The 115,343-nt window shown below is 36.6% G+C and carries 127 protein-coding genes, 1 other RNA gene and 3 pseudogenes (1 of these 131 running past the window's edge); 53 read left to right on the top strand and 78 right to left on the bottom strand.

From position 1 onward, the window contains the following. Positions 1-1,435, bottom strand: the 5' portion of a protein-coding gene (locus DRF61_RS09905) for a valine--tRNA ligase (protein ID WP_111956506.1). 1,181 nt of this gene lie to the left of the window's left edge; 1,435 of the gene's 2,616 nt are visible here — the first part of the coding sequence; it begins with the start codon at positions 1,433-1,435; its stop codon lies off the left edge, out of view. A 129-nt stretch (positions 1,436-1,564) separates the two neighbouring features. On the opposite strand from DRF61_RS09905, the gene DRF61_RS09900 reads away from it, so the two are divergent. The 17 genes from DRF61_RS09900 to DRF61_RS09820 all read left to right on the top strand — a co-directional run bounded on the left by DRF61_RS09900 (position 1,565) and on the right by DRF61_RS09820 (position 10,725). Next, positions 1,565-2,029 (top strand): DUF1573 domain-containing protein, encoded by a 465-nt coding sequence (locus DRF61_RS09900; RefSeq protein ID WP_111956504.1) that lies wholly within the window; start codon positions 1,565-1,567, stop codon positions 2,027-2,029. Between the two features lie 158 nt (positions 2,030-2,187). Then, positions 2,188-3,057 carry a polyphosphate kinase 2 family protein gene (locus DRF61_RS09895; protein WP_111956502.1) on the top strand — a complete coding sequence of 290 codons (870 nt, stop codon included), beginning with the start codon at positions 2,188-2,190 and terminating at the stop codon, positions 3,055-3,057. Positions 3,058-3,210: 153 nt separating this feature from the next. Next, positions 3,211-3,588, top strand: a complete 378-nt coding sequence (locus DRF61_RS09890; RefSeq protein WP_111956500.1) for a hypothetical protein — start codon at positions 3,211-3,213, stop codon at positions 3,586-3,588. 3 nt (positions 3,589-3,591) lie between these two features. Beyond that, the gene (locus DRF61_RS09885; RefSeq protein WP_111956498.1) at positions 3,592-4,137 is read left to right on the top strand and encodes a hypothetical protein; all 546 of its coding nucleotides are present in this window, start codon (positions 3,592-3,594) and stop codon (positions 4,135-4,137) included. Positions 4,138-4,148: 11 nt separating this feature from the next. Beyond that, entirely contained in the window at positions 4,149-4,673 is a 525-nt protein-coding gene (locus DRF61_RS09880; RefSeq protein WP_111956496.1) for a hypothetical protein, read from the top strand. A 132-nt stretch (positions 4,674-4,805) separates the two neighbouring features. Continuing rightward, a complete protein-coding gene (locus tag DRF61_RS09875; protein ID WP_111956494.1) occupies positions 4,806-5,183 on the top strand; it encodes a lipoprotein in 378 nt (125 codons plus the stop codon). Positions 5,184-5,185: 2 nt separating this feature from the next. Next, positions 5,186-5,689, top strand: coding sequence for a hypothetical protein (locus DRF61_RS09870; protein WP_111956492.1), 504 nt, complete (start codon positions 5,186-5,188; stop codon positions 5,687-5,689). Positions 5,690-5,719: 30 nt separating this feature from the next. Continuing rightward, positions 5,720-6,097: a hypothetical protein gene (locus tag DRF61_RS09865; RefSeq protein WP_111956490.1), complete on the top strand. Its 378-nt coding sequence runs from the start codon at positions 5,720-5,722 to the stop codon at positions 6,095-6,097. Between the two features lie 26 nt (positions 6,098-6,123). Next, the gene (locus DRF61_RS09860) at positions 6,124-6,669 is read left to right on the top strand and encodes a hypothetical protein (RefSeq protein ID WP_111956488.1); all 546 of its coding nucleotides are present in this window, start codon (positions 6,124-6,126) and stop codon (positions 6,667-6,669) included. Between the two features lie 57 nt (positions 6,670-6,726). Continuing rightward, positions 6,727-7,098, top strand: coding sequence for a hypothetical protein (locus DRF61_RS09855; RefSeq protein WP_111956486.1), 372 nt, complete (start codon positions 6,727-6,729; stop codon positions 7,096-7,098). Between the two features lie 11 nt (positions 7,099-7,109). Beyond that, the gene (locus tag DRF61_RS09850; RefSeq protein ID WP_111956484.1) at positions 7,110-7,676 is read left to right on the top strand and encodes a hypothetical protein; all 567 of its coding nucleotides are present in this window, start codon (positions 7,110-7,112) and stop codon (positions 7,674-7,676) included. Positions 7,677-7,688: 12 nt separating this feature from the next. Then, on the top strand, positions 7,689-8,246 hold the full coding sequence (locus tag DRF61_RS09845) for a hypothetical protein (protein WP_111956482.1): 558 nt from the start codon (positions 7,689-7,691) through the stop codon (positions 8,244-8,246). 33 nt (positions 8,247-8,279) lie between these two features. Then, positions 8,280-8,657 carry a hypothetical protein gene (locus tag DRF61_RS09840; protein WP_111956480.1) on the top strand — a complete coding sequence of 126 codons (378 nt, stop codon included), beginning with the start codon at positions 8,280-8,282 and terminating at the stop codon, positions 8,655-8,657. After that, the gene (locus tag DRF61_RS09835) at positions 8,657-9,208 is read left to right on the top strand and encodes a hypothetical protein (protein WP_111956478.1); all 552 of its coding nucleotides are present in this window, start codon (positions 8,657-8,659) and stop codon (positions 9,206-9,208) included. Before DRF61_RS09840 ends, DRF61_RS09835 begins: the two co-directional genes overlap by 1 nt. A 31-nt stretch (positions 9,209-9,239) precedes the next feature. Next, on the top strand, positions 9,240-9,617 hold the full coding sequence (locus tag DRF61_RS09830) for a hypothetical protein (protein WP_111956476.1): 378 nt from the start codon (positions 9,240-9,242) through the stop codon (positions 9,615-9,617). Then, a complete protein-coding gene (locus DRF61_RS09825; protein ID WP_111956474.1) occupies positions 9,617-10,171 on the top strand; it encodes a hypothetical protein in 555 nt (184 codons plus the stop codon). Before DRF61_RS09830 ends, DRF61_RS09825 begins: the two co-directional genes overlap by 1 nt. Next, positions 10,168-10,725 carry a hypothetical protein gene (locus tag DRF61_RS09820; protein ID WP_111956472.1) on the top strand — a complete coding sequence of 186 codons (558 nt, stop codon included), beginning with the start codon at positions 10,168-10,170 and terminating at the stop codon, positions 10,723-10,725. The genes DRF61_RS09825 and DRF61_RS09820 overlap by 4 nt, the downstream gene beginning before the upstream one ends. Before the next feature lie 56 nt (positions 10,726-10,781). Here the strand turns inward: DRF61_RS09820 and rnpB are convergent. Beyond that, positions 10,782-11,105, bottom strand: an RNA gene (gene rnpB, locus DRF61_RS09815) — RNase P RNA component class A. 155 nt (positions 11,106-11,260) lie between these two features. Here rnpB and DRF61_RS09810 point away from each other — a divergent pair. Genes DRF61_RS09810 through DRF61_RS09800 form a run of 3 tightly spaced genes read left to right on the top strand, consistent with a single transcriptional unit; the run spans position 11,261 to position 14,105 of the window. After that, a complete protein-coding gene (locus tag DRF61_RS09810; RefSeq protein ID WP_111956470.1) occupies positions 11,261-11,752 on the top strand; it encodes an RNA polymerase sigma factor in 492 nt (163 codons plus the stop codon). Then, positions 11,745-12,419: a beta-carotene 15,15'-monooxygenase gene (locus DRF61_RS09805; RefSeq protein ID WP_111956468.1), complete on the top strand. Its 675-nt coding sequence runs from the start codon at positions 11,745-11,747 to the stop codon at positions 12,417-12,419. Before DRF61_RS09810 ends, DRF61_RS09805 begins: the two co-directional genes overlap by 8 nt. A 57-nt stretch (positions 12,420-12,476) precedes the next feature. Then, the gene (locus tag DRF61_RS09800; protein ID WP_111956466.1) at positions 12,477-14,105 is read left to right on the top strand and encodes an AMP-binding protein; all 1,629 of its coding nucleotides are present in this window, start codon (positions 12,477-12,479) and stop codon (positions 14,103-14,105) included. 115 nt (positions 14,106-14,220) lie between these two features. On the opposite strand, the gene rpoN is transcribed toward DRF61_RS09800, so the two are convergent. The 4 genes from rpoN to DRF61_RS09780 form a co-directional block, all read right to left on the bottom strand. After that, positions 14,221-15,684, bottom strand: a complete 1,464-nt coding sequence (gene rpoN, locus DRF61_RS09795) for an RNA polymerase factor sigma-54 (RefSeq protein WP_111956464.1) — start codon at positions 15,682-15,684, stop codon at positions 14,221-14,223. 157 nt (positions 15,685-15,841) lie between these two features. Next, positions 15,842-17,290, bottom strand: coding sequence for an asparagine--tRNA ligase (asnS, locus tag DRF61_RS09790; RefSeq protein ID WP_111956462.1), 1,449 nt, complete (start codon positions 17,288-17,290; stop codon positions 15,842-15,844). A 341-nt stretch (positions 17,291-17,631) separates the two neighbouring features. After that, positions 17,632-18,231, bottom strand: a complete 600-nt coding sequence (locus DRF61_RS09785; protein ID WP_111956460.1) for a CDP-alcohol phosphatidyltransferase family protein — start codon at positions 18,229-18,231, stop codon at positions 17,632-17,634. After that, positions 18,228-18,869, bottom strand: a complete 642-nt coding sequence (locus tag DRF61_RS09780) for a hypothetical protein (protein ID WP_111956458.1) — start codon at positions 18,867-18,869, stop codon at positions 18,228-18,230. The genes DRF61_RS09785 and DRF61_RS09780 overlap by 4 nt, the downstream gene beginning before the upstream one ends. A gap of 106 nt (positions 18,870-18,975) precedes the next feature. Here DRF61_RS09780 and DRF61_RS09775 point away from each other — a divergent pair, with 106 nt between their 5' ends. The 3 genes from DRF61_RS09775 (at position 18,976) to DRF61_RS09765 (ending at position 22,423) form a co-directional block, all read left to right on the top strand. Continuing rightward, positions 18,976-19,902: an XRE family transcriptional regulator gene (locus DRF61_RS09775; protein WP_111956456.1), complete on the top strand. Its 927-nt coding sequence runs from the start codon at positions 18,976-18,978 to the stop codon at positions 19,900-19,902. Position 19,903: 1 nt separating this feature from the next. Then, positions 19,904-20,707 (top strand): helix-turn-helix domain-containing protein, encoded by an 804-nt coding sequence (locus DRF61_RS09770; protein ID WP_111956454.1) that lies wholly within the window; start codon positions 19,904-19,906, stop codon positions 20,705-20,707. 66 nt (positions 20,708-20,773) lie between these two features. Next, entirely contained in the window at positions 20,774-22,423 is a 1,650-nt protein-coding gene (locus DRF61_RS09765) for a serine hydrolase domain-containing protein (RefSeq protein WP_111956452.1), read from the top strand. A 176-nt stretch (positions 22,424-22,599) separates the two neighbouring features. On the opposite strand, the gene rimM is transcribed toward DRF61_RS09765, so the two are convergent. The 5 genes from rimM to DRF61_RS09740 form a co-directional block, all read right to left on the bottom strand. Further along, positions 22,600-23,142 carry a ribosome maturation factor RimM gene (gene rimM, locus DRF61_RS09760; RefSeq protein WP_111956450.1) on the bottom strand — a complete coding sequence of 181 codons (543 nt, stop codon included), beginning with the start codon at positions 23,140-23,142 and terminating at the stop codon, positions 22,600-22,602. Positions 23,143-23,154: 12 nt separating this feature from the next. Continuing rightward, positions 23,155-23,718, bottom strand: coding sequence for a 30S ribosomal protein S16 (locus DRF61_RS09755; RefSeq protein ID WP_111956448.1), 564 nt, complete (start codon positions 23,716-23,718; stop codon positions 23,155-23,157). 182 nt (positions 23,719-23,900) lie between these two features. Next, positions 23,901-24,413 carry a nitroreductase family protein gene (locus tag DRF61_RS09750; protein WP_111956446.1) on the bottom strand — a complete coding sequence of 171 codons (513 nt, stop codon included), beginning with the start codon at positions 24,411-24,413 and terminating at the stop codon, positions 23,901-23,903. A gap of 182 nt (positions 24,414-24,595) precedes the next feature. Further along, entirely contained in the window at positions 24,596-25,045 is a 450-nt protein-coding gene (locus tag DRF61_RS09745; protein ID WP_111956896.1) for a hypothetical protein, read from the bottom strand. 109 nt (positions 25,046-25,154) lie between these two features. Next, positions 25,155-25,685, bottom strand: coding sequence for an SRPBCC family protein (locus tag DRF61_RS09740; protein WP_111956444.1), 531 nt, complete (start codon positions 25,683-25,685; stop codon positions 25,155-25,157). Positions 25,686-25,930: 245 nt separating this feature from the next. On the opposite strand from DRF61_RS09740, the gene DRF61_RS09735 reads away from it, so the two are divergent. From DRF61_RS09735 to DRF61_RS09725, 3 genes are all read left to right on the top strand, one after another. Beyond that, positions 25,931-27,988 carry a M3 family metallopeptidase gene (locus DRF61_RS09735; protein ID WP_111956442.1) on the top strand — a complete coding sequence of 686 codons (2,058 nt, stop codon included), beginning with the start codon at positions 25,931-25,933 and terminating at the stop codon, positions 27,986-27,988. A 205-nt stretch (positions 27,989-28,193) separates the two neighbouring features. Beyond that, entirely contained in the window at positions 28,194-28,496 is a 303-nt protein-coding gene (locus DRF61_RS09730; RefSeq protein ID WP_111956440.1) for a YciI family protein, read from the top strand. Positions 28,497-28,568: 72 nt separating this feature from the next. Further along, a complete protein-coding gene (locus tag DRF61_RS09725; protein WP_228452640.1) occupies positions 28,569-28,928 on the top strand; it encodes a DUF1801 domain-containing protein in 360 nt (119 codons plus the stop codon). A 14-nt stretch (positions 28,929-28,942) separates the two neighbouring features. Here the strand turns inward: DRF61_RS09725 and DRF61_RS09720 are convergent, their stop codons facing one another. Further along, positions 28,943-29,320 (bottom strand): winged helix-turn-helix transcriptional regulator, encoded by a 378-nt coding sequence (locus DRF61_RS09720; RefSeq protein ID WP_111956436.1) that lies wholly within the window; start codon positions 29,318-29,320, stop codon positions 28,943-28,945. An 85-nt stretch (positions 29,321-29,405) separates the two neighbouring features. Between DRF61_RS09720 and DRF61_RS09715 the strand changes: the two genes are divergently transcribed. Then, the gene (locus tag DRF61_RS09715; RefSeq protein WP_111956434.1) at positions 29,406-30,230 is read left to right on the top strand and encodes an alpha/beta hydrolase; all 825 of its coding nucleotides are present in this window, start codon (positions 29,406-29,408) and stop codon (positions 30,228-30,230) included. A 53-nt stretch (positions 30,231-30,283) separates the two neighbouring features. Here DRF61_RS09715 and DRF61_RS09710 read toward each other — a convergent pair whose 3' ends face one another. After that, positions 30,284-30,673, bottom strand: a complete 390-nt coding sequence (locus tag DRF61_RS09710) for a winged helix-turn-helix transcriptional regulator (protein WP_111956432.1) — start codon at positions 30,671-30,673, stop codon at positions 30,284-30,286. Between the two features lie 100 nt (positions 30,674-30,773). Here DRF61_RS09710 and DRF61_RS09705 point away from each other — a divergent pair, with 100 nt between their 5' ends. The 6 genes from DRF61_RS09705 to DRF61_RS09680 all read left to right on the top strand — a co-directional run bounded on the left by DRF61_RS09705 (position 30,774) and on the right by DRF61_RS09680 (position 35,715). After that, the gene (locus DRF61_RS09705) at positions 30,774-31,427 is read left to right on the top strand and encodes an NAD(P)H-dependent oxidoreductase (RefSeq protein WP_111956430.1); all 654 of its coding nucleotides are present in this window, start codon (positions 30,774-30,776) and stop codon (positions 31,425-31,427) included. Between the two features lie 70 nt (positions 31,428-31,497). Continuing rightward, positions 31,498-32,619, top strand: coding sequence for a lactonase family protein (locus DRF61_RS09700; protein ID WP_111956428.1), 1,122 nt, complete (start codon positions 31,498-31,500; stop codon positions 32,617-32,619). Positions 32,620-32,759: 140 nt separating this feature from the next. Then, a complete protein-coding gene (locus tag DRF61_RS09695; RefSeq protein WP_202974502.1) occupies positions 32,760-32,960 on the top strand; it encodes a YqaE/Pmp3 family membrane protein in 201 nt (66 codons plus the stop codon). Positions 32,961-32,983: 23 nt separating this feature from the next. Then, positions 32,984-33,322 (top strand): hypothetical protein, encoded by a 339-nt coding sequence (locus DRF61_RS09690; RefSeq protein ID WP_111956424.1) that lies wholly within the window; start codon positions 32,984-32,986, stop codon positions 33,320-33,322. 93 nt (positions 33,323-33,415) lie between these two features. Beyond that, complete coding sequence (locus DRF61_RS09685) at positions 33,416-34,489, top strand: serine hydrolase domain-containing protein (RefSeq protein ID WP_111956422.1); 1,074 nt, start codon at positions 33,416-33,418, stop codon at positions 34,487-34,489. A gap of 116 nt (positions 34,490-34,605) precedes the next feature. Continuing rightward, positions 34,606-35,715 (top strand): TlpA family protein disulfide reductase, encoded by a 1,110-nt coding sequence (locus DRF61_RS09680; RefSeq protein ID WP_157963376.1) that lies wholly within the window; start codon positions 34,606-34,608, stop codon positions 35,713-35,715. Here DRF61_RS09680 and DRF61_RS09675 read toward each other — a convergent pair whose 3' ends face one another. Next, complete coding sequence (locus DRF61_RS09675; protein WP_228452642.1) at positions 35,716-37,113, bottom strand: MFS transporter; 1,398 nt, start codon at positions 37,111-37,113, stop codon at positions 35,716-35,718. A gap of 60 nt (positions 37,114-37,173) precedes the next feature. Then, a complete protein-coding gene (locus tag DRF61_RS09670) occupies positions 37,174-37,737 on the bottom strand; it encodes a TetR/AcrR family transcriptional regulator (protein WP_111956416.1) in 564 nt (187 codons plus the stop codon). 654 nt (positions 37,738-38,391) lie between these two features. On the opposite strand from DRF61_RS09670, the gene DRF61_RS09660 reads away from it, so the two are divergent. From DRF61_RS09660 to DRF61_RS09625, 8 genes are all read left to right on the top strand, one after another. Further along, complete coding sequence (locus tag DRF61_RS09660; RefSeq protein WP_111956894.1) at positions 38,392-39,015, top strand: hypothetical protein; 624 nt, start codon at positions 38,392-38,394, stop codon at positions 39,013-39,015. Between the two features lie 152 nt (positions 39,016-39,167). Continuing rightward, positions 39,168-39,788, top strand: a complete 621-nt coding sequence (locus DRF61_RS09655) for a TetR/AcrR family transcriptional regulator (protein ID WP_111956414.1) — start codon at positions 39,168-39,170, stop codon at positions 39,786-39,788. A 3-nt stretch (positions 39,789-39,791) separates the two neighbouring features. Then, on the top strand, positions 39,792-40,256 hold the full coding sequence (locus tag DRF61_RS09650; protein WP_111956412.1) for a GNAT family N-acetyltransferase: 465 nt from the start codon (positions 39,792-39,794) through the stop codon (positions 40,254-40,256). Between the two features lie 10 nt (positions 40,257-40,266). After that, a complete protein-coding gene (locus DRF61_RS09645; RefSeq protein ID WP_111956410.1) occupies positions 40,267-41,088 on the top strand; it encodes a helix-turn-helix domain-containing protein in 822 nt (273 codons plus the stop codon). Between the two features lie 75 nt (positions 41,089-41,163). Beyond that, positions 41,164-41,754 (top strand): NAD(P)H-dependent oxidoreductase, encoded by a 591-nt coding sequence (locus DRF61_RS09640; RefSeq protein ID WP_111956408.1) that lies wholly within the window; start codon positions 41,164-41,166, stop codon positions 41,752-41,754. A gap of 652 nt (positions 41,755-42,406) precedes the next feature. Continuing rightward, positions 42,407-43,606 (top strand): tyrosine--tRNA ligase, encoded by a 1,200-nt coding sequence (gene tyrS / locus DRF61_RS09635; RefSeq protein ID WP_111956406.1) that lies wholly within the window; start codon positions 42,407-42,409, stop codon positions 43,604-43,606. Positions 43,607-43,660: 54 nt separating this feature from the next. Then, a complete protein-coding gene (locus DRF61_RS09630) occupies positions 43,661-44,182 on the top strand; it encodes a 3'-5' exonuclease (RefSeq protein ID WP_111956404.1) in 522 nt (173 codons plus the stop codon). A gap of 40 nt (positions 44,183-44,222) precedes the next feature. Beyond that, entirely contained in the window at positions 44,223-44,675 is a 453-nt protein-coding gene (locus DRF61_RS09625; protein WP_228452644.1) for a GNAT family N-acetyltransferase, read from the top strand. Between the two features lie 346 nt (positions 44,676-45,021). Here the strand turns inward: DRF61_RS09625 and DRF61_RS09620 are convergent, their stop codons facing one another. From DRF61_RS09620 to panD, 8 genes are all read right to left on the bottom strand, one after another. Further along, a complete protein-coding gene (locus DRF61_RS09620) occupies positions 45,022-46,536 on the bottom strand; it encodes a helix-hairpin-helix domain-containing protein (protein WP_111956402.1) in 1,515 nt (504 codons plus the stop codon). 2 nt (positions 46,537-46,538) lie between these two features. Then, positions 46,539-47,768 (bottom strand): PP2C family serine/threonine-protein phosphatase, encoded by a 1,230-nt coding sequence (locus tag DRF61_RS09615; protein WP_111956400.1) that lies wholly within the window; start codon positions 47,766-47,768, stop codon positions 46,539-46,541. Between the two features lie 38 nt (positions 47,769-47,806). Then, positions 47,807-48,850 (bottom strand): TerY-C metal binding domain-containing protein, encoded by a 1,044-nt coding sequence (locus tag DRF61_RS09610; protein WP_111956398.1) that lies wholly within the window; start codon positions 48,848-48,850, stop codon positions 47,807-47,809. Between the two features lie 19 nt (positions 48,851-48,869). Beyond that, complete coding sequence (locus tag DRF61_RS09605) at positions 48,870-49,508, bottom strand: vWA domain-containing protein (RefSeq protein ID WP_111956396.1); 639 nt, start codon at positions 49,506-49,508, stop codon at positions 48,870-48,872. Positions 49,509-49,586: 78 nt separating this feature from the next. After that, the gene (locus DRF61_RS09600; RefSeq protein WP_111956394.1) at positions 49,587-50,258 is read right to left on the bottom strand and encodes a TerD family protein; all 672 of its coding nucleotides are present in this window, start codon (positions 50,256-50,258) and stop codon (positions 49,587-49,589) included. A 31-nt stretch (positions 50,259-50,289) separates the two neighbouring features. Then, positions 50,290-50,865 (bottom strand): TerD family protein, encoded by a 576-nt coding sequence (locus DRF61_RS09595; RefSeq protein ID WP_111956392.1) that lies wholly within the window; start codon positions 50,863-50,865, stop codon positions 50,290-50,292. 174 nt (positions 50,866-51,039) lie between these two features. After that, on the bottom strand, positions 51,040-52,122 hold the full coding sequence (locus tag DRF61_RS09590; protein ID WP_111956390.1) for a lysylphosphatidylglycerol synthase transmembrane domain-containing protein: 1,083 nt from the start codon (positions 52,120-52,122) through the stop codon (positions 51,040-51,042). A gap of 3 nt (positions 52,123-52,125) precedes the next feature. Then, a complete protein-coding gene (gene panD / locus DRF61_RS09585) occupies positions 52,126-52,476 on the bottom strand; it encodes an aspartate 1-decarboxylase (protein WP_111956388.1) in 351 nt (116 codons plus the stop codon). Positions 52,477-52,874: 398 nt separating this feature from the next. Here panD and DRF61_RS09580 point away from each other — a divergent pair, with 398 nt between their 5' ends. Next, complete coding sequence (locus DRF61_RS09580; protein WP_002976900.1) at positions 52,875-53,165, top strand: HU family DNA-binding protein; 291 nt, start codon at positions 52,875-52,877, stop codon at positions 53,163-53,165. A 331-nt stretch (positions 53,166-53,496) separates the two neighbouring features. Here the strand turns inward: DRF61_RS09580 and pdxH are convergent, their stop codons facing one another. After that, the gene (pdxH, locus tag DRF61_RS09575) at positions 53,497-54,138 is read right to left on the bottom strand and encodes a pyridoxamine 5'-phosphate oxidase (protein WP_111956386.1); all 642 of its coding nucleotides are present in this window, start codon (positions 54,136-54,138) and stop codon (positions 53,497-53,499) included. 24 nt (positions 54,139-54,162) lie between these two features. Between pdxH and DRF61_RS09570 the strand changes: the two genes are divergently transcribed. Together DRF61_RS09570 and DRF61_RS09565 are read left to right on the top strand one after the other, a co-directional pair. Continuing rightward, on the top strand, positions 54,163-54,711 hold the full coding sequence (locus tag DRF61_RS09570) for a YqgE/AlgH family protein (RefSeq protein ID WP_111956384.1): 549 nt from the start codon (positions 54,163-54,165) through the stop codon (positions 54,709-54,711). Between the two features lie 106 nt (positions 54,712-54,817). Beyond that, positions 54,818-55,399, top strand: a complete 582-nt coding sequence (locus DRF61_RS09565; RefSeq protein WP_111956382.1) for an N-acetylmuramoyl-L-alanine amidase family protein — start codon at positions 54,818-54,820, stop codon at positions 55,397-55,399. Between the two features lie 80 nt (positions 55,400-55,479). On the opposite strand, the gene DRF61_RS09560 is transcribed toward DRF61_RS09565, so the two are convergent. The 14 genes from DRF61_RS09560 to DRF61_RS09495 all read right to left on the bottom strand — a co-directional run bounded on the left by DRF61_RS09560 (position 55,480) and on the right by DRF61_RS09495 (position 70,379). Then, positions 55,480-56,289, bottom strand: coding sequence for an aminotransferase class IV (locus DRF61_RS09560; RefSeq protein WP_111956380.1), 810 nt, complete (start codon positions 56,287-56,289; stop codon positions 55,480-55,482). A gap of 77 nt (positions 56,290-56,366) precedes the next feature. After that, entirely contained in the window at positions 56,367-56,753 is a 387-nt protein-coding gene (locus tag DRF61_RS09555; RefSeq protein WP_111956890.1) for an START-like domain-containing protein, read from the bottom strand. A gap of 188 nt (positions 56,754-56,941) precedes the next feature. Further along, a complete protein-coding gene (locus tag DRF61_RS09550) occupies positions 56,942-58,117 on the bottom strand; it encodes an aspartate aminotransferase family protein (protein WP_111956888.1) in 1,176 nt (391 codons plus the stop codon). Positions 58,118-58,252: 135 nt separating this feature from the next. Then, positions 58,253-59,029 carry a hypothetical protein gene (locus tag DRF61_RS09545; RefSeq protein ID WP_111956378.1) on the bottom strand — a complete coding sequence of 259 codons (777 nt, stop codon included), beginning with the start codon at positions 59,027-59,029 and terminating at the stop codon, positions 58,253-58,255. Between the two features lie 2 nt (positions 59,030-59,031). After that, complete coding sequence (locus DRF61_RS09540) at positions 59,032-59,859, bottom strand: hypothetical protein (protein ID WP_111956376.1); 828 nt, start codon at positions 59,857-59,859, stop codon at positions 59,032-59,034. Position 59,860: 1 nt separating this feature from the next. Next, entirely contained in the window at positions 59,861-60,784 is a 924-nt protein-coding gene (locus DRF61_RS09535; RefSeq protein WP_146897092.1) for a hypothetical protein, read from the bottom strand. 261 nt (positions 60,785-61,045) lie between these two features. Next, complete coding sequence (locus tag DRF61_RS09530; RefSeq protein ID WP_111956372.1) at positions 61,046-62,779, bottom strand: OstA-like protein; 1,734 nt, start codon at positions 62,777-62,779, stop codon at positions 61,046-61,048. A 3-nt stretch (positions 62,780-62,782) separates the two neighbouring features. Continuing rightward, entirely contained in the window at positions 62,783-63,256 is a 474-nt protein-coding gene (locus DRF61_RS09525; RefSeq protein ID WP_034706517.1) for a Fur family transcriptional regulator, read from the bottom strand. Between the two features lie 68 nt (positions 63,257-63,324). After that, complete coding sequence (locus tag DRF61_RS09520; protein WP_111956370.1) at positions 63,325-65,319, bottom strand: KUP/HAK/KT family potassium transporter; 1,995 nt, start codon at positions 65,317-65,319, stop codon at positions 63,325-63,327. 115 nt (positions 65,320-65,434) lie between these two features. Then, positions 65,435-66,415 (bottom strand): pyruvate dehydrogenase complex E1 component subunit beta, encoded by a 981-nt coding sequence (locus DRF61_RS09515; RefSeq protein ID WP_034709939.1) that lies wholly within the window; start codon positions 66,413-66,415, stop codon positions 65,435-65,437. Positions 66,416-66,511: 96 nt separating this feature from the next. Then, positions 66,512-67,126, bottom strand: a complete 615-nt coding sequence (locus tag DRF61_RS09510; RefSeq protein WP_111956368.1) for a hypothetical protein — start codon at positions 67,124-67,126, stop codon at positions 66,512-66,514. Position 67,127: 1 nt separating this feature from the next. Beyond that, positions 67,128-67,625, bottom strand: coding sequence for an RNA polymerase sigma factor (locus DRF61_RS09505; protein WP_111956366.1), 498 nt, complete (start codon positions 67,623-67,625; stop codon positions 67,128-67,130). A 105-nt stretch (positions 67,626-67,730) separates the two neighbouring features. Then, positions 67,731-68,150 (bottom strand): DUF2147 domain-containing protein, encoded by a 420-nt coding sequence (locus tag DRF61_RS09500; protein WP_111956364.1) that lies wholly within the window; start codon positions 68,148-68,150, stop codon positions 67,731-67,733. Positions 68,151-68,450: 300 nt separating this feature from the next. Further along, on the bottom strand, positions 68,451-70,379 hold the full coding sequence (locus DRF61_RS09495) for an LTA synthase family protein (RefSeq protein ID WP_111956362.1): 1,929 nt from the start codon (positions 70,377-70,379) through the stop codon (positions 68,451-68,453). Between the two features lie 89 nt (positions 70,380-70,468). Here DRF61_RS09495 and DRF61_RS09490 point away from each other — a divergent pair, with 89 nt between their 5' ends. The 5 genes from DRF61_RS09490 (at position 70,469) to DRF61_RS09470 (ending at position 73,632) form a co-directional block, all read left to right on the top strand. Beyond that, positions 70,469-71,182: a CDP-alcohol phosphatidyltransferase family protein gene (locus tag DRF61_RS09490; protein ID WP_111956360.1), complete on the top strand. Its 714-nt coding sequence runs from the start codon at positions 70,469-70,471 to the stop codon at positions 71,180-71,182. Positions 71,183-71,273: 91 nt separating this feature from the next. Further along, entirely contained in the window at positions 71,274-72,038 is a 765-nt protein-coding gene (locus tag DRF61_RS09485) for a 3'-5' exonuclease (protein WP_111956358.1), read from the top strand. Positions 72,039-72,041: 3 nt separating this feature from the next. Continuing rightward, positions 72,042-72,440 (top strand): putative signal transducing protein, encoded by a 399-nt coding sequence (locus tag DRF61_RS09480; protein ID WP_111956356.1) that lies wholly within the window; start codon positions 72,042-72,044, stop codon positions 72,438-72,440. Positions 72,441-72,529: 89 nt separating this feature from the next. Beyond that, positions 72,530-73,135 carry a fumarylacetoacetate hydrolase family protein gene (locus tag DRF61_RS09475; protein ID WP_111956354.1) on the top strand — a complete coding sequence of 202 codons (606 nt, stop codon included), beginning with the start codon at positions 72,530-72,532 and terminating at the stop codon, positions 73,133-73,135. Between the two features lie 59 nt (positions 73,136-73,194). Continuing rightward, entirely contained in the window at positions 73,195-73,632 is a 438-nt protein-coding gene (locus DRF61_RS09470) for a universal stress protein (protein WP_111956352.1), read from the top strand. A 79-nt stretch (positions 73,633-73,711) separates the two neighbouring features. Here the strand turns inward: DRF61_RS09470 and DRF61_RS09465 are convergent, their stop codons facing one another. Further along, a complete protein-coding gene (locus DRF61_RS09465; protein ID WP_111956350.1) occupies positions 73,712-73,945 on the bottom strand; it encodes a DUF6341 family protein in 234 nt (77 codons plus the stop codon). 42 nt (positions 73,946-73,987) lie between these two features. Between DRF61_RS09465 and DRF61_RS09460 the strand changes: the two genes are divergently transcribed. Then, positions 73,988-74,893: a DUF6427 family protein gene (locus DRF61_RS09460; RefSeq protein WP_111956348.1), complete on the top strand. Its 906-nt coding sequence runs from the start codon at positions 73,988-73,990 to the stop codon at positions 74,891-74,893. Between the two features lie 5 nt (positions 74,894-74,898). After that, positions 74,899-75,483, top strand: coding sequence for a DUF3109 family protein (locus DRF61_RS09455; RefSeq protein WP_111956346.1), 585 nt, complete (start codon positions 74,899-74,901; stop codon positions 75,481-75,483). 56 nt (positions 75,484-75,539) lie between these two features. Here DRF61_RS09455 and DRF61_RS09450 read toward each other — a convergent pair whose 3' ends face one another. The 13 genes from DRF61_RS09450 to DRF61_RS09385 all read right to left on the bottom strand — a co-directional run bounded on the left by DRF61_RS09450 (position 75,540) and on the right by DRF61_RS09385 (position 92,067). After that, positions 75,540-78,398, bottom strand: a complete 2,859-nt coding sequence (locus DRF61_RS09450; protein WP_111956344.1) for a M16 family metallopeptidase — start codon at positions 78,396-78,398, stop codon at positions 75,540-75,542. Positions 78,399-78,549: 151 nt separating this feature from the next. Continuing rightward, a complete protein-coding gene (locus DRF61_RS09445; protein ID WP_111956342.1) occupies positions 78,550-79,236 on the bottom strand; it encodes a hypothetical protein in 687 nt (228 codons plus the stop codon). 279 nt (positions 79,237-79,515) lie between these two features. Further along, positions 79,516-80,850, bottom strand: coding sequence for a trigger factor (locus tag DRF61_RS09440; RefSeq protein WP_111956340.1), 1,335 nt, complete (start codon positions 80,848-80,850; stop codon positions 79,516-79,518). A 138-nt stretch (positions 80,851-80,988) separates the two neighbouring features. Next, positions 80,989-81,579 (bottom strand): hypothetical protein, encoded by a 591-nt coding sequence (locus tag DRF61_RS09435; protein WP_111956338.1) that lies wholly within the window; start codon positions 81,577-81,579, stop codon positions 80,989-80,991. A gap of 17 nt (positions 81,580-81,596) precedes the next feature. Further along, positions 81,597-83,990 (bottom strand): TonB-dependent receptor, encoded by a 2,394-nt coding sequence (locus tag DRF61_RS09430; protein ID WP_111956336.1) that lies wholly within the window; start codon positions 83,988-83,990, stop codon positions 81,597-81,599. A 310-nt stretch (positions 83,991-84,300) separates the two neighbouring features. Beyond that, positions 84,301-84,657, bottom strand: a complete 357-nt coding sequence (locus DRF61_RS09420; RefSeq protein WP_111956332.1) for a hypothetical protein — start codon at positions 84,655-84,657, stop codon at positions 84,301-84,303. 241 nt (positions 84,658-84,898) lie between these two features. Beyond that, on the bottom strand, positions 84,899-86,827 hold the full coding sequence (locus DRF61_RS09415; protein ID WP_111956330.1) for an ABC-F family ATP-binding cassette domain-containing protein: 1,929 nt from the start codon (positions 86,825-86,827) through the stop codon (positions 84,899-84,901). Between the two features lie 166 nt (positions 86,828-86,993). After that, complete coding sequence (locus DRF61_RS09410; protein ID WP_111956328.1) at positions 86,994-88,334, bottom strand: T6SS phospholipase effector Tle1-like catalytic domain-containing protein; 1,341 nt, start codon at positions 88,332-88,334, stop codon at positions 86,994-86,996. Between the two features lie 158 nt (positions 88,335-88,492). Beyond that, positions 88,493-89,170 carry a response regulator transcription factor gene (locus tag DRF61_RS09405; RefSeq protein WP_111956326.1) on the bottom strand — a complete coding sequence of 226 codons (678 nt, stop codon included), beginning with the start codon at positions 89,168-89,170 and terminating at the stop codon, positions 88,493-88,495. Then, on the bottom strand, positions 89,139-89,768 hold the full coding sequence (locus DRF61_RS09400; protein ID WP_228452646.1) for a sensor histidine kinase: 630 nt from the start codon (positions 89,766-89,768) through the stop codon (positions 89,139-89,141). The genes DRF61_RS09405 and DRF61_RS09400 overlap by 32 nt, the downstream gene beginning before the upstream one ends. 149 nt (positions 89,769-89,917) lie before the next feature. Further along, the gene (locus DRF61_RS09395) at positions 89,918-90,541 is read right to left on the bottom strand and encodes a hypothetical protein (protein ID WP_111956322.1); all 624 of its coding nucleotides are present in this window, start codon (positions 90,539-90,541) and stop codon (positions 89,918-89,920) included. 18 nt (positions 90,542-90,559) lie between these two features. Next, positions 90,560-91,297, bottom strand: a complete 738-nt coding sequence (locus DRF61_RS09390; RefSeq protein ID WP_111956320.1) for a hypothetical protein — start codon at positions 91,295-91,297, stop codon at positions 90,560-90,562. A gap of 149 nt (positions 91,298-91,446) precedes the next feature. Continuing rightward, on the bottom strand, positions 91,447-92,067 hold the full coding sequence (locus DRF61_RS09385) for a DUF5715 family protein (protein WP_111956318.1): 621 nt from the start codon (positions 92,065-92,067) through the stop codon (positions 91,447-91,449). A gap of 217 nt (positions 92,068-92,284) precedes the next feature. Between DRF61_RS09385 and aqpZ the strand changes: the two genes are divergently transcribed. Further along, positions 92,285-93,001, top strand: a complete 717-nt coding sequence (gene aqpZ, locus DRF61_RS09380; protein WP_111956886.1) for an aquaporin Z — start codon at positions 92,285-92,287, stop codon at positions 92,999-93,001. 303 nt (positions 93,002-93,304) lie between these two features. Then, positions 93,305-94,087 (top strand): copper resistance protein CopC, encoded by a 783-nt coding sequence (locus DRF61_RS09375; protein WP_146897094.1) that lies wholly within the window; start codon positions 93,305-93,307, stop codon positions 94,085-94,087. 53 nt (positions 94,088-94,140) lie between these two features. Here the strand turns inward: DRF61_RS09375 and DRF61_RS09370 are convergent, their stop codons facing one another. From DRF61_RS09370 to DRF61_RS09240, 26 genes and pseudogenes are all read right to left on the bottom strand, one after another. Next, positions 94,141-94,683, bottom strand: a complete 543-nt coding sequence (locus DRF61_RS09370; RefSeq protein WP_111956314.1) for a hypothetical protein — start codon at positions 94,681-94,683, stop codon at positions 94,141-94,143. Between the two features lie 18 nt (positions 94,684-94,701). Beyond that, positions 94,702-95,202: a phosphate ABC transporter permease gene (locus DRF61_RS09365; protein ID WP_228452648.1), complete on the bottom strand. Its 501-nt coding sequence runs from the start codon at positions 95,200-95,202 to the stop codon at positions 94,702-94,704. 53 nt (positions 95,203-95,255) lie between these two features. After that, positions 95,256-96,239, bottom strand: a complete 984-nt coding sequence (locus tag DRF61_RS09360; RefSeq protein WP_111956312.1) for a LuxE/PaaK family acyltransferase — start codon at positions 96,237-96,239, stop codon at positions 95,256-95,258. Between the two features lie 178 nt (positions 96,240-96,417). Then, positions 96,418-97,209: a UDP-2,3-diacylglucosamine diphosphatase gene (locus DRF61_RS09355; RefSeq protein WP_111956310.1), complete on the bottom strand. Its 792-nt coding sequence runs from the start codon at positions 97,207-97,209 to the stop codon at positions 96,418-96,420. 29 nt (positions 97,210-97,238) lie between these two features. Further along, a complete protein-coding gene (locus DRF61_RS09350) occupies positions 97,239-97,685 on the bottom strand; it encodes a 6-pyruvoyl trahydropterin synthase family protein (RefSeq protein WP_111956308.1) in 447 nt (148 codons plus the stop codon). Positions 97,686-97,777: 92 nt separating this feature from the next. Next, positions 97,778-98,077 (bottom strand): hypothetical protein, encoded by a 300-nt coding sequence (locus tag DRF61_RS09345; RefSeq protein ID WP_111956306.1) that lies wholly within the window; start codon positions 98,075-98,077, stop codon positions 97,778-97,780. A 45-nt stretch (positions 98,078-98,122) separates the two neighbouring features. Then, positions 98,123-98,359, bottom strand: coding sequence for a hypothetical protein (locus tag DRF61_RS23050; protein ID WP_111956304.1), 237 nt, complete (start codon positions 98,357-98,359; stop codon positions 98,123-98,125). 274 nt (positions 98,360-98,633) lie between these two features. Beyond that, positions 98,634-99,002, bottom strand: coding sequence for a hypothetical protein (locus tag DRF61_RS09335; protein WP_146897097.1), 369 nt, complete (start codon positions 99,000-99,002; stop codon positions 98,634-98,636). Positions 99,003-99,796: 794 nt separating this feature from the next. Further along, positions 99,797-100,066 (bottom strand): annotated as a pseudogene (locus tag DRF61_RS22890) (RHS repeat domain-containing protein); the annotation flags it as partial. A 140-nt stretch (positions 100,067-100,206) separates the two neighbouring features. Further along, positions 100,207-100,596, bottom strand: a complete 390-nt coding sequence (locus DRF61_RS09325) for a hypothetical protein (RefSeq protein WP_111956300.1) — start codon at positions 100,594-100,596, stop codon at positions 100,207-100,209. 11 nt (positions 100,597-100,607) lie between these two features. Then, positions 100,608-101,774, bottom strand: coding sequence for an RHS repeat-associated core domain-containing protein (locus tag DRF61_RS23045; protein WP_111956298.1), 1,167 nt, complete (start codon positions 101,772-101,774; stop codon positions 100,608-100,610). A 196-nt stretch (positions 101,775-101,970) separates the two neighbouring features. Further along, positions 101,971-102,354 (bottom strand): hypothetical protein, encoded by a 384-nt coding sequence (locus tag DRF61_RS09315; RefSeq protein ID WP_111956296.1) that lies wholly within the window; start codon positions 102,352-102,354, stop codon positions 101,971-101,973. Positions 102,355-102,357: 3 nt separating this feature from the next. Further along, positions 102,358-103,548: an RHS repeat domain-containing protein gene (locus DRF61_RS23115; RefSeq protein ID WP_111956294.1), complete on the bottom strand. Its 1,191-nt coding sequence runs from the start codon at positions 103,546-103,548 to the stop codon at positions 102,358-102,360. Between the two features lie 201 nt (positions 103,549-103,749). Then, positions 103,750-104,106: a hypothetical protein gene (locus tag DRF61_RS09305; protein WP_146897301.1), complete on the bottom strand. Its 357-nt coding sequence runs from the start codon at positions 104,104-104,106 to the stop codon at positions 103,750-103,752. Between the two features lie 4 nt (positions 104,107-104,110). Next, the gene (locus DRF61_RS09300) at positions 104,111-105,031 is read right to left on the bottom strand and encodes a hypothetical protein (protein ID WP_111956290.1); all 921 of its coding nucleotides are present in this window, start codon (positions 105,029-105,031) and stop codon (positions 104,111-104,113) included. Between the two features lie 134 nt (positions 105,032-105,165). Then, positions 105,166-105,696 carry a hypothetical protein gene (locus DRF61_RS09295; protein ID WP_111956288.1) on the bottom strand — a complete coding sequence of 177 codons (531 nt, stop codon included), beginning with the start codon at positions 105,694-105,696 and terminating at the stop codon, positions 105,166-105,168. 864 nt (positions 105,697-106,560) lie between these two features. After that, a pseudogene (locus DRF61_RS22875) lies at positions 106,561-106,830 on the bottom strand (RHS repeat domain-containing protein); the annotation flags it as partial. A 151-nt stretch (positions 106,831-106,981) separates the two neighbouring features. Beyond that, entirely contained in the window at positions 106,982-107,323 is a 342-nt protein-coding gene (locus DRF61_RS09285) for a hypothetical protein (protein ID WP_146897284.1), read from the bottom strand. A 442-nt stretch (positions 107,324-107,765) separates the two neighbouring features. Next, positions 107,766-109,079 carry an RHS repeat domain-containing protein gene (locus tag DRF61_RS23110; protein WP_420866791.1) on the bottom strand — a complete coding sequence of 438 codons (1,314 nt, stop codon included), beginning with the start codon at positions 109,077-109,079 and terminating at the stop codon, positions 107,766-107,768. 485 nt (positions 109,080-109,564) lie between these two features. Continuing rightward, complete coding sequence (locus DRF61_RS09265) at positions 109,565-110,038, bottom strand: CPCC family cysteine-rich protein (RefSeq protein ID WP_202974501.1); 474 nt, start codon at positions 110,036-110,038, stop codon at positions 109,565-109,567. Positions 110,039-110,042: 4 nt separating this feature from the next. Continuing rightward, positions 110,043-110,477, bottom strand: coding sequence for a polymorphic toxin-type HINT domain-containing protein (locus tag DRF61_RS09260; protein ID WP_262510832.1), 435 nt, complete (start codon positions 110,475-110,477; stop codon positions 110,043-110,045). Positions 110,478-110,525: 48 nt separating this feature from the next. Then, entirely contained in the window at positions 110,526-111,140 is a 615-nt protein-coding gene (locus DRF61_RS09255) for a hypothetical protein (RefSeq protein ID WP_111956274.1), read from the bottom strand. A 1-nt stretch (position 111,141) separates the two neighbouring features. Continuing rightward, entirely contained in the window at positions 111,142-111,417 is a 276-nt protein-coding gene (locus DRF61_RS09250; RefSeq protein WP_228452745.1) for a hypothetical protein, read from the bottom strand. 27 nt (positions 111,418-111,444) lie between these two features. Beyond that, positions 111,445-111,504: pseudogene (locus tag DRF61_RS23105) on the bottom strand (hypothetical protein); the annotation flags it as partial. Between the two features lie 36 nt (positions 111,505-111,540). Beyond that, on the bottom strand, positions 111,541-111,939 hold the full coding sequence (locus DRF61_RS09245; RefSeq protein ID WP_111956270.1) for a hypothetical protein: 399 nt from the start codon (positions 111,937-111,939) through the stop codon (positions 111,541-111,543). Beyond that, positions 111,936-115,343, bottom strand: a 3,408-nt coding sequence (locus DRF61_RS09240) for a polymorphic toxin-type HINT domain-containing protein (protein ID WP_185144812.1), incomplete at its 5' end; no start/stop codon positions are given. The genes DRF61_RS09245 and DRF61_RS09240, both read right to left, overlap by 4 nt.

Raw genomic sequence — 115,343 nt, 5'->3', positions numbered from 1 at the left:
TTTCAGGATCCAGAAGACCGTCAAATACAGACATTGGCCATAACCATGATGAGAACCAGGTATCAAGAGCATCTTCGTCCTGTTTCAGACCTTCAAGAGTTAATTCCTGATTTCCTGTTTTTTGTTTTGCCAATTCTAAAGCTTCTTCTTTAGTCTCTGCAACCACAAAATCATTTTCTCCATCTCCGTAGTAGAATGCCGGAATCTGCTGTCCCCACCAAAGCTGACGGGAGATATTCCAGTCACGGATGTTTTCCATCCAGTGCTTGTAGGTATTCTTGAATTTTTCCGGGTAGAATTTCACTTCATCATCCATTACTACATCCAATGCAGGCTTAGCAATTTCAGACATTTTTAAGAACCACTGAACTGAAACTTTAGGCTCAATAACTGCACCTGTTCTTTCTGAAGTTCCTACTTTATTTACATAATCTTCTGCTTTCAGTAAAAGATCTTTTTCCTGTAATTCTTTTGCGATCTGCTTTCTTACATCAAATCTGTTTTTACCTGCATAGTGTAAACCGTGCTCGTTAAGATTTCCGTCATCATCCAAAGCATCGATCATTTTTAACTGATGCTTCTGCCCTATCTCGTAGTCGTTGGTATCATGGGCAGGTGTAATTTTCAACGCTCCGGTACCGAATTCAATGTCTACATATTCGTCTTCAATAATAGGAATTACTCTGTCAACAATCGGTACGATTACATTTTTACCTTTCAGATGAGCATATCTTTCATCATTAGGATTGATACATACGGCAGTATCCCCGAAAATAGTCTCGGGACGTGTTGTAGCTACGGAAAGAAATTCTTCCGAGCCTTCGATTTTATATTTAAGGAAATATAATTTTCCGTTCTGTTCTTTAAATATTACTTCTTCATCAGAAATATTGGTCTTTGCTTCCGGATCCCAGTTAACCATTCTGTAACCCCTGTAGATTAATCCTTTATTATATAGATCTACAAAGCTTTTAATCACCTGTTGAGAAAGTTTTTCTTCCATGGTGAAACGGGTTCTGTCCCAGTCGCATGAACATCCCAGCTTTTTCAGCTGTTCAAGAATAGTTCCTCCATATTTATCGGTCCATTCCCAGGCATGCTTTAAGAATTCTTCACGGGTAATATCTGATTTATTGATCCCTTCAGACTTCAGTTTAGCAACAACTTTGGCTTCAGTGGCAATTGAAGCGTGATCTGTGCCCGGAATCCAGCAGGCATTAAAGCCCTGCATTCTTGCACGGCGGACGAGAACATCTTGAATGGTATTGTTCAGCATATGTCCCATGTGTAATATCCCCGTTACGTTTGGCGGAGGAATTACCACAGTATATGGTGGTTTCTCATTGGGTTCTGAATGGAAAAATTTGTTTTCCATCCAGAAGTTGTACCATTTCTGTTCAGTTTCCTGTGGATTGTACTTTTCTGAAATCTGCATAAAATTCTATTTCTTTTGCTTACAATTTGCAAAAATAGTCTAAAGAAAAAAAATTTTAAGTATGAATTAAAATAATTTTTAACTTTGTTTCTTGAAATTTATCTAACAAACATATTAACATTCAAGAATATGAAAAAATTAATTGCAGGAATTGCATTATTCGGAACATTTGCATTGGCATCTGCACAAACAATTACGTTTGACAAAACTACTTTTGACTATGGTACTATCAAACCAAGTGCTGACGGTACAAGATTCTTTACAGTAACAAACACTGGTGACAAGCCTTTGATCCTTTCTAATGTAAAACCTTCTTGTGGATGTACTACACCTGAGTTCAGCCAGGATCCTATTATGCCAGGAAAATCTGCTAAGATTAAAGTGGGATATAACACTACTCTTAACGGACCTTTCAATAAAATGATCGAAGTTTTCTCTAATGACCCTGCTAACAGCAGAAGCGTAATCTACATCAAAGGTAATGTAGACGCTAATGCTTCTGAACCAAAGCCTTTAACAGCTGAAGAGCAGAAAGCAGCAGCAAAAGCTGAAAAGAAAGCGGCTAAACTTGCTAAAAAAGCAGCAGCAAAGTAATCTCTACTAAAAAAATAAAAAAACCGTCTTCATATGAAGACGGTTTTTTTATTACATTTAAGTAGGATTTAGAAGTTAAATTTGAATATTAGTTAATAATACCTTTTAATTCTCAATCTTTAAATCTTCAATTTTTCAATCTTTAAATATTAAAAAATATGGATACCAATTTTTCAGATGATTTCCTGGTAAAGGGAAAAATTTCGATAAAAAAAATTTCAACAGAGTATAAAGGAAAGCTCACAAAAGAAGAAGGTGAGCAGTTGTTAATCGCTGAAAAAGAAAAACTGCGCGAACTGCAGGAAAAGCTTTATGCTGATGGCAGCAAATCCCTGCTTGTGGTTCTTCAGGCAATGGATGCAGCGGGAAAAGACAGTTTGATAGAGCATGTTTTCGGAGGTGTAAATCCACAGGGATGCAATGTTACCAGCTTTAAGGCTCCAAGTTCAAAGGAATATTCCCACGATTTTCTGTGGAGACATTATCTGGCTCTCCCACAGAAAGGAATGATTGGTATTTTTAACAGATCACATTATGAGAGTGTTCTGGTATGTAAGGTTCATCCTGAATATAACCTCAGCGAGAAAACATGGTCTTCTGTAAAGGATTTTGATGCAAAATTCTGGGAAAACAGATATGAAAGTATCCGAAATTTTGAGCAGCACCTGGCACAGAACGGAACTACTATTGTGAAAATATTTTTAAATGTTTCTAAGGACGAGCAAAAGAAGAGGCTTCTGGACAGAATTGATGAACAGGAAAAAAACTGGAAATTTTCTGCCGCAGATCTTCCTGAAAGAGCGCTTTTCCCAAAATATATGGAAGCTTATGAAACCGCTATCAACGAAACTTCAAAGGATCACGCCCCATGGTATATACTTCCCGCAGATAATAAATGGTTTGCAAGAGTAGCCGCTATACAGATTATTATTGATACTCTGGAGAAGATGGATCTGAAGTATCCTCAACTTGGAGAAAAGGAAAAAACAGAGCTTGCCGAAGCAAAAAAAACCCTTGAAGGTGAATAATATATAAGTGTAAATTATTACGTCGTAGCTAAATAAGATAAAATAAATTTAACATAGAAGACACTAAAAAGTGAATAATATGTTGTTCATATTAGTTTTTTTTATAAATTTATCAAAAATTAATTTTTAACCCCAAATCATTAAACTTTAGCTATGAAAAAACATTTATTATTATCAGCAATTGCTGTAATAAGTATTATCTCCTGTAATAGTGAAGGGGCAGCTGTCAATACTGTACAAAGTATGAAGACTCCTCAAATGGAAAACTTCGACAAAGCTTTCAAAAGTCTTGGTGATCCTCAGAACAGACCTACGGAAGAAGAAAAGAAAAGGAACACTTCCGAACTGAGTGACAGAAGAAAAGCACTTCTTGTACCGGCTTCCAAAGAACTTATTATTTCCTCAGGCGTAACAGAAGCCGAATTAATGAGAAAAACAGGAGGCGATATGAGCCAGATTATTGTATGGGCCACCAACATCTACATGCAGAAAAGTGATGAGATCCGTAAAAACTTAAAATCTGAGAAATAGATCATGAAGAAGCTGCTACTCCTGCTGGGAATCTGTTTTGTTTCCTCAGCATACGCCCAGGGAGGAACTCTGATCATTCAGAATCTGACTTCCAATTATGATTTCCATGGAACTATTTATGCCAATAACAACGTAGGAGGAGGATGTTATCCGTTAGTTATCTCCAAAGATCCTGACCCCATAATCATACCGCCAGGCACTATTGTAAAATATGAGAATTACAGAGATCAGTATTCTTTTTCCGGTTACCCGATTTCTACCTGGGATGTTATTTTGGGAGCAGGATCCCCTGCCTCACCAAGACCCTGGAATCATGGAAGCCTAGTTCCGGGCGGCGTTATTTCCAATAACACAAAATGGTCTATGTCTAAATTCCAGATGTATCATGCCGGAACTTCGGTACCTGAGACCTACTTCAATGGGGATATCGGAGGAACTGCCGCTCCGTGTAATACTGCCCCTGACACTGTTACAACATCGTGGGGAAGCGCCAAATGGTTTACCATCACTTCCGGAACAGATGTTTACACTTACCTGATCATCCAATAACCCTTATTACTATGAAAAAGATATCATTACTTTTATCAGCTTTGGCAGGAGTTCTTTCTTTTGCCCAGACTTCTCCCCTGATTATACAGAACTATAGTGCATATGATGCCGTAGGCCGACTCCGTACCGGTACACCGGGAGTGCCCGGTCCTTATATGTTTGCAGCTCCTAATGCTCCTTACGGTACCTACACTGTTCCTGCCGGAGTTACTACACAATATAATACATTCAGTACATCAGGTACAGCTTCTCTTCCTATTACAACATGGTATGTCACAGATCCTGTCAACCCTGCAAATAGCGGAACATACCCATACAACCATCCTTTTATTGCAACGGTAATGAACCCTTCCAATATATGGGGTGGATTCCATTTCTGGCTGACAGATCCATCATTAGGAACTGATATGTATCAGCTTGGGAATCCTGTGGTATATTCAGGATTCACAGCTTCAGGAACAGGAGCTTTTTCGAGCGCAGACTGGTTTACAATAACCACGCCTAGCGGCCCGACCACTTACCTGCAGATATTCTAGATAAACGGCAGCTGTTCTGCAGCTGCCTATTTTATTGAACATCCCTTACGGAAAGCAACAGTTTTGCTCTCCGAGGGATATTATATGCCCCAATTTCACTAATCATTTACCTTATATTAATACAACTTAATTATGAAAAAAATCTTTTTATCGGCTTTACTGGCCGTTTTAACATTAGCAGCATGCAGCAATGAAAATACTGTTGCAAATACTGTGGAAAGCATGAAAACGCCACAGATGGAAAACTTTGACAAAGCTTTTAAAAGCCTTGGTGATCCGCAGAACAGACCTACGGAAGAGGAAAGAAAAAGAAATACGTCCGAGCTGAGTGACCGGAGGAAAGCCCTTCTGGTTCCGGCATCTAAAGAGCTAATTCTATCCACAGGCATTACAGAAGCTGAACTGACAAGAAAAACCGGTGGTGATATGAGCCAAATTATTGTTTGGGCTACGCAGATCTATATGCAGAAAAGTGACGATATCAGAAAAAATTTAAAATCAGAGAAATAATTATGAAAAAGTATTTAGCTATTCTAGGATTGGTCTCCTTATCTTTTGCCCATGCACAGGGGGGCCCTCTTGTTATCAACAATTATACATCGTATGATTTCCATACAAGAGTTACTGCGGCCAATCTGTTTACACCGGGATGTTATTTTTATGTCGCTTTAGACAATCCTGAGCTTGTAATTTCCGGTGGTAATTCTGTCAGTTACAACAGCTACAATATTCCGGGGACAACCTGGAAAGTATCTACATCATCTTCGCCTGCGACCCTGAGATTGGGGAGTAATCCAAGTCTTGCCCTGGGAGGAACAATCTCCAACAATACGAAATGGGTGGTCTCTCAATTTCAGCTTTATCAGTCAGGAACATCTTTATCGGTAGGAGCTGTGGGAGATACTACTTATACATGCAATCCTGTTCCCAATATTTTCAACACTCCTCAGGCAATGGTAGAATGGTTTACGATTACTTCCGGTACTACCACATCTACATATGTCCAGATATATTAATCAGTTTATCCAATTAAATCCCAATTCTTTATGAGAAAACATTTTTTACTGGCAGCTTTTGCCTTATTAATCTTAACCTCATGCAGCAATGAAAGTTCTGCTGTAAGTACGGTGGAAAGTATGAAAACCCCGCAGATGGAAAACTTCGACAAAGCTTTCAAAAGCTTGGGAGATCCGCAGAACAGACCTACGGAGGAGGAAAGAAAAAGAAATACATCTGAGCTGAGTGACCGAAGAAAAGCACTTCTTGTACCGGCATCTAAAGAGCTAATTCTATCCACAGGCGTGACAGAATCTGAACTGACAAGAAAAACAGGTGACGATATGAGCCAGATTATTGTCTGGGCTACGCAGATCTATATGCAGAAAAGCGATGAGATCAGAAAAAATATTAAATCCGATAAATAAACACTAACCATTCAATTTATTAAAGTATGAAAAAATTAACTGTTATTCTAGGAATGCTAGCAGGAATAAGTATTTCTGCACAATCTTCCTCAATAGTAATCCATAATTACAGCGCTTATGATGCTGAAGGCAGGTTTATGACAGTAGGATCAGCCGGCACAGGATCGTCTCAGCCCTATATGTATGCCCTTCCGAATCCTCCTTACTCAGTATATACTATTCCTGCAGGAGGTCACACGAAATATGACAAATTCGATAATACAGGCAGCCCGAATCCCATTCCCATTCCCGGATGGTACTATATCGATCCTTTAAACAGTTCCAACACCGGCAATTATCCGTACAATCATCCTATAATCACAGCGGTTACTCCTGTTGATGAGTGGATGGGCTTTGCTTTCAGGCTCACAGATACCACGGGATATACATATGATACTTTTGAGGTAGGGGATCCGATTCTTTCCAACGGTTTCTTAAGCTCAACCCAGACCGGGCCCAATACCACTGTTTCTGCAGACTGGTTTACCATCACAACAACGGGCGGACAGGTTACCTATTTCCAAATCTATTAATTCCCGTTACACAACCAGAAGTTTAACGTAATTAAAAAAACAAATATTTAAATACTTATGAAAAAACTACTTATATCATCAGTCTTTGCCCTATTAACTCTGGCATCATGCAATAATGAAAGCGCTGTCGTCAATACGGTGGAAACTATGAAAACCCCGCAGATGGAGAACTTTGACAAAGCTTTTAAAAGCCTTGGTGATCCGCAGAACAGACCTACGGAGGAGGAAAGAAAAAGAAATACTTCCGAGCTGAGTGACAGAAGAAAGGCTCTTCTAGTTCCGGCTTCCAAAGAATTAATTCTGTCCACAGGCATTACGGAAGCAGAATTAATGAGAAAAACAGGCGGCGACATGAGCCAGATCATTGTTTGGGCTACTCAAATTTACATGCAAAAAAGTGATGAAATCCGTAAAAACATCAAATCTTAAAAATAATTATCATGAAAAAAGTATTAACATTACTGGGATTAGCAGCCTTTTCTTTCGGTTACTCACAAGGAGGAACGCTTATTCTGAACAACTATTCACAATATGATTTCAAAGGATTCATAGTGGCTAATAATTTTGCCGGAGGGTGCTATCCTTACATCAGCTCCAACAATCCGGATATGGTAACGGTTCCCGCCAATTCTCATATTGGCAATGGTCAGGAGCTGAGATATACCAACTACAGAGATCAATTCAATTCTTCCTTATACCCGATGACGGAATGGCACGTCAGCACATCATCTGCGCCCGGCATACCAAGGTTATGGAACCACCCAGCCATAATGCCCGGCGGGGTTCTTTCAAACAATACAAAATGGGCCACCACCAAATTTGTAATGTATTATCCGGGAACAACAACCCTTGCTCCGGATAATTTTAACGGTGCCATCACTCTTGCCGGCAACTCCAACTGCTACAGTGCCTCTGACAATATGACGACTTCAACAGGAAACAATAGTGCAGAAATATTCACCATAGCAAGTGGCGGAATTACCTATACTTATATCCAAATCTATTAATTTGAATTCCTTATGAAAAAAATATTCACCATTCTTTCCTTAGCATTGTTCTCAGCTGCATATTCCCAAAGCAGTATGATGATTGTTAATAATTATTCTACCACCTACGATTTTCAGGGAAATATCAGTGCTCACAATTTTTCAGGAGGATGCTATCCCTATGTAACATCCAGCACACCTGCGGCGATTACTGTTCCTGCCAATTCGCATACAGGTAATGGTCAGGAACTTGCCTATAAAAATTTCAGAGACCAGTTTACCGGCTCATTGTATCCTACTACAAACTGGACAGTACAGCTGAGCCCAACTACATCCCAGATACGTGCCTGGAACCATCTAAGTATAGCACCCGGAGGAGTTATTGCTTCGAATGTGAAATGGGCTTCTTCACAGTTTCAGATGTATTTTGCAGGAACTTCCACACCGGAACCATCTTTCAGCGGGCTGATCGGAGAATCTCCCGATCCGTGTACAGGTGCCACAGGGTATATATCAACGCCTTATGGGGATGCAGAGTGGTTCAATATTACTACGAGCAATGTAGATTATTCTTATTTACAAATTTATTAGTCAAAAAAAATCAAACCTAAATTCTAATTAATTATGAAAAAACTTTTTTTATCGGCAGCTTTTGCCGCTTTAACTCTGGTTTCATGTAACAATGAAGGAAGTGCTGTCAATACGGTGGAAAGTATGAAGACTCCACAGATGGAAAACTTCGATAAAGCTTTCAAAAGCCTGGGAGATCCACAAAACAGACCTACGGAAGAGGAAAGAAAAAGAAATACTTCCGAACTGAGCGACAGAAGAAAGGCTCTTCTTGTTCCGGCTTCCAAAGAATTAATTTTATCCACAGGAGTTACCGAGACCGAATTAATGAGAAAAACCGGTGGCGACATGAGCCAGATCATTGTGTGGGCTACCCAGATCTATATGCAAAAGAGTGACGAGATCCGTAAAAACATCAAATCTGATAAATAATGAAAAAGATCTTGTCAATATTAGGTATTGCAGCCTCCATAGCTGCATATGCGCAAGGAACCCTTATTATCAACAATTATACAATTTATGATTACAGGGGAGATGTAATTGCACACAATATGTTTGCCCCATGCTATCCGAGAGTGGTCAACAATGTTCCTATCATAGTGCCCGCCAATTCCAATACAGGAACAGGAACCCAGCTTCAATATGATAACTTCAGGGATCAGTATACTTCTTCTTTGTATCCGATGGCTGAATGGAGTGTCGGAACCTCTCCCAACACCACGAATGTAAGACCATGGGATCACCCGGTTTTAGTTCCCGGAGGTACGTTTTCAAACAATACGAGATGGGGTATAACTAAATTCGGGATGGTATATGCAGGAACCAATAATAATGTTGTTGGTTTTAGTGCTAATATAGCTATAGCAGGAAATCCATGTTATACTTATCCTGATTATTTTACAACCCCAAATGGACTTAACAGCGGGGAAATGTTTATCATTACCAGCGGAAGTAATGTGACCACATATATCCAGCTTTATTAATCAAAAAATCAAATCTAAATTCTAATTAATTATGAAAAAACTTTTTTTATCGGCAGCTTTTGCTGCCCTAACCCTGATTTCGTGCAACAACGAAGGAAGCGCTGTCAATACGGTGGAAAGCATGAAAACTCCACAGATGGAAAACTTCGATAAAGCTTTTAAAAGTCTTGGTGATCCGCAAAACAGACCTACCGAAGAGGAAAGAAAAAGAAATACTTCCGAACTGAGCGACAGAAGAAAGGCTCTTCTTGTTCCCGCATCCAAAGAATTAATCCTGTCCACAGGAGTTTCCGAGACCGAATTAATGAGAAAAACCGGTGGCGACATGAGCCAGATTATCGTATGGGCTACGCAGATCTATATGCAGAAAAGTGACGAGATCCGTAAAAATATTAAATCTGATAAATAATGAAAAAGCTATTAACCATATTGGGAATCACTGCAACTTCGTTCGCTTATTCCCAAGGGATGTTCATACTTAACAATTATTCCCCTCACGATTATCACGGAAATCTTATGGCCATCAATCTTAGCGGCTGTGTTCCGGCTGTCATAAACAATGATCCTGCCACAATTATTGTTCCTGCCAATTCACATATGGGCAACAACCTTGCCTGGAAGATAGATAACTACAGAGACCAGTTCAGTAATTCCCTGTATCCTATCACCAGCTGGCTTGTAACACTTGGGCCATCACCAGCAACCGTAAGACAATGGAATAACCCCAGCCTTATGCCGGGCGGTGTAATCGCCAACAATACCAAGTGGGTGACGTCTAAGTTTGCCATGTATTATGCAGGAACAGGCAACAAGGTTTTCGGGTTCAACACGAACCTGGGAGATGCAACCCCGAATACATGCGTCACCAGTGTTGATTATTTTTCTACTCCTGACGGCTCCGCAGAATGGTTTACCATTACAACAGGTACTGAAACAACAACTTATCTACAAATATATCCATGAAAAAAACAGCAGCTTTATTATTGGGTTTAGCGGGAATACTTTCCTCAGCCCAGACTTCTTCTTTTGTATTTAATAACTATAATATCTATGATGCAGTAGGAAGACTAATGACCTGCAGCCCGACTCCCGGACTGATTAAATATATGTATGCCTCTCCAAACGGTACTTTTGGTTCGTATACAATGCCGGCAGGAATTTCTTCATCTTACGCCTCTTTCGGCACCACCGGACTGGCGCCTTTCCCTATGAATATGATGCAGTGGAATGTGACTGATCCTTCCAATACATCCAATAACGCATCTTATCCTTACAATCATAGCTTTATAACATCTACAATGTCAGCTATTAACGAGTGGGCTTCATTTCATTTTACGCTGCGTGACAGCTCCGGAAACGCCATTGATTCCTATCTCGTGGGAGATCCTGCTGTTGCAATTAATGCAGGTGTAACGGCAAACGCATATCAGATAGGTGCCAGCAGCGGGATAGAAGCAGAATGGTTTACCATTTCAACATCTACTGGAAAGGTAACCTATTTCAGTATTTATCCATAAAAAAAGCGGAGACTGATCTCCGCTTTTTTATTTTAAACAGTTTGTATTGAATAAAAATCACGAGAAAATCTATAAGCCGGATTTTGTTCTTCCGAAGAAGTGCCTGTTATTTATCTACGTCTTACATTGCTGTAAAACTTGAGCTGATTACCCCTCGGCTTTCAGGACGAGCCGCCCCTATTTCCATTACTGAAAAGAACCGATATACTTATCATTGCACCGCAAAGAGTTTACCTGGTTTCACTACAGCCGAACTGTACCTGCTTTCTGTTGCACTTGTCCTACCCTCACGGGTGACGGATGTTATCCGCTTTGCTGCTCTATGGTGTCCGGACTTTCCTACCCCTGCCGAAACAGGAATCAACAAGCCGATTTTCTCGCGGTTGCAAAGATACACGATAATTTCGACAATTCAGAATGTGGAAACAGACCAATTTGAAATCTTAAAATGCAGGACCTTTTCAAATGAACAAATTATACCATCATATATCAACAAATTACCACATTATTATTATCTTCGTGCCATTATATATCTATGACTTCCAGGGAAAAAGAATTTGCGCAGCTTATTAAGGATAATCAGGGCCTGATTATTAAAGTTTCGCGCTTGTATACCAATTCTCTTGAAGACGAAGAAGATCTGTTTCAGGAGATCGTCCTCCAGCTTTGGAGAAGCTACGATTCTTTTAAAGGAAATTCTAAAATTTCTACGTGGATGTACCGCGTAGCGCTTAATACAGCCATTACACTTTTCAGAAAAAAAAGCAAAAGCCTTCTTACGAACGAGCTGGATATCAATCACAGGGATTTTGTAGAGGACGACGACGATAAGCAGCAGCAGATATCGCTTCTGTATACCGTAATTAAAACACTTCCCCATGTAGAAAGAGCAATTGTAATGATGTATCTTGACGACCTGCCTTATAAGGATATTGCAGAAAACCTAGGGATTACCGAAGTTAATGCGCGTGTAAAAATGAACAGATTAAAGAAAACCCTTAAAGAACAGATGCAAAAATATGCCTGATTTTGATTTAGACAGTTTTAAGAAAACATGGCAAGAGCAGCCTGTTCAGCCAAAATATGACAGCAATGAGATTCTTCAGATGCTGAACAAAAAATCACGCAATTACGTGAAGTATATTTTTTGGATCAGCGTGGCAGAATTTTTATTCTTTTCCGTTCTGGGATTATTTTATTTCTTTCAGGATGAGGAATCGGATAGCTTCCGTAAGATCTTAGAAAAACTGGGAGCTCAGAAAGCCCCTGAAATAGAAACTAATTTTGACCATGCTTATTTAGCCATAAAAATTTTAAGTCTTTTAATTACAGCTTATTTTGTCCTAAAGTTTTATCAGAATTACCGCAAAATAAGGATCGAAGAAAACCTAAAAGGTCTTATTATACGGATCATTAAGTTTAAGAAAACAGTGAATGCTTTTATCCTTATCAGCATCGCGCTGCTGGTAGCTTTTACATTTGTATTCACAGCCTTTATTTTCTATGTATTAAATTCCCAAAACGTACGGCCGGATAATGCCAACCTTATTATTGTTATTATTGGAATCATTGTAAGTACGGTATTATGTGTCCTGCTGATCTGGCTCTACTACAGGCTTGTGTATGGAATTATCATCAGAAAACTGGACAAAAATCTAAAACAGCTTAAAGACATAGAATCTCAGGAAAATTAGATAGACAGGCATCATTTCAAGATTTTTCATTAATTTTATTCCACCAAATCTTAAACTATGCCATTATCTTACGTCTATGGAGCCTCTGCTATTCCATTACTGGGACAAACCATTGGAGGGAATCTTAAAAAGACTGTTGAAAAATTCTCAAACCATGAAGCCTTAGTCTGTGTTCATCAGGATTACAGAGCTACCTATCAGGAATTTTATAATCAAACCACCGCTGTTGCTAAAGCTTTAATCTTTTTAGGAGCCAAAGCAGGAGACAGAATCGGAATCTGGGCTTCGAACCGCTATGAATGGGTTTTGCTTCAGTATGCTACAGCCCGGGTAGGTACCATACTGGTCAATATCAATCCTGCTTACAGAACACACGAACTTACATATGTGATCAATCAATCCGGAATTCGGTTTATGTTTTCTTCTTTAAGCTTTAAAACGAGCAATTATAAGGAAATGGTAGAATATGCCAAGGAAGTATGCCCCAGCCTGGAGCATGAAATCTTCTTTGATGACAACTGGGAAGATTTCTTGAACAACGGACAGGATATTTCGGATGATACGCTTCACAGCTTTGAAGAGCATGTACAATTTGATGATCCCGTGAATATTCAGTATACATCCGGAACAACAGGCTTTCCAAAAGGTGTTACTCTTTCCCATCACAATATTTTAAATAACGGATATTTTATCGGCATTCGCTTAAAATACTCGGAGAAAGACCGTGTCTGTATTCCTGTGCCATTCTATCATTGCTTTGGAATGGTGATCGGAAATATATGCTGTACAACCCATGGCGCATGCATGGTGATCCCTAATGACAGCTTTGATCCTGAAATTACTTTAAAAACAGTTTCTGAAGAAAAATGTACCTCCTTATATGGAGTTCCAACAATGTTTATCGCTGAACTGGCTGTTAAGGATTTTGCCTCCTATGATTTTTCAAACTTAAGAACCGGCGTTATGGCTGGGTCTGTATGCCCGCCCGAAATTATGAAAAAGGTGGAAAGCCTAATGAACATTAAAGAAATGAGTATCTGTTACGGAATGACGGAAACGTCTCCGGTTTCTACACAGACGCTGATAGGAACGCCATTGGAAAAACAGGTCAGTACTGTAGGAACCGTGCAGGACCATCTTGAAATAAAGATTATTGATGAAAACGGGAAAACCGTACAACGTGGTGAACACGGCGAATTATGCACCAGAGGCTATTCCGTAATGCTGAAATACTGGAATGATCCGGAAAATACAAAGAAAGTACTGGATGACGCCCGATGGATGCATACCGGCGATATGGCCGTAATGGATGACGATGGCTATATTACCATATCCGGAAGAATAAAAGATCTCATCATTCGCGGCGGTGAAAACATTTCGCCTAAGGAAGTTGAAGATTTCCTATACACTTATCCAAATATACTGGATGTACAGATCATCGGGGTTCCGAGTGAAAAATTCGGAGAGGAAGTCATGGCCTGGGTAAAAGTGAGAAAAGGATTTGAGGTATCAGAAACCGAACTTTTAGAATACTGCCAGGGAAGAATTGCTCATTATAAAGTTCCGAAATACTGGAAATTTGTGGATGAATTCCCAATGACAATATCCGGAAAAATAAGAAAAGTAGAGATGCGTGAGATTTCTATAAAAGAACTGGAACTGGATAAATTGAAACAGCGTTCCTAAGGAAAATATTATAATAAAACTTTGCGTTAAAAATATCTTGCAGATCGAGCATATTTTCACTTTAAAAACAAAAAAGCCCAGAAATACTGGGCTTTACTTATGTATAGAAAACTTATTAAAGTTCTTTTCTTAATCTCGCTACCGGAATATTGAGCTGTTCGCGGTATTTAGCGATCGTTCTTCTGGCAATATTATAGCCCTGCTCTTTCAGCATCACTACCAGCGCATCATCTGTAAGGGGTTTTCTTTTATTCTCCTTTCCGATTACTTCCTGAAGATGAGTCTTGATTTCTTTGGTAGAAACTTCTTCACCATCATCATTGGTCAGACTGTCAGAGAAAAGATCTTTCAGATAAACAATTCCGTTCGAGGTATCTGCATATTTACTTTTTACTACCCTTGAAATGGTAGAAATATCAAATCCGGTAATATCAGCAATGTCTTTCAGGATCATTGGCCTCAGTGATTTTTCGTCACCAGTAATAAAATAATCCTTCTGAAATTTTACAATAGCTGTAATCGTCTGCAACAAGGTGTTCTGACGCTGGTTAATAGCATCTATATACCATTTTGCCGCATCTAATTTCTGTTTGATGAATAACGCCGCCTGTTTATGTTCAGAAGAGTTTTTATCGTGCGAATAGGTAGTTAAAATATCTTTATATTCTTCAGAAACTCTTAGAGTTGGCGCATTTTTACTGTTAAGCATCGGAATTACCATCCCATCTTTCACCTGGATCACAAAATCCGGAATAATTTCCTGATTAATGGTGATCGTCTGCGTATCAAAGTTTCCTCCTACTTTTGGTGAAAGTTTGGAAATTTCGTCCAAAGCATCTTTAAGGTCATCTTCTTCGATATCATATTTCTGGATAATCTTGTTATAATGCTTATTGGTAAGAGCATCGAACTGATATCTTAAAATATTGGCAGCCAAAGAAACCGCTTTATCAGAGCTTACTTTTTTCTCAATCTGAAGCAGCAGACATTCCTGAAGACCTCTTGCTCCTACTCCTGGCGGATCAAGCTTCTGAATATAATTTTCCAGAATATCTTCCACTTTTTCTTTGGTAGTATAAATTCCCTGAGAAAAAGCAAGGTCATCTACAATCGCTTTGATCTCTCTTCTTAAATATCCATCGGTGTCTAAATTTCCAATCACATATTCAGCAATCTTCTCGTCTTCTTCATTGATATTGACCAAATGGATCTGCTCCAGTAGATAGTCGTACAAGGACTGCCCTTCGGTAAGAAGACTTTCGTTGTCGAATTCTTCATCGTCCGGAGAATAGTTGCTTGATGCAGTTTTATAGCTAGGTTCGTCATCGTAAATATACTCGTTGACGTCAAAATCCGTTTGAATACTTTCTGTTCCTTCATCCTGATAAGCATCTTCAAGAGAAGAATATTCATCTTCTTTAGGATCTTCCTTTACAATTTCCAAAGCAGGATTTTCCTCTAGCTCTCTTTCCAGCTCCTCTTCAAATTCCAGTGTATGAAGCTGAATAAGCTTCATCAACTGAATCTGCTGAGGTGCCAGCTTCTGTCCTAATTTGAGTTGTAAGTGTTGTTTAAGCATATTAGTCGTTGTGTTTTAACATAACATATCTACGAATTTAATAAATTAATTCGACAAAAAACACATTTAGCATGATTTTTGCATTAACTTATTAACATAATAAACTATTAGAAAATAAAAAAAGCCTTAATTTTTATATTAAGGCTTTTTTATTGATCTAGAACTCAGCACTTTTCGGCGTTCTAGGGAAAGGAATTACATCTCTGATATTGGTCATTCCTGTTACGAAAAGAACCAGTCTTTCCAACCCCAAACCAAAGCCTGCATGTGGTACAGAACCGAACTTCCGGGTATCTAGGTACCACCAAAGCTCGTGCTCGTCTACATGCATATCTGCCATTTTCTGTTTAAGTACGTCCAATCTTGCTTCTCTCTCTGATCCTCCGATGATCTCTCCGATACCTGGGAAAAGAACGTCCATTGCTGCAACGGTCTTATTGTCATCGTTTAGTTTCATATAGAAGGCTTTGATCTCTTTAGGATAGTCGAACAATACTACCGGGCTTTCAAAGTGTTTTTCCACCAGGTATCTTTCATGTTCAGACTGAAGATCCGTTCCCCAGTTTTCAACCGGATACTGGAATTTTCCTTTTTTATTTTCTTTTGAGTTCATCAGGATCTCAATTGCTTCCGTATAGCTTACACGTTTGAAACGTTTAGCTATAACATTCTGAAGTTTTTCGATAAGTCCTTCTTTTGCTCTGTCTTTTTCTGGTTTTCCTTTCTGCTCTTCCTCAAAACGTTTGTCCAGGAACTCAAGATCATCTTTACAATTGTCCAGAACATACTGGATCACATATTTTAAGAAATCTTCTGCAAGGTCGATATTGTCTTCAAGGTTGTTAAATGCCACTTCCGGCTCTATCATCCAGAATTCAGCAAGGTGTCTTGTTGTATTTGAGTTTTCCGCACGGAAAGTAGGTCCGAATGTATAAATTCTGCCCAGCCCCATTGCTGCAGTTTCTCCTTCAAGCTGTCCGGAAACCGTCAGGTTGGTCTTCTTTCCGAAGAAATCCTGTGCAAAATCAATTTCACCGTCTTCAGTTCTTGGGATATTGTTGAGGTCAAAGTTCGTTACTCCAAACATTTCTCCTGCTCCTTCTGCATCGGCTCCTGTAATTACCGGTGTGTTGATATAGAAGAACTGGTTTTTGTTAAAGAATGAATGCACCGCAAAGCTAACCGCATGACGCACTCTGAAAACAGCTCCGAATAAATTCGTTCTGAATCTTAAATGGGCCTGATCCCTCAGAACTTCCAGAGAGTGTTTTTTAGGCTGAAGAATCGTTTTATCTCTGTCTTCCGTAAAGTTATCTCCTAAAATAATAATTTTTTTAGCTACAATCTCCACATTCTGTCCGGCTCCCTGACTTTCTACAACTTCACCTACTACCTTTAATGAGGCTGCTGTACTGATTTTACTGATAATTTCTTCATCAAAATTTTCAAAATCAACAACAATTTGCAAATTATTAATTGTAGAACCATCATTTAGCGCTATAAAGCGATTGGCGCGGAATGTTCTTACCCAACCGTAAACCGTAATGTCATGATGTAATACTTTCTTGTAATCCTGTAGGATTTCTTTAATCGTCTGCTTTTTCATTTGTTGATTATAAATTTTCTTATAAAAATTAACGTCTGCAAAGTTACAAAAAAACAGCGCAACTTGGTGATTACGCTGTCCTTTTAAAAAACCATTTATTAAAATATTGAATCTAAAACTATGCTATGGATATTATTTAAAGTAAATTGGGAGCTTGGAAACTGGAAGAAGGAAGCTGGAAGAAGGAAGCTGGAAGTGACTGTATGTTCGTGATTGGCATCCTTGTCAAGGTTTTGAACCTTGACAAGGATAAGACCTTGACAGTTCACCAAGCTGAAAAAAGTCAATAAAAACGAGTGACAGTAGTGCTTTTAAACTTCCCGTTTCCTTAGATACAATCTCTAATTAAAGAATACGGTTTTCTTCCGTTCTTTTCCGTTTCTGATTTTCCAGGCGTGATAGGAACTCGGTACGTCGTACTGCCATTTCGGAAGCAGTAAGATGATTAAAATCACGTCAATATGAGACACAAACCCTAATACAATCGTAAGATAAAATACCCAGTTTGTTTGTTGAAATCCTATTAAATAGGTAAAAGCAATCAGCAGACTCAAACCCCACATTTTTGACAAAAAAGCGTGGGTACAGGTTTCTTTTCCAAATTTCCAGATACTGACAACATAGCAAAGTGCTTCCATGATGAAGATTAAAAGAATTCCCTGCCATTCATTTTTAATCAATCCAGGATTGAGAAAATAGGACGCAAATCCCAATGACAGCCAGAAAATCAGATCGGTCTGGCTGTCTAGTCTTCTTAACTTTTCTGAGGAAATACCGATCTTTCGGGCAATAATTCCATCGAAGATATCCGTTAATAACCCGAAATACATTAAAGCTACAATTAAGAACCTTGATTCTGTGCCTTTATAATACGCTAATAACAGAATAACCGGAGCAAGGATAAATCGGGTTGTGATAAGCAGATATGGTAGTTTTTTCATGACTTTTTATTTTTAAAATTCCAATTAATCAGGGGAAGTTTTCTTTTTTCATTCTCGTTCCAAAAACCGATCTGTATCCCCCGTGAATCTTTACACACATTAATCAAGGCTATCTGGACACCTCTGCATTTTTGACTCACATTCGCAAAAGTAGAAATGGCAACACCTTTTGTGGTATGGTGAAAGTTGTACAGCGGCGAAACGGCAGCCCCGTTAGTTACCGATGGTGCACTTATATTACTGGATAAACTTAATTCCAGACCGTTAGTGACGGTAGGCTCCATATTGATGATAGAGAGTTGCATTCCGTTAATTGTATTCATTTTAGCAGGTAAGGGTTCAAAATCAACATCATTAATTGCCCAATTATCAATGGATGCAATATTGACGAGAAGCAATACAGGAAAAAAAATTCCCAATCCATTAAACCCCAAGCCAACGCCATTTACTTTCTTAGGCTGTAGTTCATTATCAATTTCATCATAATATTTAATCAGCATTCCATTAACCTTTTTAGTTTCTTTCGAAGGGGAAAAAGCGATAAACTTAGTCTTATCCGATGTAGTAATCAAGCTATCCTGAGCACCGATAACACTTCCTGTAAAAAGGCCGATCATTATCAAAAGTTTTATTTTCATAACTTATTGTTTTAAAATTATAGTTCAAAAGTATCTGTGGAAAACACAAATCCGAATGCGAAAAAAAATTAAAATAAAGAAGTATATTTGTGAAAATCACAAAAACATGTATCAGGAACTTTTACTTAAGGAAATCCGCAGAAAAATTGGTAACAAATCTTTAAATGATGAGATTGCCAATATCCTCAATATAAGTTATGATGCGGCACACAGAAGGACATCTATGAAGGCTAAATTCAGTTTTGAAGAAGCTTTGGAACTGGCCAGGTTTTATCAGATTTCCCTCAATCAATTTATCACCTCAGATCAACAGATTGTGGTTCAGAAAACCTCAGTGGTGAACGAAACAGAAGACTTGCAGTCATTCTTCCAGAATAATCTCAGCATCTTTGAAAACCTGCCGCTTTCTGATGAAATGACCATCTATTATTCTGCGAAAGATATTCCTTTTTTCTATACGCTTTCAGATACTTTACTCTCCCGTTTTAAAATTTATGTCTGGATGAATCTGCTTAACGCGAAACAGGTTTTCGTTCCCTTTTTGCAGTTCTCTCCTCCTTATTTTGAATCCAACACACAGGAGCTCAAGAAAAAATACGAAGCACAAAACATAGTGGAACTGTGGAATGACAGGACCATATCCAGTATTTTGCAACAGATTTTATTTTATTACGAAACCGGACTTTTACGAAAAAATGAAGGTGAAATTATTCTGCAAGAGCTCAAAGAACTTATAGAGTACATTGAACAGAAGACCGAAAACAATCCAAAGTTTCACCTGTATGAAAACGAACTGATGCATCTTTCCAATGACATTTTTTTTCACCATCCGCACCAATCCCTTTTTGCTATACCTGTGAATATGTTTGGGTATATTTTGATAAATGATGAGAAAACCTGTGGTGAAGCGATAAATTATTTTGAGCATCAGATTAAAAATTCAAAGTCTCTGAACACTTCCGGAAACCGCGACAGAAAAATATTTTTCAATAAAATGTATGAGCAGGTTGAAAATTTAAAACAAAAACTATAATATGAAAAGCCTCCATAATGGTGAATTTTTCGGAAAGACCAATGAAACCCTGCGTTTCGATGGACTAACTATTACGGATACGGAATACACGCATCCTTACGTCGACTGGCACTATCATGAAAATGCTTATTTCACTTTTATGCTGCAGGGAAATATGACAGAAGGAAACAAAAAAGAAACTTATGACTGTCCCGCCGGAACGCTGCTTTATCATCATTGGGAAGATGCCCATTACAACATCAAACCAGATATCTTTACAAGAGGATTTCATCTTGAAATTACTGAAAACTGGTTTGAACAATTTCAGATTTCAAAAAATTCTATTGAAGGAAGCTTTAATTTGAAAAATCCGGCTTTAAAACTATTAATGTACAGGATTTTCAGAGAAACGAAATTGAATGATCCGTCTTTTGAACTTTCTGTTCATGAGCTTTTATTCAACATTTTCAGCGAACTATCCGATAGGGCTCAGAACTCTGATAAAAAACCAAGCTGGGTAAACAAAATTGATGAAATACTCCATGAAAGCTTTACGGAAAAACTGAACCTGACAGATCTTTCTAAAACTATAGATATACATCCGGTTCATTTGAGCCGGGATTTCCAGAAACATTTTCATTGCAATTTAGGAGAATATATAAGAAAACTGAAGATCAATAAATCTATAACACTTCTCAACACCTATCCGTCTTTAGCTGAAGTAGCTCTGGAATGCGGTTTTGCAGATCAAAGTCATTTCATCAGATCATTCAAAGAAAATACAGGAATTACCCCGTTACAGTATAAAAACCTTCTCAAGAAATAACAATGTTAATTTCGTTCTATTTTTTCTAAGGACGACTTTATATTTTTGCTTAGATAAAATATCAAAATGAAATCTATTCTACTGTTTGTTTTGCTTCTTAGTTTCGGACTCTCTTCAGGACAGTCCAAAAATAGTATAGCCCCCGACACCATCATACATCCTCTGCATAAAAAATACATCAACAAAATTGTTTTCCTGGATAAAACAGTCTCTCCAGACCAGATAAAAGAATCTGATTTTCTCAAAACAATAGTATTTCAGGAAGATAAAGACCTTGACATCCGTATTTTTATGGACAATTCTTTGGTTAATTATTTACATCAGCTTGATTCCTCTTTATCACCAGATGAATTACTGAAAAAAGGGAATTATCAATTCAGTTTCTATGTTGACGAAAAGCTGATCTACACTGAAAATCTGAATACCGGAGCAGGAATTTCAGAAGATAAAAAAAAGAAAACTACCTTTAGAATTCCTCTATTAAGTTCAAAAAATGAAGATTCGTGGGGAAAATATATGTGGATGAGATTTTATCTGGGTAATGGCGGAATTGATGCCCTGGAGGAAGGAAATCATGTTTTGAAAATTGAAGTTAAACCTTATTTAAAAACTTCATCCTTAAAAGTTGGAAATACTATTGCTGCAGGTGAAATTCACGTAACAGTTCCTCACAAAAATAGCTCGGAGCAGCAAATTGCCATTCAAAAGATACAACCTAACAGCGGCTGGAAAGTGTCTGATGAAAAATTGGATCAGGAAAAAATCAGGCTTTTAAATACAAAAATTGCAGAAAACAGGTTCAGAGATATCACCAGTATTGTGGTCATCAAAAATGAAAAGCTTCTTTTGGAAGAATATTTCAGCCAGTCCGGAAGAGATTCTTTGCAGGACACGCGTTCTGTAGGAAAGTCTTTTGCATCAGCTCTGATGGGTATTGCCATTAATGACGGATATTTTAAAAGTGAAAATCAAATGCTGAAAGAATTTTATGATCTGAAGCAATTCAAAAATTATTCGCCTCGAAAAGATAGCATTACTATCAAAAGCCTGCTGACGATGAGTTCCGGATTTGACGGAAATGATGCAGACGAAAGCTCTCCCGGCAATGAGGAAAATATGTATCCTACAGAGAACTGGGTGAAGTTTGCGCTGGATCTGCCTACAACACAAAACAAGCCCGGAAAAACCTGGAATTATTTCACTTCAGGTGTGGTACTGACCGGAGATATTTTAGATAAAAAAGTTCCTAAAGGCCTTGAAAATTATGCTGAGAAAAAGTTATTTCAACCTCTTGGAATCACGAATTACAAATGGCAGTTTACCCCACAGCAGAAGCCTTCTCTGGCTGGTGGACTTCGTATGAGAGCATTGGATTTTGCAAAATTCGGGCAGCTTTATAAAAATAACGGAATATGGAACGGCAAAAATATCATTGACAAAAACTGGATCAAGAAATCTTTCACTAATTATTTTCCGAATGATCATGATTTTGAAGGGTATGGCTATTTATTCTGGAGAAAAATCTATAAAGTGGGAACCCAGAATTTTGAAGCCTACCAATCCAGTGGAAACGGTGGTAACAAGATTATCATATTTACAGAAATCCCTATTGTGATCGTAATTACAGCAAAAGCTTACAACAGACCTTATGCCCATATACAGGTAGAAAAAATTGTTCAGGAGTATTTGCTTCCGGCCATTAATAATAAACAATGAGTAATAGTCTCCCATAGTTTTCCCGGAAGTATGACCTGATTAATTATAGTATTTATAGGATGTATAAAATTGGAGAAAGATTCGCGTCTGATCCTATACAAATCAAAGCGGAGAAATATTTTTCAGGAAGTAAATTGAAAGAGGGTAAGTTTCAGATCTATTATCTGAGAAGCTGATTATTCGTCTTTTTTAGAAGAAACTAAAAAGACATCGATAAGTCCTTCCGGAAGCTGCATTTTGATGAATCTTTCTTCCCGGTTCACCTCAAGGATCCAGTCTTTGATGATCGGAATTACCACTTCTTTTCCGTCCAGATTGGTCACGAAATAGTTTTGGGCAGTCTGGTCATTTACAGATCTTATCACACCGCATTCTTTATCGTTTTCATCAAGGATATCGAATCCGATGATCTCATGATAATAAAACTGCTTTCCTGAAAGTTTTGGTAGGGTAGCAAGCGGTAAGTAGACGTTTTTCCCTAAAGATTGGTCTACTAATGCTTCGGAAGAGTTTTTAAAGGCAAGATTCAGAGCATCATTTTTACTCCATGCCGATTTGGCAATAAAAAATGGAACCAATAATCCGTTGATTTCAACGAATATTGATTCCAATTTATTGTAAAGCTCGGGCTGGTCGGTATCCAGTTTAAGGATAACATTTCCCGCAAGGCCATGTCTGCGTGTGATTTTTCCTAATAAATAGCAATCTTCTTTACGCATACAGGGGTATTCTTAAGCTTCAGTGTTTTCTTCAGTTTCAGCAGCAGGAGCTTCTCCTTCTGTAGCTTCAGCAACTTCTTCAGCAGGTGCGTTAGCAGCTTCTTCAGCAGCTTTAGCATCAGCCTCAGCTTGTGCAGCAGCAGCAACTCTGGCTTCGTTTACTTTAGCTTCAGCTTCTAAAGCAGCTTTCTTAGCGTCAGCCTGAGCTTTAGATAAACCTTCTACTTTACCTTGTACTTTTTGTTCTTTAGATTCTACCCAAGCATTGAATCTTTTTTCAGCTTCAGCTTCGTCAAAAGCTCCTTTAGCAACACCACCTTGTAAGTGTTTTTTGTAAAGGGCACCTTTATAAGAAAGGATCGCTCTTGCAGTATCAGTTGGCTGAGCACCGTTGTTTAACCACTTTACAGCAGAATCAACGTTCAAATCGATAGTTGCAGGGTTAGTAATTGGGTTGTAAGTTCCTAGCTTCTCGATGAATCTACCATCTCTTCTAGCTCTAGAATCTGCAACCACGATGTGGAAGAAAGGCTTACCTTTTTTACCGTGTCTTTGTAATCTGATTTTTACTGACATAATGTTGTGAATTTTATGGGAACTCGTCCCAGTTAAATATTTAAGAGTGCAAAGATATATAAAAAATTTTATCCAACAATTATTAAATGTAACAATTTATCAATCTAGCAATATAACAGTGTTTTTTGGTTCTCTTAAACTAGGAATTCATTGGTAAATTATCCAACTTTTATATAGTTACTTTAATCTACTTTTCCCATATAAAAAAGTCCCAGACATTTCTGGTTTTCCTCAATGGTTAAAGATTCTTTAAGGTGGTTTATAATAGCGGGAGAACTCCAGTAACAGCCTATATTATTGGCTGTACAGGTAAGGTACATATTCTGAACTGCCATGGAAACAGCAGCAATCTCTTCCCATTCCGGAACCATACCACTGAAATTGACCACAATGGAAACAACAGCATCTGCTTTATTGATTTTAAAACCAATGTCCTGATATTTCTTCTCCAAAAAAGTCTGTTCGGGTTGTGTTGCTTTGTAAATAGCTTGCATTTCTGAAGCCAATTTTGCTTTTTCCTCTCCTTTAAAAATCTTAAAACGCCACGGTTTTGTACGTTTATGATTAGGGGCTAAGGTTGCGGAGTGTAGAATTTCATCCAGGATTTCCTGGGATATTTCCGTTTCAGAATAATCTTTTGGAAAGATGCTTCTCCTCTGCTCTATGATTTGTTTTAAAATTTCTGCATGATTCATACTGCAAATTTACAATATGTAATTGAATGCATTCTATTGATTTATGCCTGATTTTTCAACAGTAAATTTTGTTTTCTGTTCATTTTATAATTCGTGAATAGAAATGAAAGGATTTGAAAGTTTGAGGGTATCTGAGTTTACAAATTATCTGGCATTTTGATTCTTAGCTCTTCTATTCCCAATCAAATCACCTCTACAATCTTCTGGTGGATATTATTCAATGTAAAAGCATCACCGGATTTCATTCCCATCATTTTGTTAGCCATAGGGCTTTCCGGGGAAATAGCGTAAAAACGGTCGCCTTCATAAAAGAATTCTCCCAATGAAACCGAAATATAGAAACGGGCTTTGTTAGTAATTACCAGGGAACCCAGCTGTATCTTTTCTGTAGAAGTGTTCAGAACTTTTGACATATTTCTTTTAAGATCATTCAAAGCACCCAGCTGACGTTGCATCTGATAAATTTCTTCCTGCATTTCCTCCCTCATACTGTCATATTTTGGGGTCTTTTTAATATCACGGCTTGCTTCCAGGGTAAACTCGATAAAATTTTTAAGTTTTTCTATTTTTTCAGAAATAACTGTTTTCACATAATTTCTTATATCACTTTTTTCAAATACGATCTTCTCCATGAATCTAATCTTTACATAAAGATAATAATTTTTTAAAATAACCTGAGCCCGGATAATAAAATGTGTGGTCCAAAAAAAGCCTTGCATTTCTACAAGGCTTATATCTTTATTATTTTTCAGCAATCTTTTTAAGATTTCCCAACCCTTGGTCAAACATCTTTTTCATATTCATATCCATCATAGGTTTCATGATCTTCATCATGGTAGTCAGTTCATAATCAATTGCCCAGGTTACTTTGGTTCCGTTTCCGTCAGGAGTTAACACAAAAGCAGTTTTAGCATCGCTTTCAAAAGGTTTGATAAAATGAAGTTTTGTAATTAATTTTTCATTGGGTACAATTTCAGTGATGGACTGCTCGCCCTCTCCTACCTGATCATTCCCTTTCCAGTGGTAGGAATCTCCCACTTTGTCGCCGGCTCCGGAATAGGTAATTACGATATCCTTGTCCGCTTTAGAAAAAGGATCCCAGACATTGTATTCTTTTAATGAGCCAACATGCTGCCACACTTTTTCTTTCGGTGCATTGATCACGACTGATTTCTCAAAGTGATAATTTTTATCGAAAACCAGCAGTGCAATAATTGCATATACTACAGCTAAAAGGATGATTACGCCAAGGATTTTTAAGAGTGTTTTCATAGTTTTTGATTATTTTGAGTTATTTTGTCTTAATTTTTTAACTCTAGCAGTTTAATAGCTGTCCAAAGTTTATAATTCCTGTTTTCAAAATTAGTCATTCCACCCTCGCCGGCTCTTTTCATATGACAAGATTATTAAAGATAAAGTTTTTTTGTCACATCTCGATATCCGGGCATTATTTTTGTGGATTTCAGCTCTGATTCCCAATGAATCATTAAATTTACCTTTCATATAAAAATCGAAAAATGAATATTTTAACAGAGAAATTCAATACACCATATCATGCAGCGCCTTTTAACGGCATTAAAAATGAAGATTTTCTTCCTGCTTTTACGGAACTGATCAAAAAATCTGAAGACGAAATCAATGCTATTGTCAGCAATCCCGAGGCACCTACTTTTGAGAATGTCATTGAAGCATTGGCTTATTCAGGTGAGCAGCTGGATGTGGTCTCAAATATTTTTTTCAATTTAAATTCTGCAGAAACAAGTGACGAAATTCAAAAGATCGCCCAGGAAGTTTCTCCGCTTTTAACCGAATATTCTTCAAAGATCTCTCAAAATGAAGCTCTTTTCAGTAAGATTAAAAAAGTATACGACGAAAAAGAAAAATACCATCTGAATGAAGAACAAAAAATGCTGTTGAACGAAACTTATAAAGGTTTTGTAAGAAGTGGCGCTCTGCTGAATGAGGAGGATAAAGAAAAGCTGCAGAAGATCAATATGGATCTGTCTTTGAAGTCACTTCAGTTCGGGCAGAATGTTTTAGCATCTACCAATTCTTATTTTAAACATATTACCAATAAAGAAGAGCTCGTAGGAATTCCGGAAGCCATCCTTGAGCAATATGCTGATGAAGCAAAAGAAAGGGAACTGGAAGGCTGGGTGGTTACATTACAGTATCCAAGCTATATTCCATTCATGACCTATGCTGAAAACCGTGAGCTGAGAAGGGAAATTGCTCTGGCCAATGGTAAAAAATCTTTTGACGGTGGAGAATTTGACAATCAGGAGCTCATCAAGGAGCTTCTGCAGTTAAAGCAGCAGAAAGCTGAATTATTAGGCTATCAGAATTATGCAGATTATGTTCTCGAAGAAAGAATGGCAAAATCTCCGGCAAAAGTTTTTGATTTTTTAAATGAACTTTTAACGAAAGCAAAGCCTTATGCAGATAAAGAGATTGAAGAGCTGAAATCCCTTGCCAAAGCAGACGGAATAGATGAATTGCAGGGATATGATCATACTTTCTACGCAGAAAAGCTGAGAAAACAGAAATATGATTTTAATGATGAAGAACTGAAGCCGTATTTCCCTTTGAACCAGGTACAGGAAGCTGTTTTCGGCCTGGCAGGAAAACTTTTCGGACTTAGTTTTGAGGAAAGAAATGATATTCCGAAATACCATGAAGATGTGAAAGTATATGAGGTTTTTGAGGCTGGAAGTGTGAAGGTGGAAGATGGAAAAGAGCAGCCTGAAAAGAAGTTCAAAGCATTGCTTTATGTAGACTATTTTCCAAGAAAAGGCAAAAGAGCCGGAGCATGGATGACCAGCTATAAAAATCAGTATAAAAAAGACGGCGAAAACTCCCGGCCGCATATTTCTATTGTCTGCAATTTCAGCAAGCCAACAAAAGATACCCCAAGTCTACTGACATTCCAGGAAGTGACAACCTTATTTCACGAATTCGGGCATGCGCTTCATGGGATGATGGCAGATACACAATATCCAGGTCTTTCCGGAACTTCTGTGAAATGGGATTTTGTAGAACTTCCATCTCAGTTTCTGGAAAATTTCTGCTACGAGCCTGAGTTTTTAAAAACATTTGCCAAACATTATAAAACAGGCGAAGTTCTTCCGGATGAAAAGATCGAAAAGATTGAACAGTCTAAAAATTTCATGGAAGGTTACCAAACCATGAGGCAACTTGGTTTTGGACTTCTGGATATGAACTATCATACAAAAGTTGAAGAATTAGAAGGTGAAAGCGTGAAGGCTTTTGAGGATAAATATACAAAGGCAACAACACTTTATCCTGTTAATCCTGAAACCGCTATGAGTCCAAGTTTCTCTCATATTTTCCAGGGTGGATATTCTGCCGGCTATTATTCTTACAAATGGGCAGAAGTTCTGGATGCAGATGCATTCCAATATTTTAAAGAGACCGGAATTTTCAATCCTGAAACTGCTGCAAAATATAAAGTTCTTCTTTCTTCCGGCGGAACAAAGGATCCGATGGAGTTGTATAAGAGTTTCAGAGGAAGTGAGCCAAAAGTGGAGAGTTTGTTGAAAAGGGCGTTTGGATAATCAATATATTAATTAATTTATAAAAAGAACAGTGAATAGCTGTTCTTTTTTTGTTTAAACCTGAACCATAGAGTAAAAACAAGTGTTTCATTCTGAATTTTAATTTAAATCTCTATAAAAATGTATAAATTCGCCTGAATATATAGCCTTAAAAATAAAAAAACAGGGCCTGTTAGAATATAATGGATGATAATAAAAAAACAATATGGAAAAACAATTTTATGCAGTTTATTTAAACCCCTCAAGACCTGACTTTGCTACGACCATGACAGACCATGAAAGGGCAATTATGATGGAACATGTTGCTTACTGGACAGAAAAAATGCAGCAAGGAAAAGTATATGCTTTCGGACCTGTTATGGACCCAAAAGAAATTTACGGATTGGGAGTTATAGCGGTAGAAAATGAACAAGAGTTAAAAGACTTCATTGTCAATGACCCGGCAGGAGAAATAAATACATATGAATATTTCCCAATGAAGGCTGTAGTGCCGAAGGATTTTACATAGTGATTTTATATGAACATACAGGAATACATCAAAGAATATATCACCAGTCAGTCTGAGCCAAAACGAAGTGACATGCAAGAGCTGCACCGCATCATTCAGGAAATCATGCCAGGATGTAAACTATGGTTCTTGGATGGTAAAAACGATGAAGGTAAAACTGTTGCCAATCCTAACATTGGCTATGGACTTCACACCATACACTATGCTGATGGAAAAATCAAAGAGTTTTATCAAATCGGGCTCAGTGCAAACACAACCGGAATTTCCGTTTATATCCTTAGCATCAAGGATAAGGCTTACTTAGCTGAAACATATGGAAAAACAATCGGTAAGGCGAGCGTGACCGGGTATTGCATTAAGTTCAAGGCTTTAAAAGATATCAACATTAACGTGCTTGAAGCAGCCATACGGGATGGATTTGAGGCAAAGTAACACCATCACAAAAACTACAACAAAGAACAAACTGAAATTTCTTTACCCTCAGCATACGTTTTTCCCCAATCGCAAAGGCTTTCCAGAATAGGAACTAAGTCCTGACCTTTATTGGTCAAAACATACTTAACCCCAATAGGAACAGTTTCGGGAATTTCTTTCTTGACAATTACTGCGTGTGTTTCCAATTCTTTGAGTTGCCTGCTCAAAACCTGCTCAGAAATATTCGGCAGCTCCTTTTTCAGCAAATGAAAGCGGTTGTTTCCCTGTGAAATAGAATAAACAATTTGTGACTTCCAACGGCCGCCAATCATTGCTATTGCTGAATTTAATTCACAGACTTGAAATAAGAACTGCTCATTTATTGCATTGGTGGAATTTTCTTTACGCATAACTCATCATTTTAACAGCTCACAATTTTGTTCGTTATTGTATACGACAAATTGCTTGCCGAATTTTGCAATAAAAATACAAAATATGAGCAAAGTAATTTTTACGATCATTGGATTATTGACTGCAATTTCATTAAAAGCACAGGAAAAATGGATTATAAAATCTGAATATTTAGCACAACCAGACACCATTCTGGTTTTTAAGCCAAAGGCATATAATAAAACAGAAAAATTTCCTTTGGTGTATCTTTTACACGGTTACAGCGAAAATTACAAACAATGGTCGCAAACTACAGATTTACAGAAAATGGCCGATCAATACGGTTTTATTATTGTTACTCCCGACGGTTTTACCTCTTATTACATCAATAGCCCGATCAACAAAGGTTCGCAGTATGAAGATTTTTTCTTCAAAGAATTAGTTCCGAAAGTACATCATTCATTTAATATTGATGATAAGAATATCTTCATCAGCGGTTTAAGCATGGGTGGTTACGGTGCCTTGCGGTATTTTATTTTACATCCTGATTACTTTAATACAGCGGGTTCCACAAGCGGAGCCCTGGAAATTGATTATCTGAATTTCCAGAAGGTAAGCCAGCAATTCTGGCAGAACAACAGAATGCCAGAGGACCTGACAAAAAAGTTGGGTAATCCGAAAACCACAAATTGGAATCAATTCAGTATATCTACTCTTTTGAAACAGCATCCGGATTTTAAAAGAGCCTTTATTTTTGACTGCGGAACAGAAGACATTTTATATTCAAATTCCATCAGTTTGAAACACCAAACCGAAAGTCTGAAAATCCCGGTAACTTTTATCAGCCAGCCGGGTGACCATAATACGGAGTACTGGAGCAGGTCTATTGAGCATCATTTCGTATATTTCCAGCAGCATTTGATAAGATAGTGAACCAAAAGCGGGTGAAAAATGACTTAAAATCAATAGATTAAAAGTAAAAGTTAATCAGGTTCTTTCTCCTGGACATTTATAAATTCACCATTTTTCACAACAACCTGGTTGCCCCATTCTGTAATTGCCTCTAAAACAGGGATAAAAGTTTTTCCAAGATCTGTTAAACTGTACATTACTTTAATAGGCGGTTTTTTACCAAAAACTTTTCTTGATACTAAACCGTCTTTTTCTAATTGCTTTAACTGTAAGCTCAACGTCATTTCGGTAACTGTTGCCAGCTCTTTACGAAGTTCGCTATATCTTTTAGATTCGTCTTTCAAATGGTAAAGTATAACTGCTTTCCACTTTCCACCTACCAAATCCATGGTAAGGCTTACTGTACAAGGATATATTTTCCCTTTCAATTTCACATGATCCCCAATGCATTCTGTTTTCATTTTAATGTTATTTAGCCTATCTGTTTAGATAGTTATTGCATATTCAGTGTACTAAAAATAATTTTGTAACTCAATTAATTATAGTACAAATTTAGAAAAAATGAAAATACTAATTATTCTTGCTCATCCTGAAGAAAAAAGTTTCAATGCAGCTATGTTCAACACTGCGATCAGCACTTTAGAAAATGAAGGCCACGAAGTCAAAACAACTAACTTATATCAAGATAACTACCAGCCTGTAAGCGGAAAAGGAAATTTCACCCGGTTAAAAAATACAGATTATTTCAAACAGCAGGACGAAGAGGTATTTGCCTTACAGCAGTCTACATTCATGCCGGATATTATATCTGAACAGGAAAAAATCGAATGGTGTGAAATGATGATCTGGCAGTTTCCTTTGTATTGGTTTTCGGTCCCTGCCATCTTAAAAGGCTGGATCGACAAGGTTTTTACAATGGGGAAATTCTATGATAACGGAAAAATTTTTGACAATGGATTTTCGGCAGGGAAAAAAGCAATGCTCTCTGTGACGACCGGCGGTCCTAAAAAAAATTATGTAGATGACAGATATGGACATATAAATTCAATCTTGTTTCCAATACATCGCGGAATTCTCGAGTTTCTTGGCTTTTCAGTGGTACAGCCGGAAGTAGTTTATTCCGTAGAGCGACTTACTGAAAAGGAGAGGGAAAGTGTATTAGATACCTGGTCAAAAAGATTAATCAATATTGAGGAGGAAATCATGAAGGATTAAAAAAACAACCGGATTGAAATAGTACATTTGTATTGGCCATAAAGCCCACCACCATAATACATCCGAAAAATTGAAAAATACACTAAGCCTAATAATCCTATTTTTAACTTCCATCCATTTATATTCTCAAAAAACATACGTCTTTTTTGGTTCATTTAACAGGAATAAAACAACAGAAGGATTGTATGTGTACAAATTGGACATCATAAAAGGAAGATTATCCAAAGTAACTTTTGTAAAAGGAATTTTAAATCCATCATTTCTGACTGTATCCCCAAACGGTCAAAACATTTTTGTATGTACAGAGAGTAAAACGCCCAATGCAGGAAGTGTCAGCAGCTTTAAATTCAACCCTAAAGATGAAACACTTACTTTTATAAACAGCCAGAAAAGCGGTGGTGAAAATCCAGTCTACGTAACTGTTCATAAAAATGGTAAATGGTTAGTTAATTCCAATTATACCGAAGGCAGCGTTTCTGTATATCCATTGTCTGAAGATGGAACGATACATCCATATGTACAGAATTTTCAGTTTTCAGAGGGAAGTATCAATAAAGGAAGACAGGACAGGTCGCATATCCATGCAGCTGTTTTTTCTCCGGATTTCAAGCAGCTGTTTTTACCGGATCTCGGTGCCGATAAAATCAGGTTTTATAGGTTTGATACTGATAAAACAGAGCCTCTTCAACTGGCAAATCAACCGTACATACAATCCGCATTAGGAAGTGGGCCAAGGCACTTTACCTTTCATCCCAACGGAAAATTTGCCTATTGTATCAATGAGTTATCCGGAACTATCAATGCCTATCGGTATGAAAACTCCGGTATGGAAAGTATTCAGATAATTAATGCACATACAGACCAATACAAAGAGGAGTTTGAAAGTTCTGATATTCACATTTCCCCGGATGGTAAATTTCTATACGCTTCCAACCGCGGATACGAAAATAATATCGCTATTTTTTCAATCCTTGAAGACGGAACATTAAAAAACATTGGTTATCAGCCGACTTTCGGGAAACAGTTAAGAGTTTTTGATATGGATGAGACCGGAAAATTTTTAATTGTAACCAATGCAGCCACCGGAAATGTTTTTGTATTTAGGCGTAACCCTGAAACTGGTTTATTAAAAAAAGTGGGAGGAAGAACAAAAATTGATAGGGTTTCCAGTGTGAAAATCAGAAAGTATTAATTCAAAAAAAAATCTCTGAATTCATTGCTTTTAGTTTTATTTATTCAGATTCATTATTTTATGATTTAGTAACAAATAGGATTGCATTGATACTTATAAATCAGAAAACCCAATAAAAAATATCATCAAAACTTAAAATCATGTTACTAGCAATCCTACTTCCTTTTCTGTCTTTCATGGTCAGGGGTAAAATTCTTACCGGAATCATCTGTTTAATTTTGCAAATCACTGTCATTGGCTGGCTTCCTGCTGCCATCTGGGCTGCTTTATCCTTAAACAGTGCAAGAGCAGACCGACGCAATGAAAAACTCATTCGCACGATCAAACAAAATCAAAGATAAACAGCAGTACACCATTCATTTTTATGAAAAAAATAATTTGTACATCTTTACTCATCTTCTTTTTTAACACCTTTTTTTCTCGGGTTATTGAAACTGGAAAATACTGCACAAAAACAGAAAGATCATGTTTAACGCTGCTTCCGGACAACCGCTTTGAGCAGCTTACCAAGGCCGACATTGATCTTATCGGACTGGGCACTTACTCCATAAAAAAACAAATTCTGACCCTTAAGTATGATAAAAAACGCGGACCTGATTCTGATACAATATTTAAAATCATAAAAATAAAACCCAAAAAATTACGCTTGAAGCTACAAGTTTCGAAGAATAAAAACAAAGCTGTAACGCTCTACAGAAAATAAAAATGACCGCATTGGTCATTTTTTTATTAATCACTATAAAGTATAACATAGTAATGGAAATATATTATATCTTTGCATTACAAAATAATAATTATGATTACTAAAAAATTATTTTCAGTACTAGCATTTCTTTTGCTTTTTTGCAATATCAGCGCACAAACCTATGAAAAGAAACTAGACAGTTTAATTGCTACTGAATTCAATGACCCAAACGGACCCGGAGGTGTATTTATGGTTTCTCATAAAGGAAAAACCATTTACCGTAAAGCTTTTGGAAAGGCCAATCTGGAACTGAATGTCAATATGAATCCTGAAAATGTTTTCCAGCTTGGTTCCATGACTAAGCAATTTACATCGGTAGCTATTCTTATGCTGGAACAGCAGGGAAAATTAAACGTCAATGATCCTATTTCAAAATACATCAAGGAATATCCTTCAGGAGACAAAATCACGATCCACCATCTGCTAACCCATACTTCAGGAATCAAGGATTTTACAAAAATGAAAGCTCTGTCTACGATTGCACAGAAAGAAATGAAGCCCGCCATGATGGTAGATTTTTTCAAAAACGAACCGGTAGATTTTGCGCCCGGAGAAAAATTTGAATACAATAATTCGGGATATGTGGTGCTAGGATATATTATTGAACAGGTATCAGGCCAGACTTATGAAGATTTCATTAAAAAAAATATCTTTGAAAAAGCGGGCATGGTTCATTCTTACTATGCCACCGACCGTCAGCTTATTCCAAAAAGAGCATATGGATACCACCAAAAAGAACAGGGATTTGTCAACAGAACAGTCATCAACTTCAGTGTTCCTTTTTCATCCGGCTCTTTAATGTCAACTGTGGATGATATGCTGAAATGGCAAAAGGCTTTGAACCAAAATGTGCTTCTTAATCAAATAGAAACAAAAAAAGCCTTCCAGAAGTATAAATTAAACAACGGAGAAGAGTTCACTTACGGTTACGGATGGCATCTTAAAGACATCAATGGAACTCCGGACAGGGAGCATGGCGGAAGTATTTTTGGGTTTAAAAGTATGGGGGTATATATTCCCAGTGAAGATATGTATGTTATTGGACTCAGTAACTGTGACTGCCACTCGCCAACGGAAATGACCAGAAATATGGCAAAAATTGCATTACAGTCAGTAAAAAAATAATTGTTTTTACAAAAGATTCTGGAAACCAGACTGTATACGAATACGCAGATCTGAAAAAGCAAATAAATTTGTATACCCAATGACGAAATAATATCTTTATGATCCAAACCATTGATATGAAAAGAATTTTACAAATCCTTTTATTTGTAGTAAGTACTTCAGCATTTTCCCAGGAACAGTTTAATATTGAATTAACGGCACCTTTATTTGAAAAAGACTCCCTGTTTTTAGCGCCACCACCCACTTCAAGAAATATCATATCACTGTACAGTCTTACTTTAAATGAGAACAACAAAAATGTAAAATCTATAGGAAATTCAAAAGGAGCACTCATTAAAATCCTGCCTCAGAATAACATCAGCGGAATTGTCCCTTGCCCTTTGCCCATGATGATAATGAGTTCTAAAGAAGATAGGAAGGGGTTCTATTTGTCCGAGCTATTTTTTATTGAAAACGGGAATTTAAAAGTTCAGGTCAGTGATAAGAATTTAACGCTGGTTCTGCCACCTGATGCAACCATCAATAATGATTATAAAAAACTGAAAAAATATCTTCAACAGGTAGATGAAAAACTCAAGCCTTTTGAGAAAAATGATCCTGCAGACCTTGAAACTAAAGAAAAACTCCTTAAAGCATACATCAGAAAAAATCCGGGATCATATCCTGTCTTCTGGGAAATCATTGATGTTTTTTCAAAATATGGCTTCCATAAAAGTTACTTAACTGATCTTCCCTTATTCTCAAAAAAAATAAAAGCTTCATCATGTTTTAAGGATTTTGAAAAAATAATGTACCTTGAAAACTCAACGAATGTAGGGGGAAATTTCCCCGAAATCGATTTCGGTTCTGAAGGCAAGATCACAAAAGAGGTATTCTCAAATTATAAAATTACCATGATCGACTATTGGTCCACGAGCTGCAAACCCTGTATTCAAGAGCTCCCTGAACTTGTTAAACTGTATGAAAAGTACAAAGATAAAGGAGTGAATTTCATCAGCGTAGCAGACGAAAAAACGCAGCAGAGAATTGATCTGGCCACTAAAATATTCCAAGAGAACAATGTCAGCTGGAAAAACTATTTTGACACTACCAAAGAATTCACCAAGAAGCTCAACGCCGGAGGCTATCCGCTTTTCATTGTAGTAGACCAAAACGGAAAGATTCTTTCAAAAGAACTGGGCGGACAGGAAACTCTGGAAACTGTAATAGAACAGCATTTAAAATAATTAGGATTTAAAAATTTTTCGTTTTCCTACGGGAAGTATATGGTCCGGAACTTTTATTATCGAAAATAAGACAATAAAAAGACAGATAATATTGACAGCCAAAGCCACCGAGAAGGCTCCATAATAATGCTGTGCTGAAGGCTTCGCTCCAAGAAAATAATAGAAAATACTTCCCACCACAATAATTCCTACAATCGCAGCGGCCTGCTGAAAAGTATTGTAAACTCCCGAGGCATTGCCGGCAAGTGTTTCCGGTAGTCCTGACAAAGCAATATTAGCCAATGAAGGAATAATAGATCCCACGCCAATTCCATGAAAGAATAGCAAAAGACAAAGCACAACAAAAGGTGTTTCCCTGTCAAATAAAAGGATTTGAAGAATAAGAACGGTCATGATTAAACCTAATCCAGTTATTAAAAACTTTTTACCATATCTTAAAATCAGTTTTGCAGAAAACAGGGAGGCCAAAATAAAACCAAAGCCCTGGAAAACAATGATTTCTCCTGCTGCTAATGATCCTATCTGTAGCCCATCCTGAAAAAACAGCGACAGAATGTAAAAATAAGAATCCAGCATAATGAAGAAAAAAGAAACTGCCAGTATCCCCAGATTGAAATTTTTATAGTTGAATAAACCAAAATCCATAAGGTAAGGCTTTCCGTGCTTTAACCTCATCTTTTGATTTTTAATAAAATAAATTAAAATGAGTACTGAAAACAGCATCATTATTATACTTTTAAATTGAATTCCCTGATGTTCAGACATGGTAAGAGCATACGTAAAACAGAAAAGCCCTGCAGCCAATATGATTACACCAGCGAAATCAAAAGTATTTTTTTTAGCTGAGATTTTAGATTCATTTAATAATTTCTGACTGAAAAATATCGCCACGATACATACCGGAATATTGATAAGAAAAATAAGTCTCCAGGATTCCTGCATCAGGGTTATTGATGAGAAATAGCCCCCAAGAAACTGCCCCAGAACTGTTCCCGCGCCAATCGTGATTCCATACCAGCCCATCGCCTTCGTTCTTTCTTCATGTCCGGCAAACAGGATCTGTATCATCGACAGCACCTGCGGAGACATCAACGCTGCACTGACCCCCTGAATGAAACGGGAGATGACAAGAAGCACCGCACCAGACGAAATTCCACATACAACAGAGCTCAGCATAAAAAATAGCAAACCCATCATAAAGATCTTTTTCCTTCCATATAAATCCCCAAGCCTTCCTCCTGTGATCAGAAATGAAGCAAAACCGATAAGATAAGATGCAATCATCATCTGCATTTCGCCATTGGAAGCATGAAGGTCACGCTGGATAGACGGAATGGATACATTGATAATGAAAATATCCATGATAGTAAGCAACTGACCGGATAGTATTACCATCATTTTCAAATATGTAGAATTCATTTTTATATAGATATATCTATTTTTAAATATTAAAAAAAATTAAGACAACTGAGCCTTAACCATTTTTTGGATCTGATCAAAAGAATCTGCGCTTTTATTGATTGTAGAAGTTACCACAGCGCCTTCTATTAAAAGGAAAATATGTTCTGTAATCATTTCTATGTCAATACTCTTTTTGCCTTCTGCATATTCATAGACTAAACTTCTTATCATCCCTTTCTGTTTTTCCTTGTGGTTTTGTACAAAATCAGAAACTGCTGGATTGCTCTCTCCCACTTCAGCAATAATTTTAATGAAATGACAGCCTGCAAATGTAGAAGACTGCTGAAGCTTTTTGCGGTAAGCAATCAAGGAAAATATCTTTTCTCCCGGATCGGAAATTTTAGCCGAATGCTCTTCAAACCCTTGGAACCATTCAGTCTCTTCCTTGATCAGATAAGCCTGGAGAAGATCATTTTTGGATGAGAAATGATTGTACAGGGATCCTATGGCTATATCTGCCTCAGCAATAATCTGGTTGATACCTGTTGAGTTAAATCCCTGTCTGTAAAACAGATCCGAGGCTACTCTAATGATTCTTTCCTGTACTTTTTCTTTTTTCATCCTGAAAATTTTTACAAATGTAGATAAAAAATAGATAAATCTATCTATTTTTAAGGAAAGATAAGAATAGTTTATTTTTAGGGAGTCAAAAAACAAACTAAAAGTATGTTGAAAGCCCTACTTCTCAATTCATCCTTACGATTGATATCCGTATCTTGAGTCATTCCAAAAAAGAGATTATGCATCCGTCCAATCCTGTTGTCTACTTTGAAATGCCAGTTACCGACATGTAGTGTGCTGAACAGTTTTATACTGCACTTTTAATTTCAGCTTTGAAAAAGACAATATTCACGGTTACGAAATGTCCCTGTTTCCATCTGAAGAAAAGAGCAGTGGTATTACGGAGCTCTGGCGAAAGGTGATGTGTACAAACCGACAAAAGATGAAATTATTATTTATTTTAAAACGCAGAATATCGATCGGCCCCTGATCAGAGTACTTCAGAATGGCGGCAAAATACTCTAACTTAAAAAAATCAATGAAAAATATGGATTTGCTGTTGCTGAATTTGAAGATTCTGAGGGAAACAGAATTGCACTTCACGAAACTATACAAAGTGATTAATAATTTACTGCATAATATTTTTAATTTTAATCGCTACATATTTTGTATCTTTAGTTACCACTTTACAAAAAGATCATGTGGTACAAAGCAATGGCAGAAGAACTTTATTTCATCAAAACGAATCCGAATATTGCTAAAATCAATTTGTACAATAAACTTTGCCGTGAAGAAGAAAATATCATGAAATTTCTTCAGGCTGATCCCAAAGTAAGTCTTGAAATTATCAAAAATAAAGTAAAAGACTCGGTAGAAAATCTCTCGAAAGAGGAGCTTTCAAGCATTTTTACGTGGTTCAGCAGCATTTATCCGGCTGACCGTGAAGAGGCCAAAACCCAGCTTTTCATCCATGGACTTGATCTTTTTTATGAAATTCCGAAAGAACAGAATGTAAAAACTTTCCAGGAGATGCTTTCAGCATACGAAAATTACTCTAAACAGAAACTGGATTTTATGGTAGACGCTCAACATTTCAATCAGTTCCTTCTTTACGGATTGTTTTTCACAGACATCTCTTTAAAAGAAAAAGGAAACTCTACCACTCTTTCTCATTATTTGAAAACAGATTATCCGTCTTTATATGCCCTTGCGGAAGATCATTTCCGGACAAAAGGTTCTGAGGAGAATAATGATCTTGCTTTGCAGAACTACTTTGGAGAACTGTATGATCTGACTAAATTTTATAAAGGATCAATTATTCAGCTTCACACTTTATAGCGCCGTTTTTGTTATTTAGAGTACATGCATTGAGCCTAAATGCATAAAAATTTGATTTCCTTCCAGACTACAGATTTTAACAACTGTCAAATATAAATTAGATCATTTGTTCTAATTTTGAAATATGATTTAAACTCTCTTATATTTGGACCATGAAAACCAAGGATAAAATATTGTCAAAAGCGATGGAGCTGTTCAATGAAAAAGGCTATAATAATATCACAACAAGGCATATTGCAGCCGGTCTGAACATCAGTGCGGGAAATCTGCATTACCATTTTAAACATTCAGAGGATATTATCAAAATCCTTTTTTCCGAACTGGTCATTAAAATGGACATTTTATTCAATGATTTACAGACTATAGAAAATAAAACACTGGAGGATCTGTATCATTTTACTTTTTCAATGTATGAAATCTTTTATTCTTTCCGGTTTATTTTCATGAATTTCTTTGATATTTTAAATCATATTCCAGCCATACAGTCCCAGTATGAATCCATTAACATTACCAGAAAGAATGAATTTCAGATGATTTTCAAGGGTTTTCAGAAAAATAATATTTTTAGAGATGATATTCCTGACTTTATTCTGAAAAGCCTCACCACCCAAATATTTATTATAGCAGATAACTGGATTATTCATAACAGCCTTGCTTTTAAGCTCAACAAAGATGAAGCAGTAAAACATTATGCATTGATACAGATGAACCTGTTTTATCCGTTGCTTGCTGAGGAACAGCAGAAGCTTTATGAAGAAAAATATATCAGTTAGATCATGATCATCAGAAAAGGAAATATTAACGACCTGACGGAGATGCTTAAGATTTTTACAGATACTATTACTGCTATCTGTAAACACGATTACAATAGCGATCAGATTAATGCATGGAAATCCGGCGCGGAAAATGAGGAAAGGTGGCTCCAGGTTATAGATCATCAATTTGTTATTGTAGCTAAAGTTAATGGTCAAATGGCAGGGTTTTGCACCCTCGATCAAGGAAATTATATCGATCTTCTTTTTGTTCACAAAGATTTTCAGCAACAGGGAGTTGCCCGGAAAATGTATACTTTTATAGAACAGGAAGTCACACTTCGGAAGGAAAAGTTACTCTCTTCTGATGTAAGTAAAACAGCAAGATCTTTCTTTGAGAAAATGGGTTTCAAAGTGATCAGCGAACAGACTGTTGACATAAAAGGAATTGGTCTTACCAACTATAAAATGGAAAAAGAACTGAATTAAAAACTGTACAATGCAGAATTTAAACCCGGAATATCATCAGTTAAAAATATCAGTTCCAAAAGAATTCGAAAACGTATTCACGCATTTTTACTACGCGAAAAACAATTCTTCACATCCTGTTACAAAAACTCTGCTCCCCTCCTACCAAACGATTATGCTGTTCTGCTTTGGAGAAAATGCTTTTATGACAACCCGGGAGCAAACCACAGTTGAAGTTAATCAGTGTATTGTTTTAGGGCCAGTACGCCAACCCATTGAATATACATTGCCGGCAGGAACTTCAATTCTTGTTGCCAATTTTAAGGATGATGCATTTTACCGGTTTTTTGGACAAGCTGTGATTTCCAGCCAGGGAATACATCCTGGTAAGCTTTTGCAGGACAATTGTTTTACGGAACTCTGGCATCAGATCTCGGTTTTACCTTCTCCGGAAGAAAAAGTCAATTATATACTAAGCTTTTGCAGACCTTACCTGCAGGATCAGGATAAAATAATCATGCTATTAAGCCATTTCGAAAACAACGGCCTGAATCCCATTAAAACCATTGCAGAACAGACCCGCCAAAGCGAAAGAAATATTCAGCTCAAACAGAAAAAGCAGTTAGGATATTCTTCCAAAGAATTAGCACGCTACACTCGTTTTCTGAAAGCTATCACGACCATTGAAAAAGAACTGGGAAACGACAAAAAAATTGAATGGTTCAGTATTATTGATGAATGCGGCTATTTCGATCAGAGTCAGCTTATCCACGATTTTAAACATTTTATAAATATTTCTCCATCCCAATATTTAAAATTTCAGAAAGACATCTGCCGCTCCGGTTCAGAATAATTCTATTTCGTTTTCTTACAATTTTTGCTGTTTTTGCTGCTCTACATTTGTCTCATAATTTAAATACTAAAAACAATGAGACATTTAATCATTTATGCCCATCCCAATGAAAAAAGCCTGAACAACCATCTGCTTCAAACTGTTATTGAAAATCTGGAGAGAGGCAATCACGAGATCGAAATAAGAGATCTGAACACAATAGGATTTAATCCAGTCTTTTCACTGGAAGATATGCAGGGCCAGATGGCAGGAAAAGTTTCGGATGATGTAAAAACGGAGCAGAATTATATTTCATGGGCAGAACAGATTACCTTTATCTATCCGATCTGGTGGACCGGAATGCCGGCTATTATGAAAGGCTATATTGATCGTGTTTTCAGTTACGGTTTCGCCTACCGATATGATCAGGGCATACAAAAGGGCCTGTTAAAAGGGAAAAAAGCAGTCATTATCAATACCCACGGAAAATCTCACGAAGAATATGAACGTATGGGCATGGACAAAGCGCTTACCCTCACTTCGGATAATGGAATTTTCCTGTACAGCGGCTTTGAAATTATTCAACACTTCTTTTTTGACAAGGCTGATAAAGCATCTCCTGGGGAAGTGGACATTTGGAAAGAACAGATCATGAACACATATTCGCAGCCGGTTTTTAACCTTTAAAATTTCTACGGATTACCTCGCTCACCGGCCTCGGAAGCTAGAGCTTTAAAAAAATTAAAATTTGATCCGTTAAAAAATTCCCACTGTCTGAGTGCAGGTAGCATATCCAACTGAAACGGTTACAGCAAATCCGCACGAGTTTTGGGGATTTTAGGATCAAATTTTAATTTTTAGCGAAAGATTCCAGCCTTGAATTTTTGGTTCATTTTGTTTCAAGACAAAAGAACTCATGAAATAATAAATCATAAAATACGCATTATTTATAATGATTCTTTATTTTGCTTATGAGAGATTTATGGCATGGAATTAGCTCCACGACCGATAAGTAAAATTGTTTTGAAACCTTTATTTTAGACCATTAAGATTGATAAACTGTTAAGAACAGTAAGTTTTTTTAAATCTTAACTGATATGGAACTTTACAGCAGATCTTAATGGTTTAAATATTGGAATACTAATAAAAAGCTTTTACATTTGTATTATCGATGAAACATTTAAACAGCATATTGCGTCTCCCTTTTTTCAGTGAATATTACGCCCCGACGAACCGTTCGGGAAGACTTTCTATATCTGTAATTTAACAAGAATAATTTAATTTATATATAGAGCCCGGACAGTATTGTCCGGGCTTTTTTTCATTTAAAATCAAGAAGATGATCAGCACACTAAAAGAAAGCACAGCCATTATTCTTCCGGAAAACGGTCTGGAAGAGAAACTGAAACAGGCTGAACAGGAAAACAGGAAATTAATTATCAAGCTGGGATTTGATCCTACCGCTCCGGACCTGCATCTGGGCCATGCTGTCGTGCTCAAAAAACTGAGACAGTTTCAGGAACTGGGACATCAGATTGTGATTGTGGTTGGAAGTTTTACAGCCAGAATTGGTGATCCGACAGGGAAAAATAAGGCAAGGAAACCGCTAAGTGTTGAAGATGTCAGTCATAATGCACAGACGTATATCAATCAGCTTTCGAAAATCATTGATGTGGAAAAAACCAAAATCGTTTTTAATTCCGATTGGCTGGATGCACTCAACTTTTCAGAAGTGATTCAGTTGATGTCAAAGGTAACAGTAGCCCAACTAATGCACCGGAATGATTTCAATAAAAGGTTCACGGAAAATACTCCAATTGCCATGCATGAGCTTGTGTACCCTATCCTCCAGGGCTTCGATTCTGTACAGATTGAAAGTGATATTGAAATGGGCGGAACGGATCAGCTTTTCAACTGCACCATGGGAAGACAGCTTCAGGAAGTTCATCTTATGTCAGCGCAGGTTGTAATGTGTATGCCTCTTCTGAAGGGTCTTGACGGTAAAGAAAAAATGAGTAAGTCGCTGAACAATATTATTGGCCTGACTGATGAACCTAATGAAATGTTTGGAAAAACCATGTCGATCCCGGATAGCCTGATTAATGAATTCATTGATCTGGCTTCTGATTTTTCTGTTGAAGAAAAAATTGATTTGAAATTAAAATTAGAGAATGGTGAAAACCCGATGAATATTAAGAAGCTGATTGCTAAGAATATCATTACCCAATACCATGACCGTGCAGCAACAGAGCTTGCAGAAGAATTTTTCAGCAGCCAGTTTCAAAGCAAAAATGCTGAAGAAAAAGTCTATGAACCTGTTTCTCTAGCTTCACTTCGTCATAGAAAAAAGCTGATAACACTGGTAGAACTCTGCAGTCAGTTAAAAAGTGACCTCAGCAAATCGGCGGTCCGAAGAATGATCCAAAGCGGAGGCATTCAGGTTAATCATATCAAAATAACAGATCCTGATGAAGAGATTGAATTACTTTCACAGACAAAAGTAAAAATCGGAAGAACAGATTTTTTTGAACTCGTTTGAATCTTCAGAATCGTGAGGTAATTTTCAATATATTCGTTTCATTAAATAAAAGTGATGAGCTATATTATGGTCGATATTGAATCGGATGGCCCGATTCCCGGAGATTTTTCAATGATCTGTTTCGGAGCAGTCCTTGTGAATGAGGAACTGGATACTACGTTCTACGGAAAACTGAAACCTGTTTCGGAAAAATTCAATCCGGATGCTTTGGCTGTTTCGGGCTTCAGCAGGGAAGAAACGATGCAGTTTGATGATCCAAAAGAAGTGATGCTGGAATTTGAAGAATGGATTGAGAAAAACTCCAAAGGAAGACCTATTTTCATCAGTGATAATAACGGTTTCGACTGGATGTTTATCTGCTGGTACTTTCATCATTTTACCGGGAAAAATCCTTTCGGTTATTCATCAAGAAGGCTTTCTGATCTGTATTGCGGACTGGAAAAAGATACTTTCGCGCAATGGAAACATCTCCGTAAAACAGAACACACGCATCATCCTGTAGACGATGCAAAAGGAAATGCCGAAGTTTTGCTGTATATGAAAAAGGAAATGGGGTTAAAGATCGCGCTAAAATAAGATCACCTTATTGCTTCAAACCTGATCTCAAAAACAACTTATGAACATGACTATCACCTATAGAAAAGCCTCAGAAAACGACATTGATTATCTTCTTGATTTAAGAACAAAAACCATGAATCCGCACTATGCCGATTCCAACCTCCCAACGGATAAAGAAACAACGCTTCAGAGAATTCTGTATCAATTTGAGAAAGCCCATATCATCCTTTTAAACAATGAACCTGCCGGATTACTAAAGATCAGCAAAGCTGAGGATAAAACAGAAGTTCTGCAGCTTCAGATAGACCCCAGCCAACAAGGGAAAGGACTGGGAAAAACGATTTTAACAGATATTCTGGAGGAAGCTTCCGCAGAAGAAAAAATAGTTTCATTAAGTGTATTAAAAACCAATAAGGCCCAAAACTTATATAAAAGTTTAGGCTTTAAAGTTGTGGATGAGGATGAGTATTCTTATTTTATGGAGTTTCAAGGTGGCTTTAGATTAGTTTAACCACAATAGCCTCAGAAGTTTTTAAACACTTAAGTTATTTTTTAAGCTAAATACTTGGTGGATAAGAAGTACACATAAGTTCTCAAAAATCAAAGATTTTTATACTGGATAATATGCGTAAACATCCGTGAAAATCTGTGCAATCCGTGGTTAAAAAACATCAACCACAAAAGTCACAAAAGATTTTAAACACTTAAGTTATTTTTCTAAGTTAAATACCTTGTGAATAAGAAGCACACAGAAGTTTTAAGAAAAAATCGAAGATTTTTATTCAGACAATATCCATAAACATCCGTGAAAATCTGTGTAATCCGTGGTTAAAAAAAGATTATTAACTCTAAAAAAATTATGATTGATTCGCCAAAGTAACAAAGATGAGCCTCCCTCCTTCTTCGGCAGACAAAAGTATTTTCTTTCCATCAGTAAGCTCTACCATAGATCCCGGTGGAATCTCTTTCTGTTCCGTAACATCCTTCATCGAAGTCAGACTCTGATTCACCAGCACCCATCTTCCTTCATGAAAAGTGAAATATCCGACCGGCATTTTATCCTGCATCGTAAGATTTTCATTTCTGATGACCTTTCTTGACACATGCCATTTGAATAAATACTGGTTGTTATAAACCATCAATCGGTGGTTTTCAGGTTTCCAGACCTCATCATCAAATTTAAAATACAGATCCAGTACAGGAAGCGTTCCCCGGTGTGGTGTTCCGCAGAAAGGACATTTCGGGTTACTGGTATTATCGAAGACGTACCATTTTTCGGTACATTCCGGATTGTGACAGGGCTGAATCAGATCGGCAGTCTTTAGCAGGGCGGTTTCCCATTCATTGGCAGTTGGACGTCGGATCGGGTCGTGAAGCCCGTCTATAAATGCTTTTTTAAACAGTTCGGAAAGATAAGGACCCGCAGCCGTAAAAGGAATTTTCTGAGGATCGCCCCAGAATGCGTCCCATTTTCTGAGGTGGTCAGCTTTTACCTGATTGGACGGATCCTGGAAATGTTCTATGAATAAAGCTTTTTCACCCATAGAAATGATCTCATCTTTTTCGGAATCCAGATCCCAGATTTTCCCTCCTCTCAAAGGATGTCTTCTGAACAGGTACATATAAATCAGCACCGCCAGTGCATGAAGATCAGTCTTCTGATTAGGCAGATGCCTTCCGGGATCCTGCATGCTCAGATGTTTGGTCTTTAAAACTTCAGGAGCAATAAAATCAGCCGTTCCGATGACTTCCGGCGGGAAGAGCTTTGGAACAACCAATCCGTCTATATCAATAATACAGGCAGATTTCGTCACTGGATCTATCAGAATATTGTTGTAGGAAAGATCGGAATGCGCCAGTCCCATCTGGTGAAGCTTTTTCACGCCTCTGCTGATATTGATGGTGATCTGAAAATAGCTCAGCCAATCTCCGAGTTCCGAATGATCCAGCCGAAGCGGATATTGCTGGTTTCTGAACATGGGAGCAGTGAACCATTTCCCAACCTTATCCTGACCCTTGATATTATCTGATCCGATGTATCCCTTCGCAAAGAAGAATTTTTTGTGGTAAACAGGAACCACAATTCCTGTCAGCTTATTTTTTTCTACAATATCATACGGCCATCTGAATATTTCGTTCAGAAAATAATCCGATGAATTTCCGTTCTGTATATTTCCGAGATAAGTGGAAACAATCCTCATGATACGCTCTTTCTGTCCGGCATCCAGAGGAGTGCGGTAAAATGCCACCACATATTCCCTGTCCGGCGAAAAATAGACATCTTTCACTCCGCCCCGAATCGGACTTTCATCTACGTATTCATAAGATTTTGCTGTATCCAGGATAGAAGCAACTTTAACGGTTTTTTTCATGTTTAATAGATTATGGCCAGTGTTCTGTCATCATGATTTCCCCGGCTCCAGAAATCGGTCCAGGCAAGAAGCTGTTGATCAATATGAGTATCGTTAATAAAATCTACTTTCGTCCGGTCATCGTTGTTGCCGGCCAGATCATTAAAGAATGCTTTCCAGCTGTCAATATCTTCAAGCTTGTTTTCTGTCATGAATTTCGGGTCGTAAATACCATCCGTCATCAGTACGAGATAGGAAAAATCATTCACACAGGTTATTCCAAATCTTGAAACCATATCATCACTGAAGATCTCTTTCATCGTGATAAAACGGGTTCCGCCGCCAAATTCTCCAACATCCATTTGATTCAGAAGCTTTACTTCAGAAAAATCAGGACTGATCAGGTTGATCGGGCAGTCTCCCACTCCAAAAGTGAGAATGACATAACCGAAATCAAACTTTTTTGTCAGCGCAAAAATCAGTGTTGTGTGGAAATCTTTTATAGAAAATGAATGCTCTGCTGCCGTTTGATCCAAAATATTATAAACATGAAGAACACCTTTATACAAGAGCTTTAAAACATTTTCTCCGGCTTCGGACTGTATTTCTTTTGATGAATCAGAACTATTATAAACGATTTCAATATTTTGTTCGATTCTGTTTAAAATTTCTTCTGAATTGAAAAAACTGTTTACAGAAACGACTGCCAATCTTGAACCTTCTCTTGCCATAATTGCGGAGCCAGCACCGTCAGCAACTGAAACAATGCTCCAACCTCCGGGAAGCTCGTTCACCGCAAAATCATCATCTCTGAATTTTCCTTCATGGGCATGTGAACGTCCCCTTTTTGAAACAACGGTGATTTTTTTATTCAGAAATTTCCCTTCGTAGGAGGTTTCATCAGGTTTATGGTAAACATCGTTGGTGTCGGATGGAATATTCTTCCAAAGGTCTTTCGGATCTGCATTCACGAACAGATGTACTTTTTTGATCTCCGTACTGTCTTCATCATGGGTATGATAGAATTCAATATCCAGATCATGGACACTGTTTACATACGGAATTCCGGATATTTTGTTGTTCTCGAAGGTAAGTCCTGTCTCCCGAAGATTGGTGATATTTTTAATCTTTATATTCGGAAAGTCATCCATCTCAAAACGGTATTCATAAAACTGCTTTGAACTGGCATTTTTAAGCACCAGATGAACTTCTTTAAATTCTTCTATTTCTCTGTAAATAAGAGCTTTTTCCATGGTTTTATGTTGGGTTTTGGCAATAGGATTTCCTTTCGTTATCCCAGCGTTCGGTTAATATCAAATCCTTCGCTGGAAAATCCGTAATAATCCGAAGTTCCGCACCATGGGCATTTGTTATAGCCTTCTCCTTTCAGGCAATGAATTCCGCCGCATGAGCAGGTTGCCAATGCGATGGGATTGGCACAATGAGGACATGACGTTCCTCCCTGAAGTTCTTCTATGGAAATTTTAAGATTATTTTTCTGGGAAGAGGAAAGCCTGTAATAGGATTTTTCGTCAATTTTATAGGCTCCATCCAATCTGTAATATCTGGTAGACATTCCCGGTATGCTTGATTCGGCGAATGTTTTTTTAAACTTCATTAAATACAGTTTCTCCGTTTCTGAGCATTTCCCGTTTAAAACAACAAAATTATTATCCGGAAACTTCTGCTCGAGTTCAGGATCTACTTTTTCGAGAATAATAGAATCGATCTTGGAAAGATTAATTCCTTCTTTATTAGCTTCGGTAACACTCTGGCTGGTTGTTTTAATGGAATCTGTCACCCATTTGAAAAATTCTTTATAGGAATTTTCATCAGAATTATTGAACAGTAAAACATTGTCCGACAAAGTCCCAAGCAGCTTATAATTGGTATTTTCGCCTATTGAAACCGCAATCGTATTGGGTTTTCCATGGTATTTATTGTTCCATCTTTCGATAGCTTTTGTAGCATCATCGGTAGGAACGCCGTCTGTAAAAAGAAAAACAATCGGTTTCCAGTCGCCTTTTCTTTCGTAAGTTGTCTTCACAATATCCCTGTCTATGCAGTCCATCACTTTAATAAGCCCCTGAGACAGCGATGTACCGCTTCCAATCGGGATTTTTGGAGGATAAAAGCTGATGATATCCTGAAGCGGCGTAATGACCTCAGCCTCTCCCGCGAAACCTATAATGGAAATATAGACCGTTTCCAACGAATACGGGTCTTTCTTTAATTCTCTGATGATATTGGCAATACCTTCCTGTACCTGCTCAATAGGTTCTCCAACCATAGATTCGGAGACATCGACTAAAAAATAAATGGGCAGTCTTCTCATGATTATAAAGACAAGTGATTTAGATAATAATATTAAGTTCGGATGGCGGCGGAGGCAGCGGCTTACTTTCTCCCATTCCCTGTGATTTTCCTCCCATCGTGATGGAGGAACTTACCCATTTGAAAAATGAGGAAAGCGTAATCGCATCGGTAGTATCCAGTTTTACCACGTGATCTGTAAGCTCCTTCAGAAACTGCTCATCTGCTTTTGGACCTGCTGCACAACCTACGATAGCGCCAAATTCCAGATCTCTGATCACAGGGATCATTTGTCTGTATTTCTGGATATCGGAAGGCTTTCCGTCAGTAAATATGAACAGCAGCGGCCGCCAGTCTTCTTTTTCATCCGAAGATCCTTTGATCAGTTCTTTTTTCACCAATTCCGCAACCATTTCCAATGCTGCACCGGTATGAGTTGGCCCACTGTCCGGACAGGTAATTTCCATAGGATAAAAACTGGCCAGATCGGTCAGCGGAATGATATTTTTAACCTCACGGTCGAAAGTAATCACACTCAGATGAAGGCTGTCCATCGCCTGGGGATCTGCCCGGAGCATGCTTATCAGCCCGTTAAATCCGTTATTCAGTGCCTGGATGGGTTCTCCGTTCATAGAACCTGAAGTATCCAGTAAAAAGTATGCTAATAATCTCCTGCTCATGGTATGGTGTTAATTCTGAAGCCGGCAGCGGAAGTTGAAAACTTCCCTGCCGGCTTTATGTTTGATAAAAACCTGGGACTAATTGGAATATGCGTATTGTTTAAGGATCTCAATAAAATTATCGGTCTGATGTGGCTCTCCGATAGCACGGAACTTCCAGTCACCATTGTGACGGTAGGCTTCAGCAAAAACCATCGCACATTTACCATTCATACTGGCATCCCCTGAAAGGCTGTATTTTGTAATCTCTTTACCTTTAGCATCTACGGCTCTGATAAAGGCATTCTCGATCATTCCGAAATGCTGGTTATTCTGCTTTCCCTGGTAAATGGTCACCAGGAATAATATTTTCTGATAACTCTGGTCCAATTGGTCGAGTTTGACGATGATCTGCTCATCATCACCATCTCCGGCACCAGTTCTGTTGTCTCCTGTAAGCCATATATTACCGCTTGGATGCTGCATGGAATTAAAGAAAACCACATCACCCTGATACAATGCGATCTGCCTGCCCTCGTTAGTCTGCACCGTTTTTCCAAGATTGGCTACTTTACCGTTGCCGTCTAAAAGAAAAGCAACGGCATCCAGATCATATTCCGCCTCTTTGCTGAACAGTTTTCCAAAGAAACCGCCCTGTTTCCTTACATCCCATCCTAAACCGATCGTTACTTTTGAAAGGTCGTAAACACTTTCGCCACGGTCATTTTTTCTTAAATCAATCGTCTGACCTTTCTGTAAATTAATTGCCATAGTTATCGTTTTTGTGTATTTGAAAATATAGTTATTTTATGATCTGTCCTTTGTAGTATTTCTCAAGGAAGAAAGCAAGGTCTGCCCTGTAGCCTATTCCTGAGGCTTCGAATTTCCAGCTTCCGTTTCTTTTGTATAAACGTCCGAATTCTACTCCGGTTTCGATAGAGAAATCTTCATCCAGCTCATATTTTGCGATCTCCTGATTGGTACTGTTATCCACAATTCTGATGTATGAATTTCTTACCTGTCCGAAGTTCTGCTTTCTCCTTTCAAAGTCTTCAATAGTGACCACGAAAAGAATTTCTTCAGCTTTCGGATCTACTTTTTCAAGATCTACAATAATCGCCTCATCATCGTCACCGTCACTGTTTTTACCGCTCGGATCATCTCCTGTATGCGTCAGTGCACCATCGGGAGACTGAAGGTTATTATAAAAAACAAAACATTCCTCATTGATTAATTTTCTATCGGAGTCAATCATGATGGCAGAAGCATCCAGATCGAAGTCGAAACCGGTCCCTTCATTCGGATCCCAGCCCAGTCCTATCGTCATTTTTGTCAGTCCTATCTCGATCTTCTGTCCTTTCTGTAAATTAATTGCCATAGTGTTTTAGATTATTAATTATTTTTTGTTTAAGATAAATGTGATTTGTGGAATGACCAAATTTATTGATAAAAAAATGAATGACATGCGGTAATGCTTCATTTTAATAGGGTTTTAACATAAAAAAAGCCCAATTATAAAATTGGACTGTATCATTAAAAGTTATTGTTGAACTTAATTTTCAAATTCTTTTTCAGAAACTGCTTTTTCTCTTGCTTTAGCTAACATCGGAATAGAAATAAGTCCCATCACCAACATAATGGTGATCTGCAACGGAAGCGAAATAAATGAATAGGTCAGTCCCATTTCACCTCCTAATTCCGCGCTTTTCCCCATTGAGATAAATAAAGCCATAAATCCATACTTCATAGCCAGATTAAATGCACCAATCCCTCCGCTTGCAGGAACGATCATTCCTAAAGTACCAACAACGATAATAAAAAAGCCATCGGCAATAGTAAAATTAGAGGTTTCAGGAAGTGCAAAACACACAAGATAAGCTGCAAAATAGTAGCAAACCCATATTCCTATAGTATAAAGGATGAATTTCCCTTTTTCTTTTAATTTAAATACAGAAGTTAAGCCTTGAAGAATTCCTTTTCCAAAATTGATTACTTTTTCTTTCTTGTATTTATAAAAAACTATTAAGCCTAATATTAGTAATACACCTATTGAAATTTTTAAATAAAAATAAAATGAATCAAAATCATTAACTCCAATTTTCATTAATAATCTTTCAACAAAATTAGGTTCAAATTTAGTTTTTTTAGCTTTTTGCTCTGTAACAAATTTATAAAATGAAATTATTGCATCAAACTTAAATATTACCGTCAATCCCAGAAATCCCAGCATACAGATAAGATCCACTACTCTTTCCAGGATAATTGTTCCGAAAGATTTGTCAACAGGAACTTTTTCCACACCATACAAAGCTGTAGCCCTTGCTACTTCACCACTTCTCGGGATGGTAAGATTCATCAGGTATCCGAAAGATATGGACCAAAGTGAATTTGAGTTAGATATTTTATGTCCCATCGGTTCCAGCATCAGATTCCAACGCACAGCCCTGAACCAGTAAGCCAGTATACCGAAAACAGAAGCAAACAGTACCCACAGGTAGTTAGCTTTCGCTAAAGATGCCTTAATAACCTTAAAATCAAGACCTTTTAAAGCAAGCCATAAAAAAAAGCCTGCAAAAGCAAGCGATATTACTATTGTTAGTATTGATTTTAAAGGATTCTTTGATTTTTTCTCCATAGACTAGGTTAGAAGATTTGTTTTTTCATCCGGGAAAACAATTTTTGGCTGAAATACTTTCGCTTCCTCGGGTGTCATCTGTGCATAAGCAATAATGATAATAATATCATCTCTCTGTACTTTTCTTGCAGCAGGCCCATTTAAGCATACTTCTCCGGATTTCCTTTTCCCTTTGATAATGTAGGTATCAAAACGTTCTCCATTATTCACATTGACGATATAGACTCTTTCTCCTACTACCAGACCGGCAGCTTCTATAAGATCTTCGTCGATCGTTATACTCCCAATATAATTAAGGTCTGAGGCCGTAACCCGTACCCTATGGATCTTAGACTTGAAAACTTCTATTAACATTCTGCAAATTTATTAATAAAAATTAATAAATCGGTCTTTTGAAATCATTTTAAAACTCCCATAAACCCAGTCATTTAATTTTGTACTACACAAGCTTTCAGGCTATTATTTATAAAATCAACAAACATATCGGTAAAAATATTAATTCTTTACACATAATTTAGGATTTAATAAATACAGGAAATAATATTAATTTTTTGCTAAAGTCAATACTCATAAGCATTTGGCATGATTTTAGTGAGCGGTAACGTAGATTTTACGTGGAAAGTGAAATTATCATATTTTAACTGTTTTCATCAAAAAGCAAAAAAATTTTATAACTTTTAATAAAATAATTGCACAATTAGAAAATAGTATTATATTTGCTATAATTACGAACTAACTTAATATTAAAAATTATGAACAAGTCTGAATTAATCGACGCAATCGCAAAAGATGCAGGAATCACTAAAGTTGCAGCTAAAGCTGCTTTAGAATCATTCATTGGTAACGTAACTACTACTCTAAAGAAAAAAGACGGAAAAGTTTCTTTAGTAGGATTCGGTACTTTCTCAGTAGCTGAGAGAGCTGCTAGACAAGGGATCAACCCTGCAACTAAAAAACCAATCAAAATTGCTGCTAAAAAAGTTGCTAAATTCAAAGCAGGAGCTGATTTATCTAATGCAGTTTCTGGTGCTAAGAAAAAATAATCATTCAGATTAAAAATTCAAAGGCCGTTTCTAAGGAAATGGTCTTTTTTTATGGATATAAATGGCTTCGGGACCTCCGTCATCCAGAAATATTGAAGCAAAAAAGAAGTGATTCTGATCTTTAAGTTTTGGCTAAAGCCGTTTCACTGTTTATAAATTGAAAGCGGACTAAAGCCCGCTCCTATTGAATTTTAAATGATATTTTTCAAGATTAAAGAGATCAGGAATGTTCTTTGAATAAAGACTACCAAATTCTGATAAATCTATCAAAACTCCCATCCTCCGGGATCCACCCTCTAACTTCTAATCTCTAATTTCTAGCTTCTAATTCCTATGGTGCCAATCTAGAAATTTTCCAGTCCAGGTCTTCAAGCCGATAAACAATTCTGTCATGAAGGCGGTTGGGTCTTCCTTGCCAGAATTCAATCTCATAGGGCTTTGCAATATATCCGCCCCAGTTAGCAGGTCTTGGAACCTCACCGGTTTCATATTCTTTTTCCAGTTCTTTTAACTTTTCTTCCAGAAACTCCCTGTTCGGAATTGCCTGACTTTGGGGGGAAACGACCGCTCCAAGCTGACTTCCTTTAGGCCTTGAATGGAAATATCCGTCACTCAGGTTTTCTGCAATTCTTTCAAGATCTGCTTTAATAATGATCTGCCTTTCGAGATTTGGCCAGAAAAAACTAAGACAGGCCTTATGGTTGTTTTCTATTGCTTTTCCTTTTCTGCTGGTATAGTTGGTATAGAAAATAAATCCTTCATAAGTATATTCCTTAAGCAGCACCATTCTGGTCCTCGGACATCCATCTTCCTCTAAAGTAGAAACAGCCATGGCATTGGCTTCTGAGACCGCCGGACTATTGCTGGCCTCGAGAAACCAGTCTCTAAACTGTTCAATGGGATTTTGTTTTATCTCACTTTCAATAAGTTGGGATTTCTCATACACTTTTCTCTTGTCGTGCAGGTTTTCCATAAATATTTTTTATTAAATTTGAGTATGAATTACTCATACAAAGGTAAAATATTAATTTCCACACCTGACATTTCCGGCGATATTTTTTCGAGATCGGTGGTGTTGATCGTTGAGCATAACGAAAGCGGGGCATTTGGTTTGATATTGAACAAAAAAAACAGCCAGATGAGTAGTAAGTTCAAAAACTTTTTTGATTTCAAAATAGAGGTTTATGATGGTGGTCCTGTGGAAAACGACAAGGTCTTTTTTATCGTTAAAGAAAAAAAGGTTACGGAGGTCTATTCTGAGATCAGTAAGGGATTTTATATTACGGAAGACATTGAAAGCATTATCAGTGCTGTTCTTAATAAAGAACTCAGCATCAATGATGTGAAAATTTTCTCAGGATACTCAGGATGGTCTGCCGGACAGCTGGATGATGAGATACAGAGGAAGATGTGGACTGTAGTAGATATTTATAATTTAGACTATACACTTCCTAATGATCAGACCCTCTGGAAGTCGATTATGCAGAACCTCGGCGGGGAATATCTGCTATGGGCCAATTCCCCTGAAGACATTTCTCTTAACTAGCTGAATTCCTATCTGATACACTTTAAAAACATTAACAAATTTTAAGATTATGTTAACCAATTTTAAAGAAAGAATTCACGTTATTTGAAAAACCAAAACCACTGACATGAAAGGAATCAAATTACTTGCTTTATCAGTCTTTTCTGCTTCATTTTTATCATTTACTCCTATCAATAAAAAGTATATTGTCATTGATGCCGGACATGGCGGAAATGATATGGGGTCAGTATTCGATAAATTCTCCGAAAAAGATATTACAATAAATATTGCCAGAGAGATCCAGAAACTGAGTGAAAATCATGATCAGTATGAAGTGGTATTGACGCGGGATTCTGACACATCTCCAACCCTTCAGGATAGAACAGCCATAATCAACAAGCTGAACCCTGAAATTGTTATTTCTCTTCATATGAATAGCAGTCCTCACAAGGAAACTCCAAAACAGGGAACTGAAGTGTATATTCAGAATACTGACGGCTCAAAAAAACTTGCAGAAAAAATTTCAAAGAAATTTAATGTCGCTAAAATCGAGGAACGTAATCTCCACATGCTGAGAGAAACAAAAGCTCCTGCAGTATTGGTAGAACTTGGCTTTATTAATAATACTAAAGACAGGGAATATGTTACCAGCGAAAACGGACAGAAAGAAATCGCTCAAAAATTCACAGAGATCATCCGTGAATACTAAATAAGAAACAATTTCTGATTATTCAGAATAAAACCCGGTAAAGGACTTGGGTACTTTGTTGTTTACCGGGTTTGTCAATTTTAAAAACTATTCTTCCAGCTTTCCACCATTTCTATAAAACGGGAACTTTCAAAAGTCTTATTTCTTATTTTACCTACACAAAATATGCCTTTCTCATCAGAGATCATTAAAATCTCTTCTGCCTTTTGTGATTCAAAAGCTATTATCTCATGTTCCTGAACATCGGCAAGGTTATTTTTATGTAAGAAAGTCACGAAATTCTCCATCAAAGGAGAGATGTATGCCCCTTCGGACTGCTTGGGAACTTTTATGACATTTCCTTCTAAAAATAATAAATTTCCGGAAGTTGTACGCGCAATCCTTTTGTTCGGATTAAGCAGAATGACATCATCCAAATCATTTTCTTCCGCATAAATGCCTCCGTAAATATTTTCCGGACAATGAACCCTGATATTGCTTAACAAATTATTGTTTACATTGATTTCCTTGATAAGATCCATTTCCAGTGCTCTCTGGTGAACCGCAAGTACATCGTCCGATTCCGTTACTTCATAAAAATATGATACGGAAGATTTTGAAACGGTCACCGCATCATTATTTCTGAAAACCTGAAAATTGATTATTCCATTTTTTATTCCTCTGCCATCAATAACATCTTTATGAAAAAGGGTCTGAAAAAATTCCAGGGTATAGGTAAGCGGAATATTCATTCTCATTTTTCTCATGGAGGCCATTAAGAAGAAATAACATTCCTCATCCATAATCAATTCTCCGTTTCTCACGAAGAAAGAAACCTTCACTGCGTCGCCCAAAAGGAACGCTCTGTTCTTTACATTTAATCCGTCTGATGTAAAATATTGATTTTCCAATTTTTGAAGTGATTTATTTATAAAAAAATAATGAACGATAAATCGTTCATCAGTTTTACCATTCAATAGTGTACGGCTTATGCCGCACCTAATTTTATTCTAAGGTTTTCTATAAGGTTTTCCCAATACAGTGCATTTTCTTCTTCACCACCTTCTTCACAGAAATCTGTAATATTTAAAGCCAAATCTTCTGTAATATCATCTATTGTGATAGTCATTTCAAAGAAATTTTTAGTTCCCTCATCTTCTTCCCATCTGAAACGAACGAAACCTTCAGGCTTATATCTAATCAAAGTGGCCTTTTCAGCAGGTCCTCCTCCCCAGCTAAAAAAGAAATCATCGCCTTTCTCTGTTACCTCATCCGCAAACCATTCAGATAATCCCTCTGCCGTCGCCAGATATTCGTATAAAATCTCTGATAAACAATGCATTGGAAATTCGTAATGGACTTTATGTTTAGCCATATAATCTTTGTTTTTATCGTCCCGCAATATATAAATTAATTTTTTTATTACACTAAAAAGCGGTTATTTTTTTAAAGAATCTTCATGATATTTATCACAGCTTTTAAATATTTTATGAATATAATTTTCAGTCCAAAAACTGCCATGTAATACATAAAAAAACTCTCCAAAATGGAGAGTTTTATCGTCTATTTTTCATTTAAAACATCCAGAATGATCTGGCAACCCTGTCTGATTTCATCCATCGAAATAGTAAGTGGCGGCGAAATTCTCATGTATTCATTTCTGTAGAGCTGCCAAAATACAATAAGCCCCTTTTCCATACACTTTTTAGCCACTTCAAGGGTATATTCTGGTGTTCTGAGATTTACGGCCAGCATTAAGCCTTTTCCGTTGATATTTTTAATCTTTGGATGGACAAGCAGTTCTCTGAACAGTTTTTCTTTTTCTACGGTTTCATCCATCAGACCGCTTTCTAAAACTTCTTTCAAGGTAGCATAACTGGCGGCTGCAATTAGAGGATTGCCTCCAAATGTTGTAATATGTCCCAACTTTGGTGAATGTGACAAGGTTTCCATAATTTCCCTGGAGCTCATAAAAGCACCTACCGGCACTCCTCCGCCCATTCCTTTCCCCATAACAAGGATATCGGGAACAATTCCGAAATGCTCGAAAGAGAATAATTTCCCGGTTCTGCCAAACCCGGGCTGAATTTCATCAAGGATCAGAAGTGCACCTACTTCTTCACATCTTCTTTTAAGCTTGATTAAATAATCGCCTTCCGGAACTAAAAATCCTGCTGCTCCCTGAATGGTTTCAAGAATCACACAGGCAGTTTTATCTGTAATTTTATCCAGATCATTTTCATTGTTGAATTCTATAAAGCTGACCATAGGCAACAACGGGCGGAATTCTCTTTTATGGGTTTCGTTTCCGGACACACTCAATGCGCCGTGCGTGTTACCGTGATATGAATTTTTAAAGGAAACAATTTCTTCTCTTCCTGTATAACGCTTAGCCAGCTTAAGACTTCCGTCAATAGCTTCTGCCCCACTGTTTACCAGGTAGGTAATTTCCAGGGGATCGGGGGTGGCTTCTGCAAGAAGTTTGCACAATGCTACAGGTTTTTCCTGTGCATATTCTCCATATACCATTACATGCAGGTATTTATCTGCCTGCTCCTTAATGGCTTCCACCACTTTAGGATGTGAATGCCCTAAAGTATTGGCAGAAACGCCTGCCACGAAATCCAGATATTTTTTTCCATCTGTTCCGTAGATATAACTTCCTTCTGCTTTTTCCACTTCAAAACCTGCGGCAAATTTTGTGGTCTGTGCCTGATATATAAAAAAGTCTTTATGCATTTCCATTTCGCAAAAATTTTCAGCAAAGCTAAAAAAGATTCAGCACATGTAGAAATTATCTGTCGGGAATAAAAAAATCACCCCTGATGATCTCAAGGGTAATTTAATATAAATAATAAAAAGTAGAAGACTAATTTAAAGTACTTTTTCGACTGTTACATAACTGTTGTTAATCACATTATAAGCAGTTGTTCCCCCGACTTCAGAAATAGCCTCTAAAGTAATATACTGTCCCTGAACTGCATACACTGAAAAATCCAGGCTGATTTTTCTGACCGTGCCATCAAAATTCACCGCATTTTCCAAAAGCTGGAATCTCTTGGCATCGTTGACATATAAACTTGCTCCCAGTCTGCTGCTAAATGTACCTGCAGCACCTGTAAAGTTCAGGCTTACATTAATTCTGTACAAACCACTTTGACGGATATAAAGCCTGTTTAGATCTGCACCTGTTGTCGGAACATTTGTTTTAAGCTTTAACGGATCTGCTAAAAAATTAGGCTTGTCAATTAAGGAATTAATAGGCAACATTACAGAACCTGAAGTCGTATTGACAGGATTTATCGTAAACCTGGAAATATTATCAGATTCAATTTCAAAGGCTTTGCTCCACACAAGCCCGTCGAATACCATTACCTGGCCTGTACTTTTCACAAATATGAGCATACCTCTTAAAACTTCTATCCTTGTGGCAGGAGCATTTATCCCGGTATAGGGTAAGTCGGTGTCGGTTTCCACAGCGGGTAAACCAAAACCTTTAACTCCGGTCGCTTCATTTACATTTGTTATATACATCATTACCTGATCGTTACCATTAGCATTAGAATCAGGATTGGGTATGTTTGTAAAACTAACTTGCGCACTGTACATGTTTAATGCCAACAAGAACAGGCAGAATATATATTTTTTCATCACTAATAAGCTTTAATTAAACGAGCTCCAATATATGAGTTGATAGAACTGCTATCCGTTCCGTATGCAGCAAGAGATCCTCCGGACCCCCCAATAGTTGTTATCGTTGGAACAACTCTCAGTTCTGCACCAGCAGGTAAGGATATTGTTTGGGAAAAACTGGATGTTTTACTTCCCTGAGTATCAATGATAAATATAATAGAATAATTACTCTTGGTAACAACAGTTTCCCAAGCCGAAGCCGGAGTATATTTAACCTGCAGTGTCAATTTAAATTCTGTAACACCTATCTGGGCTCCCACACTGCCCCCGGTAAAACCTAGAGCTGCTGCTACGTCATACATTCCATTTTGTTTTATGGTCACCGAACTTGCATTTTTCATAAGAAGGTTATCAACAAGAACCTGGCTTTTATCATCCGGTGCAAGATACTGGGGAGATCCTAAGGAAAGGCATATTCCAAGACCAAAAGCCAGGCAGGGGATTGTAATCCCGGAAGAAATTCCCAATCTTGAACCTTTAGGCTGAAAGATTCCCTGTATCTGTCTTGCAGGATTCCAGGCATAGCCATCGTATTTATAATATTGATCGTCGGCTTTATCATATATAAGCCCTCCTACAAGGTTAGGATAATCACTAAAGAGATCCGGTGATGCAGCATCATATTTAGGAAAAGTGGTATAGGTATTGGAATAAGGAAGTATTGCTCCTCTGGTTCCGTCTTTTATTTTTAATATATTCTGATTGCTGGGAATGTTGTCACCAATGACTACCTGTGCATTTAAGCCGTATTGAAATAAACACACTAAAATTAATATTATCTTTTTCATTTTATTGCATATTTATTTTTTCAACAATGATTTCTGACACTGCGTTTCCTGTAGTATTCATTGAAAAAGACAATATATTTCCGCCAATAATGCCGGTACAAACCCCTGTTCCAATGTTCTGGTTCCCATAGAACCTAAGTCTTAAATTGTCGCCTGCTTCAAAGCTGCCTACATAAGTAAGAACTAATGACTGTCCTACATCAATAGCTCCCGGAGATAAGCTTCCTAAGGATAATGCACCGCTGGTGGAACTTGTGGTGTTATTTGTAATAGGCTTCCATGTAGCAGGAGCTGCTGCAGTACTTGTTTCCAAATCAACCTTTGAGTATAGATTAATTGTTACTCCTACACACAAAGCCGGGGTCTTAACATCTATAGCTCCACTTTTGAAAGAAATTTTATACAAACCTCTTGTCTTGATATTAATAATATTACTTGTAGCCGATGCAAGAGAAACATCTGCTGAAATATCATTATAACTTGGGCTGGCACTTGTAAATGGAACATCTATTGCTCCTCCTGTTTGCGGGCAAAGTCTGTTTACCCCTCCACATCCCAATCCACACGTTCCGCAATCTGCCGTTATGGCAGCGCTTCTTATAAAACGGGCCATTTTATTGTTCTTTAAGGCCGTGACAATAGGATCTGAGATTTTCCATACCGTACCGTCATTCTGAACAATACTTCCTGTTTCTTTGTTGAAGATAATAGAACCCTGAGTTCCGTTTCCTGTGGTACCAGTAGCAGATGCCGGCAGTACTGAAGCAGTGTTAGCCCTTGGCAATCTGGCTGCGTTATCATCCTGTTTTACATGTAAAAGTGATCTTGTGTCGGGTTGGAAACCTGGAGCTTTCGAAATCCCAACCTGTGCGTTAATCCTTATAAAGCAACAAATAAGGACTAAGAGGAAATAGTCGATTTTCATTTTAAATTTTTTTATCATTCTTCCTTTAAATTTATAAAATATTACAGCTTAAATCATAAAAAAAAATGTTAAATAAAAAATGAAAAAAACAAAACATAGATTTAAAGCGGCATTCGAGAACTAAATAATCTATTGTAATGATTGAAAAAAAACAATTATTTTACTGCATTTCAACCGTATTTTCACATTTCATCATAAAGAAAATCACCATTTTTTGATTTAAAATGGTGATTTTTTATTCTTTGTTGAAAAATATTGAGTCTATTTCCGTACCCGTTTAGGCTTTTTGGCTTCTTCTTTAGCTCTTTCCTTGTCTATTGCTTCCTGGGCCTGATTAAACAGTTCATTATCCGCGGAATACTTTATTTCTTCATAATTAGGGCTGTCTACAAGGATATCCTGCCATTTTCTGATGCGGTCCTTGGTATTCCAATTAAAATCGGGGAACTTTCTCTTTTCAGGTTCTATTTTACTCATTGGGTAGGTATCTGAATTGGCCCCTATACTGCATGATATGATCTGTAAGGTTCTTTCTTCAAATAAAGCTCCAATGATCCCACAGGTAGAAAGGGTAATTCCTATTCTCTGAGGCTGCTTAGTTTCCTGATCTACATCGTCTACATAAACAATTGACTGTGCATTTCCTACTACTCTGGCTTCCTTAATATCATTATTTTCATAGTAAACGGTCATAAATTTACCTTTTACCTGATTAAATTCATCTTTAAGGTTTAATGAATCTACTTTGCTGATTGCGAAAGCATTTCCAATTACTTTAAGGGAGTCTATATTTTCAGTCTTGGTATTAAAATAAGCTTCAACCTTATCTCCTGTTACCTGTTTTTCACCACTCCAAAGAATAGGGTTGGTATACATATGCATGATGCCGTCTGTTTCATTGAATGCAATAGAATCTGCTCTCCCCTGGGCATTTGATTTGAAGATACGTGCTTTTTTGTAAGCTCTTAAAAAGCTTTTCTTTATTGTAATATCTGCTGAATCAGGTTTCTGGTAGGAAAGAATTTTTTCTGCTGCAAAGTAAATAGAGTCTTTTTCCATGATTTTAACAGCATAGGGACTCTTGGTCATCATTGCAGAATCTTTTTTCTGAAAAACTTCTCCGTAACCGCCTTTGATATATCTTTTTTCTATAGGATCATCGAGTGTAACATTTCCGGTTGCTTTACCGAACCCGGTGATATTGTTAAAATACATATCATCTCCTGTAAGGATCTTGTCGTTATAAAAAATTTTGGAATTTTTATTAAGGAAAGCCTCCTTAGTTTCCATCCTATACGTTCCTCTTTCGGTGTAAATCCTGTTTTTGGGATTGGCGCGGTTGGTAATTGTTGTAGGACCAAAAAACTCAGCAACCTTTGTATTTTGATTTTGTTTGATATTGGGACCTTCTATGATATAATCCGGACTGTCAATTTTAACGTTCCCAACAAAGTCGATCATTTTGGTGTCAAGAAAGTAGGTTGCAGATTTGGTATACATAACATTCTGCGCATCGGAAATAGTTCCTCCGGTATTGAAGTACGCCTGGTTGGCAAGCCTGTCATAATACAGAATGTCGGTTTTAATGGTCTGTTTCGGATCGGTAAGAACGACATCTTTTTTAGCAACTCCTTTCTGCGTAACCCCATTGTACTCCATTTCATGGGCAGTAATCACTGAGCCGTCTGCATTTTGAAGCTTTGCATTGCCAATAGCTTTTACAAGGCTTTGATCATTGTACAGAATAACTTCATCAGCATACAGAATAGATCCCTGATGTTCTATCTGAACATGACCTACCATGTACTGGTTTCCTTCGTATTTGGTGTCTTTTTTAAATTCATCGGAATGGATGATTTTCACCTTATCTTCTGGTCTTACTGCAGGTGTAGGTTTCGCTTTATTTTGGATATAAGGGTCCATCTGCGTAGTTTTATTGTCCTGTGCGGAGCTGAACGCAGAAATAAAAATTAACAGAAAAAGGATTATTCTCATTGATTAATCATTCTTAGTACCATAGAAATACAGCGAATGCGAATCAATATTTACGCCAAATGCTTCTTCAATTGCTTCTTTAATTCCCTGTATTCTCGGATCACAGAATTCGATAATTTCTTCAATTTCCTTATCAGAGCCTTTTTTGTAGATTACCAAATGGTCATGCTGTTTATCAAAATAAGACTTCTCATAAGATGAAGAGGTCAATGTTTTTTCTCCAAACTGATGCTTACGGATTAAACCTGCATCGAGGAAAATTTCAATAGTGTTGTAAATCGTTGCTTTTGAAACATGATATTTCTTCTGCATCATAAGAAGATACAGATCATCCACATTGAAGTGATGATCCATACTATAAATCTCTTCTAATATCGTATATCGTTCAGGTGTGTTTCTGAAACCCTTTTCTAAAAGATAGTTTCGGAGAACATCCTTAATCAAAGCAATATTTTTTTCTTTTTGTACTGTATCCATCAAAAAAATTATCTACAAATTTATTGATTTTTATTTAAATAGGCGATATGGTTTCTTACCCCTTGTTTTTAGGAATTATGACGGAAGAAGCCGGATTGCTCAATCTTGTTATCGTAAACCGTAAGCTCTGTAATCGGGGCAGACTCCACTTCTACGTTGTGAGAAGATACCCCCCAAGCTTTGAAATCATCACTTCCGATGTACTTCACAAAATTGTAGATATTGAGTGTAATCTTCTGTTTAACAGTTAAAAGTATATCGTTGATATATGTATTATCAATAATTACGTATTTCAGATCCGGCGGAATGTTGTGCGCTCTCAGGGACGGATGACTGCTTCTTGATGGAATGGTTCCGTCTGCCATAAGATCTTTCAGTACCATATTAAAATAATCATTGATTCTACGGTCTACTTTAAATCCTAGAAGGAAATTGACTTTGTATACGGTTCCCGGCAGAATTTCGTCTACCGTATATTTGAAAGTATATGGATCTTCCTGATTAACAATACTTAATATAAAATAATGATCCGCTCTTTTGGGCTGCTTCTTGATGATGGAATAGATAATTTTCGATTCTACTTCATCATTCCTTTTGGCTCTGCTCAGGTAAGCAAGATTGGTTGCGTATTTGGGAATACTTTCATCCAGTTTCATGTCTTTTATAATGGCAACATATTTCTCTATTTTTACAAACTGGATAAATCTTGTTTTTATCAGTCTTCCATTATACCATGCGTACATTGAAATTCCAATAGAACCAGCCAGGACAACCGTAATCCATCCACCTTCCATGAACTTGATGATATTTGCACTGAAAAATCCTAGTTCAATAGCCATATAAACTAAAGCAAAAAGTACAATTAATACTTTGCTTACTCTATGCTTCAACAACCAGAAAACCAGCAGTACTGTCGTCATCAGCATGGTTACTGTAATGGAAAGTCCATATGCAGCTTCCATTTTCCCTGATTCTCTAAAATGAAGCACAACAATAATACACAGAATAAGAAGTCCCCAGTTGATTCTTGGAATATACATTTGTCCTTTAACTCCGGAAGGGTAATCAATTTTTTGATTAGGCCATAAATTAAGAGACATTGCTTCTGAGAAAATGGTAAAAGAACCTGTAATCAAGGCCTGACTTGCAATAATTGCTGCTGCAGTAGCCAAAATTACTCCTGGTACAATCATCCACTCTTCCATGATTCCAAAGAATGGGTTGATTACAGAAAATCCAGGCTTCCCATGATTGGTTAATAACCATGCCCCCTGTCCAAGATAGTTTAAAATAAGCATGATCTTAACAAATCCCCAACTTACTCTTATATTTTTGGCACCACAGTGTCCTAAGTCCGAGTAGAGAGCTTCTGCCCCCGTTGTACACAGGAAAACAGCACCAAGAATGACAATTGCACTTGGAGAATTAGCAATAAGCTTGTAGGCATAGTAAGGGTTGAAAGATCTTAAAATTTCTAAATTTTCGCTTAAATGCATTACTCCCAAACCTCCTAGAACTAAAAACCAGACAACCATTACAGGGCCAAAAAATTTCCCGATAAAACTGGTTCCGAATTGCTGTACTACAAAAATCACAATCAAAATTCCAATGGTAATGGGCACAACAGGTGTATGGGGATTATAAATTTCCAGACCTTCAATAGCTGACATTACTGTAAGTGAAGGCGTAATCACCCCATCCGCGATGAGTGCTGCTGCACCTATGATAGCGATAAGATATAGCCATCCTTTTTTAAGGTTTTTAACTAATGAGAATAAAGCTAAAATACCTCCTTCCCCTTTGTTATCTGCCCTTAGAGCAATGATCACATATTTTATTGTAGTCTGAAGGGTAAGTGTCCAGATGATACAGGATAACGCCCCTTCTATATATTCGTTGAAAGGCATATTACTACCTCCGTCTTTTGCATTTACAATTGCTTTCATTACGTAAAGCGGAGATGTTCCAATATCTCCGAACACAATTCCGAGAGAGACTAAAACTCCAATAAAAGAAAGTTTCTTTATGTCAAAATGATAACCATCTTCTGTAAGGTCTGCCATATCAGCTTATTTTTTTAAACGCGCAAATTTATACTAATTTTATGACGTCGAGAACTATTCTTCATGAATAGAATAAATGAAAAAACTTCCTTTCGGAAGTTTTTCTCTATAATAGTTATTTTACGTACATCGCTTTTTTGATCTCCTCTTTTACTTTTTCAAGTTTAGGGAACCATTCTGCAAATAATGCAGCGGAGTAAGGCGCAGGCGCATCAGGAGTAGTAATCCTCTTGATTGGCGCATCCAGATAGTCGAATGCTTTCTGCTGTACCATATATGTAATTTCAGAAGATATCGAAGCGAATGGCCAGGCTTCTTCCAAGATCACCAGTCTGTTTGTTTTTTTAACGGAAGCTAAAACAGTATCAAAATCAAGAGGACGAACGGTTCTAAGGTCGATCACTTCTACAGAGATTCCTTCTTTAGCCATATCTTCAGCAGCCTGAATAGCCAGCTTCATGATTTTACCGAAAGAAACCAAAGTAACGTCTGTACCTTCTCTTTTGATATCTGCTTTACCTATTGGCAAATAATATTCTTCTTCAGGAATTTCCATTTTATCACCATACATCTGCTCAGATTCCATGAAAATAACCGGATCATTATCCTGGATAGCAGTTTTCAACAATCCTTTCGCATCGTAAGGATTTGAAGGAACCACTACTTTAAGTCCCGGAACATTCGCAAACCAGTTTTCAAACGCCTGAGAGTGTGTAGCTCCTAATTGTCCTGCCGAAGCAGTAGGTCCTCTGAAAACGATAGGACAGTTCCACTGACCACCACTCATCTGACGGATTTTCGCCGCATTATTAATAATCTGATCAATACCTACCAATGAGAAATTGAACGTCATATACTCTACAATTGGTCTGTTACCATTCATCGCAGCTCCTACAGCAATCCCTGTAAAACCAAGCTCAGCAATGGGTGTATCGATTACTCTTTTAGGACCAAATTCATCCAACATTCCTTTTGAAGCTTTATACGCACCATTGTATTCTGCAACTTCCTCCCCCATTAAAAAAATGGATTCGTCTTTACGCATTTCCTCGCTCATTGCTTGTGCAATTACCTCACGAAAAGTATATTCTGCCATATTTATTTGAAAAATTTAGACTACAAAAATAGTGTTTTTTTATTACTAACATAACAAAAAAGGCATCTCATTGAATGAGAAACCTTAATTATTTAATCAGAGAGGCTTTTCTTCAGTGCGGTTGAGTTCTCTGTAGTTTTTCCTAAGGTTTGACAGAATTTTCCCATATGTTCTTTTATAAATAAGATACAGAATATAAAATCCTAGTAACATAAAAAATCCAAATATTACATAATTCCCCAATTCAGGGACCATACTATCAGGGTTGGAACGTTTTAGAATATGGTGCCCATTATTCCACCCATCTTTTGCTCCTGCCATAAAATCTTTTGTATAGATATCGAAATGGATCAGGTTATCCAGAATGATCAGAAGAAAAGAAATCCCGGCATACCCAAAGATAAGCCTTCTTATATTCAGAATGTTTTTTATTAATGATAAGGAGTCCTGCCCAGCTTTCAACCTACGAAACAGCAAAACTGTCAGAATTATAAATACGGAAAACAGGATTATCCTTAGATATGGAAATTCGCCATTAATATACCCATAGACAGACCAGAGTACAATTTCTACCGAGCCTATCAGGAATAAAGTTTTTGCCACAGAAACAGATTTGTTTTTAATCATGATATAAATTTCATTTTCGGAATAATCTTTAAATTCACCTTCATCCTTATTCCAGTCTTTTTTTAAAAGTTCCAGTTCCTCCATATTATTTTGTGTTTATTTTGGTTTTTAAATTATTCTTTGCCCTATTCATTTTCACTCTTGCATTACCTTCAGTAATTCCCAGAATTTCACCGATCTCTTTGTATGGCCTGTCTTCGAGGTACATCATAATTAAAGCTTTTTCTACATCGGACAGCTCGTGAATGGCTTTGTACATTTTTCTCAATTTATATTCATCATCTTCATATACTTCATATTCCATTTTCAAAGAGGAAACGTCTATATCAGAATGCCACAATACTTTTTTCTGTGGTTTCTTAAAAAGGGTCATAGCCGTATTAAGTGCCACCTTATACATCCAAGTAGAAAATTTGGCTTCTCCTTTAAAACCGGGAAAGGACCTCCAAAGCTGAATGGTAATTTCCTGGAAAAGATCTTGATGGTCTTCGGCATTATCTGTATATATCCTGCATATTTTATGAATAAGCCTTTGGTTGGGCTTAAAAAAATCAACAAAATTTCTCTCCAGTGTTGTGCTCATATCTTATGAGTGGGAAATTTTTATTTTCGTTACAGAATTTTTTAAAAAAAATAAAAACGGTATCTCATTTCTGAAATACCGTCCTAAAGTTTATATAAAAACTGATTAATTCACTTTGTCCCAAACCTGAGTCCTTCCAAATACAGAAACTCCCATATATCCTCTTACATTCAGTTTATCACCGCTTTTTGTAATGGTACATTTATAAGTTTTACCTGTTTTAGGGTCAGTAATAGTTCCTCCTGTAAATTCATCTCCTTCTTTTTTAAGACCTCTGATGATCTCCATTCCTAAAATTGGCTTCCCTTTTCTGTCATCCTTACATCCTGTACAATTTGGATTTGCAGGTTTTATAAGCAGCTGGGAAACTTTTCCATAATACTTCCCATCTGATTTTTTATAAATCTCAACAATGGATTTAGCCTGTTTTGTTTCGTCATCTATAGTCTTCCATTTACCTTCAATCTGTGCAAACGATAATACGCCAAACAGGGAAAGCACGAATGTTAATAATAATTTTTTCATATTTCTTATAGTTTTAATTCCGATATACGTTTTTTGTTATGTATCTATTGCTAAATGTATAAATTAAATTTTAAACAGACAAAAACTTTTGCTATACAAAGCATATGATAGGCCAAAGTGTAAAAGGTTAAATGAACAGTTATGATGATTTCAGATTTCAGACACAAGATATGAGACTTTTGACTGTAGATTTTAGTAACTGATAAAGCATAGGGGTGCGGGTTCATGACCGGCAACTATCAACAATCAACTAAACCCTAAAACTCTCTGGGCCCTCAGATTCTCAAACCTGAATTCAGATTATTTAAGTTTTCTATTGATTACCCTGTCCATATAATCCTGATACCAAGCTTTTGCAGTCTTCATTTCCTGTTCTATTTCAGGGGTCTTTAATTTTCCTATTAAATTGTTTGCAAATCCGAGGTCATTCTTCTCGTATATTCCTGTAATTTCCTTGCCATCGAAACGGTACATATGATCTCCAATGATAAACTGTTCTGAACTTCCATCTGAATTCACTACAATAGACGGATATTTTTTATCGCTTACAAGGCTTCTTCCCCAGCTTCTGATCTGTTTATTGTATCCGATAAGATCTGCAAGCGTAGGATAAATATCTATTTGCTGTGCCGTTTCAGGATTCACGCCTTTAAGGTTATATTTCGGATTTGGGGAATACAATATCAGAGGAACAGCAAAACGGTTCATAGCTTTTTCATATTCACCATAAGCGATCTGGTTGGTATGATCTCCCGTGAAAACGAAGATGGTATTATTGAACCAAGGCTGTTTTTTAGCAGTTTCAAAATATTTTTTGATCGCATAATCCGTATATTGGATCGGTTCATGCATTTCTATGGTTCCTTTTTTAAATTTCCCTTTGTATTTTTCAGGGATTTTAAACGGATGATGTGATGAAGCAGTAAATACTGTAGTCATAAATGGCTGTGTCTTTCCTGTATTTTTTGCAAAATACTGAAGAAACGGTTCATCCCATATCGCCCACATACCGTCGAAATCTTCATCATGGTTGAATTCATTTTTCCCGAAATAATGTTTAAAACCCAATATATTTCCAAACCCAAGGAAGCCCATTGATCCGTTGGGAGCCCCATGATAAAAAGAAGTATCATACCCCAGATCATTACACACTGAAACAATAGACTGGATTTTCTGATTGGAATAAGGCGAGCTGGTAAAAGCATCGGTAAGGCTTGGAATTCCAGCCAGCACACTGCTCATTCCATGAATGGACTGTCTTCCATTAGCAAACATATTAGGGAAAATCAGGCTCTGGCCTGCAAGACTGTCTATAAATGGTGTATAGGAAACATAGCCGTTAATATTTTTGTCTTTATTAAAAGCACCTGAATATTCCCTGCCGAAAGATTCGACAATAAAAATAACAATATTGGGGCGGTTCTCCACTTTCCTATCATATATTTTATAAGGCTGAACATGGTCGGCAATATATTTTTCGTCTACAAAATGAACTTCTTTAAAGTTATTGGTTCCTAAAGTTCTGAAAAATGAAAACGTACTGTTCAACACTATATTGCCCTGAAGCGGATTCACCACAAAACGGTTGGCATCCACTAGGTTAATGGGTCTAGTACTGTGCTTGAAATCACCGCGGATTCCTCCAACAACCAAAACTGCAGTGCCACAAAGCACAAGCACTGACCAGATAAAGTATGGAATAAGTTTTACAGGTTTCTGTTCTGTAATCTTCACCTTTTTATAAAGGAAAACCCAAAGTGCCATTAAAATAATGAACCATATGAGAACAAACGGATGCTGCCCCAATGAAACCGTGAATACTTTAAAAATGTTGGTTTCATGTTTTGCAACTTCTAGTGCCGTGGATGTTAATCTTGCCTGCGAAAATTTATAATAGACAAAATCCCCGAAATTCATGGCATAGGCAATTCCGTTGGTTATAAAGTACAGCCAGAACAAAACGGTTTGGTATCCTTTTTTTGTATTGATGACAATCGGGACCAGGCTTAAGAGAATAAATAAAGCGTTGACATATAAGATCGCCGTGGTATCAAAGGCTATTCCATGAAATGCCAGGTTGAGATAATCTGAAACGGAATCTACTTTGATGAGCTCTTTATTGAAGTACCAAAATAAAAGCCGGGCAATCTGATAAAAAACATATGCTAAGAAAATCCGGTAAAAAAGGACCAGAACTTCTTGTTTTCTAAATTCTTTAAAAAATTTCATTCGGCAAATTTACATCAAAAACCTATTAATGTATTTTTTCCTTCATAATATTTCGGGTTAAAATTTGGAAAAACTGTACTTTTGTTGACATGAATTTCATAAAAAATAATCTTGCCAATTTATTGACGCTTGCCAATTTATTTGCAGGCTGTGTAGGTGCGATACATCTTATTTTAGGAGATTACCAAACTACGGCCATCTGTCTTATTCTTTCTGCTATTTTTGATTTTTTTGACGGGTTTGTGGCCCGGGCTCTAAAATCGAACTCTAATCTGGGGCTGCAGCTGGATTCGCTGGCGGATATGGTAAGCTTTGGGCTGGTCCCTGGCCTTACAATGTATAAAGCACTGGAGCCTTTCGGAAATGAAATATTAGGGCTGCATCTTCCTTTTGATGTAAGTTATGCCGGCCTTCTGGTGACTGTTTTCTCTTGTCTCAGACTGGCGATCTTTAACCTTGATGAAGAACAACGTTATTATTTTAAAGGACTGAATACACCTACCAATACTGTTCTGCTATTCGGATTATATTATGCCTTCAAAGAAACAGGAACTTTCGGATTTTTATTTGAAAATTCTTTGTTTCTGATCTTATTGACCATAATCACATCATGGCTTCTGATCAGTCCAATTAAGATGATGGCTATGAAATTCAAATCTAAAAAACTCCAGGACAACTACCCGAAAATTATTTTACTGGGCGGTGGAATTGCCATTCTGGCCCTGTTTCAGATTGTTGGCATTCCGATGCTTGTTATTTATTATATGATAGTATCGCTGGTTTTCCAGAAACAGCTGAAGTAGCTATCAGATGTGAGACATCAGATTTTAGACTCTAAAAGCTACAAATTTAGAGATAGCTTATTTTCAAATTAACACATTATCAATTATAGACATGAATTTAAAACTCCATAAACCTCTCTGCATTTTTGACCTTGAAACCACAGGAACCAATATCGGAAAAGATAAAATCGTAGAGATCTGTATTTTAAAAGTAAATCCGGATGCCTCCAGAGAAAGTAAAACCTGGCGCGTAAATCCGGAAATATCTATTCCGAAAGAATGCAGTGAGATCCACGGAATTTATGACGAAGATGTAAAAGATGCTCCGACATTCAGAGAAATTGCTCCAAAAATCATGGAAATGCTTTCAGGAAGTGATTTGGGAGGCTTTAATTCCAACCGTTTTGATGTTCCGCTTCTGGCAGAAGAGCTTTTAAGAGTGGAGATAGATTTCGATCTGAGCAAATTCAAACTGGTGGATGCGCAGACTATTTTCCACAAGAAAGAACCGAGAAATTTAGGGGCTGCCTATCAGTTTTACTGTGGAAAAGTGTTAGAAAATGCTCACTCTGCAGAAGCAGATGTGATGGCCACTTTTGAAGTACTGGATGCGCAGGTTGGAAAATATGACGATATCCCAAATGAAATCGCTCCTTTAAGTGAATTCAGTTTCCATAATAAGAATGCTGATCTTGCCGGATTTATCGGATACAATGAAAAATCAGAACCTGTTTTCAATTTCGGAAAATATAAAGGACAGGTCGTGAAAGCTGTTTTCCAGAAGGATCTGGGATATTACGGGTGGCTTCAGAATGCCGATTTCCCGCTTTATACGAAGAAAATCTTCACAAAAATTCAACTATCAAGCAAATTTTAAATAATGTCAAACCTGGTCCGTTTTAAATTTTATGAAACAGCCCTTGAAGCCAACAGGGACAAGCAGATCCTTGCCGAAAACGGAGTAAATGGTTTCATTGCCAATGAGCAGCTCATCCAGTCTGACTGGCTGCTTTCGCAGGCTGTGGGCGGTATTCAGCTTCAGGTTTTTGAAGATGATCTGGAAAAAGCGAAACAAATCCTGCAGGATTATAATGACAATGAAGCCTATTCTTTGGAAGTGGAACATACGATCAAGGATCCGGCTTTTGATTTTGTATGCCCGAAATGTGGTTCAAACCATATTTACAGGGACGATAGGGCGACGAGCTTTTTTGGAATTTCCATTTTGTCAAGCCAGAATTTTGTATGTTATTATTGTGGGAATGAGTTTACGCATTAATATCATTTAAAAATAAATAAAGGATACTTCTTCGTGGCTGAATTGTATTCACAGGCCTACAAGTCTGTTAAAATAAATAATTAAGAGTTATGAAAATCATTTGTATAGGAAGAAACTACAGTGAACATGCAAAAGAATTAGGAAATGAAATTCCTGAAAAACCGGTTATTTTCATGAAACCCGACACGGCGGTTTTGAAAGGAAATGATTTCTATATTCCTGAATTTTCCAACGACATTCACTATGAGCTGGAAGTTGTTGTAAAGATTTCAAAGGGAGGAAAATACATTCAGAAAGAGGTAGCTCACAAACATTATGAAGAAATCAGCTTAGGAATAGATTTTACGGCAAGGGATCTTCAGAGCGAACTTAAATCCAAAGGTCTTCCATGGGAACTTGCCAAAGGTTTTGACGGTTCTGCAGTAGTAGGGAATTTCTTCAAAAAGGAAGATTACGATCTTCAGGGACTGCAGTTTTCGTTACTGAAAAATAAGGAAGAGGTTCAGGACGGCAATACAAAAGATATGATTTTTAGTTTTGATGATATCATCGCTTTCGCCTCTCAGTATTTTACATTAAGGGTGGGAGATCTTATTTTTACCGGAACTCCAAAAGGAGTAGGAAAGGTAAATGAAAATGATATTCTTGAAGCTTATCTGAAAGATGATAAAATTCTTGATATTCGAATATTATAAGTATTTAACATAAAAAACTGGGCAATTTTTCTTATCTTTAAATAACAAAATTAAAGGTCATGATAAATATTGTACTACCCGTAGATTTTGGGGACAAAACAGAACAGCTTGTAGATGGAGCTGTAAAATTTGCAAAACAGCTGAACGGCAGAATTTTTCTGATTCACGTTGCACCTTCGGATATTGGTTTTGCTATCGGTGATATGGGATATCAATATTTTCCTGAAGTAGAAGCCAATGAGATCAGAGAGGAGCTTATACAGCTGAATAAGATTGAGCAAAGGATTATTGCTCATGATATAGACTGTGAGCATTTATTGAAGCAGGGTATTGCAAAAGATACCATCCTGGAATATGCGAAAGCCAAAAATGCTGATTATATCGTAATGGGATCACACGGAAGAAGCGGAATATATGATGTTTTTGTAGGAAGTTTAACGAAAGGACTTACCAAAGATTCTCATGTTCCGGTACTGGTGCTTCCTATCCACGACTAGAAAAAAATAAATTTTAATCGTTAATAAAAAAACCGATCAGACTAAAGTCCGATCGGTTTTTTACTATATAACCAATTAATTAACCTTCTTTTTTATAGATCTTAGGATCGTAGTAAGGGTTCTTACCCTCAGTTGGAGAATAATAGTCTTTATCTTTATCACCACCTAGTTTTACAACCAGTACATAGCACCAGTAAGTAAACAATACGCAGCAAACGATAAATAAAATCCAGTTTAGAACATTTCCAAACGCATCAAAAAAACCGAAGGCCCATTTGAAAACTTTACTTAAGAATAACCAGAAAGACGTCATTATTTTCCTTTTTTAAATTAACTTTGTACAAATTTATAAAAAATGTTTAAATTACTTTCAAAAGAAAGCAATATTTTTTCAATTCCTGTTTATATTGGTTTTCTTCTTTTAGTAGTCATAATATTTAACATACTGAATTTCAACACTTATGAAGCAATCATCGCAGGGATAACTTTCCTGGGGATTGCTTTGGGATATTTTTGTTTTCACAGTATTGCCCTTAATTACCAGACGCATCTGCCGCTATTTTTATATACCTTTTTTATTTTTGGACTTTATCCCGGGAATCTGGATATAGGAATTGCCGTTTCACTGCTCACCAATTCTTTTCTGCTGTTGCTTTTAACCAGTGCGGATGAAGATATCAGAAAGAAATCTTATGTTCTGGTAGGCGCCATTGTTGCGCTGAATTTTATTTTCCTTCCTACCACATGGCCCATGGCTCTTTTTGTGATCGTTCACGTAATCGCAACTTCCCAGAAAATAAGTTTAAATCTGTTCAGATTTCTTTTAGGAACCATATTGATTGCTTTCAGTTATTTTTCGATCATGTTCTTTTTCCGGTTCACTACATGGAATATTGATTATTTCCCTTTTGGAAAAATGAGGCTTATGACAGATTATATTGATCTGATACCTTTAATTCCTATTCTCCTGATGCTTATTTATGCTGTATACGACCATTTTAAAAACTATAATAAGAAAAGCCCGATAAGCAGATATAAGTACACGTTTTTGCTTGTATTCTCACTGGCCCAGCTGGTGACTATTATTTTGTATATGAATAAAAACTATGAATATTTACTGCTTCTGGCATTCCCGTCGAGCATTATCCTGAGCAGGATGATGAGATTTTTGCCTAAATACTGGATGCAGGAGATGAGCTTATGGCTTATCATTATAAGTTTGATTGCTTTTAAAGCAGGTACGTATTTTAATTTATTTTAAAGATTATGATTCAGATAGACGATAAATTGATTTCAGAGGATATTTTTTCCGAAGAATTTGTTTGCAACCTTACGAAATGTAAAGGTGCATGCTGTGTGGAAGGAGATGTAGGTGCTCCGCTAGACAAGGATGAACTTGAGATTTTAGACAGTATTCTTGATAAAATAAAGCCTTATCTTACCCAGGAAGGCATCAAAGCCCTTGAGGAACAGGGAACATGGACAACCGATCCGGAGGACGGAATGTACGTTACGCCTATGGTAGAAGACCGCGAATGTGCTTATGTAACCTTCGATGAAAGAGGAATTACTAAATGTGGTATTGAAAAAGCATATGAGGATGGTGCTGTAGACTGGCAAAAACCAATTTCCTGCCACCTCTACCCGATCCGTGTTACGGAATATTCTACTTTTACTGCCCTGAACTACCATGAATGGAATGTATGCAGCGATGCCTGCACGCTTGGAAAAGAACTGCAGGTTCCTGTTTATAAGTTCCTGAAAACTCCACTAACCAGAAAATATGGTGAAGAGTTTTACAATGTTTTAAGTGAAGCAGCCGATGAATGGAAAAAAGCATATGGCTCATAAATAAAAAAACCGCAGACTGATCTGCGGTTTTTCTTTATCAATTATTTTAAAATAAATTACTGTTTAACTACTGTTGCTCCTACTGCTGCTGGTTTTGCCTCTTCTTTTTTAGCGTTTTCCCATCCGTCTTCCGGCATCAGTGTTGCTGTAATTTTTCCTTTTACCAGGTACTTTTTAGCTACATCCTGAAGGTCTTTCACGGTAAGTGCTTTTACTTTTTCCTGGTAGTTCAGGACGTCGTATTTATCACTTCCATCCAACTGATTTTTAGCAAGAGCATTCAGCCAGAACATATTGTCCTTAAGTTCTGTTTTGTTGTCATTATACTCTCCTTCTTTATATTTGTCAAGATCTTTCTGCTCAGGACCTTTATCAATCAGTTTCTGAAGCTCGGTAACAGCACTTTTCGTCAGCTTTTCTGCATTTTCAGGTCCGCAAGGGAAGCTGATGCTGAAATTGTAAGCACTGTAAGGGATTTTATTCATGCTTCCTCTTGCTCCACCACCATAAATTCCGCTTTCGTCTTCTCTAAGCTTTTCAATAACTTTGATGGTAGCTACTTCTCCAAGCGCTGAAAGAGCCAAAGCTTCTTTCTCGTTGTAAGGTGTTTCCCCGCTGTAAGAGATTGTCACCAGACTCTTAGGATCTTTTCCTTTTTTGTAGACTTTGGAATGATCTCCGGTTAACTGTCTGTAGCCTGTATCTTTGAATGTTGACGTTTTTCCTGATGAAGGAAGACTACCGATATATTGAAGCACCTGCTCTTTAAATACAGCCTCGTCAATATTTCCTACAAAATAGAACTGGAAGTTTCCTGCATTGGCAAATTTCTCTTTATAGATGTCGTATGCTTTTTTGTAATCTGTATTAGCCCAGTCTTTTTCCATCGGGAATAGTCCGATGAATCTTGGGTTCTTCTGGTTCATAAATTTTGCATGTTCGTTGGAGAAGTAAGCTTGAGGGTTAGACAAAAGGTTATCCAGCATGGCAGACTGCTTTTCTTTGTAAGCATTGAATGCGGCAGGGTTGTAATTTAATCCTGTAAAATAAGCGTACGTAAGCTCCATAGCGGTTCCTAAATCTTTCTGGGAAGTTCTTCCTGAAATTCCCTCATAATAAGGTCCAACCATTGGATTTACACTTACCTGCTTTCCTGCAAGGTAGTTGGTAAGATCCGCTTTTGACAATCCCCCGACTCCTGCTTCAGATAATGCTGCAAAGGCGAACTGAGTTTTGATAAAGTCTGCATCAGAGATTAGGGAATTTCCGCCTAAGCTTCTTGCTGAAAATACAATTTCGTCATCTTTGAAATCGGTTTTTTTGAAGGTTACTTTTGCACCGTTGCTTAATGTCCAGGTTGTTGTTCCCAGTTTGGCATCCGTTTCTGTTTTAGCAATTTTACCTTCTGATTTGAAAGGCTTCACTAAGTTTTTGATCGCTGCTTTTTCTTCGTAAGGCTTAAGATCCGCCAACTTTACAGATTCAAAGGTATTCAGAACCATTGCTTCTGTAGGCATTGTAATGTTATCTTTTTTAGGTCCTGTAATGACGATCACTCTGCTGTCATCCTTCACCATTTTCTTGATCACTTCATTGGTTTGGGCCAAGGTAACTTTAGGAAGGAAGGTCTTTGTATCTTCATATTCCCAGGCAATTCCCGGCATCGGTTCCTGCTCCAGGAAGTTTCTTACATACTCATCTACCAGCATATCACTTTCAGTCTTGTCGCGGTTGTTGTAAGATCTTTCAAGGTTGGACAGCATTTGTGCTTTTGCTCTGTCAAGTTCAGTCTGTGTAAACCCGAATCTTTTTGCTCTTTCCACTTCTTCCAAAAGAACTTTCAGAGCGTTTAACTGATTTCCTTCTTTTACCATGGCAAATCCCTGGAAGGCTTCTTTGCTTCTTGCATAGGTTCCTCCATGATAAACCGACCCGAAGGTAAAAGGCGGATTATTTGAATTGATCAGTTCTTTTAATCTATTGTTCAGCATCGTGGTGGAAAGACCTTCCACAATGCTTTGGTTGTACTGCTCAATCGTTACATCCGGCTGATAAGCCTCAGCGTCTTTCATAATGAACTGAACCATTGAGTTTGTAGCATCCGGATCAGTTTCTATAGCTACTAAAGTTTCTTTATGGTTGGGCAAATCGAATACCTTTCTCTCCCTTGGTTTTGAAGGGTTTTTGTATTTGCTGAAATTATCTTTAATCTTTTTTTCCACCTCATCTACGTTGATATCTCCCACGACTACAATTGCCATAAGATCCGGTCTGTACCAATCCTGATGGAATTTTCTTATCACATCCGGCTTAAAATTTTCCAGCACATCTTTTTTACCGATCGGAAGTCTGTCTGCGTATTGAGATTTGTATAATAATTTAGGAAGATATTTGTCTGCCATTCTTTTGTCTGCGCCAAGACCCAGTCTCAACTCTTCCAGAACAACCCCTCTTTCTTTATTGATCTGTGCATCGGAGAGCGTTGCATTAAAAGCCCAGTCTTCCATTACTTTTAGTCCTGCATCCAGGTTTCCTGGCTTATCCAATGGAACAGGAAGCATATATACAGTTTCGTCAAAGCTTGTATAGGCATTAAGGTGCTGTCCGAATTTCACCCCGATAGACTGTAGAAAATCCACCAGCTTATTGTCCGGGTAATTCTTTGTTCCATTGAAGTTCATGTGCTCCATAAAGTGCGCCAAACCTCTCTGGTTTTCATCTTCAAGAATAGACCCGGCATTGATAGCCAGACGGAAATCTACTTTCTTTTCAGGTAATGTATTTTTTTTAATGTAGTACTTCATTCCGTTGGGAAGGGTACCGATTCTCACGGAAGAATCCAAAGGGATATTCTGCCCGAAAACATTTGAAGACATCAGGAAGATGACCGCAAATGAGGATAAAACTTTCTTCATATTATTAATTTTATTTTGGAACTAAAAGTATCAATTATTCACCACCTGAAGAAATCTTACAATTTGTATTATAGTTAAATTTGAGTTAAAATTAAAAAGACAACAAAAAAGCCGGATATTCTCCGGCTTTTGTATTGTAAAATATCAGTTTTTATTTAAAATCCGCATCAGATGTAGCTGTATTTAAAACCACTTTAGTTGTTTTTATGATTACCTTTTGCCCTTTCCCGTCAATATCTACTTCAGAAGGGAATTTTATGCCTTCCACGGTCATATAGTTTTTCACGGTAACACTTCCTTCTCCTACAGAAGATTGGTATAAAAGTCCGGTAGCGGCATCAAAGTAAAATTTTCCTTTATCTGAAGACAATACATTGTAATCTTTAGCATTCAGCTTTTCCACAGTAACATCTTTGAACTTTGAGGGATCAAAAGCCAGCGCCTCAATAGTTGTTCCTTTCTTCAGTTCGGCAATATTATCAGCAGGGAAATCGGTTTTCTGTCCGGCTCTTTCTATATATCCTTTTTCACCGTCAAAAACCTGGCTTACCGTCTGTCCCATTGCAGTCTGTACAGATTTGAATTTATTGCCCATTTTTGTAGTGCTCATGGTGATATCCATTCCCTGAACATTCAGTGTATTATCAATAACCGTAGATTTTACTGCTTCTAATTTGCTTTTACCGCCCAAGGCTTTAAAGTAATTATCAATAACTTCTTTTGGGGTCAGCTTAGATTTCACGACTTCCGTATTCGCGGGAGCTGCACTGGTCTTTTGAGCTGCTGCCGGTACTGCAAAGAGTACGGCACAGAAAAACGGAATGATGATCTTTTTCATATCTATAATAAGTTTAGGGTGTAAATATATGAATATTGACCAGAAGAAAATAAACACAGGATATTTATGAGGAATACGGAAGAATTCCTGCCCGAATATATTAAGGTTTTTTAAGAATATTCGAAATTAAATGATAAAATTATCTTTATGATATGGACTTATAGTAGCGATTTCGGGTAATAAAAATGAGAAATATATTAAAAGAAATATAAATTTTAGCCCTGCAAATAAAAAACCTCCGATTTCTCGGAGGTTTTGAAATATTTATATCGGAATACATTATTTTTTAAGCTCTTCTAAAAACTCGTCGTGAGAGATTTTAGTTTCTTTTTTAGATGCTTTTTCAAGAATTACATCTTTCAGTTTAGCCATAGCCACTTCAGAAGAAATCTGTCTTACCTGCTCCTGATCTTTCAACATTTCAACAGCATACTTTTGGATTTCCTCATCACCTAAGTGGTGGATTCCGTAGATCGCCAATTGGTTTCTCACCAACTGCTCAGCCTGTGCCAATACATCAGCATAATCTAACTGGATGTCGTTATCCGTCATTAATTTACCTTCAATGATCTGGTATCTTAACTGGCTTTTCTCTGCTTCAAGAATTCCTTTAGCCTGCTCTTCAGACTGGATATTCTGGTTAGAGAATAATAACCATTTTACAAGGAAATCTTCAGGAAGTTTTACTTCTTCTTTTTCAGTAACCTGCTCCAATACTTTATTCACATAGTGAACATCAGCATTCTGCTGGAAGTACTCATCCAACTCAGATTTTACTTTTTCTTTAAGTTCTTCTTCGGACTTGATTGTTCCTTCTCCGTAAACTTTGTCGAATAGCTCCTGATTAAGTTCAGCAAGGTTCAATGAATAGAAGTCTTTTACTTTAACCTCTACTTCAGCGTGGTGTAAATGCTCAACTTCTTCTTTGCTGAATCCTAATTCTTTAGCCAATTCTTCATCACCTGCAAGAGTTTCTTTAGATACTTTTACAGAACCGTCCATTTTTAAAGCTTTTACCAATTTGAAAGCTTCTTTGTTTTCAGCAGTAATGGTAACGTTCTTTGGGTGGTGGTGGTGCTCTCCTTCAGCATCTTCTTCTACAACCTGAGAAATTTCTAAAGCTACATAAGAATCTTTAGTGATTTTATCCTGAGGAACCTGCTCTGCAAAACGCTTCTGCATGTTCTCAATGCTCTTCGTGATTTCTTTGTCAGAAGCTTCTACTTTATAATGAGGAGCTTCATATTTAGCTAAATCTATAGTGAATTCAGGCTCATATCCTACTTCGAAAGCAACTTCAATTTTTTCAGCGTTGTAATCCAATTGGTTTACTGGCTGAGGAACAGGCTGACCAACTAATCTTAACTTGTTTTCGTTAACATAGTTATTCAATGCGTCAGAAACCTGTTTGTTGATTTCTTCGAATGCAATACCTGCTTCATATTGTTTTTTAACCATACTCAAAGGCACTTTCCCTTTTCTGAAACCAGGAACTTGCGCATTTTTAGCATAATTAATCAACTGCTTGTCTACTTTTTCTTTGTAGTCAGATTTTTCCAATGTCACTGTAAGTAATGCACTTACGTCATCATGGTTTTGTGCGGTAACCTTCATTATTGATTAAAATTTTAGGTTGCAAAAATATGAAATTTTTATGAGAATTACCTACTTATAATCAATTCTTAGTATTCAAATGTTTATAAATAAAAAACCGCTGAAAATCTCAGCGGTTTTACCATTAGGTTTATCTTTTTAATTGATCAGATTATAGGTTGCCTGAGCATCAGTTTCCCCGCCTGACTGCACACCGTATACTACTCCATTTCCACTTACAGCAGAAGCTTCAGAAACAGAAACCGGCTCATGGTATAGCGTCAGAACAAGCTGACTTGGGGCAGAAGCATTTTTAACGGCTGTATTGACTACCCATTTCGTTTTAAGTCCTACACGCTTACCGTCTGCTCTTGTAGAAGCAGCACCGTCAGTACGGGTCATTACAATATCAGAATTAGGAAAGTTGTATACTAAAAAGTGTTCGTCTTTTGCCGTTTCTATTTCTTCGTTAGCGTCTTCGTCCCCATTTTTGAAAATAACTTCCACATTGTAGGTATGTCCGTTTACTAATTTAACGTTAGGGTTACTGGTGCTGTTTACCTGATAATCATAAGTTACCGCTGTTCCCGTAGCTTCATCCGTTACTTTCAGCAGGACATCAGAAAGTTCCTCCTGTGGGAGATCATCTTTTTCATCATCGTCTCCACGGTTACAAGAAGTTAAGCTTAAAGAAAAAGCAATCATCAATAGACTTACAATAAGTGTTGTATTTTTAAAAATATTTTTCATTTTTTTGATTTAAAGAATTAAAATTGATATTTAAGAGTTACAATAAAATTTCGTCCCATTTCGCTGGAGAAATATCGTAACCTGTTCAGATAATCTCTGTAAGAAGTGTTGAAAACATTTTTTACAGAGAAATCAACTCCGAAATTTTTTGACAGATTCACCCCTGCCTGAAGGTTCCAAAGCGAATACGCTTTGGGAGGAGTAGAAATATCTACTTCCTGACTGTAAGAATTTCCCTCCGAATCATATCTTTTGATAAAAACATTATAAATTGGGAATCTTGTTTGGGCAAGAACTGTTTTGTTACTTACGTTCACATAAAAGTTCTTCCACTCTTTTTTACTGAATTCCAGTGAATTGTTGAAATTAGTAGGCATCATCATGATCAGTGGAACATCATGGGTAAGGTCCTGTCCGTATACATAAGACAGATTTCCCTTGTAGGCCAGATTATCATTAATTTTAAGGGCCAGATCCAGATCTGCTCCATACATTTTCACATCGATCTGCTGATAACCATACACTACAAAGTCGCCACCCCACTGGGTATTTCGGTACCCTATAGGAACCTCATTGATAAAATTTTTGGTATAAAAGAAATATGGATTTACAGAGATATCCAGGCCACCCAGAACATTTAATTTGGCATCAGCAATTAAATTAAACTGATTTCCGGTTTCACTTTTAATCCCCATATCTCCTTCTTCTATAATGGCTGCAGAATGGTGAAGTCCGTCGGCAAAAAGTTCAGCAACATTGGGAGATCTTGAAACCCTCGCATAGTTTAGCTTCAGATTAAAATTATTTGACGGATGATAGCTGATTCCGGCATTACCTGAAAAATTATTATAGTTTAATTCAGGCTTGGTAAGGATTCTATTCTGATTAATCCTTACTACAAAATCTGAATAATCCTTGGCATATAATCTATTCCAGTCACTCAGATCATACCATTTGGTCACTTCATAGCGGTCAAAATCATAACGTGCTCCAGCCTCCAGATCCAGCGAAGGCAGAAGTTTATATTTATAGACAGAATAAACTCCAGCATAAAAGCGATCGTAGTTAGGTACCAGACGTCTCGCTTCTGTTTCCGGGTTGGAGTAATTATTCTGATATCCACCATTAATTCCTGTTTCAAGACTCCATTTTGGTCTTTCAATAAGATGGTTGATATTTAAATCATTCGTAATCAGTTCCAGATCCAGTCCCGGTTTCTTGCTAAGCTCTTCACTCCGGCGGATGTCATATTCTTTTCTGTGATTATACTGAAAACTGTAGGTAGCCGTAAGCTTTCCAAAGTTTTCAAATCTATAATATCCTGAAAGTTTAGCAATATGATGCTCGATCTCCTGTCTTGGATTATCGATATCATAACTGAAATCTCTTTTAAAAATAGGTTCCTGACTTGACAATGCCTCATATAAATCTTCAGCAGATCCTACATGTGAACTCCTCAAAATGCCTATTGAATTATTCGTTAAATAATAATCAAAAGAAAACCCTGAATTAAAAGTCATTTTTTGAACCCCAAAATTAAAACCGGAATTCTGAATTCCTGTATTCATCAATCCATAGTCAGGAGCTGTAAGATCACCCAATTTCCTAAAGCTTCCGTTGGTTTTAACAGCCCAGCCGCTTTCCCAGGTTTTTGCCAGCTTTACATTTACATCTGCTCCGCGCCCGTTTGAAATACCGGATAGAGAAACAGATCCCATAAGGGTATCTTTTTTGGGTAGCACCTGAGGTTGTAAAACCACGACCCCACCTACGGCACCATTTCCGTATTTCAGGGCTGATGCTCCTTTTACAACATCAATATGTTCAAAATTATTTACATCTACATTCGGAGCATGTTCTACACCCCATTCCTGTTCAGCCAGTTTTACACCGTCATTCAGGATGGAAACCCTGCTTCCATACAGTCCGTGGATGATGGGTTTAGCAATGTTATTCCCCGTTTTAAGAACATTGACTCCCGAAATATTGGTAAGTAAATTTCCCAGATTCTCGGTAACATTTCTAGAAAGCACAGATTTATCCAGTGTTTTCATTACTATGCTTCCATTATTTTTATGACTTCCATGAACGGTCACCGTCTCAATATCATGGCTATGATGCTCGAGGGTGATTACCAAATGTAAATCCCGATCAACTCCTATATTTTCAGTATAATCATTACAATCAGGATGTTTGGCAATGAGTATATATTTTCCCGAAGGAATTTTATTAAACGTAAACTTACCTTTACTATCCGTTGTAGCCGTGAATCCCCCGATTTTCACTACCGCATTTTCCAGCATGGTTTTATCGTGAAAATCCTGAACGGTTCCTTCTATCGAATACGATTTTTGTGCACTTATCGATGCCAGTCCACAAAAGACTAACATCAGACTATATATCAATTTCATTGTCTATAGATTGATTGCGTACCTTTTACAGGTACATTTTTTCGTAAAAATTTGTTGGATGGGTTTATTTTAATTGTGAAATGTAAAAAATATTAATGACTGATGAACCAGATGTCAGATATGAAGTTTCAGATATCAGACTGAGATATCAGACAGTTAATTCTGCCTCTATATTCTCAAATCCTAAAACTCTCAATCCCCCGAATCGCGAAATCCGGAATTCTGAAACGACATCTAACAGCTATCAACCAATAGATTTAAACCCAAAATATTGAACTTTAAATATAATTAAAGCCAATTAAAATCGTGATTATGCAATTGCGGGAGGCCCCCGGAGCTGAAAAGTGAATTTGGTCTGAGACCATACTTTTTCCTGAACAGCAATAACCTGTTTTACTTCGTGCGTAAAATGTTCGAAGGAAAAGCTGAACTCTTCAGGAACCAGTGTATGTCCTGTAGCTAAGAAATGACACGCCAGACAGTCGCCCGGCTTTTCTTTGGCTGAATTTTTAGCCATGGTGTTTTCTGTCTTTTTAAGATTGAAGATCTTAAAATTATCGACAGCATCATGATGGTGAAAACTTTGGGAAAACAGCGCAATGAAGTAGATCCCAAACAAAAGTTTGGAGATAAAGCTCTTCAGATTTCTGCTTTCCTTAAAAATCATCCTGTAAAATTATAAAAATAATTTAAGTTTTAAATTAAGTTTTCGTAAAACTATTCAATACGTTGGTGTAAGTATGCTTTTGTTACAAACTTATTCCCGGTCGAATGCGTTTTTATACTAAAATCCTTCGACTCCGCTCAGGATGACACTGTTAAAAAATAATACTGTTCGTATTAGATTAAGTATTAGCAATGTCATCCTGAGCGGAGTCGAAGGATCTGTATATTTTAATTCAAAAAAACTAAACCAATTGAGAACCTAAATGCTCCCATTCCTGTAAAGCAACTTCTAATTCTTCTTTAGTTTTATTATACTTCTCTAAAGTTTCTTCAGAAGGATTTTCCTTTGTGAATGAAGCTTCCAATGTTTCAATTTCAGATTCAAGCTCAGAAATTTTCTCTTCTACTTTCTTTAGTTTATTCTGAATATTTTTTTGTTCTTTGCTTACAATGGTTGATGATTTCTCTTCCACCTTTACTTCTTTCGGAACTGGTTTTACCTCAACTTTCACATCATCGCTGTGTAGCTTTGCCTTTTCAGCAGATATTTCCCGAAGGGTCTCTTTTTGTCTGTATTCAAGGTATTCACCAACACTTCCCAGGAATTCTTTCATTCTTCCGTCACGGAATTCATAAATCTTATCACAAAGCCCATCCAGGAATTCCCTGTCGTGAGAAATCACGATTAATGTCCCTTCGAAATTCTGTAAAGCCAGTTTAATGATCTCCTTAGACTGGATATCCAGGTGGTTGGTAGGCTCATCCATAATCAACGTATTGAAAGGACGAAGCAACAGTTTACAAAGAGCAAGACGGTTTCTTTCTCCTCCGGAAAGCACTTTTGTTTTCTTGGTTACCGCTTCACCCTGGAAAAGGAAAGATCCTAAAAGATCTCTTACCCTAGGTCTGGTTTCCTCTGTAGCTGCATCCTCAGCTTCTTCCAGAACTGTTTTATTAGGAGTCAGCACTTCTTCCTGGTTTTGGGCAAAGTATCCGATGTTTACGTTGTGCCCCAGATTCCATGTCCCTGTATAATCTTTGATGTCTCCGGCAAGAATTTTAGCTAAAGTTGTTTTTCCCTGTCCGTTCTGTCCCAAAAGGGCAATTCTGTCTCCTCTCTGAACAATAAAGTCTACATCATCAAAAATTTGTTTTTTCCCGTAAGCTTTTCCTAAATGATTGGCCTCAAAGATAATTTTTCCGGGAACCATAGACTGTACGAAACGGATATTGAATTTTGAAACGTCTTCGTTATCTACCTCAATACGTTCAATTTTATCTAATTTCTTAATAAGAGACTGGGCGAAAGATGCTTTGGTAGCACTGGCACGGAACTTATTGATGTTGTCCTCCATCTGCTTAATCTCCGCATCCTGATTCTTCTTAGCCTGAATCAGTTTTTCACGGCGCTCTTCACGCATCACCAGATATTTGGAATAATTGGCTTTATAGTCGTCAACTTTTCTATTATTAATATCAAAAGTTCTGTTGCAGACAGCCGTCATAAACTGCTTATCGTGACTTACCAGAACAATGGCTCCGGGATAATCTTTCAGGAAGTTTTCCAGCCAGATAATGGATTCCATATCGAGGTGGTTGGTAGGCTCATCGAGAAGCATAATGTCGTTCTTCTGAAGAAGAAGTTTTGCCAGCTCAATTCTCATTCTCCATCCTCCGGAAAATTCATCTGTAATTTTGTGGAAATCATCTGCCTTAAAACCTAAACCAAATAATATTTTCTCCATATCACCTTCCAGGTTGTAGGCATCATGGTTCATCAGAAGATCATTCAGTTCTGTCATTTTGTTGATCAGATCTGTATAGGCATCACTTTCGTAATCGGTTCTTGTTGCCAGTTGGTGATTAACTTGTTCCAGCTCATCTTTCCAAGCATTGATCTGTTCAAAAGCCTGCATTGTTTCATTCCAAACAGTTCTTCCTTTTACAAAATCTAGATCCTGCTTCAGGAAACCGATGGTAACATTTCCTTCAGGTACAACGCTTCCTTCGTAGAAGTTAATTTCTCCGGAAAGCATTTTCAGTAAAGTAGATTTTCCGGCTCCGTTTTTTCCAACGAGACCTACTTTATCATCCTTTTTAATGGTGAAATTTGTATTTTGAAACAGATAGTTTCCTGAATGATGTAATCCTAAACCTTGAACCGAAAGCATTTTATTAAATAAAAATTAAATGATGAATAATGAATTTTCGGGTGCAAAAGTACGGAAAAAGAAATGAATAGCCCAGAAATAAAAACTGCCAGCTCTGGAATACAGTAAAAAGGGATGCCCTGACAGACATCCCCTCGCAACCTAAATTTAAAACTGAAAAGTACATTTAATTCTGTCCTGCAACAAAGGATCTTAACTCTATTGTGCGGCTCCAGATATTATTATTGGGAACATTGGTCCCATACATAAAGTCTGCAGTAAAGCTGTCTTCGGGAAGATGCAGCTCGGTAAGAAGATTGGTATGGATCTCCTGATCTACAGATGTACTGCTGGGTACATTCAGGCCAATATTGATCAGTTCTGCTTCTATCTCATCAGCTGATTTTTGTAATGCATCATCATGGTACAGTCCGAAATTAGCCGAAATATGGGTATACCCTGCAAAATCTGCATAGTTATAGTGGGGTTTCATAGCAGGTGAAAAGTCTTTAATATATGCTGCAAGATTTGTATAAAAGTCTTCGAGAAAAGTATCATCCTTAATCTCAAGACCTGAATTGGCAAGATCTGTACTGAAAATTCCGGGGACGGCATTATTGGTTTCATCCAGCATTATCCTGCCATATACAAACGGAAGGGTATTAAGGACCAAGTCTCTGGAAACGTAAGCCTGGGTGAGAACAATTCCTTTTTCGATCTGAAAATCTGACAGCAGTGAATTCCAGATCTTGTTTCCTTCGGCATCGGTTTTTGAATTTCTCACCTCTGAAACATAGGCCTGCAAATCACTGACATTCATAAAATCTGTAGAAATATAAACTGACTGGGGAGCCTGAAGATAGCCTCCACCCACATCGGCATGAGCTCCGGGAACGAAAACTTCTTTCCAAACGGAACCAGCTGTCTCTGTTTTGGTGTCCTGCATATTTTTTGAATTTTCAAAAAATCCGGTGAGCGGGAAAAAGAACCTACATTCATTAACTGCACACAGATGAAGGGCATTTTCCACTTCCTGAGGCAGGTTCATATCGTATGTGTTAAATGGTTTGGATTCCACGGTATCAAAAACTCCCAAAAATTTTATAGTAACATTTGCTGTGGGATAATCTACAACCAGCCGGTTGCAGAATTCTCTTGCCAGCATGCTTCCTCTACTGAATCCGTAGATGTAAAAATGATAGTCAATATTTTTGTCATTGATTATATTCTGTACAAAAGCATTGGCTTTCTGCAGCTTGTCATCGGAAGAATATCCCCGTGCATCCGGAGGATTAGCGCAGGTACCCATCGCAAAATTGCTGTCTTCTCCGCCAGTAACCGTTCCTATTCCTTCGACATATAGTTTACTGTTTTGACTGAATAAATTGAAGAGTTTATAAACATTGGTCGGTGCTCCTTTATAACTTTCATTGTTTACCGAAGGCATATCGGGGGAGCCTGCATTGATCCCGTTATTTCCGGTTCCGTCAAAAAAAATTCCGACAGGCAATACTGTATTGTTTTCCATCGCTGTGTTTTGCTTTAGTGGTTGAAAGTTTTCAGTACAGCGTCTTGAATCTGGTTCTGCTTTGAAATCTGTAAAACTTATTTTTCAAATTAACGGAAGAAGGGAAAGCAATACTAGCGTGAAAAATACCAAATAAAAAATTCCGTATTTCTACGGAATTATATTTTATCAAGAGAGTATATGTTGTTCACAACGGCATAAATAACAATGCCTACGGTATTTTTGGCCCCGATCTTTTCCAGGATCCGCTGGCGGTGGCTTTCTACTGTTCTGGGACTGATGAAGAGCTTCTCCCCGATCTCATTATTGGTGTATTCCTGACAGATCAGCTTCACAACATCTTTTTCCCGTTCGGAAAGCTCGTCTTCCATTTCAAAAAGAGATTTCTTTTTTGTGGAACTGTTCATATAGGTAAACAGCATCTGATGGTCTTCTGCTGTAAAGAAAACCCCATTTTTGTAAACCATGGTAATGGCATCGATAAATGTTTTCCGGTCTGAATTTTTAGGAAGAAAAGCCGAAACCCCCAATTTAACCATATAGCCCAAAATGGAAGTTTTGTAATGGGAGGAAAGAATAATGATCCTTAGATCCGGATATTTTTCTTTAAGAATTTCTACAAGTTCAAAACCGTTCATAGGCTGCATCTGTACATCGACAAGAGCTATGTGGGGAAAATCATCTTCGGAAAGGCTTCCCAGCTTTTCAATAAAATCCGGGCCGTTATTGGAGGTAAGACATACGGATATATTTTTTTCATTCGAAAGCAGCATTTTTACCCCTTCCAGGATCAGCTGTTCGTCATCAATTAAGGCTATTTTGATTTGGGAGTTCATGATTGTTTGGAATTAAAATGATTAAACGGCTTCCTTTATTCGGGGTATTTTTCCATTTATGGACGGCATTCATGGATTTTATCCTGGATTCTATGTTTTTAATGCCCATTCCTTTTTTCACCAGATCATAATCAAATCCCTGTCCGTTGTCAGAAATAATGACGGCCATATGCCGGGGATAATCTTTAATGTAGATCCATAAGTCTGTAGCCGTAGAATGTTTGATCACATTGGTCGTAAATTCCTGGATGATCCTGTACAGCTGCACTTCTATAAAAATATCTTTTTTCTCGTGTCCAGGCATTACCCGCATAGAAATATTGATCTTATGGGAAAGGTTGGCAATCATTTCTTCTACATAGAGTACAAATCCTACCGATTCGAGGTTAACGGGATACAGGGAATGGGAAATACTCCGGGCGGCATCAATGAGAGACGACATCTGGCTGTAGATCTTTTTCTTGATGACTTCATCTCCCTTTGTATCAAGGTTGTTGAGCCACAGGGAAAGGATATTGAGCCTGTTTCCAATATCGTCATGGATCATTACGGCTATTCTCTTTCTTTCTTCTTCCTGGGCTTTGATATTTTCAAGCACAAGTTTTTTCTGATGAAGAACCTCAGCTTCATGCTGAACATTTTTTTCTTTGATAATCCGGCTGATAAAAGACCTGTAGGCTAAGAGAATAAAGGATACTATAACTGTTATGGTAACAATTATAAGGATGAGCAGGCTAATATTTAAGGTTACTTCTTTAATTTGATGAAGGTATATAAAAATGAACAGTATAAAATGCTTGACAGAATATTATTCACACTGAGAATAATTAAGTAATCATTTTCTGAAAGATCTGCGATCTGATGCTGGATAATAAAAATAAATACTGAAACTGAATAGTAGAAAAAAATACAGGCATCCACAAGAAGAAAACGGTTCTCTGCAGAAGCGCCTCTGATCTCCCGGATCAGGGTAAATCCTGAAAGGCAGATAATAATGATATTGGATATTACTTTTACAATATCACTGTTGAAGGGATCATTAAATCCATATTTCGAGATCATAAATCCAGTGGCGAGAAGCGCTGTAATGCCTAAAAGGTATTTTGGAAGCTCCAGTTTTCTGATAAATAAAGCAGTGACCAGGAAAAATTCGCCGGCGATATACAAGGGATACAGGAAAGAGGTATCATTAAGATTGAAGAGATAAGGCAAGGCCAAATTTAATAATTCGATAAAAAAAAGAAAAGCAATACAGTGAAAATATTGCTTTTCTTTGGTATTCAGTATACGGTATTTTGCTGCTCCCAAAAATACAACGGACAGAAGCAGTCCATAGTTTAGGAATAAAATGGCTTTAAAAAAATCTGTCATTCCTATTGATGCTACATATTAAGATCCAAGTTCAGGAATACGGCAGACAGGCGGACATGGTTTTGCCCAATCATACGTATTTGAAATAGTGGCCACGTTGCTTCCTTCCTGTAACATCTCATGGAAAGAAATAAAGATCAGTGTTACCAGCATTCTCTGGTAAATGTCATTATATCTAAGTCCAAAAGAGCATTTGATGCCTAAAACCTCCGGGCTCGGGTGAGTCAGGTCTTCCATAGAAATATAGAATCTTCTGAAAACTCTTTCTCCACCGAACTCATTACACTCACGGAAAAACCATTCCATTCCTTCATCTCTCCAGCGTTCAATAGCATCTACAGCAATGTCCTGGTCCAGAACCGGCTGTTCGGTTACCGGAACGGAGGTATTGGTATTGCCATCTATCTTGGTAAGGTTGCTGGAAAGAACTGCATTTTTGGTCACCGTAAATTCTTTAGTTTCCTGCAGTTTCAGATCATATTTAAGAGGTCCCAGGGTAGTATACTGATATTCAGTAATGCTTTTATCCACATGTCCCTGTGCATCCAGCGGAAGAAAAATCAAGACAAGACTGCCGTTGAATACGCCTACTTCTGCGCACACATCCACATATTTGTTTTGTTGTTTGATTTTATCGATCTGCTGTGAAGAAAGTTCGAAAATGTAATTGGTAGGAATTAAATTTGTGATTCTGGAATAATCTGACACGCAATTGCCCCATTCGGCAGCGGCCAGCCTGTAATCGTTCTCATTCATAATTTCATAGTTATTTAGTTGTATAAAATTATACAAACTAAACATCCTGTACAAATAATCGTATCATAAATTTATTATCCGTAAAATAAATTTAATTTTAATCCGTAAAAGTTTCAGATTATAAAGCAGTTTGTGATCAGCTGACCGTGCTAATAATTCCTCACCGTGATGTGATAACAGCTCTGCTGCCTTTCCCTGATGTAATAAATCCTGCCGGCATTGGCATAATACTTTAAAACTTTTTCCAGTGCTGTCTCCATTTTAGGATTATATTTCAGTACATCATTAAACCTGATATAGGAAATATCAAATGAATTACCGTAATTATGGGAGCTTATCCCTAAAGATGCATTGGAATTCACTCTTCTCAGTCTGCACTGATCTTCAAGTGTTCTTGTAATGGATGAAACGGTAAAAGTATGCCCTTTTGTTTCTTTACTGAACCTGGATGCCATGTTTTCCAAAGTAGTTTTTGCTTTAGAAACCATATAAGGCCTGCTGTAATCAAGTTTCTGAACCCGATAGCCTTTTCCGCTTTTTTTTATTTTATGAAACTTTCCATTACCTATATATTTTTGCACTGTTTTGGAATCTTTCAGCAGTTTTACATTAAAACTTTTTGAAGCATCCAGATGTGGCTTATACAGAGCAGTAGGTTCTACTTTCAGAACCGAAGTCAAATCATAGCAGGGAAGTGCTTTTTTTGCTGCCTGCGGGTAATAAAAGCTATACATAAAAGGCACGAAGGCTACACAAAAATACTTTCTCATTAACCACACTTTTAAATTACTAAACGAAAGATAAACATTTATGATATACTATTCAGTTTACCGATAATATCATTATGAAAAAATTCCCAACAAACATTAAACCAAATTACTAAATATGTAATTTTATATTAAGAAATCTTAAAAGATTTTTAAATTTTATCTTTTGATTTTAAAATTTAAATTTTACATTTGAGATACATTTAATAATAAACATATGATAAAAAAACTTTTTGCTGAATTTTTCGGCACATTTTGGCTTGTTTTCGGTGGCTGCGGAAGTGCAGTTTTTGCTGCCGGAGTTCCCGACATAGGTATTGGTCTTTTGGGGGTTTCTTTAGCCTTTGGTCTTACTGTTCTTACGATGGCTTATGCTGTCGGACATATTTCTGGCGGACATTTTAATCCGGCAGTATCTTTCGGACTTCTAGCAGGAGGGAGATTCTCAGCTAAAGATCTTATCCCTTATGTTGTAGCCCAGTGTCTTGGAGCTCTTCTTGCTGCAGGATGCCTGTATGTAATTCTTAACGGCTCAGGAGCTGTAGACTTTTCGAAACCGGGGGCATTTGCTACCAATTTCTATGGAGAAGCAGTTTACAACGGAAAAGCATTCAGCATGGGAGCAGCATTTCTTGCTGAGTTTTTATTAACAGCTTTCTTCCTGATTGTTATTATGGGAGCTACAGATAAGTGGGCTAACGGAAAATTTGCAGGTATTGCTATTGGTTTAGCTCTTACCCTGATTCACCTTATTTCCATTCCTATTACCAACACTTCGGTAAACCCGGCAAGATCGCTTTCACAGGCTGTTTTTACGGGCGGGCTTGCGATGTCCCAGCTTTGGCTGTTCTGGGCAGCACCTATTTTAGGAGGGATTGTAGGAGGATTGATCTACAAGTTCCTGCTTCAGAGAGACACTGTTGAAGTTACTGATTAAAAAAATCATAACATTAAATATAAAATCCTGTCGTCTGGCAGGATTTTTTTGTGTTAAAATACTTCAATAATGCAATACTCATTATAAAGTTTACTGAATAGAATCATATGTTTGCAAACAATTTTAGTAATTCTTTCCTTTTTACGAGACTGTTGCCGTTTTACATTTATGAAAAGAACAGAAACAGTTATTGGATAATCTTTCACATTTGCTAATTACTCTTTTGGCAGTCGGATAATAAGCTTCAATTTTAGTTAAGATTAATCGAAATAAATAAAATAATAATCTAAAAATTTAACTAAAATGAAAAAAATTCTCTTTTTACTATTCTTTGTATCAATTTGCCAAAACCAATTGGACGCACAAAAAAATACAACTCCCGCACCTACCTATAACATTACTGTTACCAGAAATGATATTTTTGCCGAAAATACCCCTGGCCATGCTCATACGGATGTTAAATTTGACATTAAAATCGGGTCCAATGAACGGGTCGCTACACCTTTTCCTCCAGATATCAGTACATTCAGAACTTATAACTTTCCTGTAACTTTCACACTTCCCGGAGGAACTCCCCCAATCAGATACGGCAAAGTAAGCTTTAGCAATCCCTCTACATTATATAGCGGATATTACCCGCTTCCAACTGCAATTGGAGACCACACTACAATTCCTTCAGATCCTACCATGATTTATTACCCGGGGCAGTTTGGATATGGCGTAGACATTACCTGCACAGGTCCCAATCAATATCTCATAGGTGTTACCAGGTTTGAATGTTATATATGCGTTCCCGGTGGTGGCACGGTATCAAAACAGGTAACATCACAGCCTAAAACAGCTATAGTATCCAATCAAAACATGGGAATAAGCGAGCTTTACTATACAGCCGCAGGCAGAGAAACTGTTTCAATACGTGTTATTGACCTTAACGGTAAAACAGTGAGAGCATATACTACGGATATAGGAGCCGGACAAAATAAACTGCCGATTGATCTCCAGAATCATCCGGGAGGTACTTATCTTGTTAAATGGAGTTCCAGCACCGGCGCAAACGGCACTTTAAAAATGGTGAAAAACAAATAACCGTGTTTAATATCTTTATATTCAACTCCTGTAAAAATGCAGGAGTTTTATATTTACTTTTTCCTGATATCAAAAGGATTTCTGAAAATAAGTTCTTCCTGTCTGCCCTTGATTTCCATTTTACGCTGCAGTAAATTCAGGGCCATTTTCCGGATAAAAAGATCTTTGTCAGTCAGTTTCCAATAAGGATCTTCATGGACTCTTTTAGGTTTGCGTATGAGGTAGAATTCCGTTTCCCAGGTATCTGCATTGTGGTAAAATTCAATAATCCCGCAGTGCTCCGGAATTAAATTATGCTCTATCATTCCCATGGGAAGCAGAAAGCTGAAGGCATTGCAGATATAGTCGCCACATGAGATTTTATCATGTTTCAGGAATTTTTCGCCGGTATCTTTATTGAGGTACGATTTTTTGAAATCGTTTTTAAAATCACTTTTTGAAAGCTTAATTTCAATTTCATGGCTAAACCCTTCAGAATCTATGAACAGCATATCCGCTTCCCAGTCGGCCTGGAAATAATTCGTCAGCACAATTTCTTTTTCGAAATCGCAGTGGGAATGGATATATGCGTGAACAAGCTCTTCTATTTTCAGCATTTACAATTAGTTTTTTGATTAAGTTTTACTTTTTTCAAGCTCTACTATCCCATAGTGCAGCCATATTCCAAAGACACCTGTTTTGGTAAAGTACTTTTCATCCTTTCCAAATGTAACGGAAGTACCGGGCTGTGTCTGGCAAATAAAAAAATGTCCACCATCTATGCAGTTCATTTTCCCGGATTTGTGCAGATCTGTCCAGCCGAATTCTTTATAGGCATCCCGGTTATTTTTCGCATCAAACAGGAATCGCTTAACCGTAATCTCATCGTTGCCTCCATCTCTTTTTGAGGTCATAGACCATCGAACTAAGTCGGATTTTTCTTTAGCAGGGATTTCATTCGGATCAGCATCTTTAATTCTCGCAATCACTAAAGTATCCGTAACTCTGGAAGCTCCATTATTGATTTCATTTACCAGGTAAGTTCCGGACCATATATCCTTTTCCGACTTTTTTTGTGCTGACAAAAGGCCGGATAAACTTATGAGCAGTAAAAAGAAGCTTTTCTTCCAGTCCATAGTAAGAAGTCTTTATTTTTTAGTAAGAAGTCTTTATTTTTTTATTTTTGAGATCAAGAGACCAATAAGCTGCATCCACGGATATCGGAGTGATCTATTCTTCCGAGCACCTGAAATTTATCTTCCGGAAGGGTTTTCCCCAAGTCCTGCGTTGCTATAAAACAGCATGAGTGGATATTGGCAAGATCTATAATGTTTATGGCTCCGGTTCTTCCCTCTTTTTCGTAAGAAAAGGGGTCTTCTGCATTCCGGACCAATATTTTCATCCAATTAGGACATTCATATTCATTATTTCCAAGAGAATAGGCTTGCGAAAGCAGTTCCGTCATTGAATATTCTGAGTAAATCTTTTCTGTTTTAAAACCATCCTGCAGAATTCTCAACAGCTCGTCTTTGGTCATTTCTTCTTTTCTTCCCTTCATACCTCCGGTTTCAATAATCGTCAGGTTTTGAGATCCGGAAACTGAAAGATTCTGAGATTCAACAGAATCCAGGAAGTCCAGCAAGGCGAAAGATACTCCGAAAAGAATGACCTTTTTATCTTTCAAAGTGTTTAAAAGCTGAAACAATTCGGAATGGTTGTAAAGAAAATATCCGTTTTCGGGTTTTGCGGATTTTTTCATGAGATAATCCACCATATAGATCAAAGAGGAGTTCTGCTTTTCCAGATAGCTTGGAAGCAGGCCCAGAAAAATAAAATCTTCCGGCTTTCCTATAAACTGTTCAAAGCTTTTATAGATGCTTTCTTCATAGACCGCCGGATCTGCAATAAAATGTTTTGAAAGATTCATCTGTGTAGTCCCTGAACTCTGAAAAAAAAGGTCAGCCGATGTGTTTTTGTCTAAAATCTGATGGTTTTTAAACATTTCTATCGGCAGGAAAGGAATTTTTTCCAGACTGTGAACCTCATCCGGATTTATTTTCAGAAAATCCACGAACTTTCTATATATCTCAACATTTTCATACTGATGACGAAAAGCTGTCAATGATGCATCCAGGAAATTCTGTTCTGTCTGTATGCTGAATATATTTTCCAATTTATGAAGACTATTTTAAGCTTATTACCAGCTCATAATGAGCCAATTATGTAAAAAGCATGTTTTTTAATATTTTTTTAACCGGATATTTACACTTTGGTAAACTTCTTGCAATTATAAACTCGGAATATGGATTAAAAACAAGAATGGACCTTGGTTCATTCGGAGATTACCTCTCTCAGGGGTAATTTTTTTTTGTTCCGTCCGCAAAAGTTTTAAGTTCAAATTCTTTCTCAAAGACTCCGTAGGTAAAGTAGGAAATCCAATCACCCAGATTGATATATTTTGCTTTGGGCTCAAGATCCAGCACCATCGGAAGGTGACGATGACCATAAATAAAATAGTCAATTTCCTGAGTCTTCAGCTTCTCTTTTGAATAGATGACGAGAAACTCTTTATCTTCTCCTAAAAACGCTTTATCCTCTTCTCCGGAGATCATTTTATTTTTCTGGGAAAGATACAGTGCCACTTTCATGGCAATATCGGGATGAAGCCATTTGAAAAACCACTGCGCCACAGGATTTGTGAACAGCTTTTTCATTCTTTTATACCCTTTATCACCAGGTCCGAGACCGTCTCCATGAGCCAGCAGAAACTGTTTTCCACCCATTTCAAAATACTGCTTTTTGTAAAAAACAGTGCATCCTATTTCTTCTTCAAGATAGTCTTTCATCCACAGATCGTGGTTTCCTACAAAGAAATAGATATGAATTCCCCGGTCTTTCAGTTCGGCAATTTTTCCGAGAACACGTACATATCCCTTAGGAATAACATGTTTCCACTCGTGCCAGAAATCAAAAAGATCACCCATTAGAAACAAAACCTGGGCATCTTCTTTAATTTCATCCATCCAGCGGATAAATTTCTCTTCACGCACTTTGCTTTCCTTCGGTGTAGGAGCACCAAAATGCTGATCTGAAGTGAAATATACTTTTTTTCCAGGTTCTAAATTAATAATCGTTTTTAACACCGGTCTGAATTTTTATTGGTCAATACTGTTTACTTATTGTCTTCTGCAAACCATTCTCCGTAGGAGTTTTCTGTTTCGTGAAGTTTAAGATAGGCCAGAGAAACCTCAGCCGGAAGCCTGGATTTTATTTTGGCAGCAATGGCATACAGCATATTCTCACAGGTAGGCTGAAAGCTGCAGTAGATCACCTTGTGACCTTTATTTTCAAGATCTTCGCCCAGTTCTTTATGGGGAGACAATGCGTTAACAAGAACTGCATGATCCCAAAGATCCACAATCTCAGATTTTACGATACTTTTAATATCTCCAAAATCCACCACCATCCCGTTTTTGGGATTTTCCAAATCATTAACCGGTCTTCCTTTTACCGTTACAAAGAGCTTATAGGAATGTCCATGCATATTTTTACATTTCCCATCATAGTTATACAGCACATGGGCCGTCTCGAATGTGAAAATTTTTGTAATACGTATCATAGTGCAAAGATATGACAAAACATAATGATAAGTTGCGTACGGGGAAAACAGAATTTAATGGAAAGTGTAAATTAATTTAATGTTTACTTGATTTAAATAATGGATGATTGTCCTATTAATTTTAAAATATTAGATATTTTATTAAAATCGTATCCTATAGCTTCCCTTTCTTTTCTTAAAACTTTTTGAAGAAATTCCCAGTCTTCCTTTATACTCCCAATAGTAAAATCTTCTGGCTTTTGGTATACATTATACAAATTTTCATCAGGAATATTCCAATATAAATCTTTTTCTAATGAAAACTTATTACTATTAGAGCTTTCTAGTTTATCAATTAAAATAAAAAGAATTTTTTTTAGATCTTCTTTTTCAATTTCTATATTATTTTCCATTTGTATTTTATGAAAAGTTATTATTATGTGTTCCAAATGCTTGATTCAGAATTGTATGATTTCATTTTTATCAACTTCATCATTACGTTGGGTTATAGGTACTCTTTCGGCTGGGTCTACAAAATTAACCAGATTATTGAAAGCATAATTATACGGGGAATGCCTTCTCATCTGCTCTGAAAAAGGATCTACAACACCCCATCGGCCAATATCAAATATCAGACATGTACATTCTGGCTCCGTAATCACTCCAGCCGGTTTCTTTCTGCAGCTCTTTGCCATTATATTGGTAATTGTAAGAAGGGTTTCCCGCTAAAGCATTATATCCTTCGTGCTTTAAGCCAAATGCGTAATAGTTGTTTTCTTCAAGAACTTCTGCGCTGCCACCTGAGTTTTTAAAATAACTTAATTAATTTAAATTAGAGCACTGAAATCAATGCCCTAATTATTTATAAAATCCTCTCAAATTAGAGAGTATAAGAAGTATAAACTTTTTGTTCTAAATAAGATAGTGGCCCCAAATTAATTCAAACACTAACTTTGGAACATGACCGGTTTAATAATTTTTTCGTGGAACAACCATTGCCATAAGAATTATAGTTAATACAAACAGCATGAATAATACTATATATCCTTTATAACTTTCTTTAAATCCATAATCTAGAAATCTTTCATTTTTTATAAAGAAATAGTACACCAAAGTCATTACAATTGGAATCATTAAGAAAAAAATATACTTATGGTGTATATGTAAATAGTTACCTAAACAAACATTATCAATACTTGAAGTATTTAAATTAATAAAAATAGAAATAACTACAACCAACCAAAATTTTTCTGTTCCTCTATCTTTATATTTAAATTTATCCATTCTTTTATAAAGACAATCCATATGAAAGATCAAATAATCTATTAGTTTTATCATTATTATCATTTTTTAGGACCTAGTCCCATATCATTAAAAATACTCCTTCCAGTTACTGCTTGATATCCCCCTGTTACGACTCCATATAACAATGCCGAGCCCATTGTCCAAGGGCTTGGAATGGCACCAACGCCTGTCATTATATGACTTACAATCCTTTCAGTATCAACTATTTGACCATCTCTATACTGAAGCTCTGTAGCATAAATGGCTGCTCCCGCTAGAGCATATCCTCCATATCTGGCTACTTTACTTAAAGTTGCAGCCGTAGCTGGCTTTAATTTAATGCCTGCCATAGTCGTTATTCTATAAGGTTTCGCTGCGTCATCCAAAACCGTATAATTTACAGAATAATCAGGCCTTAGGGCTTTGCTTAAAGAATACGCTCCAAAGCAAGCTACAGACTCACTTGCAATTAAATGCCCGGCACTAAAATACTGATTGTTTGCAACATCTGTAAGACTATTTTGAAGCCCATTAGCTAGATTTATCATATGCGCAACCATTTCCTGAGAAGTACTTCCATATCCTGCAGCTCCTCCTGTCCAATATGATAGATAGCCATTCTTCGAAATTTTGGTGTCTATACCTCTTGCTGCCCATCCTGCAATAAGATTATCCAGCAGATAGTCATTTGAGTTACCCAATGATGATAAAACAGAATAACCGTTTCCTCCTCCATATCCTCCTGATTCAAGGCTTCCGGTATTTCCTAAGCCTAACCAGTTTGGATTATGACCTCCCGAGTAGGCATCAGGGCGGGAATCGCCAGGCATCTTAAACTGATGCGGTGCCATCCCATCCGGATCTATAAAGCTTACAGGGTTATTAAAAGCATAATTATACGGAGAATATCTTCTCATCTGTTCAGCAAGAGGATCTATCACACCCCATCTGCCAATATCAGCCATATACATTCTGGCTCCGTAATCTCCCCAGCCAGTTTCTTTTTGTAGCTCTTTACCGTTATACTGGTAATTATAAGCAGGGTTCCCTACTAAAACATTGTAACCTTCATGCTTTAATCCAAATGGATAATAATTGTTTTCTTCAAGAGCTTCTGCGCTGTCTTAGCAAAATCTATTTTAAATTAAAATTAGGGTACTGATTTCAACACCCTAATTATTTTATAAAGCTCTCTTAATAAAGAGTCTAAGAAGGATAAACTTTTGTCCTAAATAAGGTAGCAATTACAAGTTTCATTTCAATGTTTTAATGATCCTGTATAAAGACTAAAAATAAATAACCCAAAAAATGAAATAATAATATAAATGATTAATAAAATATCAGCTATTATTCTTGTCGTTTTATCAAAACCCTTTACTTTTTCTCTAATTTGTTCATAGGAAGTAAATTTCCAATATCTTAAACCAACTAATAAAATAATAGGTAAACAATATATTATTATAATATACTTGTTTGATGGAATAGTATTTTTATTATAAAAATGATCTAAAAACATTAATATAAATATTAAATTGAAAGAAATTAAAGAGCAAGCTCCAATAATTCCGGATGCTTTATGAGTTCCATCTTTCTCATAATGAAGATAAAAATTAGTTATTTGATAATATAAATAATCAATGAGTATCATATATGTAATTTTTAGTAGCCCATGGCTTCGTTATATTTCCTTTGTTCTTCTGCTCTTACTCCGTCGTTATAGTATTTATTAACAGCTCCTTCAATATGCTGCCCTATATCTTTGCCTGTAACTAATTGAGTAGCAAAATTAGCCAAAAAATAAGTTCCTGCTATAGCTTGTCCCCAACCTGTTGGCGAAACGGCAAGTACCGACATTACAAGATCTAGAGAATTTGATGTATTGGGTCCTTTTTGATTTATATCAATAAATGCCAAACCTATTCCGATTCCACCCAAGACTCTTCCTGCAATTTTAGTTCCTGCAGCAAGCCTTTGCGCTTTTATTGAACTTATTTCTAATAAAGGCTGATATATCCTTTGACCAAGAATTGTTTTTTCAAAAACTAAATTAGTTGTTGAAAAGGCTTTACCCGCTCCATATAATGCTGCTCTGTCAGCTGCTGGCTGTAGGATAAATTCATTGACTGAATAAGCATTTCCAGACCATGACCTAAAGCCTTGAGAAGTCTTGTGCCAATCTATATTATCAATATAAGATTCAGAGAGTTTCAACATATGCGCAACCATTTCCTGAGAAGTACTTCCATATCCTGCAGCTCCTCCTGTCCAATATGATAGATAGCCATTCTTCGAAATTTTGGTGTCTATACCTCTTGCTGTCCACCCTGCAATAAGATTATCCAGCAGATAGTCGTTTGAGCTACCCAATGATGATAAAACAGAATAACCATTTCCTCCCCCATATCCTCCTGATTCAAGGTTTCCGGTATTTCCTAAGCCTAACCAGTTTGGATTATGACCTCCCGAGTAAGCATCAGGGCGGGAATCGCCAGGCATACTAAACTGATGCAGCTTTGGCGCCATCCCATCCGGATCTATAAAGCTTACAGGATTATTAAAAGCATAATTATACGGAGAATATCTTCTCATCTGTTCAGCCAGAGGGTCTGTTACGCCCCATCTGCCAATATCAGCCATATACATTCTCGCTCCGTAATCTCCCCAGCCTGTTTCTTTCTGTAGTTCTTTACCATTATATTGGTAATTGTAAGCCGCATTTGCCGTCGGGACCATTCCTGCACTATGCTTTAGACCAAATGCATAATAATTGTTTTCTTCAAGAACTTCTGCGTTGCCATTCAGGTTCCTGGAGTAGCTTAAACGCACACTTCCTAAATGGCCTGTATAGCTGTAAAAAATTTATTATTTCAAAAATTATTTATCTTTAACTTTATGAGAAATGATTTTCAATTATTTAAAGCGTTTTTCCAGCCACTAAAATAAGTAATAGCAGGCTATCCTGCTATTACTGTATAAACTTTTATGTTTTATCTTGTTTGATTCAATAAGCAAATAGTATTTCTTAATGTATTTTTTTTAATATAAATAAATTAATGAATATTAGACACCATGAAAAAATAATTGTTAAAATAATTATTAAGCCATTGACTGTTTTTTCTTTCTTTTTTTCACTAACCCATTTATTTCTTAATTCTAAATATTTATTCTTATATTTTCTTTTGTTGTAAATTAGAATTCCAATCATTATAAATAGAAAAACAATCCATCCATATTTAAGTTTCTCATTTTGAAAAAAAAGCTCTTTTATAAATAATAAAACATTAATTATAATCCACGTCTGAACTGCTGATACACTTATCAATGCAGTCGTAGCATCTGCTCCATCTCTTTTATAATAGAATTTTGCAACCCTATAATAATGGTAATCAAAAAAATCTTTAATCATAAATTAATTATTAAAATGGCTAAAAATATTATAATCTGTTCCTAGCCTACTATTATCTATACCTGAAGCAATCCTGTCTGTAATAGTAGTTCCAGTAATTGCTCCAACAGTCAAATCTGTAATACCATATACTATTCCTATGGGACCTGCATATATTAAACCAATACCTAAAGCAACTTTAGCTACAGTTCCCCAACCCACTTTATTGTCTGAAACATCTTCTATTATACTTAGACCTACACCTAGATAACCTAAATACTTTCCAGCTTTTCCAACCGTTTTTAAATTTTTTGATAAATTTCTTAAAGTACTTATTGAGCCTCCTTTTGCCCCAAATCTTAAAAAAGCTTCATATTTATTTAGATGAAGACCCGTATAACCTATTAAAGCAGACCCAGATAAAAAATTGCTCTTGTCTGAATATTTAATGCCTTCAATAAAGTCTCCAAAAAAGCTTGGTTCATAAGTATTTTGCATTGATGCTAATGATTCATTGCCCATTACGCTTATTCTATGTCCAACACCCCAATTACCCTCACTGTATATTTCGTTACCTAACCTATAAGTGGTTTGACTAGCATTTCCAGTCCACCAGATAAGATCGCCATTACTATTCATACTGGAAAATATTCCCTTATCTCTACTGGCCCATGCAGTTCTAAGATTATCCAGCAGATAGTCATTTGAGTTACCCAATGATGATAAAACAGAATAACCGTTTCCTCCCCCATATCCTCCTGATTCAAGGCTTCCGGTATTTCCTAAGCCTAACCAGTTTGGATTATGACCTCCCGAGTAGGCGTCAGGGCGGGAATCGCCAGGCATACTAAACTGATGCGGCTTCATTCCATCAGGATCTATAAAGCTTACAGGATTGTTAAAGGCATAATTATACGGAGAATATCTTCTCATCTGTTCAGCCAGAGGGTCTATTACGCCCCATCTGCCAATATCTGCCATATACATTCTCGCTCCGTAATCTCCCCAGCCAGTTTCCTTTTGTAATTCTTTGCCGTTGTACCTATAACTGTAAGCTGGATTTCCAGCTAAAGCATTATAACCTTCATGCTTTAAACCAAAAGCATAATAATTGTTTTCTTCAAGAGCTTCTGCGCTGCCAGATAAATTTTTGGAGTAGCTTAAACGCACATTTCCCAAATGGTCTGTATAGCTGTAAATACTTATTATTTTCAAAAATTATTCATCACTAACTTTGGAACACGAGGAATGATCTTCAATTATTTAAGATATATTTTATCCACTAAAAACAGTAAGAGCAGGATAACCTGCGCCTACTGTTTAAATTTTAATATTTAATATCAATTGATTTTCAATGAGTTAACTATTAAAATAATCGAATCACTAACTTTGATACATTACCTAATTATCGAAAATCTACTCATGATACCCTGTAATACTGACAAAATTAACTTTGGGTTTTTTGTCTAACTTCTCAGTTTTAAAATCAGATCTCACCCAAATACACTCGTTTTTACTATTAATGATGTAAATTACACTTTTGTTGTTATTTATATATACACTGTCTATATCATTAACTATTACTTTCCCATGGATAAAACTATCTTCTCTAATTTTATGCATAACAAGTATTGATCTTGAAGGTTGATTTAAATATATACTATCCTTTAATTGAAACATAAAACTTTCCATATTTTCAGGAAATATTTTATTGCATGATAAACATAGCAAACTAATTAATATTATTAATAAATATTTTTTTGTATTCTTCATATCTTTATTTTGTTTTTATCCATTGATAATTAAAATGAATAGTAATTGTTGTTGTTCCTAATGGTGTAATTGTCTTACCTCTATTAAATGAATCAGCGTCATTTCTAGATATCCCGGAGGAAACTGTATATTTATCAACAACATTTACATACAATCTGTTTCCTCTTTTTTGCATATTATAAACCATTCCCCCTCTCCAAATAGATTGATCTGCCAATCCTTTAAAGTGAGCGTCTATGCTTCCACTTATTCCAATTTTATCAGGACTGGAACCAATATAATATGTTTTAATTTCCCCATCTTTTATTTTTCCTGCATTATAGTCACTTGCAAACATTGTAGTCGCTCTTGCTGATGAATTTGACCATTTTATATCTTCAGTTAAAGCATCTCCGGGAAAAAAGTTTCTATGTTCCGGACCTGTTCCTGAAGCATACTCATACATTAATATGGCTGTCGTTTTTCGTGCACTTTGTTTAAATATACTTTGCTTTTCAGATTCTGTTAATTTATCCAATGTAAATGGAGAACCAAACAACTTATTGGCAAATGTAGATAAACCTTGAATAAGAGCATAATGCTTAGCTGTGTAAGTTGGTCCGGGGTCATTTAATCCAAAATTTGAAAAATCGAATTGTGAGAAATTATACTGAGGATTCATAAGTGTCCTGAATGCATCTGCAGCTGCAGCTCCTTCATACATTTCTAAATCTCCTCCTATTCCTCCACCAACAGATGCTAATTGATCATAGCTTCCACCTCTATCTCCTAATCCCAACCAGTTTGGATTGGTCCAGCCTGAGCTTACATCCACATTACCGAATCCATCGCCTGCCATTGCAAATTGTCTTGGAGCCATCCCATCCGGATCTATAAAGCTTACAGGATTATTAAATGCATAATTATACGGGGAATACCTTCTCATCTGCTCTGCTAATGGATCTTTATAAAATATTAGGGTACTGATTTCAATACCCTAATTATTTATAATATCCTCTCAACTTAAAGAATATAAGAAGTAAACTTTTAGCCTAAAGATAATAACTCTATATTTGAATTTTATTTTCTATTATCCTCACCATATATCTTTTTAAGTTTTTCAATTTGTTGCGCCTTCTGCAAAGAATCTTCCATTCTTTCTTTTGCCACAATTTCTGGTGCATAAGGCCCTACTTGGTCTTTTCTTGCTTTTCGGTCTAGGCAATAGAATGAAAAAATAAAGTTCACAATTATTATTAAAACTATTAAAACTACAATCCAACTCCCAATTGTATTCTTTTTCTTAGGTAATTGATCAAACTCTTGATTATAACTTTTCCATATATCTAAATAATCTAAAGTGTAATAATTAAAACCAATAATAATAATTAAAGGAATATACATTATAGGCATAGAAATAGATAATTCTACTTTATTTCCTGTTATCACTGTATAATAATTTATTATTGATAAAAAACTCCAAATTTGTAAAACTATTAAAACTAAACCAGCCTTAAAACTACTCAAAAAATCTCCAAAAGGAGTAGAAGTATAGATGATAGCTTTATATATTTTATAGAATAAATAATAGTATAATTTTTTAATTGACATAATTTAAAATTTTTGTGAACCATAAGGAGCTGTAATAAATCCATGAACAATAGCTGCATTTTGGGATTGTATACTTTGATAATCATTTCCATATCCTTCCCATCCTCCAGGATAAAGTGCATCAACTCCAAAATATAATAATGCAGGTATGGTGCCTGCACCAGTTAAACCATAAGCACCTATTGTTGTATTTAATCCTGCTTTTGCTGGGTGTACTTTATTTTTAGAATCTGGATTATTGTAATAATTATAAACTCCTATGCCATCCATAACTACTCCAGCTCCAAAACTTGCTTTCCCCGCAATACCTCCCCATTTCGCTAAAGAAGAAGCAGGCATAGATGCTTTTGTTGCAGGCATTTTCCCGAACAAACTAAGATTTCTCCCTGTTAACGGATAATTTCCAGATAACCCTCTCCTGATACCTTCTCCATACATTCGTTCTGAATTTAAACCTCCTTTTACACCAGCTAAAGCAGCCCCAACTCCAAAGAACCAGTTTCCTTGTCCTCCTAGTCCATACCAGTTATCCGATAAACTCTCTCCAAGCTTCAACATATGCGCAACCATTTCCTGAGAAGTACTTCCATATCCTGCAGCTCCTCCTGTCCAATATGATAGATAGCCATTCTTCGAAATTTTGGTGTCTATACCTCTTGCTGTCCACCCTGCAATAAGATTATCCAGCAGATAGTCGTTTGAGCTACCCAATGATGATAAAACAGAATAACCATTTCCTCCCCCATATCCTCCTGATTCAAGGTTTCCGGTATTTCCTAAGCCTAACCAGTTTGGATTATGACCTCCCGAGTAAGCATCAGGGCGGGAATCGCCAGGCATACTAAACTGATGCAGCTTTGGCGCCATCCCATCCGGATCTATAAAGCTTACAGGATTATTAAATGCATAATTATACGGAGAATATCTTCTCATCTGCTCTGCTAATGGATCTATTACTCCCCATCTGCCAATATCTGCCATATACATTCTCGCTCCGTAATCTCCCCAACCGGTTTCTTTCTGTAGTTCCTTGCCGTTATATCCATAGCTGTAAGCCGGATTTCCAGATAAAGCATTATAACCTTCATGCTTTAAACCAAAAGCATAATAGTTATTTTCTTCAAGAATTTCTGCGCTGTCTTAGCAAAATCTATTTTAAATTAAAATTAGGGTACTGATTTCAATACCCTAATTGTTTATAAATTTCTCTAATTAGAGAGTATGAGAAGTATAAACTTTTTGTTCTAAGTAAGATAGTATGTTCAACAATAAGAATCTTTTTCCTTTAGTTAACTCCTATATCTCTAATAAAAGCAGCATACAATAACATTAAAAAAATATATAAACAAAAAAGGCCTATTAAGGTAATAGGAACAAGTGAAACTCTCATATTTTTTTTATCATTATTACTTTTGCTTATGCTAAAATTCCAAATTGAAATGCCAATAAAAACGACTATTCCTGGTAAAAAGCAAAACAAATTAAATGTCTTTCTAATTTTTTCATAAAAATATTCATCAAATTGAAAAATTCTATTTCCTAGAAAATTAACTGATATGAATATTAATATAAATATTATAAAAAATATTAATATACGATTAGGGTTAAGTGTTTTTTTTATATCCATGATTTTTATTTTCCTGTTGTTAAAAATTTTCTCCCCTAAATATAGATCTTTGATCAGCAAGAATAACAACTTACTTTTCCATCAAATTTTAATTTTTATCCCATTTGATTTTCAACTCCTAACCACTGACATATTACGGCATATAGTACCATAAAAAAAATGTACAAAAAATACAGAATAATTAAAATTAAAGGAATAATAGAAATTATTTTATTTTTTAAATTATTCTCTTTATTACTTTTCTTTAGATTATAAATAAGCCCCAATATAAAGACAAATAAACCTGGTATGAAATATAAAAAAATTAAACCAACTCTTATCTGTTTATATTTATAAGAGTCTATTTGATAAATACATATAACACTAATAACAAATAATATAAATATTAATAATATTTTTGTCGGAGTTAAAAAATTAAATATTTTTTTCATAGCTAATTAAATTATTTAGATAAAAGAAATGCACGTCCATTAAATATAGATTTTGAATCCGCATTGGTATCTGCTCTACCATTATAAATATACTCATAAGTATTAACTCCACCGGTTACTTCATGATTAAGCAAGCCAATAAATTTTGACCATCCTCCCCACATAAAGTTGCCAGCATCCATTAGACTATAAATAGTATTCGTATTTCCAAATCTCACATGGTAAAAAGCATCATTCTGATTGGTATTATTACCAACATCCAGTTTTCGGGATAAATAATGCGCTGAAAAATCTGCTTCTCCATAAGTAGATTCATAACCAATCATAGCATAAGCTGAGAGTTGGGCACTTGGAGATATTACAGCATTCCCGAGTCTTCCCTGCGCTAGTAAAGCTCTAATTTTGTTAGTATGAGGAACACTTGCTATTGCCTTCAAAAATTCATTGTAATCAATCGGATTATACACTCGATCTCCTATATTATATATCTTCCCTTGAGCAAGTTTATCAACGTTTATTGGATCATTAAAGAACAGTTCCATTCCATCCACATCAAAAAATCTATTCGGTTTTCCATTCCTAACGTAACCTTTGACTTTTCCATCTTTACCTACAGTTATATCATCTCCAAATTTTGAAAAATCGAATTGTGAGAAATTATACTGAGGATTCATAAGTGTCCTGAATGCATCTGCAGCTGCAGCTCCTTCATACATTTCTAAATCTCCTCCTATTCCTCCACCAACAGATGCTAATTGATCATAGCTTCCACCTCTATCTCCTAATCCCAACCAGTTTGGATTAGTCCAGCCTGAACTTACATCCACATTACCGAATCCATCACCAGCCATTGCAAATTGTCTTGGAGCCATGCCATCCGGATCTATAAAGCTTACAGGATTATTAAAAGCATAATTATACGGAGAATATCTTCTCATCTGTTCAGCCAGAGGGTCTATTACTCCCCATCTGCCAATATCAGACATGTACATTCTGGCTCCGTAATCTCCCCAGCCTGTTTCTTTCTGTAGTTCTTTACCGTTGTATCCATAACTGTAAGCTGGATTTCCAGCTAAAGCATTATAACCTTCATGCTTTAAACCAAAAGCATAATAATTGTTTTCTTCAAGAATTTCTGCGCTGCCAGATAAATTTTTGGAGTAGCTTAAACGCACATTTCCCAAATGGTCTGTATAGCTGTAAATACTTATTATTTTCAAATTGTAATAGCCTTCAGCGGTAGGAACAAATTTTAGGATAAGAGGAGAACCTGCCGACAATCCCTGGAATCCGTCAAGGTATTCTGTTGTTTTAGAAGTCTCCATATTCTGCCTACCCATACCATAGGTATAGATTTTTTAAACTTTGGAAGTGATCAAAGTTTTAACAACAGAATTCAGCGTTTTGTTATTTCTCTTACCAATATAAAACTCGACAATCTCTTGGATGCTTATATTAATGGCGTTTTTGGTAAGTTATCATAATAAACTAGATAAGACTTCCATTCATTCCTAAACACAAATAAATAAAGATCAGGAAGGATTATAAACACTAAACTGAATAAAATTAATTGACCTTTTAAAAAATTAAGATCAAAATAATACATGACACTTATAAATAAGAAACTTTTCAATACAATCAAAGAAATTACTGATTTTGTATCACTCCAAAATTTTGGAATTGAAATACAATCCCAAAATTTATAAAAAGAATAGAAATAAAAATAATATACTTTTTTAATTAACATAATTAAAATTTTAAAGCTGAATTACTAAAAAGAGGATGTACAAAATTCAGCCCCTTATAATAATTATATTAAAGATTCGTCCTTATAGTATTTCAATTTACCATCTCCGTCTACAAATTTTAAAAATTTATCTAAAATAGCTCCTTTTATTTTAAAATTATCTTTTGCTTCTCCTAATGTCATGTGATTTACCTGGCTATACTTAGACTTATCATCATTTCCATCATCTTCCCAAAAGCACACTTTACAAATTTCATAATTTCCTTTATCCTTAATTGTTTTGTAATTACAGCAAGGACAAGGAAACAACTCTTTTGGAATACCATTAACATTAATTGATAATTGATATTGTGTTTTGATTTTTTCTTCAATATATGAAACCTTTAAACCAATATATTTTTCTTTTAAGTATTCAAAAATTTCCTCTTCTTCAATTCCTTCAAGTTCAATTAATTCTTCTTTTTCTTCAAATGTCATTTTTGAATAATCTTGCAATGATAATATTTCTATAACAGTATTTAAATCTAAACTTATCATAATTTTATTTTGTTAAAGTTGCAGCAAAATCAAGAGCATCTTGAAATGGATTTATTTTAGTCATGACTGGATTTGCCATGTAAAATGTTCTAATTTCTCTTAAGTCCATTCTTCCTACAAGAATATCTTGAGTATTTTTATTATATTTAATTAAAAATTTTCCAACAGTCTGTTGTTCGATATGCTCACCTGTTTCACTGGCAAAACCTTTAGCAAGTTTCAAATATTGACTTTGAGTAATTTCACCAAATTCCGCTCCATGTTTTAAAAAGTGAACATTTAACTCACCTTTAGAAAACCCTTTCCAAATAATATCGCAATCATTATGCACCAAAATCCCTTTCTCAGAAACATAATAAGTATGGTTATCCCCAACTTCAAAGTTATAGACTTTTACTTTCTCATCCAAGAATTTAATAGACTCTATAGGAGAACTTATTCCTTTTAAAATTATAAAAAAGAGCAGCTGGTAGCTACTCTTTTTTGTTTATGATTCTATTAATGGAATATCTTCGTAATTGTCAACACTAAGATTAAGAATATAGTCAATAACTTTATCAACTTCTGTTTCGGGACAATTTTTTCCTTCATTCCAAACGGGTTTTTCAGGATAAAATGATAGTCTACACTTATAATTTTTATCAAAAATAACAATAAAATTATATTTCACCTTTTTCTCATTTATACTTAACTCACTTACATCGCAACGAATACTTAAATTTTCTTCAGAATAATCAGGATAACTCCCTGCTAAACCAAAAGAAAAATATTCGTAATTAAGTTTTATTTCCTTTAATCTATATAAAAAATAGTGATATGAAGTATATCTTATATCAGAAGTTACTAATGAAAGATAATTCATATAATCCATTGCAGAAGGAATATCTTCGAAAGACTTTATAGTATTTTCTTTACTAATATATTTTAAATCTTTCGCTATCAAAGATTCATCCGGATCATAATAAACTGAAACTTCTTTATTAGTTGCCTTAATAATAACATTACTACGATAAATTGTTATACTATCATTAGTTTGAAAGTATCTTCTATAAATATCGTAATCAGGAATACTGAATAATGCATACTTTAATTTTTCTATCATCTTATTTCACTTTATTTATTACGACTTTACCATTTCTAATTATCTGAAAACCTCCATCCGCAAACACTTCGGTATAATTTCTCACACCTTGCTTGCCTGCTTGGTAAATTATTTTAGAACCGTTAAGTCCAGGATATACATTTGTTTCTCCTACTAATTTAATAACTATATCATCTGTTCTTGTTTTATCTAAAGCCTTAAAAACACTTTCTAAATGATTAATAGTAGCTTCTTGAGATGTAAGAGATTTAGTCTCAATATTTCCTGCATATTCCATAAATCTTGCGAGTCTTTCTGGCCAGCAAGTATTATGCACCAAAATCCCTTTCTCAGAAACATAATAATTATGGTTGTCTTCTACTTCAAAATATTAAAGAGTAGCCTTGACTACTCTTTAAATTTATTTTCTAGTAACAAATTGTAAAATATTAAATACAGCATACCAAGTTGAATTTTCAAGACTTAATTTAAAATCCGTATTATCATTTTTTATTATTTGTAGGCTGTTACACTCGTAATTACTTTTACCACCTATAAAAATTTCTGGAATGTCAATTTTTTCAATATCATCAAGCAAAACTTTTGTGAAATTATTAATTAATCTAAAGTTGGTAAGAATCCAGAAATTATCAATAGAAGAAAAATATCCTAAAACAGGTATTTCATCATCTAGATATGTAATATTATTATTTATTTGTTGTTGTATGTTATCTTCTAAATTTTCAAATAAATCTGTCTTAAAAAAGTCTTGTTTTATTCTTTTGAATTTAGATTTAACAATATTAACATTCTTTATCATTTTAAAAACTTTACTAATTCTATACTATTTTTACTAAGTTCCTTATAAGAATATCCCATAATCTCTGCTGCTCGTGGATTCATTAATCTTGTTTCTACAATATCAACACCTTTAATAACTACTTTATCCATTCCTGCATTTACAGCTTGACTTTCAAATGCCTTTACAAGTTCAAAAAGACTTTTACCTTCATAATTAGCAAGTCCTTGAACAGTTCTATTATAAACTCCATTCTCCATTGTAGTGATACCTCTGACATAAAATCCTTTTATAAACTCTGTGGTATATTCACAATTATTATGCACCAAAATCCCTTTCTCAGAAACATAATAATTATGGTTGCCTTCTACTTCAAAGTTATAGACTTTTACTTTCTCATCCAAGAATTTAATAGATTCTATAGGAGAGGTTTTTCCATCTAAAGTGGTAAGAAGCATTCCTTTAGTTAAGTGTTTAGCTTCCATCCAGCTTCCATTTACATAGAACGGATGTTCTGGTGTACAGGTAATTTCCGTACCGTTTACAGAAATTTTCACTAATGAAGAAGAAGTATTGCGGGATAATGCCACTACTTTTTTCAGTTCTTTTTGGGCTGTTTCTTCGTTATAGCTCCATACAAGATCGCCTTCCTTAATATCTTCAATCTTTTTGTTGCCTTTTTCTGTAGCTACTAAAGTTCCCTCAGTAAAGCAGATTTTAATTAATCCATTGGTCAATCTTCCCATAGGACCACATAGATATTTGGTAAGATTGGCTGCTCTCCATCCTGCACTTAGAAATTCACCTCCTACAAATGAACCCGGAAGTTCTAAAAATAAGAAATTCTCAACAGCTGCCACTTCACGGGACGCTTTGGAATGAGCGATTCCCCAACCCAGATTGGTACTGTTTGCATCATAGTTCGCTTCCATTAATGCTCCTGTCAGCTTACTTATCATAAGATACTGGTTCATTTCTAGAAATTCCTTATTCCATGTACTTCGATTTCCACTGGCATTGATAAATACTTCTGGAACATTAAAATGTAGCCCGTCATTATTTGGTAAGGAAATTCCAATGTCTTCATTATTGCTTCCGTTACCGCTTCCATCATCACCAAAAGGCTGACTTCCTAAAGTTCCTAAATAGTCGTAATATGGATTGCCTCCAACACCTAATCCTAACCAGTTTGGATTGGTGGCTCCAGAGCTTACATCCACATTACCGAATCCATCACCAGCCATTGCAAATTGTCTTGGAGCCATTCCATCAGGATCTATAAAGCTTACAGGGTTATTAAATGCAAAATTATAAGGCGAATATCTTCTCATTTGTTCAGCAAGAGGATCTATCACACCCCATCTGCCAATATCAGACATGTACATTCTGGCTCCGTAATCTCCCCAGCCTGTTTCTTTCTGTAGTTCTTTACCGCTGTATCCATAACTGTAAGCTGGATTTCCAGCTAAAGCATTATAACCTTCATGCTTTAAACCAAAAGCATAATAATTGTTTTCTTCAAGAACTTCTGCGCTGCCAGATAAATTTTTGGAGTAGCTTAAACGTACATTTCCCAAATGGTCTGTATAGCTGTAAATATACTTATTATTTTCAAAATTGTAATAGCCTTCAGCGGTAGGAACAAATTTTAAGATAAGATTTGTCCCTCCCTTTTTGCCTGCAGGTGTTTCATACTGAAAACCATCTACATATTCTGTAATTTTGGTTGATAGCGTGGTGGTAGTACCTAAAGGATCAACAATAGGAGGAGTATAGTTATAAATTTTCTTAAGTTTAGTTCCATCTGCACGATAGGTATAAGATGTATTTTCATTAATCATTCCCGTCCGTGTTGATAATCCCTTATCAAACTTGATATAATCAGGAAGATTAAGGAAATTGTAATCAATTTGTAAGACACCTTTATCTTTATGGTCCTTCATATTCCCGTTATCATCATAAGAAATGATAGTCCCGGAGGTATCAGGATAGCCACTGTAGTTTCCTGAAGCATCAGTAACGGTATTGAGCTTATTCCCTGTATAATTATAGGTAAGATCATCAATAAGCTGCGCTGTTCCTGAACTGCTTTTTCCATTTCTCTGCAGAGAGGTGATATTTCCGTTCAGGTCATAGGCTAAGGTTTCATTAAAGAATCCATTCTGCGGAACAGAAGCCACCGGTTCAGAATATATTCCTTTTTTAAGCCTGTTCAGGCCATCATACTGGTAATTATACTGTCTTAATACCTGGTCCGTAGCCGTTTTCCAGGTCACTTCCGTAATATTGCCGTTGTACTTCCCTGTAGAGCCCTGAGTGGTATTCTGGGGATTAAAATACTTCAGCTCATAACCGAAAAGTTTGGTTCCGAGTGCAGCCGGATCATTGATTTTGGTAAGTGCTCCACGGATGTCATACTGGTAATCGATGCTTTGAAGCCCGCCCCCAACTTTTTTATTGGATAGCTGCGACAGCTCATTATAGGTATTTTCCGTTAACAGTTCCACAGGACCGCTGTCTACCTGATGACGGTGCTTCGTTACCCGGTTCTGGTTGTCGTAATCAAAGCTTTGGGAGATTACTTTTTCGGTATCTGTTCCCAGTCTTTTGTGATACACCTTGGTCTGTTTGGCCATCCCTACAAAATCCAATTCTGATTCTGTTCTGGTGGTTCCACCCAAATGATTAATGCTGTACGTGCCTACTGCTCTTCCTTTTTTATCATAGTAGACATAATTTTTAGTCCAGTTATCATCTTCTATATTCTTTACAAGGCTCAGGGTAGGCATCGCCTGGGTATTCACCGGAGCATTCTGGGTATCGGTAATCACTGGCTCTCCCAATATGGTGGAAGGAAAAGCCGGGTTGAAATCATATCCGGGATAGGTATCGTAATAATTTAAAGATAATAAAGTGACCCATTTGGTAGAATTCGGGTAGGTACTGTCCTGGTTTCCATAATATACATTCATGCCCTGTCTTTCAAAAAGAGCCGCGCTTAACCTGTTTACATTATTGGAATCATACCCGTCTACAACAGATTGTTCAGTGGTTCTTGCAGCTCCAGTTCCTATCCCTGTAATGGCAATTCTCCCAAACTGATCATATTTTGTATACAGCCACTGTCCTTTCACTCTCAGATTGGCATCCTGAGCAGCTACTAACCGGTCCTGTTTATCATAAAGCATATATTCCCAGCCTTTCCCCGGAACTTTTTTCTCTACCAGTCTTCCCAATCCGTCGTAGCGGTACTGGTAACACAGCTTGTCCAGCATCGTCTGATCGGGAGCCGAAGTGCCTACGGCCAGTGGCGGAATGACATAGACCAGCTGCCCGTATTCATTGTACAGGTAATAGGTATCTACATTTTGGGTACCGTCATTTTTTCTGACCAGTATCGTCTGGCCTTTACTATTCTTGAATTC

Origin of the sequence: Chryseobacterium lathyri, assembly GCF_003290185.1 — a bacterium.
In the GTDB taxonomy this organism is placed as follows: Bacteria; Bacteroidota; Bacteroidia; order Flavobacteriales; family Weeksellaceae; genus Chryseobacterium; species Chryseobacterium lathyri.
This window is presented reverse-complemented; position numbering and strand designations above follow the sequence as displayed.

Bases quoted from the DNA above. Each gene is read 5' to 3' on its own strand.
- DRF61_RS09900 (WP_111956504.1), top strand. From the start codon at position 1,565: ATGAAAAAATTAATTGCAGGAATTGCATTATTCGGAACATTTGCATTG.
- DRF61_RS09895 (WP_111956502.1), top strand. From the start codon at position 2,188: ATGGATACCAATTTTTCAGATGATTTCCTGGTAAAGGGAAAAATTTCG.
- DRF61_RS09890 (WP_111956500.1), top strand. From the start codon at position 3,211: ATGAAAAAACATTTATTATTATCAGCAATTGCTGTAATAAGTATTATC.
- DRF61_RS09885 (WP_111956498.1), top strand. From the start codon at position 3,592: ATGAAGAAGCTGCTACTCCTGCTGGGAATCTGTTTTGTTTCCTCAGCA.
- DRF61_RS09880 (WP_111956496.1), top strand. From the start codon at position 4,149: ATGAAAAAGATATCATTACTTTTATCAGCTTTGGCAGGAGTTCTTTCT.
- DRF61_RS09875 (WP_111956494.1), top strand. From the start codon at position 4,806: ATGAAAAAAATCTTTTTATCGGCTTTACTGGCCGTTTTAACATTAGCA.
- DRF61_RS09870 (WP_111956492.1), top strand. From the start codon at position 5,186: ATGAAAAAGTATTTAGCTATTCTAGGATTGGTCTCCTTATCTTTTGCC.
- DRF61_RS09865 (WP_111956490.1), top strand. From the start codon at position 5,720: ATGAGAAAACATTTTTTACTGGCAGCTTTTGCCTTATTAATCTTAACC.
- DRF61_RS09860 (WP_111956488.1), top strand. From the start codon at position 6,124: ATGAAAAAATTAACTGTTATTCTAGGAATGCTAGCAGGAATAAGTATT.
- DRF61_RS09855 (WP_111956486.1), top strand. From the start codon at position 6,727: ATGAAAAAACTACTTATATCATCAGTCTTTGCCCTATTAACTCTGGCA.
- DRF61_RS09850 (WP_111956484.1), top strand. From the start codon at position 7,110: ATGAAAAAAGTATTAACATTACTGGGATTAGCAGCCTTTTCTTTCGGT.
- DRF61_RS09845 (WP_111956482.1), top strand. From the start codon at position 7,689: ATGAAAAAAATATTCACCATTCTTTCCTTAGCATTGTTCTCAGCTGCA.
- DRF61_RS09840 (WP_111956480.1), top strand. From the start codon at position 8,280: ATGAAAAAACTTTTTTTATCGGCAGCTTTTGCCGCTTTAACTCTGGTT.
- DRF61_RS09835 (WP_111956478.1), top strand. From the start codon at position 8,657: ATGAAAAAGATCTTGTCAATATTAGGTATTGCAGCCTCCATAGCTGCA.
- DRF61_RS09830 (WP_111956476.1), top strand. From the start codon at position 9,240: ATGAAAAAACTTTTTTTATCGGCAGCTTTTGCTGCCCTAACCCTGATT.
- DRF61_RS09825 (WP_111956474.1), top strand. From the start codon at position 9,617: ATGAAAAAGCTATTAACCATATTGGGAATCACTGCAACTTCGTTCGCT.
- DRF61_RS09820 (WP_111956472.1), top strand. From the start codon at position 10,168: ATGAAAAAAACAGCAGCTTTATTATTGGGTTTAGCGGGAATACTTTCC.
- DRF61_RS09810 (WP_111956470.1), top strand. From the start codon at position 11,261: ATGACTTCCAGGGAAAAAGAATTTGCGCAGCTTATTAAGGATAATCAG.
- DRF61_RS09805 (WP_111956468.1), top strand. From the start codon at position 11,745: ATGCCTGATTTTGATTTAGACAGTTTTAAGAAAACATGGCAAGAGCAG.
- DRF61_RS09800 (WP_111956466.1), top strand. From the start codon at position 12,477: ATGCCATTATCTTACGTCTATGGAGCCTCTGCTATTCCATTACTGGGA.
- rpoN (WP_111956464.1), bottom strand. From the start codon at position 15,684: ATGCTTAAACAACACTTACAACTCAAATTAGGACAGAAGCTGGCACCT.
- asnS (WP_111956462.1), bottom strand. From the start codon at position 17,290: ATGAAAAAGCAGACGATTAAAGAAATCCTACAGGATTACAAGAAAGTA.
- DRF61_RS09785 (WP_111956460.1), bottom strand. From the start codon at position 18,231: ATGAAAAAACTACCATATCTGCTTATCACAACCCGATTTATCCTTGCT.
- DRF61_RS09780 (WP_111956458.1), bottom strand. From the start codon at position 18,869: ATGAAAATAAAACTTTTGATAATGATCGGCCTTTTTACAGGAAGTGTT.
- DRF61_RS09775 (WP_111956456.1), top strand. From the start codon at position 18,976: ATGTATCAGGAACTTTTACTTAAGGAAATCCGCAGAAAAATTGGTAAC.
- DRF61_RS09770 (WP_111956454.1), top strand. From the start codon at position 19,904: ATGAAAAGCCTCCATAATGGTGAATTTTTCGGAAAGACCAATGAAACC.
- DRF61_RS09765 (WP_111956452.1), top strand. From the start codon at position 20,774: ATGAAATCTATTCTACTGTTTGTTTTGCTTCTTAGTTTCGGACTCTCT.
- rimM (WP_111956450.1), bottom strand. From the start codon at position 23,142: ATGCGTAAAGAAGATTGCTATTTATTAGGAAAAATCACACGCAGACAT.
- DRF61_RS09755 (WP_111956448.1), bottom strand. From the start codon at position 23,718: ATGTCAGTAAAAATCAGATTACAAAGACACGGTAAAAAAGGTAAGCCT.
- DRF61_RS09750 (WP_111956446.1), bottom strand. From the start codon at position 24,413: ATGAATCATGCAGAAATTTTAAAACAAATCATAGAGCAGAGGAGAAGC.
- DRF61_RS09745 (WP_111956896.1), bottom strand. From the start codon at position 25,045: ATGGAGAAGATCGTATTTGAAAAAAGTGATATAAGAAATTATGTGAAA.
- DRF61_RS09740 (WP_111956444.1), bottom strand. From the start codon at position 25,685: ATGAAAACACTCTTAAAAATCCTTGGCGTAATCATCCTTTTAGCTGTA.
- DRF61_RS09735 (WP_111956442.1), top strand. From the start codon at position 25,931: ATGAATATTTTAACAGAGAAATTCAATACACCATATCATGCAGCGCCT.
- DRF61_RS09730 (WP_111956440.1), top strand. From the start codon at position 28,194: ATGGAAAAACAATTTTATGCAGTTTATTTAAACCCCTCAAGACCTGAC.
- DRF61_RS09725 (WP_228452640.1), top strand. From the start codon at position 28,569: ATGCAAGAGCTGCACCGCATCATTCAGGAAATCATGCCAGGATGTAAA.
- DRF61_RS09720 (WP_111956436.1), bottom strand. From the start codon at position 29,320: ATGCGTAAAGAAAATTCCACCAATGCAATAAATGAGCAGTTCTTATTT.
- DRF61_RS09715 (WP_111956434.1), top strand. From the start codon at position 29,406: ATGAGCAAAGTAATTTTTACGATCATTGGATTATTGACTGCAATTTCA.
- DRF61_RS09710 (WP_111956432.1), bottom strand. From the start codon at position 30,673: ATGAAAACAGAATGCATTGGGGATCATGTGAAATTGAAAGGGAAAATA.
- DRF61_RS09705 (WP_111956430.1), top strand. From the start codon at position 30,774: ATGAAAATACTAATTATTCTTGCTCATCCTGAAGAAAAAAGTTTCAAT.
- DRF61_RS09695 (WP_202974502.1), top strand. From the start codon at position 32,760: ATGTTACTAGCAATCCTACTTCCTTTTCTGTCTTTCATGGTCAGGGGT.
- DRF61_RS09690 (WP_111956424.1), top strand. From the start codon at position 32,984: ATGAAAAAAATAATTTGTACATCTTTACTCATCTTCTTTTTTAACACC.
- DRF61_RS09685 (WP_111956422.1), top strand. From the start codon at position 33,416: ATGATTACTAAAAAATTATTTTCAGTACTAGCATTTCTTTTGCTTTTT.
- DRF61_RS09680 (WP_157963376.1), top strand. From the start codon at position 34,606: ATGAAAAGAATTTTACAAATCCTTTTATTTGTAGTAAGTACTTCAGCA.
- DRF61_RS09675 (WP_228452642.1), bottom strand. From the start codon at position 37,113: ATGATGGTAATACTATCCGGTCAGTTGCTTACTATCATGGATATTTTC.
- DRF61_RS09670 (WP_111956416.1), bottom strand. From the start codon at position 37,737: ATGAAAAAAGAAAAAGTACAGGAAAGAATCATTAGAGTAGCCTCGGAT.
- DRF61_RS09660 (WP_111956894.1), top strand. From the start codon at position 38,392: ATGGCAGAAGAACTTTATTTCATCAAAACGAATCCGAATATTGCTAAA.
- DRF61_RS09655 (WP_111956414.1), top strand. From the start codon at position 39,168: ATGAAAACCAAGGATAAAATATTGTCAAAAGCGATGGAGCTGTTCAAT.
- DRF61_RS09650 (WP_111956412.1), top strand. From the start codon at position 39,792: ATGATCATCAGAAAAGGAAATATTAACGACCTGACGGAGATGCTTAAG.
- DRF61_RS09645 (WP_111956410.1), top strand. From the start codon at position 40,267: ATGCAGAATTTAAACCCGGAATATCATCAGTTAAAAATATCAGTTCCA.
- DRF61_RS09640 (WP_111956408.1), top strand. From the start codon at position 41,164: ATGAGACATTTAATCATTTATGCCCATCCCAATGAAAAAAGCCTGAAC.
- tyrS (WP_111956406.1), top strand. From the start codon at position 42,407: ATGATCAGCACACTAAAAGAAAGCACAGCCATTATTCTTCCGGAAAAC.
- DRF61_RS09630 (WP_111956404.1), top strand. From the start codon at position 43,661: ATGAGCTATATTATGGTCGATATTGAATCGGATGGCCCGATTCCCGGA.
- DRF61_RS09625 (WP_228452644.1), top strand. From the start codon at position 44,223: ATGAACATGACTATCACCTATAGAAAAGCCTCAGAAAACGACATTGAT.
- DRF61_RS09620 (WP_111956402.1), bottom strand. From the start codon at position 46,536: ATGAAAAAAACCGTTAAAGTTGCTTCTATCCTGGATACAGCAAAATCT.
- DRF61_RS09615 (WP_111956400.1), bottom strand. From the start codon at position 47,768: ATGGAAAAAGCTCTTATTTACAGAGAAATAGAAGAATTTAAAGAAGTT.
- DRF61_RS09610 (WP_111956398.1), bottom strand. From the start codon at position 48,850: ATGAGAAGACTGCCCATTTATTTTTTAGTCGATGTCTCCGAATCTATG.
- DRF61_RS09605 (WP_111956396.1), bottom strand. From the start codon at position 49,508: ATGAGCAGGAGATTATTAGCATACTTTTTACTGGATACTTCAGGTTCT.
- DRF61_RS09600 (WP_111956394.1), bottom strand. From the start codon at position 50,258: ATGGCAATTAATTTACAGAAAGGTCAGACGATTGATTTAAGAAAAAAT.
- DRF61_RS09595 (WP_111956392.1), bottom strand. From the start codon at position 50,865: ATGGCAATTAATTTACAGAAAGGACAGAAGATCGAGATAGGACTGACA.
- DRF61_RS09590 (WP_111956390.1), bottom strand. From the start codon at position 52,122: ATGGAGAAAAAATCAAAGAATCCTTTAAAATCAATACTAACAATAGTA.
- panD (WP_111956388.1), bottom strand. From the start codon at position 52,476: ATGTTAATAGAAGTTTTCAAGTCTAAGATCCATAGGGTACGGGTTACG.
- DRF61_RS09580 (WP_002976900.1), top strand. From the start codon at position 52,875: ATGAACAAGTCTGAATTAATCGACGCAATCGCAAAAGATGCAGGAATC.
- pdxH (WP_111956386.1), bottom strand. From the start codon at position 54,138: ATGGAAAACCTGCACGACAAGAGAAAAGTGTATGAGAAATCCCAACTT.
- DRF61_RS09570 (WP_111956384.1), top strand. From the start codon at position 54,163: ATGAATTACTCATACAAAGGTAAAATATTAATTTCCACACCTGACATT.
- DRF61_RS09565 (WP_111956382.1), top strand. From the start codon at position 54,818: ATGAAAGGAATCAAATTACTTGCTTTATCAGTCTTTTCTGCTTCATTT.
- DRF61_RS09555 (WP_111956890.1), bottom strand. From the start codon at position 56,753: ATGGCTAAACATAAAGTCCATTACGAATTTCCAATGCATTGTTTATCA.
- DRF61_RS09550 (WP_111956888.1), bottom strand. From the start codon at position 58,117: ATGCATAAAGACTTTTTTATATATCAGGCACAGACCACAAAATTTGCC.
- DRF61_RS09545 (WP_111956378.1), bottom strand. From the start codon at position 59,029: ATGAAAAAATATATATTCTGCCTGTTCTTGTTGGCATTAAACATGTAC.
- DRF61_RS09540 (WP_111956376.1), bottom strand. From the start codon at position 59,859: ATGAAAAAGATAATATTAATTTTAGTGTGTTTATTTCAATACGGCTTA.
- DRF61_RS09535 (WP_146897092.1), bottom strand. From the start codon at position 60,784: ATGAAAATCGACTATTTCCTCTTAGTCCTTATTTGTTGCTTTATAAGG.
- DRF61_RS09530 (WP_111956372.1), bottom strand. From the start codon at position 62,779: ATGAGAATAATCCTTTTTCTGTTAATTTTTATTTCTGCGTTCAGCTCC.
- DRF61_RS09525 (WP_034706517.1), bottom strand. From the start codon at position 63,256: ATGGATACAGTACAAAAAGAAAAAAATATTGCTTTGATTAAGGATGTT.
- DRF61_RS09520 (WP_111956370.1), bottom strand. From the start codon at position 65,319: ATGGCAGACCTTACAGAAGATGGTTATCATTTTGACATAAAGAAACTT.
- DRF61_RS09515 (WP_034709939.1), bottom strand. From the start codon at position 66,415: ATGGCAGAATATACTTTTCGTGAGGTAATTGCACAAGCAATGAGCGAG.
- DRF61_RS09510 (WP_111956368.1), bottom strand. From the start codon at position 67,126: ATGGAGGAACTGGAACTTTTAAAAAAAGACTGGAATAAGGATGAAGGT.
- DRF61_RS09505 (WP_111956366.1), bottom strand. From the start codon at position 67,625: ATGAGCACAACACTGGAGAGAAATTTTGTTGATTTTTTTAAGCCCAAC.
- DRF61_RS09500 (WP_111956364.1), bottom strand. From the start codon at position 68,150: ATGAAAAAATTATTATTAACATTCGTGCTTTCCCTGTTTGGCGTATTA.
- DRF61_RS09495 (WP_111956362.1), bottom strand. From the start codon at position 70,379: ATGAAATTTTTTAAAGAATTTAGAAAACAAGAAGTTCTGGTCCTTTTT.
- DRF61_RS09490 (WP_111956360.1), top strand. From the start codon at position 70,469: ATGAATTTCATAAAAAATAATCTTGCCAATTTATTGACGCTTGCCAAT.
- DRF61_RS09485 (WP_111956358.1), top strand. From the start codon at position 71,274: ATGAATTTAAAACTCCATAAACCTCTCTGCATTTTTGACCTTGAAACC.
- DRF61_RS09480 (WP_111956356.1), top strand. From the start codon at position 72,042: ATGTCAAACCTGGTCCGTTTTAAATTTTATGAAACAGCCCTTGAAGCC.
- DRF61_RS09475 (WP_111956354.1), top strand. From the start codon at position 72,530: ATGAAAATCATTTGTATAGGAAGAAACTACAGTGAACATGCAAAAGAA.
- DRF61_RS09470 (WP_111956352.1), top strand. From the start codon at position 73,195: ATGATAAATATTGTACTACCCGTAGATTTTGGGGACAAAACAGAACAG.
- DRF61_RS09465 (WP_111956350.1), bottom strand. From the start codon at position 73,945: ATGACGTCTTTCTGGTTATTCTTAAGTAAAGTTTTCAAATGGGCCTTC.
- DRF61_RS09460 (WP_111956348.1), top strand. From the start codon at position 73,988: ATGTTTAAATTACTTTCAAAAGAAAGCAATATTTTTTCAATTCCTGTT.
- DRF61_RS09455 (WP_111956346.1), top strand. From the start codon at position 74,899: ATGATTCAGATAGACGATAAATTGATTTCAGAGGATATTTTTTCCGAA.
- DRF61_RS09450 (WP_111956344.1), bottom strand. From the start codon at position 78,398: ATGAAGAAAGTTTTATCCTCATTTGCGGTCATCTTCCTGATGTCTTCA.
- DRF61_RS09445 (WP_111956342.1), bottom strand. From the start codon at position 79,236: ATGAAAAAGATCATCATTCCGTTTTTCTGTGCCGTACTCTTTGCAGTA.
- DRF61_RS09440 (WP_111956340.1), bottom strand. From the start codon at position 80,850: ATGAAGGTTACCGCACAAAACCATGATGACGTAAGTGCATTACTTACA.
- DRF61_RS09435 (WP_111956338.1), bottom strand. From the start codon at position 81,579: ATGAAAAATATTTTTAAAAATACAACACTTATTGTAAGTCTATTGATG.
- DRF61_RS09430 (WP_111956336.1), bottom strand. From the start codon at position 83,990: ATGAAATTGATATATAGTCTGATGTTAGTCTTTTGTGGACTGGCATCG.
- DRF61_RS09420 (WP_111956332.1), bottom strand. From the start codon at position 84,657: ATGATTTTTAAGGAAAGCAGAAATCTGAAGAGCTTTATCTCCAAACTT.
- DRF61_RS09415 (WP_111956330.1), bottom strand. From the start codon at position 86,827: ATGCTTTCGGTTCAAGGTTTAGGATTACATCATTCAGGAAACTATCTG.
- DRF61_RS09410 (WP_111956328.1), bottom strand. From the start codon at position 88,334: ATGGAAAACAATACAGTATTGCCTGTCGGAATTTTTTTTGACGGAACC.
- DRF61_RS09405 (WP_111956326.1), bottom strand. From the start codon at position 89,170: ATGAACTCCCAAATCAAAATAGCCTTAATTGATGACGAACAGCTGATC.
- DRF61_RS09395 (WP_111956322.1), bottom strand. From the start codon at position 90,541: ATGACAGATTTTTTTAAAGCCATTTTATTCCTAAACTATGGACTGCTT.
- DRF61_RS09390 (WP_111956320.1), bottom strand. From the start codon at position 91,297: ATGAATGAGAACGATTACAGGCTGGCCGCTGCCGAATGGGGCAATTGC.
- DRF61_RS09385 (WP_111956318.1), bottom strand. From the start codon at position 92,067: ATGAGAAAGTATTTTTGTGTAGCCTTCGTGCCTTTTATGTATAGCTTT.
- DRF61_RS09375 (WP_146897094.1), top strand. From the start codon at position 93,305: ATGAAAAAAATTCTCTTTTTACTATTCTTTGTATCAATTTGCCAAAAC.
- DRF61_RS09370 (WP_111956314.1), bottom strand. From the start codon at position 94,683: ATGCTGAAAATAGAAGAGCTTGTTCACGCATATATCCATTCCCACTGC.
- DRF61_RS09365 (WP_228452648.1), bottom strand. From the start codon at position 95,202: ATGGACTGGAAGAAAAGCTTCTTTTTACTGCTCATAAGTTTATCCGGC.
- DRF61_RS09350 (WP_111956308.1), bottom strand. From the start codon at position 97,685: ATGATACGTATTACAAAAATTTTCACATTCGAGACGGCCCATGTGCTG.
- DRF61_RS09345 (WP_111956306.1), bottom strand. From the start codon at position 98,077: ATGGAAAATAATATAGAAATTGAAAAAGAAGATCTAAAAAAAATTCTT.
- DRF61_RS23050 (WP_111956304.1), bottom strand. From the start codon at position 98,359: ATGGCAAAGAGCTGCAGAAAGAAACCGGCTGGAGTGATTACGGAGCCA.
- DRF61_RS09335 (WP_146897097.1), bottom strand. From the start codon at position 99,002: ATGATAAAACTAATAGATTATTTGATCTTTCATATGGATTGTCTTTAT.
- DRF61_RS09325 (WP_111956300.1), bottom strand. From the start codon at position 100,596: ATGATACTCATTGATTATTTATATTATCAAATAACTAATTTTTATCTT.
- DRF61_RS09315 (WP_111956296.1), bottom strand. From the start codon at position 102,354: ATGATTAAAGATTTTTTTGATTACCATTATTATAGGGTTGCAAAATTC.
- DRF61_RS09305 (WP_146897301.1), bottom strand. From the start codon at position 104,106: ATGAAGAATACAAAAAAATATTTATTAATAATATTAATTAGTTTGCTA.
- DRF61_RS09300 (WP_111956290.1), bottom strand. From the start codon at position 105,031: ATGAGAAGGTATTCCCCGTATAATTATGCATTTAATAATCCTGTAAGC.
- DRF61_RS09295 (WP_111956288.1), bottom strand. From the start codon at position 105,696: ATGTCAATTAAAAAATTATACTATTATTTATTCTATAAAATATATAAA.
- DRF61_RS09285 (WP_146897284.1), bottom strand. From the start codon at position 107,323: ATGGATATAAAAAAAACACTTAACCCTAATCGTATATTAATATTTTTT.
- DRF61_RS23110 (WP_420866791.1), bottom strand. From the start codon at position 109,079: ATGGAGACTTCTAAAACAACAGAATACCTTGACGGATTCCAGGGATTG.
- DRF61_RS09265 (WP_202974501.1), bottom strand. From the start codon at position 110,038: ATGATAAGTTTAGATTTAAATACTGTTATAGAAATATTATCATTGCAA.
- DRF61_RS09255 (WP_111956274.1), bottom strand. From the start codon at position 111,140: ATGATAGAAAAATTAAAGTATGCATTATTCAGTATTCCTGATTACGAT.
- DRF61_RS09250 (WP_228452745.1), bottom strand. From the start codon at position 111,417: ATGGAATATGCAGGAAATATTGAGACTAAATCTCTTACATCTCAAGAA.
- DRF61_RS09245 (WP_111956270.1), bottom strand. From the start codon at position 111,939: ATGATAAAGAATGTTAATATTGTTAAATCTAAATTCAAAAGAATAAAA.